A 115,343-nucleotide genomic window follows, 5' to 3' on the forward strand; every position below is an offset into this window, starting at 1 on the left:
TGCGCTCCGCCTGATGGAACAGGTCGAAGACATGGGGCAGCACCTCCCTGGCGATACCGATCCCGTCGTCGCGGACGCGCAGCTCCACCTGATCGCCGCGCTGCTCGACCGTCACCGCGATGTGGCCCCCGAGGTCGGTGTACTTGCACGCGTTGGTGAGCAGGTTGACGAGGATCTGCTCGAGGCGGACGGCGTCCCCGAGGACGTGGACGGCGGCCGTCGGCAGCACGAGCCGGATCTGGTGCCGCCGCGCCTCGATCTGCTCGCGCGTCGACTCCACGGCGCGCGTCACGGCGGCCTTGACGTCGACCCGCTCCTTGCGGAGCTCGATCTTCCTCCGGGTGATGCGCGACACGTCGAGCAGATCGTCCACGAGGCGCATCAAGGTCCTCGTTTGCCGCGCGATCACCTCGACGTGCCGGTCCGGCGGCCCGCCGCGGCTCCGCCGCCGGAGGAGCTCCACGGCCACGCAGATCGGCGCCATGGGGTTGCGCAGCTCGTGCCCGAGCATGGCCAGGAACTCGTCCTTCCGGCGATCCGCGTCGGCCAGCGCGTCCTCGCTGCGCTTGCGCTCGGTGATGTCCAGGGACGAGCCGACGAACCCGAGGAACGCTCCGGCGGCGCCGAAACGCGGGGCGCCCTGCGTCACGATCCACCGGCTCTCGCCGTCCCGGCGGAGCATCTGGCACTCCAGCGTGAACGGCTCGCGCGTCTCGATCGATTCGGCGCACGCGCTCGCGACGAGCGGGCGCTCGTCCGCGTGGACCGCGTCGAGCCAGCCGTCTCCCAGCTCCTCTTCGAGGGGGCGCCCCGTGAAGCGCAGCCACGCGGTATTGACGTACTCGCACCCGCCGGAGGGCCCGCACATCCAGATCATCATGGGGGCGCAGTCGGCGAGGGAGCGGAAGCGCTGCTCGCTCTCGCGGAGGCGCTCCACGTCCTCGTCGACCTGGCGGCGCAGCCTGGCGATCTCGATGCGCCCGCCGACCCGCGCGAGCAGCTCGCGGACCGAGAACGGCTTGACGAGGTAATCGTCCGCGCCCGCCTCGGCGCCGTGCACGCGCGACGCTTCCCCGGATCGGGCCGAGAGGAGCACCACGGGGACGAGCCGCGTCGTCGGATCGGCGCGCAGCGCCTGGAGGAGACCGAACCCGTCGAGCCCGGGCATCATGACGTCGGTGAGCACGAGATCGGGCGCGCGCGCGCGCGCGGCGCAGAGCGCCGCCTCGCCGTTCTCGACGGCCTCGACGGTCCACCGCGTCGCGAGGATGTCCCGGAGGTAGCTCCGCATGTCGGGGTTGTCCTCGACGAGCAGGACGTGGCCGGCCGGGCCCTCCGCCGGGCGCGCGTGTCCTGCGCTCGCCGGTGGCTCCAGCGGCAGCTCCACCGACGGCGCGCGCCCGGAGACCCACTGCGACGCTTCCTCCACGAACGCCTGGACCGTCACGGCCGTCATGCCGAGCTCCCGCTCGGCGCCGACGCGCTCCGCGGGAACGTGCGCGGATCCGGCGGGGATGCGGACGGTGAACGTGCTGCCACGACCGACCTCGCTCGTCGCCTGGACGTCGCCCATGTGGAACCGGACAAGCTCCCGCACGAGCGCGAGGCCGATGCCGGAGCCCTCGTGGCTCCGCCCGCGCGCCCCCTGGATCCGGTGGAAGCGCTCGAAGATCCGGGGGAGCTCGTCGGCGGGGATCCCCGTCCCCGTATCGCGGACCTCGAGGAGCACGTGGTCGCCGCCCCACCGGAGCGAGATCGCGATCTCGCCCTCGAACGTGAACTTGAACGCGTTCGAGACCAAGTTGAGGACGATCTTCTCCCACATCTCGCGATCGACGTAGACGCGCTCCGGGAGCGGCGGGCAGTCCACGACGAGCCGGAGCCTCGCCCGCTCCACGGCCGCGCGGAACGCGCTGACCACTTCCGCGGTCAGCGCCGAGAGGTCGAGCGCCTCGTAGGAGACCTGCATCCGGGCGGCCTCGATCCGGGCGAAGTCGAGCAGGGTGTTCACGAGCTTGAGGAGCCGCCGCGCATTGCGGCGCGCGAGCTCGACGAGCTCGCGTTGCCTGTGGGTGAGGCCGCCGGGCGCGCCGGTCAGGAGCTCGTCGATCGGGCAGAGCATGAGCGTGAGCGGCGTCCGGAACTCGTGGCTCACGTTCGAGAAGAACCTGGTCTTGAGCTCGTCGAGCCGGCTGAGCTGCTCGTTCGCCACGCGGAGCTGCTCGTTCGCGCGCTGGATCTCCTGCGCCCGGAGGAAGACCTCGGCCTCGACCCGCTCCGCCCGCGTCTTCAGCTCCTCCGTGCGCCGGGTCTGCTCGATCCCGCGCTGCTTCAGGCGGACGAACTCGGTGACGTCCTCGACGCGGTGGATGATGTACGCGACCTTGCCGTCCGGCCCCATGAGGGGCGAGTTCAAGGGGCTCCAGTACCGTTCCTCGAAGCCGCCTCCCTCCGCTTCGGGGCGCGGGATATCGTATTTCTGCACGGCCATGCTGTCCGGGGCGCCCGTCTGGATCACCCGCTCGAACGAGGCGCGCAGGTTCGTCGTGCCAGTCGCGTGCAGATCGTCCGGATTGTCGGGGAAGGCATCGAAGGCGTTGCGGCCCAGGAGCTCCTCGCGCCGCGTGTTCGCGGCCCGGAGAAAGGCATCGCTCGCGGCGATGATGGTGAAGTCCGGACGGAGAACGACGTAGTTTCCCGGGAGCCCCTCGAAAATGGCGCGGAAATCCGCGCTCGCGGGCAGCGCCTGCTCGCTCTCCGATCGCTGATGCGGCTTCGTGCTCGAGATGAGGCTCGTGGACATGGGCAGATCTTCGGGAGAAGACCTGGTGCACGAGATCGCCTATCGCTACCCGGATCTCCGCGCTCCCGCGACGCTCGGTCGCAGCAGTGAGCTCGGCGCCGGCTCGCCGCTGACGGGCGCCGCTTCGGGCTCCTCGGGCGCGGGCTCCATGATGCGCGCGATCCAAGACAGCCCCTCCACGTTCTCCAGCGTGATCTTCGCGACCATCATGATGGGCACCGACAGCAGCGCACCCGCCGGCCCCCAGAGCCAGCCCCAGAAGAGCATGCCGATCAGGACGGCGAGCGGCGACAGGCCCAGGGTCCGCCCCAGCACGCGCGGCTCGAGCACGTTGCCCACCAGCAGGTTGATCAGCAGGTACCCGATGGCCACGAGGGCCGCGGTGCCCGGGCCCTGGCTGGCCAGCGCGGCGAGCACGGCCGGGATCGTCGCGACCGCCGCGCCGATGTTGGGGATGAAGTGCAGGACGAACAGGCTCGACGCCAGGAGGAGCGCCAGGTCCACACCCAGGACGACCAGGAGCGCATAGGCGAGGACGGCGACGAGCAGGCTCGTCAGCGTCTTCACCACGAGATACTTCTTCACCTCCCGCACGATGCGATCGACGTGCTCGAGCCCGCGCGCGGGGGTCGAGAGCAGCCGCCGCACCTTCGCGCCCGCGCCGGCGCCCTCGCAGAGCGCGAAGAACACGACGAGGAGCACCATCCCGAGGCTCGACGCCGCGCTGGCGACCGTGACCGCGGCCCCACCGAGGAGGGGGACCAGGGACGCCGTGTGCAGCGTGCGCGAGAGGAACTCCGGGTTCACCGGGAAGCCGCGCTCCGTGAGCGTCACGGCGAGCGCGTCGGTCATCGAGGACATCCGGACCAGGTAGACCGGCACCTTCTCCTCCAGCTCCACCCCGGCGATGGTGACCACCGCCCCGACGAAGACCAGGATCGCCAGATCGACCACGAGCGCGGCCAGCGCCCCGAGGGCCGCGGGCAGCCCGCGGCGGGTCACCCAGGTCGCGATGGGCGACGAGATCGCCGCGAGCGCGACGCCGAACAGCACCGGCACGAGGAACGGCTCCGCGTAGCGCAGCCCCACGATGACGACGACCGCCGCCGCCGCGACCACGACCATCTGAGCTCGACGAGACATCGTGAAGATCCCCATGCCCAACCTCGTTGCTGACGGGCTCTCGCGTCACCTCCGCTCCGGTGGAGCGGAGCGCGGCGCAGTCTCCTCTGAGTAAGAGCAAGGGATGCGCCACGCGCCGTCCCGCTCGATCCGCGGCGCGACGGCGTGGATCGCTATCGCGCGGACACCCGGGCATCACCGGGTTGCCCGCCGTTCAGCGGCACCGCGCCGTGCTGGGCGGCGTCGGTCTTCGGCGTCGTCCCGGTGACGTACGCCTTGACCGCCTCGACGAGGAACCTGAGCCCGGCCGCGCCTTCGTTGTCCCAGTACTCGCCCTCGCGCGGGCTCACGTGGATGAGCGCGAGGGAGGGATCGTCCTTGCCCTGCGGGAAGAACACCTTGGCCTCCTCCGACCACAGCGCCTCGATCTTCGTCCGACTCCGCACGATCGAGGCGCGGCCCGACAGCGACAGGAAGCGGCGCCCCTCCTGGAGGGTCACATTCACCTCCGGCTGCGACTCGATCTCATCGACCTTGCCCGAGTCGATGCTCGTCATGAACCAGACGTCCCCGGTGTCGCTGTCGACCTTCATGAGCGCCATCGGACGCGCCCGCAGCGCCCCCTGGCTGGCGTGCGTGACCAGCATGGCAGTCCGGAACTTCTTGAGGATCTCCAGCAGCTTTTCCCGCGATCCAGTTTCCATGGTTTCCTCCATCGAGCTCCGGCCTCAGTGCGAGATCCGGACCATGGCCGGGCGCGCGGTGGAGGGCGCGAATCATGGCTCTGCCGTGCCGCACCGAGCGTGCGTTCGAGGCATTCCGCCACAGCGGCAGGCGTGGGCCGCCGCGCCAGCGCAGCGCTGGAGCTGGGGGAGGGGAGAGGACCGAGGGCGGGTGAAGCTACGCGGCGCGGGCGAGCACGAGGGCCCCGATGACGAGCACGAGGAGCGCGAGCGCGCCGGCGACCACCAGCGCCACCTTGCCCCACGCGATGGGCGCCGTGCCTGTGACGTGGCTCGCGTCCTGGCCGTGGACGACGGCGCGGTAGCTACGCCCCTTGTAGCGGTAGGCGAGCACGTACGACGGCAGCGCCAGCCGGCGCGTCTCGAGCGCGTGCAGGAGCACCGCCACGTGCACGTTGCGGAACGTGGACCCCGGGATCACGCCTCGCGTCAGGGCGTCCTCCGCGCTGGCGGCGATCCGCTCGCTGACGATCTTCCGCGCCGCCGAGCGCTGCGCGTCGAACTGCTCCAGCACCGCGTCGGGCGGGCCGAGCTGCTGCTCTGTCCGGTGCGCGGCAGGCACCGCCAGGTCGAGCCGGAAGTACGGCGCGAGCTCCTGGGCCTCGTCGAGCGAGAGCCCGCGGGAGGCGGACAGGAGCAGGTTGCGGAACGGCAGCCGCGTCTGTCCGGCGTGCGGGGCCCAGCTGCTCAGCCGGGCGCCGGCGTTCGAGTCCGCCGTCCAGCTCACCACGGCGTCCGCGCTGACGAGCCAGCCCGCCCACCAGATCGGGCGCAGCCCCTCGACGGTCGCCGCGCGCGCGAGATCCGACGGCCGGAAAAAGCCGAGCGTCGACATCCACCGCCGCAGCGCCTGATCGGCCTGATCGGGGGGCACCCCGAACGGGAGCAGCCAGTCGGCCTGATCGATCGGGTCGACCGGCTGCTCGATCCGCGTGACGGCGCCGCAGAAGCGGCACTTCGGCGCCTGCGCCTCGGCCGAGTACGAGACCGCGGCGCCGCACTCGGTGCACCGCAGCACCTGCACCGCCTGCGGGGCCGGGGCGCGGCCCTGCGGCGCTGCGAGGCCGCAGACGGCGCAGCGCAGGTCCCCCGGCTCCAGCGGCCCCTGGCAGCGCGCGCAGCACGGCCCCGTGGCGCTCGTGGTGGCCGAGGCGACGTCCATGCTCGCGCTCATCGCGTCCCTCCGGTCGGTGCGGGGCTGCTCCCGGGGCGGACGCGCTCGGTCGGCGCGGGGGCGGCGGCGGGGGCGGGCGGCCGCGCGGAGCCGCGCCGTTCGGCCGGATCGCGGCCCCGGTCGCGCGCCGCGGCGAGGAGGAACGGCGCCGCGATCAGCGCGATCACGAGCACGACGGCGAGGGCGATCTTGATCCAGGAGAGGGGGGCCTTGCCGTGGATCGCGCCGGTCTGGCCGTTGATGAGGACCCGGAAGGGCGGCTTCTGCGGGTCGTGCCGCAGGGCGAGCACCCAGAGTGGCACATAGAGCAGCTCGAGCGTCTCGCGGTCGAGGTGCGTCTCGTGCGTCAGGCCGTGGTGGCTGTCCCCGGGCATGAAGCCCGAGAGGTCGCGGCCGATCTTCTCCAGCGCCTCCCGCCGCGCGAGGCCGTAGCACTCGGCCTGGGTCATCGTCGGCTCCTCGGCGATCCAGCCGCTGAGCACCGCGGGCGTGTAGCGCCGCATCGTGCGGAGGTCGAACGGCTCGATGGCCTCGAGCTCGGCGTTCGGGACGGCGCGAGACGCCACGACGAGCACGTCCATGACGTAGGTCGCGTGCTGGCCTTCGAGGTGCCGGTGCTCGGTCCTGGTGACGACGCGCGTCCGGGTGACGGCGTTCCCCTTGTCGTCGGTCGTCGTGTACGTCTCGGTTTCCTGGTAGTCCTCGCCGATCTGCGCCGCGTAGCGCGTCTGCGCCATCGCCGAGTACAGGTAGGCGGGCGTGTAGACGCCGCGGATCGCGTCGATCGTCGCCGTCTTGACGCTGGACTGCACGAAGAAGCTCCGCTTTCCCAGCCACGCCTTGACCGCGCCCTGCGCGCTCTCCCGGGTCGTGGTGAACCCCACGACGAAGTGCGGCGACGGCCGATCATGGGAGGGCGGCCGCTCCACCACCGAGGGCGACGCGCAGTAGGGGCACACTGCGGTACGCTGGTCCGCTTCGACGCGCAGCGAGGCGCCGCAGGTCTCACATTCGAGTTGCACCGGCGCCCGAGAGAACCGCACCGGGGGGCGCGGCGTCAACAGGGAAGGGGGGCGCGCGGCCGACAATCGCGCCCAGGGCACGAAGCGCGCGCCACCATCGGTCACCAACGTGAACGTGGTCGTGGTCGTGAACGTGGTCGTGGTCGTCAACGGTAAGCCGTGAACGACCACGTTCACGACCACGTTCGGATGTCGGAGAACGCGAGCGAGTCTTGGCTAACAGGGAACGGGCGGCGGCCGGCTCCCGAGGTCGGCGGGAGATGCCGAGTCGCCTGTGTCCTGCTGCGGTGTCTGCCGCATCAGCGGAGACAGCGAGCTCCGCGCCCAGCGCCTGACCGCGGCGTCCGGCCAGGGCTGCCACCGGGGGCTGGCCTGCGGCGCGCGAGCCGCCGCGGCGGATGCGCGCGGGGCGCGCGCCCCGGTGCGCAGGCGCGGCGCGGGCCGCGGCTCGTCGAGGAACCGGAGGAGATCGGGGGCGAGATCGCTCACCGCTTCCCGGTGCGGGTAGTGCCCCGCCCTGGCGAAGCGCCGCACGGCCGCGCCTTCGATGTAGCGGTCGATGTCCGCCGCGTGGCGCGCCGGGATCACCTGATCGCGCTCGCCCCAGTAGACGGCGAGCGGCGGTATCTCGGGGAGCCGATGAGCGATGTCCATGAGGTGATGGCGCTGGCCGCGCAGATCGATCGCGTGGCGGAGCGTGCGCGACAGGGCGCGCGCCGTGCCGGGCCGCGCGTTCATCCGGGCGAGGTGCCTGCGCTCTTCCGCGTTGAAATCGCCGCCGAGCACCAGCACCCCCGCGTGCGTGCCGACGCCCATGAGCACCGGCGCGGCCAGCTCGATCAGCCCGGTCACGGCGGCGAGGCGCAGCGGCAGCGCGACCTCCGTCCCGATGCCGCCCGCGGCGACCAGCCCGACGCGGTGGATGCGCCCTGGCCGCTCGGTGGCCACGCACATTGCAATGCTGCCGCCGAACGAGTGCCCCACCAGATCGAAATCGCCGAGCCGGAGGGCACGGATCCATTCAGCGACCACGCCCGCATACCACGCGACCGTATAGGGCGCGTCGGGCCGGGCCGAGTCGCCATGGCCGGGCAGGTCGAGCGCGACGACCCGGCGCCCTGCCGCCGCGAGCGCGGGGGCGAGGCGGTTCCAGGTCCGACAGCTGTCGGACAGGCCGTGTACCAGGACCACGGGGCGCTGGTCCGCGCCGCCGTTCCGGGAGGGGGTCCACTCTTGCCAGTGGACCTCACCAGCAGAAAGGACGCGAACATGGCTGCGACACGTGACCGACATGTTCTTCATCAAGAGTTCGCACGAAGTGCCGCGTCTGTCCAGATTGCACGGATGAGATGGGGAGCTCGGGGGGGACGCCGCGAAGCGAGCTTCGCGTCCGGTGTGGGTTTTGCAGCGCCAGCGTACGCCGCACTGGGCACATTCGAGTGGTCCCCGGAGGGCGGCCGCCCTGCCTCCTCCCTGGCTCGGCGTGTCCTTGGCGCAGTCGGCCGCTTTGTCATCCCACCTCGGTGGTGCGTTCGATGCCCTGGCCGGGCCGCCCTGCTGGCGCACGGACAGAATCAAACTTCATGGTTACTTGTTGACATCGCGCTCTACTTGAGACGAGTCTCGCCGCATCGGAAGACGTACGCTGGCGCGCTTGCTCTGTTGTGAGAGCGAACGCTGTTTCGACGCGCGCCGCGGGGGGCGGATCTGGAGGCTGAGGGAATACAGGTATGCCCTGCGCCAGATCCGACGCGCTGGGTGACTCCGTAGATATGGGCATCATTCCCCAGGAGTCCGAATCAACATGATGCGATTTGCCAGCCTGCGCCCCCAGGCTGCGCATCGTAGCGAGAGGCGCGATTGCAATTCGTGGCTGCATTGTGTTCGCGCTCATTGCCGGTGTCGCTGGCGCCTTCATTGGACGTGCCGCTCCGCGCGACGCGCCGAGCGCACAGGCGGCCGCCCAGGTGCGGCTGCTCATCAACGCCGCCGTCGAACGGTCAGCAAGGCCAGCCCGCCGCGCTCCTCGGGGGCCAACCTCGCGCTCGACCGCCGCGGCAGCGCCCCTCGTCCCAGAGGACGGGGCAAGAAAGAAGAGGAGTTCCATGCAGCGCTCGACCGTCTCCCGTGCCCGAATCGGGACGAGGCGCCGCCACCGGGCGATAACGAGAGACGTGGGGCGGCCGCTGTGCCAGCCTGAACCCCGTGGTGTCAGGCCGCGCAAGGTCGAGCCGCGAGCGGGCGTGGAGCGCGAACAGGCGCTCCCCGAGCCCTCCCGCAGCGGCATCGCGATGGACCGAGCGGCCCTCACCCTCGCGAACCGCACGAGATGACCGAGATGCGAGACCTCGAGAGAATTGCACAGGATGCGCGGGCGATGCTGCGCGAGGCGGCTGACGCGGCGACCTCCGCGCGCCGCGTCGTCCGTCACGTCCTCGAGGGGCTCGAATCCATCATCGCGCTCCGCGCCTCCGCCGGAAGCGCGCAGGACATCCATCGCGTGCGGGAGCTGGTCGACGATCTCCGCGCCGCGCGGAGGTCGGCGGGCATCTCGTTGTGTGCGGCGCAGCGCACCGCGGACGACGCGCTCCACGCGCTCGGCGGGGAGTCGCCCGGCGATCGAGCGCGGACTCGAGCCCGCGACCGCGCCGAGCTGAAGGGCCGGCACAGCTCGCACCATCGACGGATCGGGCGAGCGTCCCGAGCGCGGACGCCGCGACCGTCCGACCTGAAGCGCGAGCGCCATGGTGGCGCTGCCCGCTCGCAACGGCCTGATCGAGCGCGCGATGCGGCCCCGGCATGAGCGTGCCCCTCCCCGGCGCCCGGCGACCGTCGAGGCGACGTAGCGCCCATGCGTGACGCGAACGAGCACAGCGCCTGCGTGGACGCCTGGATGGAGCGGGCAGCTCGGGGCGCGCCGCCCGACCGCCTCATCCAGCTCTTCGAACAAGCGTTCAACGCCCTGTGGTGGCGCGCCCACGTCACCCTCGGGGAGGTCACGCTCGGCGCCATCGTGGATCGCGTTCTCTACTATGCCTCCGAACGATCTCCGGTCCTCTCGTCGCTCAGGATGGAGTCGGCCGGGATCTGCTGCGTGGAGCTCCAGGAGCGCGCCGGGGGCGTGCGTCGCGACCAGATCGAGGAGGGGCTCCGGTTCATCCTGGTGGAGTTCCTCACGGTCCTCGGAAACCTGACGGCGGAGATCCTCACGCCGGCGCTCCACGCGGAGCTCTCGAAGGTCGCGCAGGAGGAGGCGGGCGGGATCGAGAGAGCGTCGGAGAGCGCGCCCGGGATCTCCGAGGGCGAGGACGGCGAGGAAGTGGAGCCATGACGAAGAAGACGGCCATCGCGCGCATCGAGACGGGGGTGCGAAACCTGGATGCGCTGTTCGGGGGGGGGCTGCCGAAGGGGTCGATCGTCGTCGTCGCCGGCCCGCCGGGCGCGGGCAAGACGATCCTCACCCAGCAGATCTGCTTCCACAACGCCTCGGCCAGGACCCGGGTCCTCTACTTCAGCACGCTCTCGGAGCCGACCGCGAAGACGCTGCGCTACCTGAATCAGTTCGACTTCTTCGACGCCGGGAAGATCGACGGGGGAATCCAGTTCGTCGACCTCGGCGCCATCCTCCGGACGAAGGGCCTCGACGGCGCCTTTCGGCTCGTCATGGATCACGTCAAGAAGGTCAAGCCGTCCATGGTCGTCATCGACAGCTTCAAGGTCTTCGACGACCTCGCCAAGTCCAAGGAAGAGCTCCGGAAGTTCGGCTACGAGCTCGCGATCAACCTCATGGCGTGGGAGACCACCACCTTCTTCCTCGGAGAGTTCGGGCAGAGCGACATCGAGACCAACCCGCTGTTCTCGATCGTCGACGGGCTGATCATGATCAACCAGCGCCAGGAGTCCGGCGAGCAGCGGCGGGTCATCCAGATCGTCAAGATGCGCGGCACCGACCACAGCCGCGAGGAGCACTCGTTCGCCATCACGCGAGCCGGCATCGACGTGTTCGCGCCCCGCCTCACCATCCACCGGGCGGCCGTCGAGGGCAAGGAGCCGCGCCTGAGGACGGGCATCTCGAGGCTCGACGAGCTCCTCGGAGACGGGATCCCGCGTGGCTCCACCCTCCTCATCGCCGGCGTGGCGGGGACCGGCAAGACGGTGCTCTCGCTCGAGTTCATCTACCGCGGCGCGAAGGCCGGCGAGAAGGGGATATTCTTCTCCTTCGAGGAGAGCGAGGCGCGGCTGCGCGCCACCGCCCGTGGCCTCGGCTGGGACCTCGACGCCGAGATCGAGCGCGGGATGGTCGAGATCGTCTTCATCCCGCAGCCCGACATCCTGGTGGAGGGGCACCTGCTCATGATGAGCGAGCGGATCCTCGGCATGAAGGCGCGGCGCGTGGTCGTCGATTCGGTCTCGGTCTTCCTGCACAAGGTCAAGGATCCGCAGGTAGACCGAGAGAAGATCTTCCAGCTCGCCAGCGTCATCCACAACGCGCGGGCGGTCGGCTTCCTCGCCACCGACATCCCCTACGGCACCAACCAGATCAGCCGCTTCGGCGTCGAGGAGACCGTGGTCGACGGGGTCATCCTCCTCTCCTCGACGGAGGAAGGGCTCGAGCGCCAGCGCTACATCGAGATCTACAAGCTCAGGAACACCGCCCACCTCAGGGGCCGGCACAGCATCCACATCGGCCCGGGCGGGCTCATCGTCTATCCCCGTTACAACGCGGAGGCGGCGTTCGGCGAGCCGCCGCCCCCGCTCGACACGGCGCGGCGCCTGCCCTCCGGCGTGCCCGGGCTCGACGGGCTGCTCGGCGGAGGGCTGCTCGAGCGCAGCGTCACCCTCCTCTCCGGGAGCGCGGGCATCGGGAAGAGCACCCTGTCGCTGCAGTTCCTCCTCGAAGGCTGCCGCCGCGAAGAGCCGGGGCTCTACCTCGCCCTCGAGGAGGGGCCCGCACAGCTCATCAGGACCGCGGAGGCGCTGGGGCTTCCGCTCCAAGAGGCGACCGAGAAGGGGCTCGCCGAGGTCATCTATCTCTCGCGGGAGCGCGTCCGCCCGAGCCAGCTCCTCTCGCTCCTGACCGACAAGATCCGCACGCAGAAGACGCGTCGATTCGTCCTCGACAGCGTGAGCCACCTCGCGGCCGAGGGCATCGCGGAGGACGAGCTGCGGCAGCTCCTCTACGCGCTGATCACGCGGTTCAAGGCGCTCGACGTGACAACCGTGCTCACGCTCGAATCGAGCGTGATGTACTCCAGCGAGACCGTCACCGACCGCAGGTTCTCTCCGGTGGCCGACAACCTCGTCGTGCTCCGGTACACACCCATGCCGGGCGAGATCAGGCCGACCCTCCTGGTCGTGAAGACGCGCGGCAGCGAGCACGATTTCGGCGCCTACCACTTCACCGTGGGGAAGGGCGGCGCCCGGATCGGGCGGCGCGCTGACCTGGGTGCCCCTCTGGCGGCGAAGAACATCGAGGGCCGGAGCCGAACGAAGAAATAGGAGGCGGGGATGAGCACCGGCCGCCGGACGAAGGAGCCGCCGAGAGCACACCGGGAAGAGGCGAGGAGCGACGACGCGCGCGGGGAGCAGGAGCCGGCGCGGCGCGGCGGCGAGGATCCGGCCGCCGGAGGCCTCGAGCGCGCGTACCCTCGCGTCCTGTACCTCTACGAGATCAGCAAGCAGCTCACGCGCTTCGAGGGCGCCGAGCGGACCGTCCCGTCGATCCTCGCGACCCTCGCGCGGGCGCTCCCCCTCCGCACCGCGCTCGTCCTCCTGGAGGTCCCGGGTCGCCCCGGGGTCAAGACCATCGTCTGGAGCGCCGAAGGTGTCGGCGCCGATCGACTCCAGGCAACCAGGTCCCATGCCGCGACCTCGTACGCTTACCTCACCGGCTCGGAGGCCGCGCGGCCGGCCGATCTGGACGGCGAGCCGACCGCGACGAACGCGCCCTCCGGACAGCCTGCCCGGGCCTCGCGGGCCGAGGCAGAGGAGCGCGGGTGCTTCCTCGTCCTCCCTCTCGTCATCGACCGCGGGCCGATCTTCGGCGTTCTCCAGATCGAGGGCGCCGCCCGTCTGGAGGAGCCGGATCTCGTGTTCATGAACGCGGCGGTCAACCAGCTCGCGATCGCGCTCGATCGCCAGGCGATCATCGACGCCAAGCAGGCGGCCGCGGAGGCGGCGCGAGCAGCGGCCCAGCGGAGGCAGGCCGAAGCCGACGAGCAGCGGGCCCTCGCCGAGGCGCTGCGGCAGCGTTACGAGGCGCTGGTGGACAACCTCGCTCGAGCGTTCGTCTGGGAGGCCGACGCGCGCACGCGCCAGGTCCTCTACGTGAGCGCGCGGGCCGAGGAGCTCCTCGGCTATCCGCGCGAGCGGTGGCTCGCGGAGCCCGACTTCTGGAGCCGTTGCGCCGAGCCGGACGATCGCGGCGAGCTCGAGCAGGCGCTCCGGAGGACGCTGGCCGCCGAGCGGGACCAGCGCTGCGACCACCGCTGTCGGACGGCGGACGGTCGCGTGCTCTGGCTCCACACCGGCATGCACCTGGTGAAGGACAGCGCCGGCGCGCCTCGGCTTCAAGGAGTCTCGATGGACGTCACCCCCGCGAAGGAGGTCGAGGCGAGGGTCCGTGAGCAGCTCGAGTTCACGCGGGCGGTGACCGGCAGCATCGGCGAGGGCGTGATCGCGATGGATCGCGAAGGGCGGATCACCTTCTTCAACCCCGCGGCCGAGCGCTTGCTCGGCTGGACGACGGAGGAGGTCGTGGGGCGGCGCGTCCAGGAGGTCGTCCAGATTCGACGCGCGGATGGGACGTCCGTACCCGACGAGGATCACCCCGCGCTGCGGGCGATCCACACGGGCGAGCCGGTCCGGAGCGACGAGGACGTGGTTTCACGCCGGGACCGAGCGCCCTTGCACGTCAGCTGCACGTTCGCCCCTCTGCAGCGAGCAGGGCAGATCTCGGGGGCGGTGCTCGTCTTCCGGGATATCATGGAGGTGAAGCGAGGCGAGCAGGTGCAGCGATTGTTCGCGGAGGTCAGCGCGGTCCTCGCCTCCTCGCTCGACTACGCGGAGACGGTCTCCTCGGTAGCGCGCCTGTCGGTGCACGCCCTGGCCGATCTCTACTTCGTCGACCTGGTCGACGAGAAAGGCTGTGTCGAGCGCCTCGCGCCGATGTCCGCCGATCCCGTGAGGCAACGGTTGGCCGAGCAGATGGGGGATTTCGCCCAGCGGCCGGGCTGGGAGACCCCGCAGGCGCGGGTGCTGCGGACCGGCGAGCCGCTCCTCATCCCTGGAATCACCGAGTCTGCCGGGGGGGCCGCCGACGATCCGGGCCATCGAGGGTCCCTCCGCGCAGGCGGCGCGGGAGCGGTGATGGTGGTGCCGCTCGTGGCCCGCGGGCGGACGATCGGCACGCTCACGTTCGTGACGACGGAGCCGAGCCGCCGCTACTCCGCCGCCGATCTGGTGGTGGCCGAGGAGGTGGCGCGCCGGGCCGCCACGGCCGTGGAGAATGCGCGCCTGTACCAGCACGCGCAGCGCGCCATTCGCACGCGGGACGATTTCCTCGCCATCGTCTCTCACGATCTCAAGAATCCGTTGAGCGCCATCTTGACGGCCGCGGCTCTCCTCATGCGGACATTGCCGGCCGACGAGCAGGGAGCGCCCGACAGGAGGAAGGCCGAGGTCATTCTCCTCGCTGCGCAGCGGATGCTCCGGATCATCGGTGATCTGCTCGACGTCGCCGCCATCGAGTCGGGTCGGCTGTCGATGGAGAAGCGGAGGCACGCGGCGGGCGCGCTCGTCCACGACGCGATCGAGATGGAGCGGGCGCTGGCGACGCAGAAGCACCTGGTGCTCGAGGGCGAGATCCACGGCGGGGGTGGCTTCGAGGTGCTCTGCGATCGCGAGAGGGTCCTCCAGGTCTTCGCGAACCTGATCGGCAACGCGATCAAGTTCACCGCGGAGGGAGGGGCCATCACGGTCCGAGCCGAGCCACGTGGCGACGAGGCGCTCTTCGCCGTGGCGGACACGGGGGCGGGGATCCGCGCCGACGAGCTCCCTCACATCTTCGATCGTTTCTGGCAGGTGGCGGAGACCGCGCGTCTGGGGACCGGGCTGGGGCTCACCATCGCGAAGGGCTTCGTGGAGGCCCTCGGCGGGAGGATCTGGGCGGAGAGTCAGCTCGGCGCTGGCGCCACGTTGTTCTTCACGCTCCCCCTCGCCCGGCCGGAGGGAGCCGCCGCCGGAGGGAGCCGCTAGAGAACGTCGTCCCGCGCCCCCGGGCTGCGCGTGGTAGCGGGAGGCGCGATGACAACTCGCAGCTGCCTTGTGTTCGCGCTCATCGCCGGTGTCGCTGGCGCCTTCATTGGACGGGTCTCTATGCGCGACGCGCCAGGCGCACAAGCGTTTCCGAGCGCATGGCCCCCGAGTTCGACTGCAGCATCTCCCGGCCGTGGCTGCAGAGAGGAACGCGCCGTTCTCGCCTCGACCAGGGCACAACTGGAACTCTGCACGGCTCTTCGTTCGCGGGTTCCCGAGGCCGAGCCATCTGGCGTTGCCAATCCATCCGAGGTCGATCCTCCGGAATCCCAGCCCTTCGACCAGCGCATGTCGAAGGTCGAAGAGATCCGTCGGAATCGCCGGCTCTTGGACAGCTATTCCGAGGCCGTGGTCGTCCAGCACCATGATGGGAGAACCGGTGTCTACAAACCTGACGAATGGCCGGATGACGGCGATGGGTACATCGTCGCGCGCAAGTTGCCCAGCGGACGGCTCGGAGTTTATGCAGGGCCAGACGCCGGACCACGCACAGATCCCGGCGCATTCCGGCCCTGGGATCCTCCGATCCCTCCGCGACGCGTCTGGAAGCGTGAACCGGATGGGACGATCACAATCGACGGAAAGCCTGCGAGCCCTGGCGTGCAGTTCATGTTCGGCGGAAAGATCGAACAACCGTCGAAGCCGCCGCAGTGAGAATGCGCCATGACAAGTTCTCGCGCCTTCGGGTTCGTCATCATTGCCGGGGCTGGCATCCTTGGCGTCTTCCTCGGACGCGCCGTACCCCACGATGCGCCAGGTGCCGCAGCGGATGCTAGCGGGTCACCCACGTCTCCGGGCACGACGCCTGCCGACGATGAGTGCGAGGCCGAACGAAGCGCCCTGGCCTCGACCAGGCAAAAATTGGATGTGTGCATGGCCATTGACACGGCGGAACCAGAGGCCGCGCCGTCCAGCGTTCCTGAGACCCCCGAGCCCGAGCCTCCAGCTTCCAACGTCGAACCGACCGTCCAAGAGATCATCGCCGAAGAGATCAGGAGCTATCACGGTCGTCTGGACAGCCTACCCGAGGCTGTGATCGTTCAAGAGGCGGATGGGACGATCGGCATCCATAAACCCGACGATTGGCCGATCGACGGTGACGGCCTCATCATCGGACGAAAGCTCCCCAGCGGAGAGATAGGATGGTATGCCGGGCCAGATGCCGGACCACGCTCCGATCCTGCCGCGTTTCGACCAACCAAGTCCGTAATCGTCTTTGCGCACGACTTCGTGCGTGAAGCAGACGGGGCGATCAGAGTACGTCGAGGTGCTCCAGCTTGGATAAAGCGCAGGCTCGGCGAGAGGGTCGATGAGCCGGCGAGTCCGTAGCTCATCGAGATCGGTGCAGAATCTCTCTTCGGTCGCGCTGAGGCGCCGGCCGGTTGCGGTCGGACCAGGGCGGCGTGGGCGCGGAGGACGGCGCCGGGGGCGAGCTCTGTCGCGATGGGGAAGACGGCCCGATCCGTCGAACGACCTGGCCCGCAACCCGGCCTACTCCGGGAAGCGCAGCGTCTCCACGGCGACGCCATCGTCTCCGGTCGTCATGGTGCCGTCATGGCTCCAGCTCGTGCCGCCTGGGCCCGGCAGGCCCAGCTCGAAGGTGACCCCCTCCAGCGTGAGCTGGTCCTCGTCGAGGTAGGCGATCCCGATCACGTCGCCGCCGCGCCCGGGGCCGCCGTAGCCGCCGTCGCCTCCATAACCGCCGCTGCCACCGCGGCACGCCGGTGCGCCGTCGTAGCCGTCGCCGCCGTACCCGCCTCGTCCGGGTTTGCCACCTTGCTGGGGCGGCCCTCCGTGGCCTCCCCGCCCGCCGGCGGGCGCCTTGATGACGCTGTCCCGGACCGTCACCCTGGCGTGCAGCGCGGCGATGCCGATCGACGGCGAGCCGTTCTCGCCGGCTCGACCCCCTCGGCCGCCACAGCCGCCAGCGCCTCCAGAGCCGCCGCCGGCCCCTCCCTTGTCCGCCGCCATGCACACGGCGAGCCCGCCGCGCCGGCCGCCGCCCCCGCCTCCGCCCTGGCCCGGCGTGCCCCTGCCGCCGTCCGTCCCCTTGTCGCCCTCCCATCCCGTCTCGGTGAGGCGCCCGATGCCCTGGCCGGCCGCCCCCGACGTTCCCGAGGACCCGGAGAGCCCGGACTGGCCGTTCCAGCAGGCGCTCTCCTCACGCTCCGCGTCGCCGCCGAGGCCTGAGGTCGGGTCGGCCGCCGGCACCGGTTCGCCGGTGGCCCCGTCCTCGGCTCCCGAGGGCAGCCCATCACCGCCTTTGCCGCCGGTGCTCGCCGTGCCGTCGGGGCCGTCGTCACACGGGTTCGTCACCGCCGCGCCCCCGGGGATCCTGGCGGCGGAGCACGCGTCCTCACCGAGCAGGCCATCGGGGCCGGTCGCTGCTCGGCTCGGCCATGCCTCCCCGTCGTGGCCCGCCCTGCCGTAATTGAACGCCCTGATCTCGCTGCGGACGATCTCCACCGCGGTGTTGGACTGAACGAGCACCCCGATCTGGGTCCCGCTCAGGACCCACACGTGATCGAGCGTCGAGACCCCGTCCGCGGCCCCCGTGTCGCCGGGGCGCGCCGGCTCGACGATCACCGCGATCCGCGCATCGGGCTCGGAATTGATACGGCCGCTGTCGTCGCTGCTCCGGCGCCTCCATTCGAGGAAGTCGAAGCCGCCATGGATGTCCACGCCGGAAGGAAGCCTGATCGCCCCCACGAAGGTATCGTCGGTCACGAACACGCGACCGCGCCCGGTGCGAGCGAGCTCGATCCCCCGCTGGATCGAGCGAACCGGCCGGTCCTTCGTGCCGGGGTTCGCGTCGTTGCCGCCGAGGATCTCGCTGTTGACGAACACCCCGCAGCCGTCGAGGGCGCGATCCGCGGCGAGCTCCTCGAGGCACGCCGACTCCGGGACGGCATCGCCCGGACAGGCGGACGGAGCGTCGCACGGCGGTGCGCCGCCCGGCTCGTTCACCTCCGGAGAGTTCCCGCAACCGGCCATGGCGAGCGGTAGGACGACGAACGGAAGGAACACGGACTTGACGCGCATGGGCATGCCTCACCGGAAGCGTCCCTGGGGACGCACGCTATCAAGGCGCTAACGGGGCAGCTCGTTCGGCCCGCTGAACGCCTGGGTCTGCGCCGAAGAACCGAAGCCGCCTTTGCCAGCCTCATCGGTCGTGGCGGCGTTCCCCGCGAGGCCGCCCTCGCCGGCCGCTCCGACCGTGATCACGGTGCCGGGCCGGAGGACCAGGTTGGGGACCACGTACGCGATGCCGATGGACGGGCCGCCGAGCCCGCCGCCGGCGTCGCCCCCGCGACCGCCGTTGCCGCCGTTGCCGCCATGGCAGGCGTTCCACATCCCGTCCACGAACCCCTTGCCACCGTACCCGCCGTGCTTGCCGAAGCCGCCCGGTTGGCCCGTTCCGCCGGTCCCCCCGTTCCCGCCGCGGCCCGTGACCACCTCGGTGGCCTCGACCGTGAGCTCCGTGCCCTCCAGCGCCACGATGCCGATGCTCGCGCCGCCGTAGCCGCCGCCCTTGCCGCCCAGGCCACCGCAGCCGCCGCCGCCCCCCGAGCCGCCGGACGCCCCGGTCTGGGGTCCGGAGGCCGGGCACACGCGGAGACTCACGCCGTCGCGCGACCTGCTTCCGCCGCCGCCGCCCCCGGCCTGGCCGACACCGCCCCGCTCCCCGTCCTCACCGCGGACACCGATCCACCCGTCGTCGGTGAGGTAACCAATTCCGGCCGCGCCGCTGGCGCGGCCATGGTCCGCGCCGGGCGCGCCATCTTTCCCCTCGCTGCATGCTGCCATGCTGCCGGCGCCGGCTCCTCCGAGGCCCTTGCCCTCGGCGTTCGGTGCGGGCTCGGGCCGTCCCGAAGCGCCGTCGCCGCCCTGCTCGATCCCGCCGTAGCCCCCGTACCCGCCCGTCGACTCGATGCCCTCGCCGCACGCGGTCACGACCGGAAGCGCGCCCGCCGCGGCGCCCTCCGTGCAGGCGTCCGCCCCGTCGTTCCCGAACTGCCCGCTCTGCGCGCTGGCGCTCGGCGCGTCCTCGCCGGGCTCCCCGTCCTTGCCGTTGCCCGCGATGACCACGCTCGACACCAGCTTCACCCTGGCGCCGTAGCTCAGGATCACCGCGATCGACGACCTGCCGTCGATCGCCGAGGCGTCCGCCGCCACGACGCGCACGCCGGAGATCGTCGACGTCGCGTCCTCCCCCTCGATGACGCGCAGCGGGACCCCCCCGGGCGGCGCGATGGTCGTCCGGTGAGCGGGCCCGCCGAACGACCAATCGCCCCCCTCGCAGAGACGGCCGCCCCAGAGATCGACGCCCGAGGGCAGCGAGATCGCCTCCTCGAACACCTCGCCGCACGCGTACACGCGCCGGGTCGGCCCCTCGCCGCCGCCTCGCCTGGTCGCGGCCAGCCCGACCGCGCGCTGGAGCGTCTTCACCGGCGCGTCCTTCGTGCCGGGGTGGTCGTCGTCGCCGTGCTCGCTGACGAACACCCCGCACTCGTCGAGTGCCGGCGCCGTGCCGGGCTCTCCCTCGCACGGTCCGGGCGGCCGCTCCGGATCCGGAGCGCACGTGCGCGTCTCCCAGCAGGCATCGGAGTACGTGCACGCGGTCGATGTGCTCGCGGTCCATGCGCAGAGCGCAACAGCGACAACGGACGCTCGCCTGGTGGCTTTGCCCTGGATCCCCATATTCCGCGTGCACGGTAGTCGCGCCAGCCGCGCAGCGTCAACCAGCAGGAACCCGCATCAAGGAGCATTTTCCGGTGAAAAATGTCTCTCGATAACGCAATGCGGCCCGCTGGTCAGCGTATGTGCGGGCCTTTCGCTTCCGGTGGGCACTCGATCCGTCCAGTGCTTCGGAGCGACACGCGCCGTGACGCGCGCTCACTCCAGCAGAAAGTAGCGTGCGTCTCGCTTGATATCGAAATGGAAGTGATCCGCGTGCGCCTCGTTCGCGTTGGGCGTGAGGACGACGTTGAACAGCCCGCTCGTGGAGATGGAACAGAGGATCTCCCGCAGCTCGAGCGCGTGGGGGCTGGGCGCCTTCGGCTCCGATCCGGGGCCGCACGGCGGCGCGCCGATGGCGCCGAGCCAGTCGGCCTTCACGTCGAGTCGAGTCCCGTCGGCCTTCACGAAGGCAGCGACGTCGATGGCGAGCCCGAGGGCGTGCTGGTTGGGGCGCCCGGGCGCCGCCGCCGGCTTTTTCGCGGCGCGCTCGCCCGGCTTCGCCCCTTTGCCGGCGGCCTTCGGGGTCTTCTTGCCTGCCGGCGGCTTCGCGGGCGCCTTCGTCGGCGCCACGGCGCCGGCTGGACCGGGCCGGTGCATGCTGAAGTGCACAACCTCGACGATCCCGCGCGTCGCCAGGAACGCGGCGAGATCGTCGAGCGCGAGGACCAGCCGGCAATCGGCGATGTCGAACGGGGAGGCCGACCTGGGCTTCGCGACCCCGTCGCCGCGGAAGGTGACCCCGCGCAGCGGGCCGGTGATCCTGATCGGCCGGTCGACCAGCGGGGCGCCGCGCGCCGGGGCGTGCGGGATCCCGCGGCGCTTCATCTCCCTGTCGCAACCGTCGGCCGAGAGCCCACCGTAGGTGGCCGCGCGCGACGAGGCGGACCACGCGGGCAGCTCGAACGGCGCGCCGCCCGCGTCCCAGCCGCCGTCCAGGAGGGCGGCCGCGCCGTCCGCAGGCGCAGGCGCGCCGGCGTCGCCGTCCAGAGGGCCGTCCCCGCCATCCGCGAGCGCCGTCGCTGCACCGGGGGGCGCGGGCGCCGCCGCTGCGGGGGCATCGACCCGCTCCTCCGAAGCGTGGCGTAGTGAGGCGATGCCGAGCGGCGTGAGGAGCGCCGCAGCGCCGATCAGGGCCGCGCCCAGGGTCAGCGCACGGCGGGAAGGGAGCGCGCTCATCTCTGGCGGAGCTTAGGAGAAACCGGGCAGTCTGGCAGCCTTCGTGGCACCGGACACGGTCGGGGAGAGGCTCCCCGCAGCCTTCGTGGCACCGGACACGGGCCAGGGGAAGCTCCTCGCAGCCTTCATCGCACCGGACACGGTCGGGGAGAGGCTCCCCGCAGCCTTCGTGGCACCGGACACGGGTGGTGCTGCACTTTGGCCCGAAGTGCAGCACTCGCGCTCAAAGTACAGCACCCTGCACGCGCAAAGTGCAGCACTCACGACCCCTCCGGGGGATCGAACAGGGACAACTGGACCGGACCGCGGGGCGGCTCGGGAGGAGGAGGCGGAACGGCCTGGACCGGGGATGCCGGCGGAGGAGGGGGCTCGCTCCGGCGCCGTTGCTTCAGCGCGGGCGTCGGCTCGGTCACGAGGCGGAGGAACCCGCGACCGTTCGGAAGCGCCCTCGCTGGCGCGGAGGGCTCGCGATGAGTGAGCGGCTGCGCCTCGGGAGCGGTCCCCTCCTCCTCGGCCGTGAGCGTCTCCAGGAGCTCGTCCAGGCCCCACACGTGGTCGGTGATGCCGGCCTGCATCGCGGGCGTGACGCGGAGCGTGCGGATCACTCTGGTCAGGTTGTACGCCACGTAGTTCAGGGCGACCGCCGCGGCGTGGTGATTGGCCTTCTTACTGAAGGCCAGACAGAGCCTTCTCATGCGGCCGTTGGTGTGGCGCGTGGAGCCGTTCTGGCGTTCGACGTAGGACGTCGACGCCTTCGCCGGGTCGGGCGCGCCGTAGACCACGGACTTCGTGATGAAGGGGTCGCGCGGCGGCTCGTACCGGTGGTCATCGTCTCGGCGCCCTCGGCTGCCAGAGCGGTAGTTCTTCACCGTCTGCATGTAGTCGATGCTCGGTCCGAACGACGTACCCACGGCGGAAATGTAAGGCGCGAAACCGTCGCTGGTCAGCTGCGGCATGACCAGCATGCGGGCGCGAAGGTCCTTGATGAAGGCGTCTGTCGTCGCCTGGTCGCGCTTGCCGACACGCCAGCAGATGACCATGCGGCTGGTCGCGTCGATGGCAACGAAGGTGTACGCCTCCCCCACGTCGGGCGGGTCGGCCTCGGTCACGCGGGACTGCTTCTTCTGCACGAAGGACCAGACCTCATCGACCTGCACGAGGCTGCACTGCACGTCTCGCACGAGGCGGTCATGCAGGCGCACTGCACCGGCCCCCAGCGCCAGCAGCAGGCGCGTGATGGTGCGGTGGTTGACCTCGGTCATGCGCTCGACCGCCCGGATGCTGTTGCCGTCCAGGAGCGCCGCGAGCACACGCAGGCGCTTCTCCGCCGGGAGCACGTTCGCCACGGGACCCTTGCCTTTCCCCAGCGGAGGGCCCACGATCCGGTCTGCCAGGACGTCGGACGGGTCGCTCCGCTCGGCTTCTGCCGCCCTGCTCCTAGTTTGCCGCTGGGAGCGGGGCGTTTTCGTCTAAGGTCCTCTGATTATAGCGGTTTTGCCGAGGAAAACCGCTCGGAAGGGCACCCGGCAGATGCCGACAGGACGGGGTATGTCATAGCACGGCTGGCTCGTGCCCCTCCGACGGCGCCACAGCGCCGTGGTGACCGCCGTCGCAGCAGCGAACACAGAGGAGCCAGTGCATGAACGTTACAGAATTGGCGCACAGCGCGATACTCGATGCCTCGTGCAAATTTGCCGAGGCCGCAGGGCGCTGCCTGGAAGGCGGGGCGCATGCGGATACCGACAAGGCCATCAGGCTACTGGAAGTGAGCGTTATGGCGTTTATGGTGTGCGGGCGACTCGCAGCTTGCGCCGCTAGCCACGCACACGCGCAGCGCTCGGAGGCACCAGGGATGTCGACAGAGGGAGGCGAGGCCAACACGAGTCCGTCAAGTCGCCGGCCAGTGCCAGACCTGGGCACTGACGAAGGATGGGCATACGCTGCCAACAACCCTCCCTAGACAAGTCGCTGCGGTCCGCTCTGTTTAATCACCCATCTAGGCTGGCCCGTATGGGCCTCTGGCTCCGCAGGACTGAGTTCAACGCGCAGTACAATTGGAGAATCAACGTCGAGGGCATGGAGCGTGGTTGTTATGTGGAGTTCGGACTTGACCAGTTTGCCAAGAGCAGACGTACGGACGCCGTGTGCTAGCATCAGCCCAGCTCCACTCACGATGGTTTCCGTTGCGCTCTCAACTACCGTCACGGACGCCTTCCTTGTCTCGGCGTGCATGGTTGGGAGCAGTCGATCGACCTTGAAGTCGACCGTGTCTGTGCGTCCAGGAATACCAAGCGTCATGGAGCACATGTGCAGGGGAAAGATCGCTTGTCCACCGCCTGGGACGCTTACGTATACGTGCACCATGCACGATATGAATTTGTCTCCATGGGCTGAGCCCTCGCCGATGGTCACGTTGATTATGTCACACCGAGGTCTCACGCTCATCGGGGCGAGCAGCCTTACGAGGTGCTCTCGAGTCGCGGTTCTTGCTGAGGTGCCTTCGCGCCACGGCACCTCTTTGTCTGGCCGGCGTATGTCTGTTCCTGTCAAGACGTACGGCGCCCTGGATGTGTCGAAAAGCAGCGCCACTACTGGCGCGTCAACCGTGGGGACAACGATGGACTCAAGCAGGCTCGGTGCCAGTCCGTCAAAGTGCGACTTGAATATGTCGAGGAATACCGCGAGCTCTTCGATCCCAGCGCCAGGGATCGTCGGCGTCCTTTCGTGGACGCCTATTACCCACAGTATCTGGGCGCCGCGCGCCGCGTTCGCGTGTGCCGCAATCTGGCGCGTAAACTCGTACCGTTTCTCCTTTGTAGCTTCGGGCCACTGGCGCTTCAGCTCCACATATGAGTCCTCCACCGGTTCTCCGCGCTTTACGCGGTCGATGATGCCGAGAACCCTGACCTCCAGCTGCGAGTGGACTGGCATGCCCACGTTGGTAGCGGAAGTGGAGATGCCTTGTAACTCGCCGCACGTCCAGCGGCAGGCGTTCAGGATGTGGCGGGATGAGGCGGAGGGAGGCGAGATGATGGCGGGGAGAGGCGGGTTACCGGCGTCGGCGCAGCTTCAGCGCCAGTGCCTCCCGAGCGATGCGGAGCCTGGACGCCGCCGTGTGCGGGTTCATTCGGCGCCGTCGGGCGTAGGCGGCAAGGCTCTCCGGGTCGTCGACGGAGAGGAGCGCCTCCAGTTGCCAGGGCGGGAGCTCGGTCATGGCGTCCAGCACCTCGCGCGCCTCGATCTGCGCCTCCAAGCTCGGCCCGACAGGCTCGCGCAGCAGGCCGAGCGGGCTCGGGTGGAGGACCGCGTGACGGACGTACGCGCTGTGCACGTAGTGCGAGGCGAGGCGCCACGCGATGCCGTGCAGCCACTTCCGGAGCGCGTCCCGGGGCTTGTCCTTCGGGTCAGGTCTGTAGAGCCCACGGCGGACGGCGTTCCAGGCGTTGAGCAACACCTCGGCCTCCACGTCGCGGCGGTCGCGCTTCGGGATGCCGGCGAGCGTCGCCAGGACGAGGGGGCGCTCGGCAAGGATCGCGTCCATCGTCGGCTTCTTCCTGGGATGTCGAGCGGCAGGCGGGCGGCGAGCCCCCTTCCGCGGCTTGGTCACCCGGACCTCCCGCACGTCGGGCAGCGGTCCGCTGCGACGGGGCGGCCGAGTAGGCGCTCGATCGTCGTTCCAGCCGCACGCGCGGCGCGCATGGCGGTGCCGGGCGACCCGGCGAACTGGCCAGAGGCGATCGCGCGGATCGAACGGGTCGGCATGCCCATCACCTCGGCGAGGCATGCCCAGGTGCCGTACGCGGCCCGCAGGTTCTTCAGCGCCGCCCGGAGGCGCTTGCGCTCGGGTTCGGTGAGGGAACGGGTGACGAAGGGGCGGCGGCTGCGTGTGGATACACGTCCGCCTTGCCCACCGTCGGGTGGGATCAGGTATAGCTGCACTGTCGGACTCCGCTCTGATCGGGGTTCGGCCACGCAGCCCGGGCGACGCCAATCGCCGCGGGCTGCACTACTTCCGGCCGAACTTAGCCCGTCAGCACGGGGCCGGAGTCAAAGTGCAGCACTCAGATCCAAAGTGCAGCACTACCCGGACACGGGCCAGGGGAAGCTCCCCGCAGCCTTCATCGCACCGGACACGGTCGGGGAGAGGCTCCCCGCAGCCTTCGTGGCACCGGACACGGGCCAGGGGAGGCTCCCCGCAGCCTTCGCGGCACCGGCCACGGTCGGGGAGAGGCTCCGCGCAGCCTTCGTGGCAAGGGAGACGGTGGCCCGTAACGGTGCTCTCTGGTTCATGGCACAGCGCGTGCTGTCCAACCATCGCCACATCCAGCGCGCCTGTCACGGAGCGAGCAGCACCCGAGCCACTGGCTCGCGCTCCGCAAGGGCCGGGCTCCCTTCTGGCAGGGCGACGTCGCTATCCAGCCCCGCGCGGGCCCGAGCGCCATGGCGCAAGATTACGACGTTCGGCGGCACGCCGTCAGAAAATCAGCCGTGAGGTCGATTGACGGCTTAACGGGGGTGATTATCCCTGCCCGGAACGTCCGGTGTGCGCCTGACGTTCTCGACACGTCCAGCGCGCGGGGGTGAGGAGCGCACCGTACCTGTTCTCCGCTGCTCCGCGACGACGAACAACGAGAGGTCATTCCCTCATGACGAAGCCTTCTCCACTCAAGAAGAAGCCTGCCCCCAAGAAGCCCGCGGCCCCGCCCCAGGCGGCGGCGGCGTTCGACGAGACCCTGCCCGAGATCGAGGCGCTCAGCCCCGATCGGCTCATCGCCATCAACCTCGATATTCCCCGTGTGGTCTCCCAGGTGCTGGGCGTATTGCCCGGCCTCCGCGCGCTGCGCTCCGCCATCGCGGAGCGCCTGCCGACGCACGAGCTCGCGTCGCTCGACCGGCTCGAGGCTTACGCGCTCGCGGCCTGGTACGCGCACCTCGCGTGGCTGTCGAGCGGAGGCGCCGAGAACGCGCTGAAGCCGCTGCTCGCGGAGGCGGCCCCGCTGCGCGAGAACCTGCTGAGCGACGCCGAGGCGCTGGCCCGCCGCGGCCTGCTCGACGCGGACACGGTCGCGGAGATCCGCGCCGGACAAGGGTACATCGACACGGCCAATGACCTCGTCGCCCTCTCGGCGCTCTTCACTGCGAGCTGGTCGGAGGTCGCCGGCAGGACGGCGGCGACCGAGGAAGAAGTGAGGCGCGCCGGGGAGATCGGGCCGCAGATCCTCGCGGCCCTCGGCGTGAGGGAGCACGGCAAAGGTCCCGGGCCGACCGAGGCCGCGGACAGGAGGGCGCGGGCGTTCTCGCTGCTCGTCCACGCCTACGACCAGGCCCGCCGCGCCGTCACGTACCTGCGCTGGGACGAGGGGGACGCCGATGCGATCGCCCCGTCTCTCTACAAGGGCCGCACAGGCCGCGCGGCGTCGTCCAGCGATGCCGCCGCCGCGCCGGCAGACGAGGCCCCGGCTGCCCTGCCGGCGCCGGCGCCCACGGGTACGGCGGCGCCCACGGGTACGGCGGCGCCATCGGGGCCCGGCGCCGCACTGAACGGCGCGCCGTTCACCGGTTAACCATCGCCGCCCACCTCCGCGGCGGACGCCTTCGAAGAACATCCGAACGCTGCGCGGCCGTCCGGCACGCCAGCGATCAGGAATGATGCGCTGGTGCCCCTGTGCCCGCCAGGCGCTCGCGTCCTCACCAAGAGCCGTCATCGGCCGGCCGACCGTGGCCGAGCCATGTCCATCCTCATGGGGCTACCTGGTGATGAAATGGCACTGGACGGCGCGGCGCTTGCCGTTGACGAAGAGCTGCGCACACGCCTTGCCGTACTTCGGGAGCGTGCGGTCCTTCTTGATATTGAAGGTCGGCACAGTGCCAACCTTGCACGTGGTGTGCAGGGGCCCGCGCGTGATCCTGTACGTCTTGCCGGACGTATCGGCGTAGTGGAATTCGATCCGGGCGTTGCAGAACCGGCTCAGGAGGGCAGCGGGACCGACACAATCCACGCCAGCGATCTGGTCCCTGATCTTTCGTCCGGCGCCCTTGATCACGTGGGTGAGGGCGCACCCGGTAGGCACGTTGATGGTGGCGCCTCCGATGGTGTAGCTGAACGTCTGGACGGCGGCGCTCCCGGCAGCCGATCGCACGCTGAATCGGGAGCTGGGTGCCTCGACCTGCGCCTCCTCCTGCGTCGTCACGGCATCACCCTGCGCCTCCTCGACATCGACGTCGTCGGCGAGATCCTCCCCTGCGTCATCGGAGGGAACGCCGCCCTCCTCCTGCGAGGGAACACTTCCCCGGAAGACGACAAGAGGCGCGGATACGCGCCCGGTCAGGGCGCCGGCGTCGCCGGCCATGGCCGGCGTGGCCAGAACGAGCGGAGCCGTCGCCGCGCCGATGACGGCTGCTGTGCCGATGGTGGCTGCCGTGACGAGCGAGCGTGAAGACTTCCAGAACATGGGGTGCTCCTGGTGTGGTGATCCGACACAAGTCCGAGCGCCAGCGACGCGCCACCGGTGGGCGGTGACGTCAGTGACCGGAGGTGACACGTGGCGAGCAGTCAAACGAATATCGAATTTCTGGTTCGAGTGTGCTGTTGGCTCCCACCGAGCGCTCATGCAGAACTGATACCAGCGCCAAGCTCGACCAACCCGCGCCGCCCCGGGGAAAGGAAAAGCGAAACGATTCGAGGAGACCAAGGGCGAATCGCCAGGCTCACCTCAGGCGACAGGAGTTTTTCTGGCGCGATACGCCTTCCTCCTGGGAAATGACGCTGCATCAACAATGGTTTCCATCCATCCAAGGGGCCGCGTTCACGCCGGTGGCTTCCCCCACGCGCTGGTTGTCAAATCAGCGGTGAGGCCCCCCTTGGCCTGCGCTCGAGGCTCGCTGGGCTCGCTGGGCACGATGACGGCCAGCCAGGCTCTTCGCGAACCGGTGCTCCACCATGATTTTCGATATTCGCGCGATCGCGGGTGATCAGCGTCCGGCTCGACTGACCGGCATCGCGCTTGGCCTGCCTATGGCCGGGGATCGCGCCATTGCCGTTCGACACGGAATTTGCTCGACTCCCCCCCGATGTCTCGCCCCTGCATCGCGGCCCCTGGCCGCCTCGACTCCCTCGGCCGCCGCCACATCGCCCTCGGGATCGCGCTGGCCGCGCTGCTCGCGCCACGCCAGGCCCCGGCGCGCGGCGCGCCGGCCGGCGGCGGGCCAGCGCCGTCTGCGCGTCCCGAGGCGCCCTCGCTCGTCACCGAGGCCGAGCGGACCGGCTTCCGGCGCACCGGTCGTTATGCCGAGGTCGAGCGGCTATGCCGCGGCTTCGAGCAGGCCTATCCGGGCCGCGCCCGCTGCGTCCGTTTCGGTACGACGCCCGAGGGCAGGCCCATGCTCGCGATCGCCGCCTCCGACGACGGCACGCTCGACCCCGCGGCGGCGCGGGCGAAGCGGCGCCCGGTGATCCTGTTCCAGGGCGGCATCCACGCCGGCGAGATCGACGGCAAGGACGGCGGCTTCTGGGCGCTCCGCGAGCTGCTCGACGGCGCGATGGCGCCCGGCGCCCTCGCGGCGGCCACGGCGGTGTTCGTGCCGGTGTTCAACGTCGACGGCCACGAGCGGTTCCGTCGAAACCAGCGGCCCAACCAGCGCGGCCCCGAGGAGATGGGCTTCCGCGCCACAGCGCAGAACCTCAACCTGAACCGCGATACCATGAAGGCCGAGGCGCCCGAGATGCGGGCCATGCTGGCGCTCCTCGACGCCTGGGATCCGGTGGTCCAGGTCGACCTGCACACGACGGACGGCGCGAAGTTCCAGCACGACATCGCGGTGGTCGTGGAGCCCTCGGTGCCTCACCCCGGCGGACTCGACGCCGTGGCGCGCGCCCTCTCGGGGGAGCTCCAGGCGCGCCTCTCGGCGCTCGGTCACCTGCCGCTCCCGTTCTACCCGGCCTTCCGCGAGGACGACGACCCCTCGTCGGGGATCTCCACCGAGCCGGGGCCGCCGCGCTTCTCGCAGTCCTACAGCGCTGCCCGCAACCGCATCGGGGTGCTCGTCGAGACGCACAGCTGGGCCACCCACGCCGAGCGCGTGCGCGCGGTGCACGACCTCCTCGCGGCGCTCTTCGAGCGCGTCTCCTCCGGCTCCGGCGCGGGCGCCCTCCGCGCCGCGGCCGAGCGCGCGGACGCCGCGAGCGCGCGCCTCGCCGGCGTCCCCTTCGCCCTGACGCACCGCGCGGGGCCGGTCTCGCGCATCTTCCCGTTCCGCGGCTTCGCTTACGAGAAGCGCGCCTCGGAGATCTCGGGCGGCACGTGGACCCGTTACGACGAGTCCCGCCCGCAGATCTGGCGCGTGCCGCTGTTCGACCGCATCCAGCCGGACCTGACGGTCACCGCGCCCGAGGCCGGCTACGTCATCCCGGCGGCGCACGCGGCCTGGGTGGCCGACAAGCTGCGCCTGCACGGCGTGCGTTACCAGATCCTCCCCGAGGCTCGCCCCGGCTTCGCCGTCGAGGCGTTCCGGGCCGACGCGGTGACGTTCGAGCGGCCCTTCGAGGGTCGGACGCGCGTGAAGCTCCAGGGCGCCTTCCGGCCGGAGCGGCAGGATCTTCAGGCCGGCTCCCTGTTCGTTCCCATCGCGCAGCCGCGGGCGCCCCTCGTCCTGCACCTCCTCGAGCCGCTCGCGCCCGACTCCCTCGTCGCCTGGGGCTTCTTCAACACCTCCTTCGAGCGCAAGGAGTACATGGAAGCCTACGTGGCCGAGGAGGAGGCGCGCAGCATGCTCGCCGCGGATCCGGCGCTGCGCAACGAGTTCAATGCGCGCCTGCGCGATCCTGCGTTTGCGAACGACGCGAAGGCCCGGCTCGATTTCTTCTACAAGCGCCATCCGTCCTGGGACGAGCGCGTGAATCTCGTCCCGGTATTCCGCGTCGCCGCGCCGCCGTGACAGGCCTCTCCTTCGTTTCGTCTGCTTCGCCTGCGCTCCGGCTCTGGCCGAATGTCCGTGAGCCCCGCAGGCCTCACATCATTCGATGGATTCCTGCCAGTCTGCGGCGCCGCGCCGGGCGAGGGGGCCCCGCGCGGGTTGCGCGGAGCGCGCGGGGATCGCATGCTCGTCACGACATGTCGGCCGGCGTGCGATAGCGGTGACGCGCGCGCCTACGACGACGCACGGCGACGTGATGTCGCCTGACGGCGAAAGGGGGGGACGATGTTCCTGCGATGGGCGTTCGGCTTTTGTTCGGCGTTTTTCTTCGCCTTTCCTGCGCTGGCGCAGAATACGCGGATCGCGAACTTCACCTATGCTGGCAGCGGCTGCCCTGTCGGCTCCGCTGCGGGGGTGATCTCGCCTGATCAGAAGGCGCTGACCGTCATCTTCGACCAGTTCGAGGCGCACGCCGGCCCGGGCATCGGCCGCGCCGCGAACCGCGCGTTCTGCCAGCTGGCCGTGGATCTCCGGTTCGATCCGGGGTGGCAAGTCGCGGTCTTCGACGCCACGTACCGGGGATTCGCCGACCTGGAGGGCGGCGTCCAGGGGCTCCACGAGACATCGTATTATTTCTCGGGGTCGCCGCTCACCTCGGGGCCGCTCATGTGGAGCATGATCGGGCCGTTCACGAGCGACTTCTCCCGCACGGACACCTTCACGACCACGGTCTGGTCCGAGTGCGGCACCGTGCGGCCGCTCAACATCAAGACGAGCCTCTATGTCACGAACCGGCTTGCGCCGTCGAGCTCCGGGGTGCTGACCAACGACACGACCGACCTCCAGGTCCGGCTCGAGTACGGCCTCGTGTACCGCCCCTGTCCCGGTCCCTGAGGTCGGCAGGGCGCCCGGCGCGCCTGGCGCGGCGGTGCCGCGCCGGGCTCGCTCACGCCATCAGGCAGCCGGCCGACGACCCTTGCATCGGCACGATGGCCATGATCTCCCCGGTCTCCCCGAAGATCAGGAGCCGCGCGACGATGGCCTCCTTGCCCGTGCCGCACAGGGGCAGGAGCGCGAGCCGGACCGCTGGCCCGTTGCCCCCTTCGAACTTGAGGGCGAGCAGCTGCTTGTCGTCGCACTCCTCGAGGAGCTCCACGTCCGCCTCGATCTGGACCGGCGCCACCCGCGTGCACGCCTTGGCCTCGCCGAAGCTGTCCACCGTGCAGCGGTTGGGATCGAGCGAGATCCGGACCCGAGACGACGCCTGTTCGCCCACCGTGGTGATCTGGATCTGATGAACCGAAATCCCCTTCTGGAGCGGGATGGGCTCCACGAGATAGCCTGTTTCCAGCCGCAGATTCTTGATTTTCATCGGACCCCCGCCTCTCGGCCGTGCGTCCCGCGATCTCCGCCCATCGCGGCGCCGCGGCGGCGCGCCTGCTTCTAGGGAGAAGCACCGGTTGTGCCGGCGCGCGCGCGCGGAGCCCGCACGCGCGCCCTGCGCCGCCATCGCGCTCGGCGGAGCGCCACAGGCGCGGCGCCGCCGTCCGCTCGTCCAGGCTCAGACGAGCCCGAACTTGTAGATATCAAGGAGCCTGGCGAGGAGCGCCGCGTGCGCCGGATCCGCGAGGGAGCCGAGCCGGGTCACCTCGAGCTCCGCGCTGACGCGCTCGAAGAGGGCGGCGCAGACGCGGGTCGGATCGTGGCGCGCGGCGTACGCGATGCCGTCGGGTCGCCTCGGGTGGTCGTGGATCGCGCGCGCCCAGCGGTGGGCGGCCCGATAGGACTCCCCCGAGGTCAGGCGGGCGTCGGCCCCGAGGCGCGCCAGCCCCTCTCCCGTGAGGTTCACGAGCCGCAGCGGCCGCAGCGGCGCGATGCGCGCGAGCCCCCGCGCGGCGAGCTCGCTCTGCTCCACGAAGCGCACGCCGGTCGCGTGGCCGAACACCTCGATGAAGGCGCAGCGCGGGTCCTTGCCGGCGTACAGCACGCCGAACTCGCCGTCCGGCGCGTCGAAGCGGTTGTCGCCCGAGCGACCGAAGTGGAGCGGTTCACGCGTGAGCCAGTGGATCCGGAACCAGCTCCGCCGGTAGATCGCGATGGGGAGCGGCGACGTCGCGAGGTCGAGGGGCGGGTCCGGATGCGCCCCGAGCGTCGTCGTCATCGCGGCGCGTTCTCAGGCCGCGCCTTGCTCACCGAAGGTGCGCGCGGCGAGCCGCACGGGGTCCAGCTCGCCGCGGCGGAGCCAGTCGAGCGGCCGCTCGCCGTCGAGGCGGAGGTTGCCGGAGAGGAAGAAGCGGACCTTCGCCAGCGGGGGGTGCTCTTCGAGGAGGGCCAGGATCTCTTCCATCCCCGGCAGCAGGCCCTCGTCCGCGAACTGCCATGCGGGGTAGAGGTGGCCACGAGCGCCGATGCTGACGGCCAGCAGCCTTCCGGCGGCGCGCCGCGCTTCGATCGCCTGGGGCGAGAGGTGCAGCCCCTCGCCGACCTCCTCGGCGGTGAGCGTGCCCCCTTCGGCCGCGAGGAGCGCGTCCCTCGCCTGCAGGCCGCGGAGGCGGGCCGGCATGAGCGGATCCGCAGCGGAAAAGAGGCCGACGGCGCTCGGCTGCGTGAGCGCCGTCACCAGGGCGTCCGCGTTGCTGGGCGACGCGTCCACCTCGCCAAGCTCGCTCTGATCGAGCCGCTCCGCGACCTGGGTGAGCGCGTCGATGCCGCGCGCCAGGAACGCGACCCGCAGCGGTTCACCATCGAACTGCTGGAGTCGCTCTGCAATTTCCGAAAGAGCGCTGGAGTCCCGATCCTTGGCCATGGCCGACCCAGGGGACGATGCAGCGCGCGCGCAGCGCCGTCAACCAAGCGCCCGGCACCTTTCTGCGTCATTACGACCACGCTGAACGGAACGTCAGTGAAAGCCATTCGCTGTGTCGTTGGTGTCGTTGGTGTCGTTCTTCTTCGGTGAGCTCACCGGCTCCTGGGTTTGTCGGGGACGTGGGAAAGAAGGTCAGAGGCCGACCTGTTTCAGCATCGCGCTGGTGATGGACTGACGCACGCTCGTGAGCTCTGCCCATGGGTCCCGGATCGCGGCGAGGCGCTGCGGCACGGTGTCGATGGTGAACGAGGCGGGATCGAGCGGCGCGTCGAGCTCGTCCCACGAGAGCGGGGTCGCGACGGCCGCGCCGGGGCGCGCCCGCGTCGAGTAGGGCGCCACCGCGGTGGCGCCGCGCCCGTTCCGCAGGTAGTCGACGAAGACCTTGCCGGCGCGCTTCGCCTTCGACATCGTCGCGGTGTACCGCGCCGGCTCGGAGCGCACGAGCGCGTCGGCCACGGCCTTCGTGAACGCCTTCACCTCGTCCCAGCCCCTGCGTGGCGCTATCGGGACCACGACGTGCAGGCCTTTGCCGCCGGTCGTCTTGACGAAGCTCCGTAGCCCCAGCGACGAAAGGAGGCGCCGCGCCGTCCGCGCCGCGTCCGCCACGCGCTCCCACGGGAGATCCGGCGCTGGATCGAGGTCGAACACCATCCTGTCGGGCTGCTCGATCCGGTCCACGCGGCTCCCCCAGAGGTGCACCTCGAGCGCCCCCATCTGGAGGAGCGACACGAGCCCTTCGGTGGTCTCGATATAGAGATAGGTGCGCTCGCCGTCGTCCTCCTCGACGGCCATCCGCTGGATCGCCTCGGACAGCCCCTCGGCCTCGTGCCTTTGGAAGAAGCATGGCTTGCCCTGGCCCGCGGGGCAGCGGACCAGCGTGAGCAGCCGCTTCTCGGCGTGGGTCAGCATGTGCTCGGCGATCTGCTCGTAATACCGGGCCAGAGCGAGCTTCGTGATCCCCTGCGCGGGATAGAGCACCTTGTCGGGGTTCGTCAGCGGCACCCCGGCGACTTCGACCCGCTCGGCGCCGCCGCTGCTCCGGCCCCCGCGCGGGGCCTTGCCCCCCGTCGTGCTCGCGGCCCTCCTCGGCGCCGCGCCGGCCGCCCTGCTTGGCGCAGCGCCCGCTGCCTCGCCGGGCGGCGATCGCGGCGGCGGCTGTTCGCGCTCGACGGTGACCGACTCCGGGGTGCGGTCCTCGCGGAGCCCTTCGAAGGAGGGGTGTCGCAGCCGTCCGTCGCGCGTCCACTCGGAAAAGCGGACCTCCGCGACGAGCCTGGGCTCGACCCAGCGCGCGCCCCGCATGCGCGGCGCCCCTGAACAGGCCGGCGTGGCGCGCGCGATCGGATCGAGGCGGCTGCGCAGGGTCGTCAGCGTCTTGCTCGTGAAGCCCGTGCCCACCTTGCCGGCGTAGGCGAGCTTGCCTGATCTGTTCACGCCGACGAGGATCGCCCCCAGCCCTTTCCGGGCGCCGGACGGCTCGGTGAAGCCGACGATCACGAACTCCTGGCGCCGGCCGCACTTCACCTTGAGCCAGCTGTCGCCGCGCCCGCTCCTGTAAGGAGCCTCCGGGCGCTTCGCGATGACGCCCTCGATCCCGAGCTCGCACGCGTGCTGGACGACGGCGGAGCCGTCCTCCGCGACGTGCTCCGTGTAACGCAGGTGCCCTTCCTCGGGCGCTTCTGCGAGCAGCGCCTCGAGCGCCCGCTTGCGGGTGACCTGTGTGCACCCGCGGAGATCGCGGCCGTCGAGGTAGAGCAGGTCGAAGACGAAGTACATCAGGCGCCCCTCGCTCCTGCCATTCCCGTCGCTGAGCGCGTTCTGGAGGGCCTGGAAGTCGGTCACGCCGTCCGGCCTCACGACGACGATCTCGCCGTCCAGCACGGCCTCCCGCGCAGGCAGCTGGGCGAGGTCGTCGCGCACGCCCGCGAACCGCTCGGTCCAGTCCTGGCCGCGGCGGGTCAGGAGCGTCACGCGCCCCCCGCGGAGCTTCGCGAGCATGCGATAGCCATCGAGCTTGACCTCGTAGAGCCACCCCTCGCCCGGGGGCGGCTCGGTGACGAGCGTCGCGAGCTGGGGCTCGATCTCGCCCGGGAACGGCCCTTTCCGGGCGCCCTCGAGCGCATCCGCGTAGGTCAGCGTCGGGCGCGGGACCGCTGCGGTGGTGTCCGCGTCTCCCGTCGCCGCGGACGAGCGCTGGCTGTCCACATCGGCCGCCGTTGCCCCGCGTTTGCGACGGGCGGTCAGGGTTGCTTGTCGCACCGCTTGAGTCCGCCGCGCCGCGCCTTGTGCCTGTCTTTGTCCGGCCATCATCATGCCACCGTCGCTTTTGGTGGAAAAAGCAATTCCGATACCGCAATGGCATCGTCGCCTGCCGGTGGTTTCCCGTTTCCCGGACGTGGCGCGGCCGGCTGAGCTCGACATGCGCGCCCCAGAATGCGGCGATCTGCCACGCACGTGGCCTCACCCCTGGCGCGCCAGCCGCGGCTCTGCGCAGCGGATCTCCTCGGATCCTGGCGCACGGGCTCCCGCGCAACATCCGAGTTCCCACGCCTGCCACGGCGCCTGGAATGAACAGGTGCGCAGGACCGCGCGGGTGGTTTAGATCAAGTAAGGACGGACTCGAGGAAATCGGCAATAGAACGAACGCTGCAACGCTGGTGCTGCGCGTCGCCGCCGCTGTGATCGTCGGATGGTCGTCCCGGACGGCGTGAACGGGTCAAGCACTGCCGTGAGGGGCGAGCGACAGGGGATACGCCTGGTGCCGGACCGAGCTACTGCAGCGCCTCGGAGACGTTCGACGCGGTGATGGCCTGGTCATGCCACCGCTCCAGGGTCGCCAGCTCGACGCACGCCTCGATGCGAGCGTCGTCCAACGGGCTCAGCACGAGCTGCCGGCGAGCGAGCACACGTCGCAGGGCAGCGCGTGCCTCGGCCAGACGTCCCTTGCCGATGCCCTTCTCGATGCCCTTCTCGATGAGCCGCTCCTGGACCTGCGGGCTCGCTTCGAGCAGCACCTCGAGGATGCGCTGCCGCCGGGCCTCCACCTCCGGGTCTTCGGCCTTGCCGAACCTCCACAGGAGCTCCTCTCGGGTCGTCGCTGACATGGCCAGGTACTCTAGCATGGCCAGCACCCACTCGATGGGCCGGCGTCCGGCTACCCACCGGCCGAACTCGTCGAGGGCTCGCCCGGAACGGGCGACCAGGAAAGCGATCGCTCGTCCCGCAGGGGGAGCTCGTTCGCTGCAACCCACAGCACCCAGTGCCCGAGCGGCTCCACGCGGTAGCAGCCGGGCGCGAAGCGCCTGGGCGCGTACACCCGTTGCAGCCACTCCGGCACGTGAGGAGCGACCAGCCAGAGCGGCTCGTGGCCCACCCAGGGCGGCGCCTCTTCCGCTTGCTCGACCCGCTGCAGCTGCCTCGCTTGCCGCCGCAAGAGGGCCCGCTCTATCGCCTTCCGATCCACGTGATCCCCGGCGAGCTTCAGCTCGACCATCACCTCCTCGTGCCCACGCGCCTCGGGCCAAGGCGCTGTCAGCTCCACCAGGAGAGCAGGGCGGTGGATCAGGAGCAGGCCATCGCACTGCACCTTCTCGAGCCGGATTTCCGGTGGATCTTGCCAGGTGATGGCACCTCCAGTGAGGCGCTCCGTCTCTTCGGCGAACGTTCGTTTGGCGAACAGGTCCGGTTGACCCATCGCGCTGCGCGGTAGCAGAGAACGATCGCAGGAGCCAGAACCATTCGCAGATCAGCGAGATCCGCTGACCGGCTTTCTCACCGGCACTCGCACTCTATCCACCCAAGGCCGCACCGCGACGAATTCTCAAACGAAGACGACCTCGTCTCCGTAATACGCTTCTCCGTATCGACGGCTCGCGCGCCCCCGACACGCGACCCGTCATTGCGCGGGCGGCTCGCTCCAGTAGCGCACCAGATCAGGCAAGGCGGTCTCCGCCATGCGGGTGAGGTGCCTCACGTGGTCTGGCTTCTGGGTACCCGGATAGCCTCGGACGTGGAACGCGCCCCTGTGCGCCTCGGACAGGGGGGCGAACCGGAGCTTCGCCTCGCTCGCCTCCCCGGTCAGGTCGTAGATCGCCTGCTCGTCTGCGCCCGCGCCCGGGGAGCGCTGTGCGCCCGTGAGCTTGAGGAGAGCGTCCGTGCTCTCGTGAGTACCGGCGTAATCGCCGTTCGGGGTGATCTCCGAATGGGTGATCGACATCAGCTTCTTGCCGGCGGCCGCCAGCTCGGCGAAGCGGCTGAACGGCTTGAGGCGCTCCATGTCCAGGCTGCGGTCGAGCGGCATGTAGCCGGTGTGGATGCCGTCCAGGAGCAGCACGGCGTCCACCTTGTCCGTGAACCCCGGCTGGTTCAGGAGCCCGCGAACCGCGCCATACCCGGCGCTGAACGCCGAGAGCGCGACGCGCCGGAGCCGGGCGTCGCGCAGCCCACGGGCCTCGAGCGCCACCTGCGCCTTCGCCATCAACGCCGGGAGATAGGAGCGGATCGAGAACTGGGTCTCGTACGCACCAGAGCTGATGCCCAGATTGATGATCATCACAACCGCGTTGAGCCGGGCGCGATCGAACCCCGCCTGCACGACGTCGTTGACCCCATGGAAGTGGATCACCAGATCGTACGCTCCATCTGCCGAGGCGAAGGACGCGGGGATGGTGATGATCCCGTCGGGGATGGGGATCACCGCCGTTCGATCGAGCGTCGCGTCGGCGCGATCCGCGGCAGCGAGGGCCGGCGCCGCCGTTGCTGGCGTTGCCTGGAGCGGCGCGGCCGCTTCGGCCTTCACCTCGACCCGCGCCGCCACCCCCGTCGACCGCAGGATGGCCGCGGCGGCCGCGGCAGGCTGGAGCGCCGAGCCCGCGCGGAGATCGAGGCCCGCCGCGCCGAGCTGCATCGAGACGAGCCCGCCCACCACCGCCGCGAAGCCCAGGCCGGCACCCGCGCTCAACGCGATCAAGCGCGATGTGGAACGCCGCGTCGGAGATGCCATGACCGGAGCCGGCGATTCGAACGGCATCGCCATGCCCCCAATCGACGCCGGCGGACGACGGAAAATTAAAGTGGGCTCATCCTCGTCGTGGGGCAGTTGGACCTCCGCGCAAGGGGGCTCAGCGGGGAACATGTCAGCGATGATGCGAGGCCTATGCCACTCATGGCAAGAGCTAAAATTCTACATGATAGGTTCGCATGCGCATGCGTCAAGGAAGTGGACCTGGTCCGACGTAGTCCCATGGTGGTTCATCGATTGCCCAGGGAAGCACCTTGCTCGCGCACGTAGTCACCGTGGTTCCGGTATTCCTGAGCGCTCGTGAGCACCTCTGAGCCGTCGGTGCTCCGACGTGGCACGGCGTGGTACGACGTGAATGTTCAAGCGCCAGCAGATCAGGGGAATGACGCACTCCGGCAAAATCTCTCATGAATTGGCCGCTATCACCGCCACCTTGGTCGCGCTGCGTCATCCCCTGTGCCTCATCGGAACTCGGGACACCCGAGCGCCGGCGCGGTGCGGTCGAGGCCCTGCCGGAGCAGGCCAGTCCGCCCTCCGAGGATGATCTCGTTGGCTCCTGCGCTTCGCGTGGAGCGCGTAATCGACTTCGCGCCATCCACCGCACGACCGCTCATGGCCGGACTGACCTCCATGCGCCGGGGTGTCTCGCCGGCCCCCTCGGTGAACCGTTGCACGTCCAACGGTTCACCGACGAGGGGGCGCGCTGAGCGCTGCGCGCGCCCGCCGGGCGAGCTGGCGCGGCAGGCGTCGCCCCGACGTCAGCGACGGACGACGCCGCGCTGCCCTCTGGAAATACGGCGCGACCGAGGCGGGGCGCACGTGGACCTTGACAGCGCGGGGCGCCTCTGGATCTCCTCTTTCCTCCCCACTCACCCGCACGGGCCACCCATGACCAGCTTCCCCCGCGTGTACGACGACAACACCCAGAGCATCGGCCGCACGCCGCTCGTGCGCATCCGCCGCGTGATCGAAGGCGCGCGCGCGACGGTGCTGGCGAAGATCGAGGGGCGCAACCCGGCGTACTCGGTCAAGTGCCGCATCGGCGCGGCCATGGTCTGGGACGCCGAGCAGCGGGGCGTGCTCGGCCCTGGCAAGGCGATCGTCGAGGCGACCAGCGGCAACACCGGCATCGCGCTGGCCTTCGCCGCCGCCTCGAGGGGGATCGAGTGCGTGCTCAGCATGCCCGAGACGATGAGCATGGAGCGGCGCAAGGTGCTCATCGCCCTCGGGGCCAAGCTGCTCCTGACGCCGGGCCCCAAGGGCATGAACGGCGCCATCGCCAAGGCCGAGGAGCTGGCCGCCTCCGACCCCGGCCGGTACGTGCTGATGCGGCAGTTCGAGAACCCGGCGAACCCCGCGATCCACGAGACCACCACCGGCCCCGAGATCTGGGACGACACCGGCGGCAACGTCGACGTCCTCGTCTCGGGCGTGGGCACCGGCGGCACGATCACCGGCGTCAGCCGCTACTTCGAGCGCGGCCGCGGCCGCGCCCTCCACTCCGTCGCGGTGGAGCCGGTCCACTCGCCGGTCATCTCGCAGACGCTCGCCGGCCAGCCGCTCACCCCGTCCCCGCACAAGATCCAGGGCATCGGCGCCGGCTTCGTCCCGAAGAACCTCGACCTCTCCTTCGTGGACCAGGTCGAGGCGGTCTCGAACGACGAGTCCATCGCCATGGCGCGGCGCCTCGCGTCCGAGGAGGGCATCCTCTGCGGCGTCTCCTGCGGCGCGGCCATGGTCGCGGCGGGCCGGCTCGCGAAGGATCCGAAGTGGGAAGGAAAGACCATCGTGGTCATCCTCCCGGACACCGGCGAGCGGTACCTCTCTGGGCCCCTCTTCGAAGGAATGTTCTCCGAGGTCGAGGCCATGAAGGCCTCGTGAGGTCGACGTGAGCAAGAAGTGTGATGCTGCCCCCTCCGAGGCGCCGGCCGACCTGCACGGCATCGTCGACGCGCTGATCGCGAGCTACCGGGAGGATGCGCGCGGGCATCACATCAACAAGCGCTTCACCCCGTCGCGCCAGGAGATCACCGAGATCATCGATCTCCTGCTCCAGATCTTCTACCCGGGCTATCACGGGCGGCAGGACCTGTCGGACGAGGACCTGCTCTACCACGTGGGCACCCTGGTCTCGACGCTGCGCGACAAGCTGGAGCGACAGATCGAGCGCTGTCTGTGCTTCCAGGACGAGACCGTCGACGCGGGCCGCCTCGACGTCCCGAGGTGCCGGCAGCGGGGGCGCGACGTGGCGCGGCTGTTCATCGCCCGGCTGCCGGAGGTCCGGCGGCGCCTCCTGCTCGACGTGCAGGCGGCCTACGACGGCGATCCGGCGGCGGCCTCGATGGACGAGATCATCCTGGCCTATCCAGGCCTCCTCGCCGTGACGGTGCACCGGGTCGCGCACGAGCTGTACCTCCTCGGCGTGCCGCTCATGCCCCGGATCATGAGCGAGTGGGCGCACACGAGGACGGGCGCCGACATCCACCCAGGCGCCAACATCGGTGACAGCTTCTTCATCGATCATGCCACCGGCGTCGTGATCGGCGAGACGACCGACATCGGCGAGCACGTCAAGCTCTACCAGGGCGTGACGCTGGGCGCCCTCTCCTTGCCGCAGCACTCGCGGGGCGCGCGCGGCCTGAAGCGCCACCCCACCGTGGAGGACAACGTCACCATCTACGCGAACGCCACGGTCCTCGGCGGCAAGACGGTGCTGGGGCAGGGGAGCGTGGTGGGCGGCTCGGTGTTCCTCACGAAGAGCGTCGCCGGCGGCCAGCGCGTCGCGCTCGAGGCGCCGAGGCTGCGCGTCGCGTCGCCGCCCCATGGCACGCCCGCCGTCGGCGCCTCCGATCTGGACAGCATCCTCGACTTCGACATCTAGAGCGGCGCTCTCCTCATCAGAGCGGGCGTCTCATCGATCGGAGTGGCCGAGAGGGCGCTCCGGGGCGACGCGGTCGCGGATCGCCTGCTTGATCTCCTTGGGCTCGGGGAAGCGCCCTTCGACGGCGCGCGAGAAGAGCGGCGCGCCGTCGAGCGTGATGTCGAAGACGCCGCTCTCGCCCGGCGACAGGAGCACGTCGATCTCGTCAGGGAAGGTGATCAGCAGCTCCTGAGCGAGCCAGGCCGCGCGCGTGAGCCAGCGGCACTTGGGGCAATACCGGATCGCGACGAGCGGCCGTTGCGGGGCGGGGGTGGCATCCATGCCAGGATCGTAGCGCGAGCGCGCGGCGCGCGGGCAGGCTCAGACGAGGAACGCCCTGGCGAGCCCGAGGAAGATGAAGAAGCCCATGCTGTCCGTGGTGAACGTGAGCAGGACGCTCGACCCCTGGGCCGGATCGCGGCCCAGGCGCTGGAGCACGAGCGGCACCGCGCACCCGACCATCGCCGCCACCACGAGGTTCAGCAGGATGGCCGCGGCCATCACCAGACCGAGCGGGACGCTGCCGTAGAGGGCGGCGGCCGCGAGCCCCACGAGCGTGCCCCAGACGGCGCCGTTCATCAGGCCGACGACGAGCTCTTTCTTCAGGAGGTGCCCCGTGTTCGCCCGCGTCAGCCGGTCGAGCGCGAGGCCGCGGATCACGAGCGCCACCGTCTGATTGCCCGTGTTGCCGCCGACGCTCGCCACGATGGGCATCAGCGCTGCCAGCGCCACGAGATCCTGAATGGTGCTCTCGAAGATGCCGATGACCCGCGAGGCCAGGAATGCCGTGAGCAGGTTGACGAAGAGCCAGAGCCAGCGGTTCTTCGCGCTCGTCCACGCGGGCGCGAAATAGTCCTCCTCTCCCGCGAGGCCCGCGCGCAAGAGCGCCTCGCTCTGGGCTTGCCGCCGCAGGAAGTCCATCATCACATCCACCGTCAGCCGGCCGACGAGCTTGCCGCGCTCGTCCACCACCGGCGCGGCGATGAGGTCGTAACGCTCGAAGGCCCTGGCCGCGTCGCTCGCGCGCTCCTGGGGCGTGAAGCTCACCACGTCCGTGGACATGACCGCGCTCACCTGCGCGCGCGGCTCGCGGAGCAGCAGGTCCTTGAGCGACAGCGCGCCGCGGAGCACGTTGCGCGCGTCGACAACGAACAGCGCCTCGGTGTGCGGCGGCAGCTCGCCCCGCCGGCGCACGTCCTCCAGCGCGCCGCCGAGGTCCCGGCCGTCGCGCACCGAGACGAGCTCCGGGCTCATCAGGTGGCCCACAGAGCCGTCCGGGTACGCGATCGTCGACTGGAAGAGCGACTGCTCGCGCGCGTCGAGCGACTGGTACACCTCCGCCACGATCTCCGGATCGACCGACTCGCTGATGTACGCCAGATCGTCCGGATCGAGCTGGCCGAGCAGCGCGACGAGGCGAGGGCGCTCCGTCTCCGCGACGAGCCAGTCGCGGACCGACCGCGAGGACTCGAGCAGCACCTGTGCGGCGCGGTAGGGCTCGAGCTCAGCCCACACCACAAGGCGATCCGCCTGCGGGAGCACCTCGATGATGTGGGCGAGGTCCGCCGGGTGCAGATCCCTGAGCTTCCTCTGCAGCAGGGCGAGATTTTGCCGGTGGACCAGCGCCTCGACGAGCTCTTTGTTCCTGCTCTCCTGCTTGTGGGTCAGCGTCTCGATGACGCGTTGCTTTTGGAGCAGGGTAGTCACCAGGCTCAGGCTCTCTTGCAGTTTCTCCTGGGACCTAGGCGTGCTCATGGCGGCTCCGGGCGCGGGGGCGCGCCGAGCATAGCCCGGGTCCGCGCGGCCGGTCGTAGGCCGCGTGCGGTCGCGCTCGCCGTATTGACCGGACCCCATGGCTCATGGTTCTGTCGGCCCGATGAAGCGCGCGTTCGATTTGTGCGTGGTTGGGCTCTCGCTCGGAGCGATGGCCTGTGGACCGGGCCTGGAACCCGAGGTGGTCGTGCATCCTCCCCGGCCCACTGTCTCGCCGGAGAGCACCGCCAGCACGACCGGCGGCGGGTGTCCGGCCATCGGCCACGCGGAGCCGCTCATCGTCGACTGGCTCACGACACGCCGCTCCGATCTCGGGCTCGCGATGAAAGACGGCATCGCCGTCGTCTCCTACGACTGCACGACGCTGAAGCTCCTCACGCAGTGCAAGCTCCCAGGGAGCTACTCCTTCGCTGGCGTGACCCGGGCAGAAAAAGTAATACAATTAACAAACCCTGCGGAGATGCAGGCGAACGTCCCCTTCGGGGCCCCGGCGCTGAGCACCGCGATCGAGGGCGGCGGCTCGGCCGCGATCGACGTGGCGCTCGTGCCTACGGGGAAGATGGCGACCACGGTGGCCTCCTCCTCCGCGCAGGATCTCTCGGGCAGCTGCGAGGGCGCGACGCACTTCGTGCGCGCCGCGCTCCTCGGGGCGTTCGCGATGGCGCCGGGCAGCCGGGGCACGGCGCGGACGGTGGATCAGGTCTTCGCGGCGATCGGGGCGGCTGCGACGGCGGGCCAGGGCGGCACCACGAGCAAGGAAGGGGAGATCGACGCCTGCCGGGCCGCGAAGCCCGACGCGCAGGCGCCGACGGAGCGCTGCCATGCGCCGCTGCGCCTGGAGCTCGTCCCGCTGCTCGCGAAGAGGGCGGCGGCGGCCGAGGCTCCGGTGAAGCAGGGGGAAGACGAGTTCCCGAAGCTGTCGAGCCTGTGCCCGCTCGGGACGGTGCCGAGCGGGGCGAAGTGCTCCCCGCCTGCGCTCGCGCCCGCGCACCTGTGCGAGCCCACCGACGCCCGATCCTGCGCGGCGGAGTGCGGGAAGGGCGATGTCGGCAGCTGCTATCACCTCGGGATTCAGTACCTGGGCGGCAAGGATTTCCCGCGCGATGACGCGAGGGCGGCGGAGCTGTTCGAGAAGGCGTGCGGCGCCGGCGTCACGCAGGCCTGCTACGCGAGGGCGAAGCAGCTCCTGCGCGACATGAAGAGCGCCAAGGTCCCCCCGGACGCCGCGGGGCGGGCCAAGGTGCGAGAGTTCGCCGACAAGGCGTGCGAGATGGGCGACGGCTGGGCGTGCTTCAGCGTGGCCGAGTGGTACCTCAGCGAAGGCCCGCAGGCGGTCCTCCCGAAGGACCCGACGCGCGCGGTCGCGTTCCTCCGGCGCGGCTGCGATCTCGGGCACGGGCCGAGCTGCAGCGCGCTGGGCAAGATGCTGGTCGAGGGGAAGCTCGCGGCGAAGGACGTGGGGGTCGCCGTGGGCGTGCTCCAGCGCGCGTGCCAGGGCGGCCAGTCCGAGGACTGCGTCGATCTCGGCGACATCCTGCGCAAGGGGCAGGGCGCGCCGAAGGACGGGGTGAAGGCGATCGCGGCGTACAGCCACGGTTGCAGCCTGGGGGACATGCGCGCCTGCAACGCCGCCGGCTCGGTCTACGCGCAGGGCGACGGCGTTCCGAAGGACGTCGCGAAGGCGTATTCGTTCTTCGAGAAGGGCTGTCCGGAGAAGGGGTTCGGGGCCGAGGCGTGCTTGAGCCTCGCCGGGATGTACGAGAAGGGGAACGGCATTCCGAAGGACATGCCGCGCGCCGCGGCGCTCTACGAGAAGGTGTGCGGCACCGGCGGCTGCGTGCGGGCCGCCGAGATCTGGCAGCGCGGCGAAGGCGTGACCGCCGATCCGGAGCGGGCCTACTCGCTCTACGAGAGGGCCTGCACGCAGTGGGGAGAGAAGAAGGCGTGTGACGCGTTCGGGCCGCTCCTGGAGCGCAAGGACAAGGAGCGGGCTCGGACCTTCTACGCAGACCAGTGCATGCGGACGCAGGACAAGGCGGCGTGCGCGGCCCAGAAGCGGCTCGGCGGCGCGCCGCGCTAAAATAGCTTCATCTGACGATCGGCCCCGGCGCGTGAGCCCCTCTGCGCCTCGGGCGACGGGCCGGTCCGAAGGAGCAGCCGCTCCTCCACCTCGCGTATGAACGGCGACACCTCGGTCTCAACCACCTTGCCGTGCCGCGCGCGCTGCGTGGACCGGGTCAGGAACAACCGCTCTCGCGCCCGCGTCATGCCCACATAAAAGAGCCGGCGCTCCTCGGCGACGTCCGTCTCGTCCCTTCCGGAGAACCGGAGCGGGAGCAGGCCGTCCTCGCACCCCACGAGGAAGACCACCCGGAACTCGAGGCCCTTGGCCGCGTGGAGCGTCAGCAGCGAGATGCGGTCGGCCCGCGGATCCCACGCGTCGATCTCGGAGCACACCGCGAGCTCGATCAAGAAGCGATCGACGTCGCCGCCGCAGCGCTCCGCGAGCGCGAGGTGCAGCTCCAGCGCCGCGTCCACGTCGGCCTCGCCGAGGACCGCCGCGCACGCCGCGCCCTCCTCGGCCGCGCCCGCCGCGGGCGGAGCGCCGGCGAGCCCGGGCTGCGCCACCTCCTCGCGGAGGCGCGCCGCGGCCGCCTTGAGGCGCGCCGCGAGCGGCCCCGGCGGTGCGCCGGCGAGCGCCCGCGCGAGCGCCTCCGAGCCCGCGCGCTCGGCGAGGCGGCGATCCGAGCGCCGCTGGAAAGGCATCCCCGAGCGGGCGAACGCCTCCCGGAGCCGCTCGGACTGCGCCTCGGTCCGGTAGAGCACCGCGAAATCCGAGAAGGAATAGTCGCCGCTCCCGGCAGGATCGCTCACCCGCCCGCTATCCATCGAGAAGAACGTGGACCCTCCGAGCATCCGCTCGATCGTGTGGACCACGCGCTCGGCTTCGGCGGCTTCCGTCGGCGACTCGTGGACCGCCACGAGCTCCACGCCGCCCGCGCTGGGCAGGAGCTCCCGCGCGCCGAGCGTCGGTGAGGGCGCGATCACCTGGAGCGCCGCCTCGACGATGGGGCGCGACGAGCGGTAGTTCCGCTTCAAGCGCACCACGCGCGCCGCCGGGAAATCTTGCTGGAAACGGAAGAAGAAGCCCACGTCCGCGCCGCGGAATCCGTAGATCGCCTGATCGGGATCGCCGATGGCGCAGACGTTCCCGCCGGGAGCGACGAGCGCGCGTATCAGCCGGTACTGGCGCTCATCGATGTCCTGGTACTCGTCGATGGAGAGATACCGGGCCCGCTCGCGCGCCGCGGCGAGCGCTCCGCTCTGCTGCTCCAGGAGCAGGACGGCGTGCCCGATCAGGTCGTCGAGGTCGAGGAGCCCGCGCGCGGCGAGCTCGTCCTCGTACACCTTCCACGCGCGATCGACGTGGCGGTCGATCTCGCCGCCCGCGGCCGGCGGCCCGTGCGCGTCGGCGTGGCGCGGGCAGCGCCGCTTCAGCGCGGCGATGTCGACGAGCAACCTGGCCGCCCGGCGGTCCGGGACGCCGAGCGCCGCGGCGAGCAGCGCCGTCCGCTCGCGCTCGCCGGCGATCGCGGGCGGCGCGGCCCCCGCGCCCTGGGCGTGCTCGCGGAGCAGGGAGAGGCCGAGCGCGTGGAAGGTCATGGCGGGCACGCGGCCGCCGGCCTCGCCGAGCAGCGCGCCGAGCCGCTCCCGCAGCTCGTCGGCGGCGCGGCGGGTGAAGGTGATCGCGAGGCACTGCTCCGGCGGCACCCCGAGATCGAGGACGAGGTGCGCGATCCGGTGCGTGAGCGTGCGGGTCTTGCCTGTGCCTGGCCCCGCGAGGAGGAGCAGCGCGCCGTCCGTGATCTCCGCCGCGGCCCGCTGCTCCGGGTCGAGCGCGTCGAGCGGCGCTGCGCCGCCCGGCGCAGGCGGCGCGCCGCGGGACACCTCGCCGGCCGGCGCCGGGCGAGGCGCCGCGTCGGCCCGGCCGCGGCGCGGAGGGGGGCGCGACGCCGCGGGAGCGCGCGCCCCCGAGGGAGGCGGCTGCGGCGCCGCGGCCTCCGGCTGGAAGAGGAGCCCGCCCCCGCGGCGCTGCGCGAGCTCCTCCGGCTGGAAGACCCGGATCGCGCCGTACTCGCCGTCGTAGCCCGCGTCGCGGATCACGCGCCCTTCGCGCATCCGCGCGATCGCCTCGGCGAGCAGGGGCGTGCCGGCGCGCTCGATCTCGTCGAGCGGCGCGTCGCCGAGGAGGAACAGCTCGGGGCCGATGCGCGACAGCACCCCGTCGTAGCTCCGCTGCACCGCCTTGCTGGAGGCGCCCACGCCGTGGAGCTCGGCCAGCACCTCGGGCAGCGGCACCAGGTTGCGGAACTCGCTCGCCCCCTCGGGGCGCACGCCCTCGTCGCGATCGGCGAGCTCCTCGACCCGGTGCAGCACGCCCACCGTGACCGGGTGCCCGCACACGGGGCAGGCGAGGGAGAGCGCCCGCGTCTCCGCCGGCGAGAGCACGACATTGCACTTGCGGTGGCCGTCGAGGTGGTATTTGCCCTCTTCCGGGAAGAACTCCACCGTGCCCCCGAAGCCCTGACCGGTCTCCAGGGCGCGCCGGATCGCAAAGTAATCGAGCGGGGCGTCGAAGGCCGTGGCCTCGCGCCCGAGCTTCGCGGGCGAGTGCGCGTCCGAGCTCGAGACGAGCCGGTACCGATCGAGCCCGGAGATCCGCCAGTTCATCGCAGGATCGGACGAGAGCCCGGTCTCGAGCGCGAAGATGTGCGGCGCGAGATCGCCGTAACACTCCTCGACCGCGTCGAAGCCCGCCTTGGAGCCCAGCACCGAGAACCAGGGAGTCCAGATGTGCGCTGGCACGAGGTAGGAGCCCTCGCCGGCCTCCAGCACGATCTCGAGCAGGTGGCGCGAATCGAGCCCGAGGATGGGGCGCCCGTCGGAGGTCAGGTTGCCGATCTTGGCGAGCGCGCGGACGATGCGCTCCGCCGCGTCGAAGCTGGGCGCGTAGAGGAGGTGATGGATCTTCCGCGTCCGATCTCCCTTCTTGTAGATCGTCGAGATCTCCACGGAGAGGACGAAGCGCGTCGCTCCGCGGCAGGCCCCGGGGAGCCGCTCCGAGACCGCGCGGCCGAGATCGTCCCGCAGGCGGAAGAGCCCGGGCTCGGCGGGCACGAGGTGCTCGCGGAGCTCGGCCATCCACGCTGGATGGGTGAAGTCCCCCGTGCCCAGCACCGCGATGCCCTTGCGCTGAGCCCAGTAGCTCAGATGCGCGAGATCGCAATCGCTGCTCGTCGCGCGGGAGTACTTCGAGTGCACATGGAGGTCTGCATAGAAACGCATGGTGTTCCGCCGTGAGGTGTCGTTTTACCTATCGAGTTACCTATCGAGCTCCCTCGCGCTGTCAATCGCGGATACCAGCAGCCTTGATGAAATCTGGTTGGAAATTGAGGGGGGCTGACCGCAATGCGTCGCGATGCGTGAGAGTCCTTGTCCTGTGGCAAAAGATGCTCGCTCGATGCAATGCGGTTCGCCGGGCTCGCCCGTGTGGCAAAAGGTGCTCGCTCGATGCAATGCGGTTCGACGGGCTCACCTGGACGACACGTTCATGCCGTGAGGGCCGACCGCGCCGCACGAGGCCGCACGGCGAGGCGAGGGCCGGCCGGCGCGCACCCCGGCGCCGGCATCCGCCGCGCCGGGCGCAGCGGCCGGGCTGGCAGGCGTTTGCGAGCCTTCGACAGCGGCTCGACCCGGGCCTACACGCGCGGGCGCGAGCCCCGGTCCGGAGGGGACCGCCGGCCGCTGCGAGGTATCACGAGGTCACGGGGTCGCGGTCGAGGGCGCCGGGGTCTTGCGGGTCAGGTAGAAGAAATCGCGCAGGGAGCGCTTGCGGATGTACTCGTCTTCCGAGAACTCGAAGCCGCTCGCCAGCGCGACCGGCGCGAGGGCGCCGCCCTCACCCGGCTCGTAGAGGAGGAACTTCGGGTACGACCAGTTCACGTCGAGCTGCGCCACCGCCGAGGCGCCGGCGTGCTGCATCCCGAGCGCGATGGCGGGCGCCGTCGTGTGATTGCTGATCCCGACGTAGAGGACCTTCCCGTCGCGGTCGAGCCCCACCGCGGAGCGGCGGATCACCGTGTTGCCGTCCAGCGTGGCGCCCCAGTTGCGGACCTGCGGCGCGCGGAGCAGCGGGTGCAGCTCGCCCTCGTCGACCATGCAGCTCGGCGTCTGCCGCCACCACTGCATGTCGCTCTCTCCCGCCGAAAGCCTGGTCCATGGCGCGATCTGCAGCCGCCCGTCGCGGCGCCGCGCGAGCGTGCAGCCCTGGTCCCGGGGGCGCACCAGCGTCACGCCGTCGACCCGCATCCCCCACTGGCCGTGCTCGGTCATGAAGCCGCCGTTGAACGCCGCGAGCAGCCCCCCGTGGTCCGCCTCCGGGATCTTCGCGGGCCGCTCGTAGGGCTTGCCCTCCTCGGTCGTCGCCGCCGGCTCGCGGGAGCCGGCCATGAGGTGCACATCGACCCGCGCGAGATCCACCGCCACGATGAACAGCTCCGCCCAGGAGCGGTTCGGATCCGGGTGGAGCAGCGTCTTGTGGAGGCGCGGCGCGTCGCTCGGATGGGCGTGATCCGCGATGGGCACCCACCGCCCGTCGCCGGGAGCCGACCAGGCCGCGTGCGAGGGGCCGACGTCCGTCGGCCGGAACGCCGCCGCGCCGGTGCCGCCCGCGGCCGAGCCCGGCGTCGCGGCCGAAGGCGGCGATGCGGTCGCGGCAGGGCCCGGCTGCTCGGGCACCTCCCAGTACGTCTTCGGCGGCTCGTCCTTGCGCCAGAGCTGGTGGACGCGATCCTCCAGGGCGTAGGCGGTCTCCTCGAGCGCCGTCACGTTCTCGGCCCCGAACACCGAACGCAGCCCGTTCGCGACGAGCGGGCCCATCCATGGAATGCGGTGCACCGCGATCCATAACCCGGCCCCGGAGAGCATCGGGACCGCGACGGCACCGAGAACCCAGCGCCGAAGCCGGGATCGGGGCAACCGAAGGACAGGGCGCTCCGGAGCGGAGTGCCCTACCTGAGCCGGCGTTTTCGAGGCTTCGGCGGTTTCGGCCATGGCGTGGTGCGCTGCTTCGAAAGGGCGGAAAGACGCTGGAGGTCGCGGGCGACGCGGGGCGACCTGCGAGCGCGAGCGCACGAGAAGCGGGCCCTCCGCTCGGGCGACGGTCTAGCATGGTGCGCCGCGCGCGGAGGCCGCTCCGCGCACCGCGAGCGAAGCGACGCGATCGCGGCTCCGGCGGCAGCGCAACGGGCGTTGACAAGCGAGATCGGGCCAAGGCAAGCCCGGAACCGGAACCGGAACCGGAACCGGAAGCAAAGCAAGGTGAGCAAAGCGTGACGGCTCGCTGCTGGCTCGCGGTCGCGGCTCGACTTCCTCACCACGCCGTACTAGAGTCGCCGCCTCGGACTGACCTGGCACGGGTCGCGGTGCTCGGTCGCTGTCATTGGTCCTCGCAAGCCTCCGCTCAAGGGGGCGCGAGGCGGCAGCTCTCCGTGATCGAACCCTCTCCACAAGGAGGGCGCGGTGCCGCGGCGTACTTTCCGCCCTTGCTCAGGAGGGGCTGTGCTCCAGCCCGATTCCAGCCCGATGTCCATGCAATTTGCCGATCTCAAGCTCATCGAACCGCTTCTCCGCGCCATCGAGGCCGAGGGGTACAGCGCCCCGACGCCCATCCAGCAGCAGGCCATCCCGCCCATCCTAGAGGGCAACGACCTCCTCGGTTGCGCGCAGACCGGCACGGGCAAGACCGCCGCGTTCGCGCTGCCGATCCTGCAGCGCCTCGCGCAGAGCGGCGGGCCCAGGCAGGGCGGGCTCCGCGTGCTCGTGCTCACCCCGACGCGCGAGCTCGCGGCGCAGGTCGCCGAGAGCTTCTCCACGTACGGCAAGAACCTCGGCCTGCGGACCGCTGTCGTCTTCGGCGGGGTGGGGCAGCGCCCCCAGATGGAGGCGCTGCGCCGCGGCGTCGACGTCCTCGTGGCGACGCCGGGCCGGCTGCTCGATCTCTGCTCGCAGGGCCTCGCCCCGTTCGGTCGGCTCGACACGCTCGTCCTCGACGAGGCCGATCGGATGCTGGACATGGGGTTCATCCACGACATCCGGCGCGTGCTCGCGATGCTGCCCGAGCGCCGGCAGACGCTCCTGTTCTCGGCGACGATGCCGCCGGACATCCTGAAGCTCGCGAACAGCATCCTGCGCAGCCCGGTGCGCGTCGAGGTCGCGCGGATCGCCACGACGGCCGAGAACATCGACCAGCGGGTGGTCTTCGTCGAGCGGTCCGACAAGCGCGCGATGCTGGAGCACGTGCTCAAGGATCCCGCGCTCCGCCGGGCGATCGTGTTCACCCGCACCAAGCACGGCGCCAACCGCGTGGTCCAGCAGCTCAGCCGTGCGCGCATCGAGGCGGTCGCCATCCACGGGAACAAGTCCCAGGGCGCGCGCGAGCGTGCGCTCGCGAGCTTCAAGCAGGGGACGACGAGCGTGCTCGTCGCGACCGACATCGCGGCGCGCGGCATCGACATCGACGACATCTCGCACGTGATCAACTACGACCTCCCGAACATCCCGGAGAGCTACGTGCACCGCATCGGCCGCACGGCGCGCGCCGGGGCGTCCGGGGTGGCGCTCTCGTTCTGCGACAGCGAGGAGCGCGCTTATCTCGCCGACATCGAGCGCCTCATCCAGAAGCGCCTCCCCCTCCTCGCCGACCCCGGGGTTCCCGCCTTCCAGATCGATCCCAGGCCCGCACCGCAGGCGCAGGGGCAAGCTCGCCCGCAGGCGCAGGGCCGGCCGCAGGGACAGGGCCGTCCACACCCCCAGGGGCAAGCTCGCCCGCAGGCGCAGGGCCGGCCGCAGGGACAGGGCCGTCCACACCCCCAGGGGCAAGCTCGCCCGCAGGCGCAGGGCCGGCCGCAGGGGCAAGCTCGCCCGCAGGGACAGGGCCGCCCACACCCCCAGGGGCACGCTCGGCCGCAGGCGCCCCCCGCGCAGGCGCAGCCCCCGGCGCGGCCGCAGCCGCGGCACGACACCCCTCGCGTCGATAACTGATCCTCACCGCGCTGCCCGCCACGCCCGATCCGTCACGCCGCGCATCGCCTGATGCGCGCGGCGTCGCGAGCCCGGTGCTCGTTGGCGCTCGTCGCGCGCCAACGAGGGGGGAGGGCGCCGCGCCGAGGCGCGCAGGTCGTCCGCGAGGCGCACAGGTCGTTTGCGAGACGCACAGGTCGTCTATGAGGCGCACAGGTCGTTTGCGACCGGACCATGCCTGAATGACGCGCTTCGACATTATCTCGTCGATGTGCGGAAACTCTGGCACGATCGCCGCTATGCGCGTCCCCGTCATCGTTGTAAGCCTGCTCACGATCGCTGCCTGCGATCGCGGTGCTCCTTCTTCGAGCTCGTCCACCACGGGCGCTCAAGCCTCCGCCGATCCGGCGCCGATTGCCTCCGCCGCGCCGGTCGCCTCCGCGAGCAGCGCGCCGGCCGAGGCGCCCGACGCCAGCGCCGCTCCCGCGGCGGCCGACACCGCCGATGCCGCGGCGCCCGCGCCGAGCGCGGCGGCCGACGCCGGGCCGCCCGTGGCCGACGACAGCCGCCTCTCGGTGGAAGGGCGCGCCGTCCAGGGAGGGCTCCTGCGCGCCAAGCTGAACGGCAAGCTGCGCCGCATGGCGTTCCCCGGCCATCGCGTGACCGTCAGCGACGAAGGGGAGTTCCTGATCGCCTTCTCGCGCAACGCGCCAGCGCAGGAGAAGCTGACCATCACGTTCGACGACGGGCAGGTGCTCGAGAAGATCTTCGACGTGGAGCCTCGCAAGTTCGAGGTCGACAAGGTCGACCACCTGCCGGAGAACATGGTCAAGCTCGACATGGCGACGCGCGTGAAGCTCACGCAGGCCGAGAAGAAGCTCGACGCGCTCCGGAACAAGTACACGAAGAGGAACTGCTACAAGAACGGCTTCATCTGGCCGTCCAAGGGCCCCATCACCTCGCGCTACGGCCAGCCGCGCCTGCTCAACGGCACGGACGGCGGGATCCACTGGGGCGTGGACATCGCGGTGCCCGTCGGTACGCCGGTGCGCGCTCCTGCCTGCGGCAAGGTCGTGCTCGTCGAGAAGGACCTCCCGCTGAGCGGTCACACCGTGATCATCGATCACGGGCAGGGACTGACCTCCACGTTCATCCATCTGCACGGCTTCGCCGTGAAGGTGAACGACGAGGTCAAGCAGGGGCAAGTCATCGCGACCGTCGGGATGACCGGCCGCACGAACGGACCGCACCTCGACTGGCGCATGAATCTCTTCGAGACACGCGTCGATCCAGAGCTCCTGGTCTCCGCCGCGAAGTGACGCACGGCGGGGCAATGTGCCACACGAAGAGCGTTCGTGGTTGAGCTCCCCCGGGCGGAAATGTGGCTCGGGTTCGGCCGTCGAAGCGCCCGGCGCCTCCAGGCGCACGCCCGCTGATCTTCCTTTCCTGGCCGATGGATGATCGAATGGCCGCCGAGGTCGCCGGGAGGACAAGCTCTCTCCCGCGAGCCTCTGGGCGGCATACCCCTTGCAAATTTCCGGACCGACGAAGGCAATCAATCCGGACATCGATTTTGCAAGGAGTCGGTCATGAAGATGCTGTCGCCTCGAGCTCATGGCTTTGTGGACTATGCGGTCGCGGCCCTGTTCCTGCTGGCCCCTTCGCTGTTCGGCTTCGGCGGGCTCCCCGAGACGCTCTGCTACATCCTGGGCGCCGCCCATCTCGCGATGACGCTGCTCACCGCGTTCCCGCTGGGCGCCGCGAAGCTCATCCCGTTCCCTGTCCACGGAGCGATCGAGGCCACGGTCGCCGTGCTCCTCGTCGCGGCGCCGTGGCTGTTCGGCTTCGATGAGGAGCCCGCGGCGAGGAGCTTCTATCTCGTGTCGGGCGTGGCCGTCGGCCTGGTCTGGCTCGCGACGGACTACCGTTCTTCCTACGCCACGACGACAGCCAGCGCTCGTTACCGGCCGGAGCACCGGTCGTTCTCCTGAGGGGCGTGCGCGTGCGCCTCGCGATCGGCGGGGCGGTCGGGGTGGTGGATCGCGCGGATTTGCGGCAAGCTCATGCGTGGCGGGAGGACAGACGCCGTGAGCGACCTGAAGAAGCCGGATCCCATGAGCCTGCGGGTGGGTGACTTCCTCGTGAAGGTGGTGCCCGTCGGTGAGACGAGCGACGCCCTCGATACCGAGGCGAACCGCGAGCGGGCGCAGCGGGCCGAGGAGGACCAGCGGGCGGCCCAGCTCGGCGCGAGCGGCGAGCGGGCAGGGGAGGCCGCCCAGCAGGCAGCGGAGGCAGCCGTGGACGAGGCGATCGAGGAGGCGCGAGCGCGCTTGAAGAGCGCCGGTGAGGACGTGCCGATCTTGCTATGCGATCCGGTGACCGGAGCGACGTTCACGCTCGAGTGACGGAGGGCGGCACCGTCCACCGGCTCCCCGTTTCCGCGCACACCTCGACCGCGACGGAACAGCCTTCCGGCGCCTGTTCTCCGAGACTCCCATCCTGAGCGCGCCCGCCTCACGGGCCCTGTTTCGGCCAGGGCGGCGGCGACGGCTGCCGTTATCGTGGATGTTCCTCTGCTTGGCTTGGCCGTCCATCCGCTCCGTCCCAATCCCTGTCCGCTCCCGTGGAGGAAAACACGGCGCTCCAAGTCTTCAACATTGCTCCGATCCGGTCACGGAGTTACTCCATTTTCCGCAACGACTGACCCAGGGGAGAGCCATGATGAACATGCCCATGAGCCCGATGCCGATGATGCCGATGATGGGCGGCATGATGCCGAACATGATGAGCATGATGCCGATGATGGGCGGCATGATGCCGAACATGATGGGCATGATGCCGAGCATGATGGGCGGCATGATGCCGAACATGATGGGCATGATGCCGATGATGGGCAGCATGATGCCGAACATGATGGGCATGATGCCGATGATGGGCGGCATGATGCCGAACATGATGGGCATGATGATGCCCGCGATGATGATGCCGAACATGATGGGCATGATGATGCCCGGCATGAAGATGGCGGCCTGAACCCAGGAACGTCGGCGAGCGGCTCAGCCCCGACGGTCGGGAGCGGGCGCTCGAGACCTGCGGGGCGCGACGCCTCCGCTTCGAGGCGTCGCGCGTGGGCGCTCGCCCCGTCCAGTCACGCGCCGGCTGCTTCCTGCGGCTTCGGGTGCTGATCCCGCGATACGAACACCGCCGCTGCCAGGTCCCCCACCACGTTGATCACCGTCCGGCACATGTCGAGGAACCGATCCACCCCGAGGACCAGACCGAGCCCCTCGGGCGGGATGCCGAGCATCCCAAGGATCATCGCGATGACGGGCAGCGAGCCGGCTGGAATCCCCGCCGTGCCGATCCCTCCGAGCACCGAGATGAGCATCACGGTCGCCTGCTGCCCGAAGCTCAGCGAGACGCCGTAGACCTGGGCCAGGAAGAGCACGGTCACCCCCTCGAACAGCGCCGTCCCGTTCTGGTTCATCGCGGCGCCGGCGGTCAGCACGAAGCGCGCCACGGACGGCGGCAGCTTCAGCTCCTCCTCGGCCACCTTCAGCGCGGTCGGCAGCGTCGCGTTCGACGAGGCGGTCGAGAACGCCGTCACGATCGCCGTCCGGCTCCCGCGAAAGAACGCGACCGGCGACATCCCGCCAAGGAAACGGACCGAGAGCGAATAGACAACGAACATGTGCAGGCCGAGGCCGAGCAGCACGGTGAGCACGTACGCCGCCAGCTGCTGCATGATGCCGATGCCCATGCGGGACGTGATCGTGAAGAGCAGCGCGCCCACGCCGATCGCCGCGAACCGGAGCACCCCCTCGATGAGCCGCATCGAGACGTCGAGCAGCCCCTGGATGCACTCGCGGAGCCGCGCCGCCCCATCGGTCTGCGTGAGCGACAGGGCGATGCCGAAGAGCAGCGAGAACGTGATCACCGCGAGCACGTCGCCCCCTGCCGCCGCCTTGAAGATGTTGTCCGGCACCATCGCGATGATCATCCCCACCGGCGAGGTGTCGGCCGGCGCGGTCGCCGCCTTGATCCCCCCGCCGCGCGCGAGGCTCCGGACCGCCTCGGGCAGGCCGTCGCCCGGGCGGATCAGGTTCACCAGGACGAGGCCGATCAGCACCGCGATGCTCGAGACGACGGCCGTGTAGCCCAGCGTCCGCAGGCCGAGCCGACCGACGTGCTTCAGATCGAGCTCGCAGACGCCCATCACGAGCGCCGAGAACAGGATCGGGAGCACGAGCATGAACAGCAGGCGCAGGAAGATCTGGCCCACCGGGTAGGTGATGTGATCGACGATCCAGGTGAGCGCCGGGTGCCCTGCCGCGACAGCGTTCGCCGTGAGACCGCCCGCTGCCCCGACCGCGACGCCGAGCAGCATCGTTCGATGCGATGACATGGCGCCACCTTACACAAGCCGCGGCGCCGCGATCCGCGGAGTTGACGCCACGCCCCCGGGCCCTCCACGGCCGACGGGGCGTCCTGCGGCCACAGATCGACCTCCGCACGCGCCGTTCGCGGGCCAAGGGCCGCCTGTCCAAGCCCACGCGGATCCATTAGGCTCCCGGCCGGCAATGCTGAAGCCGGGCGATTCGTTCGAGCGGTACACGATCGAGGCCGCCATCGGGCAGGGGGGGATGGGCTGCGTCTACCGGGCGCACGACGCGCGGCTCGGGCGGCGCGTCGCGGTCAAGGTGATCGCGGGCGGCGCCGTGGACGAGGACGCCGGCGCCCGCCTGCTCCGCGAGGCGCGCGCCGCCGCAGCGCTCGATCACCCGAACGCCGTCTCGATCTTCGACGTCGGCGAGCTCGAGGGGACGCCGTTCATCGTGATGGAGCTCGTCCCGGGCCGCACCCTGCGCAGCGCCATCAGCGGCGCCGACGCGCCGGCCTCGACGCGGGTCGCCTGGCTCTCCGACGTCGCCCGCGCGCTCGCGGCGGCGCACCGGCGGGGGCTCGTCCACCGGGACATCAAGCCGGAGAACGTGATGGTCCGGGACGACGGGGTGATCAAGGTGCTCGACTTCGGCATCGCGCGCCGCGCCGCCGGCGACGCCGATCCGAACGCGTCCACCGAGGCCCCTGCGCTGCCGACGCTGACCGCGCTCGGCGTCAAGCTCGGGACGCCCGTCTACATGGCCCCGGAGCAGATCCGCGGCGCCGAGCTCGACGGGCGCGCGGACCAGTTCGCGTGGGGCGTGCTCGCCTTCGAGCTCCTCACCGGCAGGCTACCCTGGCGCGGCGCCGGCGACATGCTCGCCGTCGTCGCGTCGATCCTGACCGACGAGGCCGACCGCGCCCTGCTCGACGCCGGCGCCGTTCCGCCCGCGGTGAGCGCGGTCGTCCTGCGCGCGCTGTCGAAGCGCCCCGACGATCGGTTCGCGTCCATGGACGATCTCCTGCGCGCGCTCGAGGCGGCCGGGAGGGGCGAGGCGCCCGCCGCGCCTGCCGCCGTGACGTCCACGCCGCCCGCGCAGGCGCCCGGCGCGCAGCGGAGCGAGGCGCCTCGCGGCGGCGAGACCGCGGCGCAGCGGTTCTCGACCGAGGAGGTCCGCGACGTCCTCGCGCAGGCGATCGAGCGCCAGGCCTCCGCCGACGGAGGCGCGGCGCGCGCCCTGCGGGGCGACGCGCGCCTCGGCTTCGACGACCTGCTCGCCGCGGCGGAGGAGGTGGGCGTGGGCCCCGAGGCGCTGCGCGAGGCGAGCCGCGCGCTTCGCGCGCGCGAGCGCGACGACGTGGAGCGGAGGTCGAGCGCGGCGACCGCCGCCGAGCGCGCCACGTGGCTCCGGCGCAAGCGCCGCGATTTCTACCGGCACCTCGGCGTCTACCTCATCGTCAACGCGGCGCTCCTCACGCTCGCCTTGCCGCTCGGCGTCGTGCTCTGGGCGGCGATCATCCCGCTGGGCTGGGCGATCGGCGTCGCCATCCACGGGCTGGTCGCGTTCACCGCGCACGAGGACGACTGGGCGGAGGAGGCCGAGCAGATGCGGTGGTGGCACGAGCAGCATCGCCGCAGGCACGAGGTGGCCATGGCGAGGGCGATCGGCAAGGACTGGCGCCCTGCGGCGGCCCCGCGCCAGCGCATCGGCGCGGCGGAGGAGGGGGATCGTCAGGGCAAGCTGCGCGTCGAGACGGACACCGCGCGCTCCACGGCGGAACGGGCGGAACGGGCGGAACGGGCGGAAGAAGAGGCCGCGGTCGCGGTGAACAAGCCCCAGCGGCGGCGGCGCTGACGTCGGAGCCGCGCCGCCCACGGCCTGACAAGGCGCCGGGCCGGCATGCGCTAAGCTCGCGGTCTTTCGGAGGATCCATGTCCCAGCTGAACTTCATCTCCCGCTCGCTCGCGCCGCTCCAGGCGCTCCCGTCCTTCCTGCGCACGCGCGCGCAGACCGTGCTGTTCCAGCGCCTGGTGCCGTTCACCGGGACCGCCGGGATCCAGTTCGACGAGGTGAGCTCGGATCGGGTAGCGCTGCGGCTCGCCAACGGGCGCAGGGTGCGGAACCACATCGGCGGGGTGCACGCCGCCGCGGCGGGGCTCCTGGCCGAGACGGCGACCGGCTTCGTCGTCGCCGTCAACCTGCCGGACGACAAGCTGCCGCTCCTGCGCAGCATGAAGATCGACTACAAACGCCGCGCCCAAGGCGGCCTCCGCGCGGTCGCGACCCTCACGCCCGAGCAGCGCCAGTCCTTCCTGGACCAGCCGAAAGGGGACGTGGCGGTCGCCGTCACGGTGACCGACGAGAGCGGCGCATCGCCGATGGAGTGCGAGTTCGTCTGGGCCTGGGTGACCAAGGGGGTGTGACGCCGCCGCGTTCGCGCGCGGCGCGGGCGCGGTCAGTTGCGGCGGAGGCGCTCGATTTCGGCCAGCGCCTCGGCGAGCTGGCGCTCCAGGTCCGACGCGCGCCTGGCCTCCGCCTCGGCGCGCCTGGCCTCCGCCTCGGCGCGCTTGGCCTCCGCCTCGGCGCGAAGCTCCGCCTCCTCGGCGCGGCTGGCCTCGTCCGCGGCGCGCAGCTCTGCATCGTCCTTGCGGGCGAGCACGTCGTCCAGCATCACGCCGAGCCGCGCGATCAGCTCATCCGCCTCTTCCAGCTTCGCCGTTCCGCTGAAGAAGCGCAGCTTCGAGCCTTCCACCGCGAGCTCCAGCCCGAGCACCTGCGACGCGAACCGGCCTGCCTGGGGCATGACGGGCTGGTAGCTCCGCGTCCTGCGCGCCGCGTCGGCCGGCGGGAGCCGGAACCCACGGAGGCTCAGCCGGCGCCGGTCGAAGATGAAGTACTCGGAGATGCCGAGCCGGGCATACCGCTCGACGTTGGTCTCGAAATCCTTCGTCAGGTTGCCCGCGTAGGCCACCTCCAGGACCAGATCGAGCCCCTTGCCCTCCGCGCCGACGACCCATTTCATCCGCTCGCCAGGCTCCACGTCGAGGACGGCGAGCAGATCCGGCGCGAAGGCCGGCTCGTCCGGGTAGAACACGGCGAGGTTCGAGGACAGGTAGATCCTCCGCCCGCTCCGGCGGAAATACGCGTCGAGCGTCGCGATTACCTGCGCCGCGGCCACGCGGTGCGGATCGCCCTCGGGCGGCTCGAGCTCGAACTCGGACGGAAGCATGTCCACGACCCGCGCGCGCTCCTCGTCGGTCATGCGCTCCCACGCCGCCTCGGAGGGGGCGCGCGGGTCGTCGGGATCGAACGCGTAGCCGTGCTCGAGCGCCTGCCGCATGGGCCCTCATCCTAGCATTTCCCCGGATCCTCGGCCTGCGAGCGCGCGGGCGCAGGCCGCTGCGCGCTGCGCGGCCCTCAGAGCGTCAGGATCTCGCAGCCGTCCCGCGTGACGAGCACGGTGTGCTCGAACTGCGCCGAGAGGCTGCCGTCCTCCGTGACCATGGTCCACCCGTCGTCGAGCGTGCGGATGCGGTGCGAGCCCAGGTTGACCATCGGCTCGATCGTGATGGCCATCCCGGCGCGGAGCCGCATGCCCGCCCCGCGCACCCCCGTGTGCGCGACGTGCGGCGGCAGGTGCATCCTCCGACCGATGCCGTGCCCGCCGACCTCGCGGACCACGCCGCACCCCTCCGCGCGCGCGATCTCCTCGATCGCCGCGCCGATGTCGCCGAGCCGCGCCCCGTCGCGCACGACCGCGATGCCCGCGTCCCGGCAGCGCCTGGCGACGTCCACCACGTGCAGCGCCTCGGGGCTCGGCTCCCCGATGAAGAACGTCGCGGAGGTGTCGCCGTGGTAGCCGTCGAGCTCCGTGGTCACGTCGACGTTGACGATGTCGCCCGGCAGGAGCACCTCGTCGCGCCGAGGGATCCCGTGGCACACGACGTGGTTCCGGCTCGTGCACACCGCCGCTGGGAAGCCCTTGTAGCCGAGCTGACTCGGGCGGCCCCCGCGCCGCGCCGTGTCCTCGCGCACCCACTGATCGATGTCCGCCGTCGTCACGAAGGGCTGGAGCCGCGCCCCGACGGCCGAGAGCGTCGCCGCCGCCGCGCGCCCTGCGCGCCGCATCGCCTCCCACGCGTGAGGCCTGAGGATGTCCACGTTCATGCGAGGCGTATGCGCGCGCAGCGAGCGGCCATCCAATACCGTTTTGATATCGGGCCCTCGCGCGCGGCTCCCCGCGCGCGGGGTTCGGGCTAGAATCGGCCGCGTGAGCCTCTCGCAGATCCGTTACTTCATCGCCGTCGCCGAGGAGGGCCACGTCGGCCGCGCCGCGCGCCGGCTCCACATCGCGCAGCCGCCCCTCAGCCGGCAGATCCGCGGCCTGGAGGACGAGCTAGGCGCGCAGCTGTTCGAGCGCACCGCGCGCGGCATGCGGCTCCTGCCGGCCGGCGCGGCGTTCCTCGACCACGCCCGGACCATCGTCGCGCAGGTCGACGCGGCCGTCGCCGATGTGCGCGGCTACGGCGCCGCGCCTTCCCCGGGCGATCTCGACGCCGGCCACCGCCAGCGCGCCGACCTGGGGTAGGGTGCCTCGCGTGGAACCAGGGGAACGGCATGGGCTACGACGCTGAGCTCGCGCTGGCCGTCGACGCGGCGCGCCGCGCGGGCGCGCTCCTCCGCGCGGAGTTCCACCGCCCGGGCGGCCCACGCGGCGCCGGCACGAGCGCCGACGTCGACGTGGAGGTCGAGCTCCTGCTGCGCGACGCGCTCACCCGGGCCACCCCGTACGCGTTCCTCGGGGAGGAGACCGGCGCCCTGGACGGCGCGGACCCGTCGCACCGCTGGGTCGTCGATCCGCACGACGGCACCGCGTCCTTCCTGCACGGCTACCGCGGCGCCTCGGTCTCCATCGGCCTCCTCCGCGAGGGCACCCCGGTGCTCGGCGTCGTCTTCGCGTACGCCTACCCCGACGACGATGGCGATCTCATCGCCTGGGCCGAGGGCGCCGGGCCGATCCGGCGCAACGGCGCCGCCGTCTCGACGTCGCTCGCCGGCGGCGCGCTCGATCGCTACGCCGTCGTGCTGCTGTCGCAGTCGGCGGATTACCTCCCCGCCCGCAACGCCCGCTGCGTCGCCCCCGCGCGGTTCCTCGCCCTCCCGAGCCTCGCCTACAGGCTCGCCCTGGCCGCGGCCGGCGAGGGCGTCGCCGCGGTCTCGCTCAGCCGGCCCCGCAGCTGGGACTACGCCGCCGGGCACGCGCTCGTGCGCGCGGCGGGCGGCGAGCTCGTCGACGACGACGGCGCGCCCGTCGCGTACACCGCGCAGGGCGACGGCGAGGTCTGCCGCCTCTTCGGCGGCGCCCCCGCGGTCGTGCGCGAGCTCGCGCGCCGCCCGTGGAACGCCGTCATCCACGGCCGCATCCCGCCGCCGCAGGGCACGTACGGGCTCCTGCGCCCCTCGCGCAGCCTGCTCGTCGAGGGCGCTGGCACGCTCGCGCGCGCGCAGGGCTGCCTGCTCGGCCAGCTCGCGGGCGACGCGCTCGGCGCGCTCGTCGAGTTCCGCACCGCGGAGGCGATCGCGCCGCTCTACCCGGACGGCGTCCGCGACCTCGCCGACGGCGGGACGTGGAGCACGCTGGCCGGGCAGCCGACCGACGACTCCGAGATGGCGCTCATGCTCGCCCGCTCGATCGTCCGCAAGCGCGGCTTCGTCGCGGAGGCCGCGCTCGACGCCTACGTGCACTGGTACGGCTCCGGCCCGTTCGACATCGGCAACACCACGGCGGCCGCGCTCAGGGCCGCCGCGGGCGCGCCGCTGCCCGGCGCGCGCCGCGAGCGCGCCCGCGCCGCCGCGAGCCTGACCAGCGAGGCGAACGGCTCGGTGATGCGCGCGGCGCCGCTCGGCGTCCTCGGCGCGGGGCGCCCGCGGGAGGCCGCGGCCTGGGCGCGCGACGACAGCGCGCTCACGCACCCCCACCCGGTCTGCTGCGCCGCCTCCGCCGCGTTCGTCGCGGCCATCGCCGCGGCGGTGGGCGGCGCCGGCGTCGAGGGCGCCTGCGCCGCCGCCCTCGACGAGGCGGAGCGCAGCGGCGAGCGCGCGGTCGTCGCCGCGCTCACGGCCGCGCGCAGCGCCCCGCCCCGGAGCTTCTCGCACCAGGCCGGCTGGGTCCTCATCGCCCTGCAGAACGCCTTCTACCAGCTCCTCCACGCGCCCTCGCTCGAGCGGGGCCTCGTCGACACGGTGATGGCCGGCGGCGACACCGACACGAACGCCGCGATCACCGGCGCGCTGCTCGGCGCGGCGCACGGCCGGGACGCCGTCCCGGACCGTTTCCGCCGCCTCGTGCTCAGCTGTCGCCCGCTCCCCGAGGCAGGGGCGAAGCACCGGCGTCCACCCGAGCTCTGGCCGGTCGACGCGATGCTCCTCGCCGAGGCGCTCCTCGCCGCCGGCCAGCGCGCGCAGCCCGACGAGCGCGACTCGTCGGAGATCCTCTGAGCGCGAGGATAAAACATAATAAATTCAATAATTTGGTGCCTATTCGTGAGCCTCTTCAAGAGGATGAGGTTCTCCCCGGCGGCGCCGCGCGCCCGGGCGCGCAGGGAGCGCTCCCGGATCCTCGCTCGATCGGCAAGGCAGGGACGCCGCTCAGCCGCCCGTCGGGCGCTCCAGGTGCCCGCCGAACTTGTGCCGCATCGCGGAGAGGACCTTCTCGGCGAAGGTGTGATCGTGGCGTGAGCGGAAGCGCGCGTAGAGCGCCGAGGACAGCACCTCTGCGGGGACGGCCTCCTCGATCGCCGCCATCACGGTCCAGCGGCCCTCGCCGGAGTCCTGCACGAAGCCGCTGTACCCGGCGAGCTCCGGGCTCTCGGCGAGGGCGATCGCGGTGAGGTCGAGCAGCCACGACCCCACCACGCTGCCTCGACGCCACACCTCGGCGATCTCGCCGAGGTCGAGCGCGTACCGGTGCTCCTCGGGCAGGCGCTCCGTCGCCGCGTTCTTGAGGATGTCGAACCCCTCCGCGTAGGCCTGCATGAGGCCGTACTCGATGCCGTTGTGGACCATCTTCACGAAGTGCCCGGCGCCGACCGGGCCGCAGTGCAGGTAGCCCTCCTCCGACGTGCTGTGCGCGCCGCCCTGGGCCTCCTGCCTGCCCGGCGTGCGCGGGATGTCCCCCGGTCCCGGCGCGAGCGTGCGCAGGATCGGCTGCACCAGGGCGAACGCCTCGGGGGCGCCGCCCACCATGAGGCAGTAGCCGCGGTCGATCCCCCACACGCCGCCGCTCGTGCCCACGTCGACGTAGCGGATGCCCTTCGGGGCGAGCGCGCTGGCGCGGCGGACGTCGTCCTTGAAGTAGGTGTTGCCCCCGTCGATGATCACGTCGCCGGCGCCGAGCTGCTCGCCGAGCTCCTCCACGACGCGCTCGGTCGGCGCGCCCGCGGGCAGCATGACCCAGACCACCCGCGGCGACGCGAGCTGCGCCACCGCGTCGCCCAGGGAGGAGGCCGTCGCCGCGCCCTCCTCGCCGAGCCGCTTCACGCTGTCCTGGTTCAGATCGAACGCGACGACCTCGTGGCCGCCGCGCATGAGCCGGCGCGCCATGTTGGCGCCCATCCTGCCGAGTCCGATCATCGCGAGCTTCATCCGTCATGCTCCTGTGTGGGATCGCGGGCGTATCACAGCGCGCGGCGCGCGGCGCGCGGCCTTCACCGCTCCGGTCCGGGCGCTCCTCCGGCTGCGGCGGCTACCGGCGCGCCGGCTGTGCCTGCTGCCGGATCGCGCCCACCGCGTGCTCGAGCGCGCTCTTCAGCGTGCTGAACACCGGGATCCCGTCGAGGCTGCCGCCGGACTCCAGGATGCGCCCGACCATCGCCGTCGGGACGCCGGAGACGATGCACCGGCTGCCGAGCAGCCTCGTCGCCGCGAAGATCCGCAGCAGGTGATCGATGGTCGAGGTGTCCGCCGCCTGCGCGCCAGTGAGGTCCACGATCATGAAGCGGGCGCCGTGCCGGACGACCGCGTCGAGCACCTCTTCCATCATGCGGGCCGCCCTCGCGCTGTCGATCGTGCCGATCACGGGCAGCGTGAGCACGCCGTCCCACACCTGGATGATCGGCGTCGACATCTCGAGCATCGCCTCGTGCGCCGCGCGGACCCGGTCGAGCTGCAGGCGCAGCTCGATCTGGACCCGCTCGAGCTCGTCGTTCTGCTCGCGCAGCTGCGCGCTCGCGGCGGCGAGGTCGAGCGAGTTCTTGAGCGTCGTGTACGTGGCCCCGACGTACAGCGCGTACGTGGTCGCGCTCGCCAGCGCCTTCCGGTCGATCTGGCGCTGGTCTCCCAGGGCGAAGAGCATCGTGCCGATGGTCTTCTTGTAGACCTGGATCGGCACATGGAAGACGACGTCGGGGTCCTCCGCGAGGAGCCATGCGCGCGCGCGATCCGCCTCGCGCGCCTCGTCCCACGGCCCCCTGAACCAGGCGGGGCGCTGCGCCTCCAGCGCCGCGACCATCCAGGCGTCCACGACGACGCCGCCGCCCTCGGGCGCCCCGTACTCGAAGGTGCCGCGCTCGTACCTCGCCGCGATCCTGGCGCCGCCGCCGTCTTTGGCGAGGACGACGCAGAGCCGCTGGGACGGGACGATCCAGCGCGCGCTCGCGCAGACCTCTTCCCACAGCGACCGCAGGTCCGGCTGGTTGGCGAGCTTGAGGAGGATCTCGTTCAGGACGCCGAGGACGATCCATCCGCCGCCGGCTTCGGGGGGCTGGCCAGGCTCTGGCGTCAGCATCAGCGATCGGCGTCGAGCGGGCGGCCCGCGGCGTAGGTCCGTGGCTCGATGGCGCGCGCGGAGGCCGCTGTCATGACGCTCTCCCCGGGTCGCTTCCGCGCCGTCGTCGACGCGAGCATCGGGCTCGGGACCAGATCGAATCTCGGCACGGTGAACACTCCTCGCGCTCAGCGCGCAGCCGCATCCTACCGCGCAATCCGCCCGCGGTGGAGGGGCTCTTGCCCGAGGTGGGCTGCCGTGGGGCTGCCGCGCGGGGGAACGCGCTCGGTGCTCCTGCGTGCTACCGCTAGGTCATGAAGATCAAGGCACGCGACGGCAAGGTCTACGAGGTCGCCCCTGCTCCGCCCGGCGGGAGCCACGAGGTGCGGCTCGACGGCAAGGTGGTCGGCTCGTTCGTGCTCCTGCCGGACGAGACGCAGGTCACCGTGAAGAGCAAGCCCGCCACCGACGCGCTCCTCGTGGACATCGCCGATCGGTTCGTCGCCGAGGGCGGCGCGCCCATGGGGATCAGCTGAGCCGTCACGGCGCGCCCGCGAGCCTCACCTCACGGAGGACCTCTGCCGGGGTGAAGCAGGCGACCGCGGGCGACGCCCCCTTGACGCGCTCCCGCAGGCGCGCCGCGAGCGCCTCGGCGCGGGCCGCGTCCGGAGCGCTCGCGCCCAGCATGCGCTGGCCGCGATGGCTGTACTCGATGAAGCGGTATTTCGAGCCGTCGGCCCACCCCGAGAGCGCGTCGCGGGTCGCGGGATAGTCGTAGTCCGCGGGCGCTGACTTGCTCACGGCGAAGAGGATCACGAACGGCGACGCGCAGCTCGAGGAGAGCGCGGCCGGCGGCGCGCTCGCGGCCCCGGCGTCCGGCGCCCCGGCGTCCGGCGCCGCCGGGGCGCCCGCGTCCGGACCTCCCGCTCCCGGCGTCTCCGAGGGGAAGGAGAGCTTGCCTGGACGAGACGAGAGGATCACGGAGCGCACGTTGGACGTCGTGCCCGCGAGGTACACCACGTCGGCGCTCGCGGCGGCCATCCCTGTGGGCGAGAGCCCCTGGCCCTTGGGGAACGTCGCGCGCGTATAGACACCCTCGTTGTTCCGGCGGAACAGCTCCACCCCGTCGCCTTCACCGAGCAGGATCCAGAGCGAGCCATCGGCGGTCGCGAGCGAGGCGTCCGTGATCGGCTTGGTCGAGGGGAGCGACAGCGGCACGGCCCTCGCGCCGGCCTCCGCCACGTCGATGCGCGCGAGGGCGCTCGCCGCCTCGAAGCGCGCGACGACGTAGCGATCGCGCTCGGTCGCGAGCACCATGGCGCGGAGCAGCTTGCCGTCCCAGGCGGGCAGGGGGATCACGGTGGAGTCGGTGCGACCGGGCGCCCAGCGCTCGACCGCGAGCCGGTCGCTCTGGTCGCAATCGCGGCCGACCACGAGCACCTCGCCGTCCGGCAGGGCCGCCATCGCCTCGGCCTGGACGCGGACGGGGCACTTCGCTCCCGCGGCCCGCCGCGGCAGATCTGCCCCGCCGGGCTGAGCGAGCGAGAGCTGGTCGCCCGACAGCACGAGCGTGCGGCCCTGCGTCCAGGCCGTGGCCGCGACGGGGACCGGCGACTCGACGAACCGATCGCCCTGCTTCCGGTAGAGCGGACTGGCGAAGTTGTTCAGGCGCGCCCCGTCCGAGAACAACCCGTCCACGCGGATCCACACGTCGGAGGGCCATCGGCCGACGATGGACACGATGTCGACGTCCGAGGCCATGAAAGGCAGCTCCGACGTGGAGGTCCCGAGGCGCAGGTGATACGGCGGGATGTCGTCTTCCTCCGTCAGCTTGCCGTCCGCGAGCGCGTAGATCGTGGTGCCGTTGAACGTGACGAGCACGCGATCGCGCAGCGGGTGCAGATAGAACGGGCGGGGCACATCGGACGGCCGCTGGTTCCACGGCACGATCTCGGCGACCTCTCGGACGTCCTCGGCGACGACGTGCAGCGCGACGGTGGTGCCGGCGATGTGCGCGGGCGGCGGCGCAGCGAGCGGGGCTGAGCCAGGCTCCGACGACGCCGGAGGGGATGCCGACGCGGTCTGTGCCGGGAGCGGCGCGACCGTCGGCGCTGGCGGGGCAGGATCGCGGTGCGCCTCGCTGTCGCCCCGCTTGCACGCCGCGAGGGCGAGCGGGAAGAGGAGGAGGACCGGCAGGGCGAGCGTCTTCATGGGGCGTCCCTCGGCAAGCTACCTCGAACGAGCGAGATCTCGCTCTCGATGATCGCGTCTTCCTCGCGGCCGTCGCTCACGTGCGCGACGCGCTGATAGACGACCTCGTAGTGGATGGGGAGCTGCGCTGCCGCGGGGCCGAGCTCCAGCTCGACGACGACCGGCGCCCCGGCGAGCCCGGGTGCGCCAGGGCGATCGTCGGACGCCGTGGTGCGCGCGCGGGCGCCGAGCGGTCCGGGCGTCTCTGCGAAGCGGCGCGCGAGGAAGCGGCGCGCCGACGCGATGACGGCGTAGTCCTCCCCGAGGACCTCGGCGCGCACCAAGAGCCGCCGGAAGAGGTCCCCGGTCGGGAAGGCATGGCCCACGCGCGCTGTGCGGAGCGTGAGGCGCGCGGCGGTCGGCGAGGCGCGCTCGGCCTGCACGCGGAGCGCGCGCCGCGCGGCCTCGGGGTCGCGCGACGACGCGAACGCGTGAGAGCGGTGGGCCGAGGGCCCCTCTCCGGCGAGCGGCATATGGCAGCGCGCACAGGGCACGTCGGCGTAGGCCGACGCGGCGTGTTCGGTCAGCGTGAGCTGCATCGGCTCTGGCGCGCGGCGGGCGGCGTGGTCTGGAAAGGCGAACTCGTGGCACCCGCCGCACGCCGCGGCCGACGCGAAGCGCGGATCGCGCAGCACCGGGTGGGGAACAGACGAGGAAGCCGGGGAGGGGGAGCCCTGGTCTTCGCCGGCCTGCGCGGGAGCGGCCAGCGGCGCGCCGTCCACCACGTGGCAGGTGACGCACGCGACGCCGAGCTCGGCCCGCTCCGGCGGAGGAGGCCGTGAAGAGCGCGCCTCGGGTGCGTGGCAGCCGCGGCAGAACTGCAGCGGCTCCTTTGCGAGCGCCGCCTGGAAGGGTGCGTCGACGTAGGCGCGCTGGTGCTTCGACCCGCGCCATTCGCGCGCGATCTCCGCGTGGCACCGCTCGCAATCGCGGTTCACGGCGACGGAATCGAGGCTCCGGGGCGGCTCGGGTCCGGGCATGCGCGGCGGGGCGCGGTGGCTGATCGTCGTGCTCGGCGCGAGCATCAGGGCGGTGGCGAGGAGCAGCGCGGCGGGGAGCTTGGCCGGCAGGCGTGCCTCGTGGCGCATCGACCACGACGTGTACTGCGGCCTCTTCGGCGCGGCGAGCGGAGTTGCGGCCCTGCAGCTGCCCGCTGACAGGCGACCGCTCATGGGATGCGGCGGGCATCGTGGGCTATCCAGCCCACCGCGACGCCGGTAAGCTCGGCGGAGCAAACTGCAGCCCTGGGCGCGCATGGCGAAGCCGGTTCGTCTCTTCATCTCGTCTGTCCCGGAAGACGCCGCGCTACGTGCCGAGCTCATGGTCCACCTGAGGCCCATCGAGCGCAGCGGGTTGATCGAGGTCTGGCACGACGATCGGGTCGCTGCGGGGGGAGACCCCGCCGCGGAAGCGCGCGCGCAGATCGAGGCGGCCGAGGTCGTGATCCTGCTGGTGAGCCCCGCTTTCCTGGCCTCCGATCGTCATTTCGATGAGGAGGCAGCGCGCGCTCTCGCCCGGCGTGCGGCCGGTGAGGTGGTGGTCGTGCCCGTGCCTGTCCGAGCTTGCGACTGGGGTTGGACCGAGTTCGGCAAGCTTGCTCCGCTCCCCGAGGGCGGGCGGCCTGTCGAGGGCTGGCCGGTTCGGGGCGAGGCCTGGACCGAGGTGGTGCGCGGCCTGCGCGCCGTGGTCGAAGGCGTGATGAGCCGGCGGGCGGCTCCGGGAGGACGGAGCGCCCTGGCCGCGGGGCTGCCACCGGCGGAGCTGTGCATCGGCCGGGGCCTGGAGGTGGAGGCCATCGTCGCGGCGCTAGTGGGCAAGCCGCCGGGACGTGTGCTGCTCCTCGGCGCGGCGGGCGTCGGGAAGAGCACGATCAGCCTGGCGGTCCTGCACCGCCCGGAGGTGGTGGCTCGCTTCGGGGAGCGGCGCTTCTTCGCGCGGCTCGACGCTGCGCCAGATGCCGAGTCTGCAGCCGTCGCGCTGGCCGGAGCGCTGCGCATCGCCTCCGGCCCGGACCTGTGGCAGCAGGCGATGTCGTTCCTCGCAGCAGGCCCGGCCGTGCTCGTGCTGGACAATCTGGAGACGCCCTGGGATGGCGACGACCAGCCTGGGACCGAAGCGCTGCTCGCGGAGCTCGCGGCCGTGCCGGACCTGTCTCTCGTGGCGTCGGTGCGCGGCGCCGGCCGGCCGGGGAGGGTGACCTGGAATTCGCCGATTGAGCTCCGGCCGCTGCGACGCGCCGAGGCGGAGGCAGTGTTCTGCGCCATCGCGGGCGAGGAGCACCGGAGCAAGCCGGCACTCTCGGCGCTGCTTTCCCTGATGGAGGGTATTCCGCTGGCGATCGCGCTGCTCGCACACGCGACCCACGGAAACGACCTCATCAACCTGAAGGACGAGTGGGAGGCGCGCCGCACGGCGGTGCTGGAGCGCGACGGCGGAGCGCGCGATCGGCTCCGGAGTTGGAAGGCGTCGCTGGAGCTCTCGATTGGCTCGCCGCGGATGACAGCCGGCGCGCGTCGGCTGCTCTCGGTGCTGGCGGTGCTGCCGGACGGAATCGCGCAGCGGGATCTCGCGGTGCTCCTGCCAGGAATCGGGCCGGCGGCGGCGCGCGCGCTGGCGCAGGTGGGGCTGGCCTACTTCGAGGGCGGCCGGCTCAAGATGCTCTCGCCGGTGCGCGAGTACGTGGCAGCGGAGTATCCGCCGGTCGTGGAGGACCTGGGGCGGGCGATGGATCACTACGGGGAGCTCACGTGCACGCTCGGGCCGGTGCCGGGGAGCCGCGGCGGCACAGAGGCGGCGGCGCGGCTCGCGCCGGAGACGGCGAACCTGGATTCGGTGATCCGACGCGGGCTCACGGAGGTCGAAGCGGGGCGATGGATCGATGCGGCGACGGCGTTGACCAACTTCGCGCGTTTTACCGGGCATGCGGCTTCATTGCCCCTTGGTCGGGCGCTGGAGGTGGCGCAGCGCACAGGGGACGGACGGCGAGAGGCGCTGTGCGCCCAGAGCCTTGGTGACGTCGCGCTCTCGCGCTCGCAGCACGAAGAGGCGAGAGCGCGCTACCAGCAAGCCCTGCCGCTCTACCGGCAGGTGGGGGATGTGTTCGGTGAGGCCGACTGCATCAAGAGCCTTGGAGACATCGCGCTGAGACGTTCGCAGCACGACGAGGCGAGGGCGCGCTACCAGCAAGCCCTGCCGCTCTACCGGCAGGCGGGGGACGTGCTCGGTGAGGCCAACTGCATCAAGAGCCTTGGAGACATCGCGCTGAGACGTTCGCAGCACGACGAGGCGAGAGCGCGCTACCAGCAAGCCCTGCCGCTCTATCGGCAGGTGGGGGATGTGCTCGGTGAGGCCGACTGCATCAAGCGCCTTGGAAACATCGCGCTCTTGCGTGCGCAGCACGACGAGGCGAGGACGCGCTACCAAGAAGTGCTGCCGCTCTACCGGCAGGTGGGGGACGTGCGCGGTGAGGCCAACTGCATCAAGAGCGTCGGAGACATCGCATTGAGACGTTCGCAGCACGACGAGGCGAGAGCGCGCTACCAGGAAGCGCTATGGCTTTACCGGCAGGTGGGGGCTGTGCTCGGTGAGGCCAACTGCATCCAGAGCCTTGGACACGTCGCGCGGGAGCGTTCGCAGCACGACGAGGCGAGGGCGCGCTACCAGGAAGCACTGCCTCTCTATCGGCAGGTGGGGTCTGTGCTCGGTGAGGCCGACTGTATCAAGAGCGTTGGAGACATCGCGCTGGAACGTTCGCAGCACGACGAGGCGAGGGCGCGCTACCAGGAAGTGCTGCCTCTCTATCGGCAGATGGGGTCTGTGCGCGGTGAGGCCAACTGTATCAAGAGCGTTGGAGACATCGCGCTGGAACGTTCGCAGCACGACGAGGCGAGGGCGCGCTACGAAGAAGCGCTGCCGCTCTACCGGCAGATGGGGTCTGTGCACGGCGAGGCCAATTGCATCAAGGGTCTTGGAGACATCGCGCTCTCGCGCTCGCAGTACGACGAGGCGAGGGCGCGCTACGAAGAAGCGCTGCCGCTCTACCGGCAGGTGGGGTCTGTGCGCGGCGAAGCCGACTGCATCAGGCGCCTTGGAGAGATCGCGCAAGCCCACGGCGATGCCAGCGCAGCCCGTGCTCGCTACGAAGAAGCTCTCGCGCTGTACCAGCGCATCCCGGAGCCCTGCTCCATCGGTCGGACCCATCACCATCTTGCCGCCATCGCGCCCGACGCTGTCACCCAGCACCAGCATGTCGAGGCCGCGCGCAGCGCATGGCAAAGGATCGACCGGATAGACCTGATCGCTCGTTTGGACCAAGACTTCCCCTCCTGAGCTCTGGCGACACCGCACGGTCGTCCGGGAGCGAGCGCACCAGCGGTAACTCCTCGCTCGCGGCGCTTTCGGCCCGCTCACAGCGCGGATGGTTGGCCCCGCCCGCTCAGTTCGATAGAGGTGCCCCATGGGCATGACCCGGACAGCGCCTGGTCCGGACCATCCCCGGCCGACCCGGACGTCGCCCGTCCTCTTAGGCCTACGGCGTCGGGCTCCGCGCCGGCACCCACCGGGCTCGGCTCCGCCGCAGCCGGCGCCTCCGCCGCCTGGCCCCGCGCCGCCGCCGGCCGCCAGGTCTCGATGGGCGCGAGCTGCTGCTGCGCGATCTCCGGCGTCCCGTCGCGCCCGACGCTCGCGACGGAGCGCCGAAAGAAATCGTTAATGCCGCCAGCCGCCTGAACGCCCGCGACGTCCCCTTGAAACCGGCACCACCACGCGCGGTGTCACCACGAATGCGGACGGTGATGGCGCGAAGGCGCTGCCCGAGCCCGCCCCAGACGATATGACCGCCGGACCCGTAAACCGCGTCGCGTACCCCGCCGTTCACCCCACGGCGCGTATCCCGCTGTTCACTGCGCATCGTGTACCCCGCTGTTCACTACGCGTCGAGTATCCCGCTGTTCACTACCCATCGCGTATCCCGCTGTTCACTACGCGTCGAGTATCCCGCTGTTCACTGCGCACCGTGTACCCCGCTGTTCACTGCGCGACACGCGATACGCGACACATGCACGCGCGCACCAGCGAACCAAAAACCTCTCAGGGCTGTTGTATGTTGTCTAAACTAAGAATATAAGAAGAATCATGCGATACTTCCATACGAGCGCTGCTAGCGCTTGCCTCACTCTTCTCGTGCTCGCAGGGATCCCCGGGACGGCGTTCGGGGCACCGACCGCGATCACGTACACCATCAACCACGCCGATTGCGGCGCCGGCGCGTTCTCGCTGTACCTGAATGGGGTCCACCTCGACACGGTCGCGAGCACCAACGGCTGCGATTGCAACTCGGAGACGCTCCAGAGGACGTTCACCGAGCCCGACGTCCTCGCCCTCTACAATCCCGCGGCGTGCAATGATCTCCAGGTTGATGTCGTCGACGGCGGGTCGACGGCCGTCGGCTTCGCCCGCGTGTACGTCGAGGCGACCGAAGGCGCGTCGCTCCTCTGCCTGTACGATGCGGTCTCCGGCCCGATCCCCTGCGCGGATCGCGACGTCTGCGACGGCTACGAGATCGGGCTGTCGTCGCTCTCGAGCGACGACGGCGACCACATCGCGCCGGGCCTGGGCGCGGGTTGCGACAACTGCGCCAACCACGGCAACCCGGACCAGGCCGACGCGGACGGAGACGGGATCGGCGACGCCTGCGATCCGTGTCCGCTCGGCGATACCGACGGCGATACGTTCTGCGATGCGACCGACAACTGCGCCAGCGTCGCCAACTGGGACCAGACCGACAGCGACCTCGACGGGATCGGCGACGCCTGCGACAACTGCCCGGCTGCCGCGAATCCAGACCAGCTCGACACCGATGGCGACGGCCTCGGGGACGCATGCAAAGACGTGTGCGTCACCCTGCAGCGAGGCGCCTTCGGCGCGGTCGAGGACGCCGATATCTGGGAAGCCTTCCCCCGCTACAGCGACGGCCACATCCCTTACAACTACTCGGGCGACTCCAACGGTGCGCGCAAGCAGGCGCTCTACCGGTTCGGGCTCGACGGCATCCCCGCCGGGGCCACCGTCACGTCGGCAGAGTTCGGCGTCGTCGCCTTCGGATCGAGCGACGAGACCGTCCGTGCTCACCGGATCACCGTGCCGTGGAGCGAAGACAAAGTGACCTGGCAGAGCTTCGCCGCGAGCTACGACAAGGCCACCGCGGCGGAGCTCACCTATGTCAGCCCCTATGCCATGAGCGCCGATCTGACCGGGCTCGTCCAGGCGTGGGTCGACGGCACGACACCGAACTACGGCTTCCTCGTCGAGGAAGGGCCGGACGGGCGCACGTCGTACCGCTCGAGCGATCACCCCCTCCAGAGCGACCGCCCCTGGCTCGAGGTCTGCTATCTCGCCCGCTGATCCATTCCGCGCGGCCGCTCCTCCGCCCCGTCACCCACATCACACAACCGCTCCTCGACGCTCTGGTCCACGCCGCGCGGCCGCTCCTCCGCACCGTCGTCCGCCGGGTAGCGCTGCCCGAGCGCCGCGGGAGGCGTCGCGTCGAACGCGCGCAGGAGCGGGCGGCGCGCGGCGCTCGGCAGCAGCGCGGAGGCGCGCTCCAGGAGCCCGCTCGAGGTGAGCCCGAGGACCGCGATCATCAGCGCGAACGGCGCCACGCTGAAGACCTGCGTCGGAACCGATGGCAGAGCGCTCTGGCCGAGGCTCGCCGCCGACGAGAGCACGCCGAAGAGGTACGCGCCGAGCGCCGCTCGCACCGGATGGAAGCCGCCGAAGATCACGATCGCCAGCGCGATCCAGCCGTAACCCGCCGTGTGGCGGTGGCTCCATCCCGCCTTGAAATCGAGCGAGTACGCCGCGCCGGCGATGCCCACGAGCGCCCCGCCCACGAGCGTCGCCGCCGTGCGCACCCGCGTCACATGCGCGCCGCGCGCGTGCGCCGCCGCCGGCTGCTCGCCCACCGCGCGGAGGAGGAGCCCCGCGCGCGTGCGATAAAGGAAGAGCCACGCGCAGGCGACGAGGACGTAGCTGCCATACACCAGGGGATCGCTCTGGAACAGCAGCGGCCCCACGAGCGGCACGTCCCGCAGCACCGGGATCGACGCCGCCGGCACCGTCGGCCCGGGGACGCGCACGTACGGTCCGCCGAGCACCGACGAGAGATCCGCGCAGAGCATCGCCAGGACGAAGCCGATCGCGATCTGGGAGCGGCCGAGGTAGATCCCGCCGATCGCCACGACGAGCGCGACGAGCGCGCCGGTCGCGGCCGCGGCGGCGAAGCCGGCGAGGACACTCCCGGTCGACAGGGCGGCCGCGAAGCCGACCATCGCAGAGAGCATCATCGCGCCCTCGGCCGAGAGGTTGATGACCCCGGCCCGCTCGGTCAGCGTCTCGCCGACCGCCGCGTAGACGAGCGGCGTCGACGCCGCGAGCGCGGTCGCGAGCAGCGCGAGGAGCTCGGCGCCGCCGTCGCTCATGAGGGCTGCTCCTTCCATCGGAGGCGTCCTTCCATCAGGCCTGCCTCCATCGGCCTCGTCCCTTCGGGCCTCGTGCCATCAGGCCACCTCCGGCCGGCCGCCGCCGCGCGCCGCCCGGGGGGACAGGAGCGCGAACAGGACGAGCGCGCCCTGGAGCACGCCCGACAGCGAGGACTCCAGCCCGAGGGTCATCGGGAGCTCCAGGCTCCCGACGTTGAGCGCGCTGAAGAACAGGGCGATCGGCGCGACGAGCGCGGCGCGCCGCCCGGCGAGCATCACCACGAGCAGCGAGAGGAAGCCGAGGTTGCTCGAGATGCTCGGGATGAGCCGGTGGAACGTGCCGAGCACCTGCAGCGCGCCGGCGACGCCGGCGAGCGCGCCGGAGACCGCGAACGCGAGGAGCACCTGCCGCGCCGCGAGCACGCCGAGCACCTCCGCGGCCGGCGGGCTCAGGCCCACCGCCCGCAGCCGGAGCCCGAGGTGGGTCCGCCCGAGCACGACGGCGGTCCCGAGGAGCGAGAGGACCCCGAGCAGGAGCGCGACGGGGCTGAGATCGGTGCCGCCCAGCGTGGAGAGCCAGAGCGCGCCGTCGAGCGGCTCGGTGCCGGCCATGGAAGCGACGCCAGGGCGCTTCCACGGGCCGAAGACGAGGTACAGGACCAGCCCCTGGGCCACGAAGTTCATGCCGAGGCCCGCGAAGATCTCGCTCACCCGGACCCGCGTGTGCAGCGCGCCCGTGAGGGCGCCCCAGAGCACCCCGCCGATCGCGCCCGCGCCGACGCAGAGCGCGACCACGGCACCCGCCGGGAGGTGTGGCCACAGGGCGCGCGCCGCGCCCGTGGCGCAGACGGCGCCCAGGACGAGCTGCCCCTCGACGCCGAGGTGGTACAGGCCAGCGCGAAACGTGAAGAGCAGGCCGCTCCCACAGAGGAGCAGCGGCGCCAGCGTGACGAGCACCCGCGCGGCGCGATCCGTGGAGCCGAACGCGCCCTGCCACAGGCCCGCGGCCACCGCCGCCGGCGAGGCGCCGAGGAGCGCGCACAGGCCCGCCACGAGCGCGAACGCCAGGGCGAGCGGTACGAGGCGAAGGAGGAGGGACAAGGCCCCGCGGCGCGGCGCGCGGCGCGCGGCGGGCTCGGCAGGGGCGCTCGGCTCGGAGCTCATCGGTCGGACCCCGCAGGCGCCGGGGGCGGCGCAGGTGCACCAGGCGCCGAGGGCAGGGCGGCGTCGTCGAGCTCGCCGCCGATCATCCGCCCGAGCCGGTCCAGCGTGAGGTCGGCGACGCCGACGGGCGGCGAGACGCGCCCGCCGCTGAACACGAGGATGCGATCGCTGTAGCGCATCAGCTCGTCGAGGTCGGACGACGCGAACAGGAGCGCCGCGCCGGCACGGCACCGCGCGAGGAGCTGCTCCCAGACCCAGCGCGCCGACGCGATGTCGAGCCCCCGGGTCGGCTGCTCCAGGAGGAGCAGCGCGAGGCCCGCGGGGAGGAGCGCGAGCTGGGTGCGCTGCTGGTTGCCGCCGGAGAGCCGCTCGACGGGCGTGTCGGGCCGGCCCCGGATCCGGAGCGCCTCGATCGCCCGCTCGGCGGCGCGCCGGATCTCCCGCGGGCGCAGGAAGAGCCCGGGCCGCGGCGCGCGCAGCGCGACGTGCTCCTCGATGGAGAGGCCCGCGATGAGGCCCTCGCGACGGCGATCGGCGGGAAGGTAGCCCACGCCGGCCCGCAGGAAGGCCGGGTAGGGGCGGCCGGTCAGGTCGGCCCCGCCCACGACGACGCGTCCCCGCCGCGCCCGGAGCAGCCCCGCGCAGGCGCGCAGCAGGAGGCGCTGGCCGCTCCCCTCGAGGCCCGCGAGCCCGATCACCTCGCCGCGGCGGACGGCCAGGTGGGCGATGCGCACGTCGAGCCGGTGGTCGCCGAACGCCACGCCCTCGAGGGCGAGCGCCTCGCCGCCGCTCGGCTCCGCGCCGCCGCTCGGCTCGGGCAGGCGCTCCAGGGGCGCGAGCGCCGCGCCGCCGCCCTCCTCGGGGGACCGCTCCTGAGGCGCGAGCGCCTCACCGAACATCAGCGCGACGAGACGATCGGCCCCGGCCGGCATCTCCGCCTCTCCCGCCACCTTGCCGTGCCGCAGCACCGTCACGCGATCGCAGAGCGCCTCGACGTCGGAGAGCTTGTGCGACACGAGGACGATCGCCTTGCCGTCCGCCTTGAGCCGCCGCAGCGCGGAGAACAGGGCCTCCTGCTGCGCCCCGGAGATCCCCGTCGTGGGCTCGTCCAGGAGCAGCGCTCGGACGCCCAGCGAGAGGAGCCGCAAGAGCTCGATCTGCTGGCGCTCCCCGAGGGTGAGCCGGGCGACGTGCTCGTCCGGGTCGACGGAGAAGCCGAAGCGCGCCGCGAGCGCGAGCAGCTCCTCGCGCGCCGCGCGCCGGGGGAGGAAGACGCCGCCGGCGCGGCCGCGCGTCGCCAGCGGCGAGCGCGCGCCGCCTTCAACGCCGGCCGCGCGGGGCCGGGCGACCAGGTAGCTCTCCAGGACGGTGAGCGGCGGGAAATCGAGCGGCTCCTGGTGGAGCACGCCGACGCCGGCGGCGAGCGCGTCCGCAGGGCTCGCGAGCGCCACCGGGCGGCCGTCGAAGAGCAATCGACCCGCGTCCGGGCGGAGGAGCCCGCCCAGGATGCGGAGGAGCGTGCTCTTGCCGGCGCCGTTCTCGCCGAGCAGCCCGTGGACGGCGCCAGCCTGGATCGTCAGCGACACGCCATCGTTGGCCTTGACCGGGCCGAACCGCTTCGCGACGCGCTCGATCTCGATCCGCATGGATCACCGCCCGGAGACGGCTACTTGCTCGGCCCGGTGATCCCCCGGACCAGCTGCGGCAGATACCAGATCTGCTGGGGCGTCGCGGCCTCGCCGTCCTTCAGGAACTCGGTGCCGTCCTGGAACTTGAGCGGCCCCTTGAAGAGGTCGAGCCCGTTGGCCAGCTCGATGACGAACGCGCCGAGCGGCGCCTGCGCCTCTCCCAGCGCGGCGCCAGGCCCGAAGCCGACGACCGACGACTCGCCGTTCAGGTCGCGGAAGTCCGGCCCTCGCCAGACGAACTCGCTCGCGTACTTGCCCGCGCGCGCCTTCTCGATCGCGTCGCGGTAGAGCGGCGCCCAGTTGTAGTACGCGACGCCGAGGCAGATCTCCGGCGCCAGGTCGCAGCCGGCCCTGTGGTCGTAATGGACGTACTTGACCTTCTTGCCCGCGCCGCTCGCCTTCTTGGCCTGCAGCGCGGCCTCGGGCGTGTCCAGCCCGGTCATCAGCACGTCGAAGCCGCCGCCGATGAAGTCGTCCGACACCTTGGTGGGGTCGAGGGTGACGCCCGGGATGTTGAACCAGAAGCCGATCCACGTGACCTTGAACGTGAGGTCCTCCGGCTTCTTCTTCTGGTACTTCTCCCAGCAGTACCGCGCGCCGAGGTACGCCGCGGTGACCAGCCGGCGGGTCTCGTCGTTCACGAGCGGGCCGACATACCCGATCTTGCCCGCCTCGGTGCCGAGCGCCGCGGCGCACCCGGCGATGTGCTGGGCCGTCTCGATACGCCCCATGAGGTTGCCCAGGTTCGGCTGGGGCTTGTGGTTCTTGCCCTCCTTCCAGGCGTAATCGCCGGAGATGTGGATGACCGTGACCTCCGGGTGCTTGCGCGCGGTCTCGAGGGCGTCGTCCTTGTAATCGTCGGAGTTGTAGACGACGAACCGCGCGCCCCGGGAGATGAGATCGTCCGCGACCTGGGAACCCTTCACGTTCGGGCGGTCGGACGGGTTCACCTTGTCGACATACTCGAAGCCGACGTCCGGCATCTTGGCGAGCACCGACCGGATGCCGTCGTGATGGGCCTGGTTCCACCCTTTGTCGTTGTAGGGGCCGACAAGCACCATGCCGACCTTGTAGGCGGCGGCCGGCGCCGCGGGCGCAGCGCTCGCCGGCGCCGCGGCGCTGGGACCGGCGGTCTTCTCCGAGGGCGGGCTCGTGCTCGTCGACGAGCCCTGGCACGCGCCGGCCAGCAGCGACAGCGCGATGGTGAAGACGGCGGGCGGGCGGGCAGCGGGGCGCGGGACAGCGAGGGCCGCGGGCGACTTCGGCGGGTGAGGTGTCACCGAGGCATCGTGGGCGGGAATGTCGCAGGGTGTCAAGAACCGCCGAGACGGACGACGCCGAGCGCAGGTGTGCTGGGCGTCGTCCGCGTTTCACTGCGGTATCACGATCACGTCTTCGCAGGTGAAGTCGACCCCCAGGGCCGCTTCGGGGTCCGCCTGAATCGTGGCGCACGTGCTGTCGCAGAGCACGATCTGGGTCGGGTTCGCGGCGCTGTCGTAACGCCAGGCGTTCTCGCTCGCGCACTCCTGGTCGTAGGAGAGCGCCGTCGGGTTACCTCCGCCGCTCTGGTACGTCACGCGGACCCGCTGCGCGTCGAAGCTCCGCCCGTCGGGAGCGGGCGGTATGTCGACCGTGCAGGAGACCGAGGCGCCGCGGATCGCGTCGATCGCCGCCTTGAAGGCAGCCGAGGTCGCCCCGGGATTGCCCGTGTCGATCAGGTAGGCTCGCTCCGTCCCGCCCGCGTCGGCGATCTGGTGCAGGTTGTCGAGGTCGTGCGGCGCGCCCTCGATCGGCGGGTTGTCGACGCCGATGACGTACGTCGGGACGCCGTCCGCGAGCGCGCCGGCCGCGGCGTCCGACACGCCCTCGATCCTGTTGGCCTCCGTGCCGCAGCCCGCAGGATAGCCGTCCGTGACGAGGACGATGGCGTACCTGCCGGGCGTGGCCTGCCGCTGCTCTTCGACGTACGAGATCGTCCCCTGCATGACGAACAGCGTCGGCGTGCCGCCGCGCCAGTCGGCGCTGGTGGCCGGGGTGACCGCGGTGATCGCCTCCTCGAAGCGCGCAGAGGGCAGCGGCGTCATCGGGACCTCCGGTCTCTCGTAGGTCTCGGCCGAACACTTCTCATCGCGGTCCTCGTCGTCGCTCGGAAAGAACCTGAGCGACGCGTTGATGCCCTCGGACAGGGGATCACTGAAGAACTGCTTCGTCGCCGCCACGACGGGATCCCACTTGAGCTCCTTGTCGTACCAGGGCTCGTCGCCCATGCCCATGCTGCCGGACACGTCGAACGCGAAGGCGAGGTACACGGGCTGGAGGTCGGCGCTGGCCGACTGGGTGGCGCACGCCCCACCTTGGCCCGAGGAGCTGCCGTTGCTCGAGGAGCCGCCTTGCCCCGAGGAGCCGCTTGCGCCCGGACCGCCCGATCCGAAATCGCCGCTCGTGCTCTGGGAGCTCCCCTGGCCAGAGCCTCCGCTCCCCGGGCCGCCGCTCTGCGAGCTCCCGTCGCCGTCGCTGGCGCCATTGCCCCCACATCCAACGCCGATCGCACCCACTGTCAGCAACACAATGGCCATCGTGGGCAATCTCATAAGTCGAATCCTCCATGAAGCGCGGCCGGGCGCGTGTCGCCGGCGCCAAAGCCGTCGATTCTGCGTGAGACACCCGGAGCAGACACGGCCGTGAAGCTCGCTCCCGGTGCCCGTCATCCGGGAAGCATAGCTGACCAACATGGCAGCCGGACGACGCACGGATCAGAAATGATGCTTTCCGGCAACGCGGTCCGGCAATGGGTTGCCGCGGCCCAGCATTCCTTGAAGTGTGGTCTCCTCTCTCACCACAGCTCGGTGCGCGACGCCCGGTGTGTGGAAGGGGCTGAGAGCGCCGGCTCTGGTGGGCAACGTTGTCGACGAGGCGGACCCTGGCGCCGAACGTGGACGGCGCCGCGCCGGGCTTGGGTCGGGCGCATCCGCGGCGGTGATCGCGGCCTGCGAGCAGCCTATCTCGTCAGCACGGTTGCAGGATGGGGCACGGACTATGCCTTCCTCCAAGCGGGCGATCTTCATGTCATCGAGCGACGCAGATCATGATGACGCGCCCGACCTCGAAAGCGCCGCGGATGACAGCAATGCCGTGGCCGTCCGCCCGCCGCCCTCGCGGCCGGCCCCGCCACGCCCGGCCGATCGGGTTCGCGTCGTCCTGCCCCTCTCGCTGACGATCGCTGCGGGGATCGCCGTCGTCCTGCCGGCGACGTTGCCGGCGCCCGCCCGGATCGCGCTCTTCGCCGTGCTGCTGGCGATCATCCTCTGGTCGACCACGTCGCTCGACGTGGCGTACGTCGGGCTCGGCGCGGCGCTGCTCCTCCTCCTGACCGGCGTCAGCCCCCAGGAACGGCTCTTCGACTCCCTCGCGTCCGACGTCATCTGGTTGATGATAGGCGCGTTCATCCTGGGTGGCGCAGTCGAGCAGTCCGGCCTGGCGATGCGGCTGGCGCAGCGCGTGGTCGAGCGCGCTCGCACCGTGCGCGGCCTGTTCTGGTGCTTGACGGCCGTGCTCATCCCGTCGTCGCTCTTCGTCCCGTCGGTCTCGGGCCGTGCCGTGATCGCCATTCCCATCTTCCGCAGCATCTCTTCCATCACGGCGGATCCGCGCATCACCCGTGCCCTCGCGCTGCTGTTTCCCACCGTGATCCTGGTCAGCACCATCGGCTCGCTGGTCGGCGCGGGGTCTCACCTCGTGGCGAACCAGCTGCTGAGCCAGGTCACCGGCCGTCGGCTGTCCTTCGGCGAGTGGGTCCTCTACGGGATGCCGTTCGGCATGGTGGCCAGCGGCGCCGCCTGCGCGGTGATCATGGCGCTCTTCCTCGATGGCGAGCGCCGCGGGCGATGCATCCGGGTTCCCCGGCGCCCGCGAGGCTCCTTGTCGCGATCGGAGCGGATCACCCTGGCCGTCGGCGCGACGATGGTCGTGCTCTGGCTCTCGGAGCGGTGGCACGGCTACGAGAGCGCCACGGTCACGCTGGCCGGCGCGCTCGTGCTCACGGCGCCTGGCAGCGCGCTCCGCTGGAAGGAAGGCGTGAAGGCGGTCGACTGGAACCTCCTCCTCTTCGTCGGAGCAGCGCTCGTCCTGGGAGGAGCGCTGATCGACACGGGCGCATCCGGCTGGCTCTTTCAGGCGCTGCTCCGCAACAGCGGTATCGAGAGCGCCGGAGGGCGCCTGTTCTTCGTCGTGGCGGTCGGCGTGATGTCGCTGACGTCCCATCTCTACCTCACCTCCCACGTCGCTCGCATCGTCGCGCTCGGCCCCGTCTTGCTGCAGCTCGCCGCCGATCGCGATCTCGACCCCGCGGCGGTCATCTTCATCGGCACGGTCGGCATCGATTACTGCCTGACGTTCCCGGTGAGCTCCAAGGCGCTCCTGATGTTCCATGGGCTCGACGGAGAGACGTTCCGCCCGGCGGATCTCCTGCTCCTCAGCGCCGTCCTGCTCCCGATCCACCTGGCGTTGATCGCCGTCTTTTACTTCACCTGCTGGCGCTGGATGGGGCTCGCGCCATGACGAGCCCCCTGCGCATCCTGATCGCTCCGTCGGGCTTCAAGGAATGCCTGGATGCGGAGCAGGTCGCCGAGGCCATCGCGACGGGCATCCGGCGCGCGCTGCCGGAAGCGCGCCTCCTGAAGGCGCCGCTCACGGACGGCGGCGAGGGCTTCACCCGGGCGCTGGTCAAGGCGACGGGCGGCTCCTTGCACCCCGCCATCGTGACAGGTCCGCTGGGCCAGCCTGTCGCGTCCCATTTCGGCTTCCTCGGCGGCGCCGGACCACGGACGGCGGTGCTCGAGATGGCCGCTGCCGCCGGGCTCCGCCTCGTCCCGCCTCACGCGCGCAACCCGATGGCCACAACGACACGCGGCGTCGGCGAGCTGATCCGCGCCGCGCTCGACGCGGGCGCGGAACGGCTGCTCATCGGCTGCGGCGACTCCGGCACCAACGACGGCGGGGCGGGCATGGCCCAGGCGCTGGGCATCCGCCTGCTGAACGCGGCGGGGATCGAGATCGGAGCGGGAGGAGGAGCGCTGCTGGAGCTCGACCGCATCGACCTCTCGGGCAGGGACTCCCGCATTCCCCGCGTGCAGATCGAGGTGGTGTGCAACTGGCGCAACGTCCTCTGCGGTCCTGGCGGCGTGGCGCGCGTGTTCGGCCCGCAGAAGGGCGCCTCGCCGGAGATGGTAGCGCGGCTGGAGGCGGCCCTGGAGCGGTATGCCGCCATCATCGCGCGCGACGTGGGCGTGGGCGTGAGAACCATGGCGGGAGGAGGCGCCTCCGGAGGCCTCGGCGCGGGGCTTCATGCCCTGCTGAAGGCGACGCTCTTGCCTCGCTACGATGTCCTCGTCCGCTACCTGGACCTGGACGGCCTCCTGCGCGACGCCGATCTCGTCGTCACCGCGGAGGGGGGGCTCGACGCCCGGACCTCGCGCGGCAAGATGCCGGCGGAGCTGGCCAGACGCGCAAAGCACTTCAGGCTGCCGGTCATCGCTCTGGCAGGGACCATCGACGAGGATGCGCGCGTGAACTACGCGTGCGGGATCGACTCGTTCTCGTCGATCCTCGAGGCTCCATGCACGCTGTCCGAGGCCATGGATCGTGCCCCCTTCCTGATCGCGAACGCGGCCGAGAACGCGCTGCGCTACATCCTCATCGGTCGAGGTCTCCCCGGGCTCCGCAAGGCGCGCGGGCATCCGCGTCCACGCGCGCGGGCGGGCTGACCCGACCTGGGTCGGGTCGGGTCGGTCAAGACACCTCGGCCTCGGCTGCGGCGGGCGGCGCCGGCGCGGCAGAGCGCGCGGGGCGGAGCGGGTGCGTCTCGACGCGCCAGATGCCGTCGTCCGTCAGGCGGATCGCCGCGAACCTGGCGACGCCGTCGAGGTGGCCGTCGGTCTCGTGGCCGAGCGTCGAGGAGGGGTGCGCGTACACGCTGACGCGACCGCCGCTCTTCGAGCGGTAGTGGCCGAAGAACGCGAGGTGCTTGTGCCCGTGGAGCACGAGGGCGCTGTTCTTCTTCGGGTTCTTCTGCTGGTACGCCGCGAGCATCTCGAGGAGGCGCGGGCCATCCATGGCGATCATGAACGTGTCGTTGAGCGAGATCGGCCCCGCGAGGCGCGCCACGTGGTGGTGGAGCAGCACGATGACCGGGCCGGACCCCCGCCGGAGCGCGCGGGCGAGGCGACGCAGCTGAGCGCCGCCGATCTGCCCGATCGCGTTCGACCCCACGAACCGCGACCTGTAACGGTTGGAGTTGAGTCCGAAGATCCGGATACCGCCCCCGAGATCGAGCCGCCTCGGATACAGGCCGGCGATCGCGCGCAGCCGCCGCCGCGCGCGCTTGCGGGCCGGGACGTGAAGGGGAGGCTGAAAGGGGCCGCGCTCCACGCGGGTGAGCACCTCGATGAAGCGCTGCTCGCGCTCCGCCCGCTTCGTGAGGTACGGGTCAGGCGACGTGCCGAGGTTGATGGCGACATCGTGGTTGCCGGGCACCATGAGCACCTGCGAGGAGGCCGGGATGCCGGAGAGCGCCGCCTCGAGCTCGTCCCACTGCGCCTCTTCCCCGAGATCGGTCATGTCGCCCGTCAGCGCGACGAGCGGCGGCTTCATGGCGGCGATCTCCGCCACGAGCCGCTGGAGGCGGCCTGTCAGCTCGGCGGTGTCGGGGCGAGGGGCCCCGTCCGGCCACGCGGCGGAGCCCTCCTCGATCTCGTAGGGCTCGCGGCCGCCCGCCGTGATGTGGAGATCGGAGATCTGGCAGAGGACGAGCCGCCCGCCGGGGATCGCGTCGCCAGGATCGGGGAAGAGCGTCGCCGCGCCGCCATACCGCAGGATCACGCGGGTCGCCTCGCCCAGGGCGGACGCGAGCCAGGCATAGAGCGAGAGCCCGAGCGCGAGCGCGGCGAGCGCCGTGCACACGGCCAGGACGAGCGCGGCCCCGCCGCCGAAGGAGAGCCTGCCGCCCGCGGGGAACCAGGACGCGAGGAAGGAGAGGAACGACCCGTCCAGCCACGCGGAGAGCCAGGCGGGGACGCCGATCTCGAGGGCGTGCACGGCGAGCCCGCCGGCGCCGCAGGCCGCGGCGAGGAGGACGAGCAGCAGGATCAGGCGATCGCGGACGACGTCGATGACGTCGACGACCTCGCCGAGCCTCCCCCGGAACGACGAGCGGAAGTAGCGGCTCCCGTAGGAGATCTTCTTCCATGTCTCCGGCCGCCACACGCGGCCTTGGCTCGCAACGCTGGAGATGACGAGGGCCGGGGTGATGACCAGCGCGAGCAGGACGAGCACCGGCAAGAGCGCCAGGTAGAGGACTCGGAGGGCCGCCCTTCGCGCCATGCCTCATTTGACGTGCCCCGGGCAGTACCGTCAAGGAGCCGCTCGGGCCGCGCGCGCCCCGAAAGTTGCCGGAATCGATGGATGCTCGTAGCAGTAAGCGCGAGCTCGCGCGCTGATGTCCTGCACCGAGACGCCGATAGAGCCGGCCTGCGCCCTGCGATCACCCGCGTCGAGCGGCCCGCCGCCGGCGCTCTCGACCGGCGCGCGCGCGGCGCCTGCGCGCCGGCGTGGCAGGGCCGCGGCCCTCGTCGCCGCGGGCGCTGCCGGCGCGGGGGCGGCCGTGTGGACCAGCGCGGCCGTGGCCGTGTGGACCGGGGCGCCCGCGACGGCGGCGCGCAGCGCGGCGCCGCTCGTGGCGAGCGCGCTGCCGGAGCGCGCGCCGACGGCGCCACCAGAGCGCGTGACGCTCACTGCGGATGACGAGGACGCCGAGCCCGGCACGCTGGAAGAGCAGCGCCTCCGGCTGTTCGCGCGGATGCGGCGCGAGCTCGCGCTCCCCGACGAGGCGATGCGGCAGGTCGAGGCGATCTTCGCGGCGTCGACGGTGCTCGGCCAGGGCAACCCCTCGCTGACGCGGCACCCGATGTCACGATCCGAGTGCCGCCGCATTCGAGCGCTCTCGGGCATCGAGCCGGCGCGCGAGCCGGCCTGCGGCGCGCCGGGGATGGTGCCGCTCTTCGATCCCACGCGCGGTCAGACCGCGGCGGACGCCCCCGCGTGCATCGATCAGCTCGAGTTCCCGAACGTGCCCTGCGAGTACCCCGTGGTGCACGTCCGGGCCCGCGAGGCGGCGCTCCTGTGCAGGGCGGTCGGGAAACGGATCTGCGACGCGCACGAGTGGGAGGGGGCGTGCGCCGGCGCCCTCCGGGATCCGGACGTCGAGTACGAGTGGGCGCGCCCCCGGAACGAGGCGAGCTGGCACCACAACCTCCTGCGCGAGAAGGTGTGGAGCTACGGCCCCGCGAAGAACCACGCGCTCTGCGGGACGGGGAGCTCCCGCACGCCGGGCTGTCCAGGCGGCGGGTGGGACCGCTGCGGCTCCAACACGTATCCGGCCGGCGCGTTCCCCGCATGCCGGAGCAGCCTCGGTGTCTTCGATCTGCACGGCAACGTGGCCGAGCACATGAGCCTGCCCATCCTGCCCGAGGAGCTCGCGCGGCACGGCGATCGGGGCTTCACCGAGATGAAGGGCAGCTGGTTCGCGTTCTCGTCGATGGAGGTCCACGCCGACGACTGCCGCTTTCGCGCCCCCGACTGGCACGCGACGCGCCTCATGAGCAGGGGCAGCCACGCGAACTACCACCTTGGATTTCGCTGCTGCACGGACATCACGCCGCCGGACGGCGCCGAGCGAGACGAGGGCGTCGACCACCAGGGCGCCAGGTGAATCCATCCACATAGGTTTGATCACATGAGCCCACGTGCGCGCAGCGGGTGGTCCATGGGCGCAGGATATCGCCGACGCGGCTCGTTCCGAGCGCCCGCCGCGAAGTTGCGGTGGCGGAGGCAGACGATTACGGCCCGAGGTGATCGATTCGTGTCGTGCCTCCGTTGGGGCACAAACGGCGCAGCCTGAGCACGTCAGGCGCAGAGGGTCCGACGTCGCGAGCGGGTTGCGGCCCGGTCAGACGAGCGGCGGGGAGGCGCCGCGCGCCGTCGCCAGCGGGCCTCGAGCGGGGCTCGACGGCTCTCGTTCACGACGGCCGCGGTGCGGGCGGGAGCGCAGGTGACCTGCTCGAAAGCCCGCGAGAGAGGCGCTGCGCGCTGCGCGCGGCGCCCGGCGCCGAGGCGTTGAGTTCGTCATCTCCAGCATGGGGCGCGCGGCCCGCGCGCGATACGCCCTCCGATCGGGGGCCGTCCCGCCGGTCTCCGCGTTGAGAACCCGGAAAACCAAGGCCGGCGTCGATCCAGAGAATGCCTTTTTGCGGACGCGCCAAGGCCGGTGACACGAGCTCGCAGCGGCAGTGTCTGCACACGAGGGCTGAGGCACACACCCTGCTCTTCGATGAGCCCAAGGTGGCTCGGACCTTCCGGCCATCACGGGATATTGAGGAGGACAACACATGCTCTCGATTCATGGCAAGGTGCTGGGGCTCGCGATGGTGATGGCGGCGCTGGGCACGGGGTGCGCCATCGATGCAGCGGACGACGCGGATCTCGACGAGGCCGGCGTCGACGAGGTCGAGCTGGTCGATTCGACCGCCGAGGCGCTCGAGGCCGGCGCGTCTGCGAGGGGCGGGTATCAGGAGCCGTACGGTGGCAAGGGCGGGCCCATCGGCGCGCAGGGCCCCATGGACCTCGGCCAGGCGCCGGTCGGCGTGCAGGGACCGGCGAGCCCCGGCCTGCAGGCGCCGATCGGCCAGATGGGGCAGGGGCCTGTCGGCCAGGGGCCTGTCGGCCAGGGACCCGCGGGCGTGCCGGGCGTCGGTGGCGTGCCGGGTGTGGGCGGGATGCCGTTCGGCGGCTTCGGCGGCTTCGGCGGCTTCGGCGGCTTCGGCGTGCCCGCCGCGATCATCTCGTCGAGTTGCACCACGTTCGTTCCCGACTGCTTCCCGTGCAACCCCTGCAACAACTTCGCTCCCCCCTGCTGCTGCAACCGGCCGCCCCACAACCCCTGCAATCCGGGCATTGGCGGCCCGTTCAACGGCGGGTTCTCGGCCGGCCCCTGCGGTGGCGGGTTCGCGCCGGGCTCCTTCGGTGGCGGGTTTGCGGGCAGCCCCTGCGGCGGCGGTAGCGGGTTTGCGGGCAGCCCCTGCGGTGGCGGTGGCGGGTTCTCGGGGGGCTGCTGCGGTGGCGGGGGGAGCTGCGGCGGCAACAACAGCGGGCTCGGCTGGTAACTACGGGGCCTCGGGCCTCGACCGCTAGCGCCGGCCGCTGAGAGGGCGCGGGGCTCGGAGGAAACAAGCCCGGCGCCGCGCGCAGGCCGCCACGGGAGAGCGTGAGTCGCTCGCGCTCGATGGCCGATCTCGGGTCGGCCCATCGTCGCCGCTCTCCCGCGCGAGCTCCGCCAGCGCCGCCTCGGGCTCACCACCCCGGCGGCCAGCGGACGGCGGGGACGTGACGGCAGCGCTCGAACGGCTGCAATGGCAGAGGCTGGGCCCGCGCCGGCGGGGGCGACCCATGTGAGGTGAGGTCGTCGCCGCCAGCGCGGGTCGCGGACGCAGGGGGGACGGCGCCACGCGACCGTGCCCCCGCGGCTCGCGCGGGATGGTGGATGGCCGGCGATGATGGTGAGGTGAGACGCGTTGCGCCGCGGGAGCGCGACGCGGCCCGCGAAATTGCGCGGAATTACACCTGAGTCCAGCGAGTCCGCGCCGGCGGCATGCGCCGCCTTCACGGGCGTTGCTACGCCGCGAGCGATCCCTTAGAGTGGCGCTAACGCTGTGATCGGCACGATCATCGACGGCAAATATCAGATTCGCAAGCTCCTCGGCGAGGGCGCCATGGGCTCGGTCTACGAGGCCGAGCACACGGGGACCGGCCGGCGCTGCGCCGTGAAGGTGATCAGCTCGGCGGATCTCACCCGCGACCCGAAGGTCGTGAGCCGCTTCCAGCGCGAGGCGCGCGCGGCAGGCGCGATCGACACACAGCACATCACCCAGGTGCTCGACGCCGGCGTCGATCGCGGCTCGAACCTGCCGTTCCTCGCGATGGAATTCCTCGCGGGCGAGGACGTCCACGAGCTCATCAAGCGCGTCGGCCCGCTCGCGCCCGACCTCGCGCTGCGCATCGTCGCGCAGTCGTGCATCGGGCTCCAGAAGGCGCACGAGGCGAGCGTCGTCCACCGCGACATCAAGCCGCACAACCTGTTCCTCGCGCGCCGCGACGCCGGCGAGATCCTCGTCAAGCTGCTCGATTTCGGGATCGCCAAGGTGAAGATGGACCGGGCGAACGAGACCGAGAGCGCCGATCTGACGCGCACCGGGAACCTGATCGGCTCGCCGCTCTACATGTCGCCCGAGCAGGCGCGCGGCCAGAAGGAGATCGACCACCGCACCGACATCTGGTCGCTCGGCGCCGTGCTCTACCAGCTGCTGACCGGGCGGACGCCGTACCATCACATCACCGCGCTCGGTGAGCTGATCATCGCGATCTGCTCGGATCCTCCGCCGCAGGTGCAGGATTTCGCCCCGTGGGTGGCGCCCGAGATCGCGGCGATCGTGCACCGATGCCTCCTGCAAGCCCCCGGGCAGCGCTACCAGAGCGCGCAGGAGATGTTCGGCGCCATCCGACCGCTCCTTCCGTACGGCTGGGGCATCCACGAGGGCATGCTCGTGCCGCTGCCGGAGGCCGTGCACCGGCAGTCCGCGCCGCGGCTCGCGATGAACGCGCCGCCCGCGAACCAGGGCGGCGCGTACGCCGCGGCCTCGCCGGCGAACCAGAGCGGCGGGTACCCCGCGATCTCGCCGGCGAACCAGAGCGGCGCGTACGCCGCGACCGCGCAGGCGAACCAGAGCGGCGGGTATCCCGCGGTCCCGCAGGAGCACCGCGGAGGCTACTCGTCGTTCGCGCCGCCCCCGCTCCAGAGCGGGCCGGCGGCGGCGATCATTCCGGCCACCCACCACGCTGGCGCTGCGACGACGGGGGCGCTCACGCAGTCGCACCGCGGCACGCAGCCCGGCGTGCCGCGGGTGCCGGTGGTGGCCGGCGCCGCGCTCGCCGCCGCGGTCATCGCGGCCGGCGTGTACTTCATCAGCCGGCCGTCGCCGGAGCCGGTCGTGCAGCCGGAGGCGAAGGCGACCGTCGAGACGCTCCCGCCTGCGGCGGCCACGCCGACGTCGACCGGCCCGGCCCCGACGCCGCCGCCGGCCGCGACGCCGGAGGTGGTCGCGGCGGTCGAGCCGCAGCCGAAGCGCGTCCAGGTCGTCATCCTGCCCGCCGACGCCTCGGTCGAGGTCGAGGGCAAGCGCGTGACGACACGCAACGGGATCCTCGATATCACCGGGCCGCCCGGGAGCGTGCACAGGGTGCGCGTCTTCAAGAAGGGGGGAGGCGAGGCGATGGCCGACGTCGTGGTGACCGACACCGGCGCGTTGCCGCCGAAGGTCGAGCTCACGCCGACGTCGGGGAAGGGCGGTCCTGCGACGTCGGCGAAGAGCGCCTCGACCGCGCCGCCGGCGCCTCCGCCTGCGCCCACGACCCCCAAGGGGATCATCGACAACACCGACGAGTTCGGAAAGTAGCAGCGGAACGACAGGCTGAGTACGGTGCTCGATCGAATGGATCTGCGTACGCGGCGCGGCGGCTCTCGTCCTCTCTCTCTCTCTCGGCGTCCCCGCGCAGCGCCGCGGCTGCGCGCGCTCTCGGCCGCGGTCGCGGTCGCGGTCGCCGCCGGACCGGCGCTCGCGCAGCCGGCGCCGCCGGCCACGGACGCCGCCACGCCGGTCAAGGAGGGCGCAGCGCCCGCCGCGGAAGCCGGCGCGCCGGCCAGGGAAGGCGCAGCGCCGGCCACCGGGGCTGCGGTGCCGGCCGAGGAGGCGCCCGTCTCCGAGACGGACCGGCAGGTGGCGCGGCTCCACTTCGAGAAGGGGCTCACGCTGCTGCGCGAGGAGGCGTGGGGCCCAGCGCTCGCGGAGTTCCTCCTCTCGCGCAAGCTCTTCCCGACGCGCGTGGCCACGAACAACGCCGCGATCGCGCTGCGCAAGCTCCAGCGCTACGACGAGGCGCTCGAGATGTTCGAGACCTTCCTCCGCGATTTCACGATGTCGGCCGCCGAGCGCGCGGCCGCGCAGCGGGAGATCGCCGAGCTGCGGGCGCTCGTGGGGACGCTCGACATCACGAACGCGGAGCCCGGGGCGTCCATCGTGGTGAGCGGCGAGGAGCGCGGGCAGTACCCGCCCGTCAAGCCGATCCGCGTGGCGGCGGGCGCGCACGTCATCCGCGTCTTCAAGGAAGGCTACGAGCCGGTGGAGACGCGCGTCGACGTCGCCGGGGGGCAGACCGCCACGGTGAACGCGAAGCTCCGCAGGCTGACCCGCTCCGGCCGGCTGCGCGTGGTGGAGCGCGCCGGCAAGACGGTCGACGTGCTCGTCGACAACGTCGTCGTGGGGCAGACCCCGTGGATCGGCGCGCTGTCGGTCGGCGATCACATGGTGGCGCTGCGCGGCGCGGGGAAGCTCGGGACGCAGCCGACGGCGGCGCCCGTGAAGCCGCAGGAGCTCACGACGCTGTCGCTGCTCGCCGAGGATCTCGACGCGTCGCTGCGGATCGACCCCACGCCGCCCGGCGCGAGCGTGTGGATCAACTCGGTCAACGTGGGCAACGGCGTCTGGCTCGGCCGGCTCAAGGCCGGCACGCACCGGGTCGAGGTGAAGGCCGACGGGTTCGTCACCGGGACGCGCACGGTGACGCTGCAGAAGGGCCAGCGCCAGAGCCTCGACATGGGGCTCGAGCGCGACGAGGACGCCGATATCTGGCGCAAGCCGCCGAAGATCACGCTCGACGTGAGCGCGTCGTTCCTGCTGGCGCCGACGCTGGGCGGCGAGATCGCGGACGGCTGCGACTCGGGTTGCTCCAGCTCGCTCGGCCTCGGCGGGCTCGGCATGGTCCACGGGGGTTACGAGCTCGGCTCGGGGATCGGCGTCGGGATCGAGCTCGGCGGCCTGTTCGCGGCGCAGCAGCTCGACGAGCGCTCGGCGACGCTCAGGCCGGTCGGCTACCGGGATCCGCTCGACGGCACGGCGAGCGACACGCTCCGCCTGGGCGGCTTCCTTGCCGGCGCGACGTTCGGATACCACTTCGGCGAGCGCTTCCCGGCGCTGCTCCGGCTGGGCGCGGGGGTGCTCGTCGGCGAGGTCCGCGATGAGCGGACCGGCAGGTTCAGGACGACCGGCGGGGAGTGGTTCAACACGTTCCCGGTGGTCGACTTCGCCTCGGCGACCTACTTCTACGCGGATCCTGAGGTGCGGCTCGGCCTGCGGCTCGGAGAGCGGTGGGAGGTGTCCGGCAGCCTGAAGCTGCTGCTGCTGATCGGCCTCAGCAAGCCGAAGTGGGACAGGACGATCGAGCTGTCGGCCTCGACGGACGGGATCGGCACCTACGAGCCAGAGTCGCTCATGGGTGATTTCGTCTTGATGTTCTCGCCTGGGGCGAGCCTGCGTTACCAGTTCTGACGAGACCCGCGCTGACGCGTCGGTCCACGGTGCGCGGCCGCGACGCGCCGTTGCATGCGTCTTGATCGTCTACAGCGGTTTCCGCCCCCCTCTGCGCCATCCAGAGCCGCAGCAGAGCGGCGGTCTCCCGCACAGGAGACGGGCCCAGATCGGCGTTTTCGGCGCGCAAGCGCACTCCGGTGCGCTGAGCACCGAAAACGCCGAGGTGGGCCCGTATCCGAAGCGGGTGACCGCCGCTCTAGCGCCGCCGGCGGCGAAGCCCGGCCAGCGCCGCGGCGACGCCGACGAGGACGGAGAGGCCTGCGGTATTTCGCTCGGCGGGGGCGCCGACGACGCCGCAGGAGCAGGACGGGACCTCCAACGGATCGATCTGCGGGACGCACTGGTTCGCGAGGTTGCACACCATGCCATCGACGCAGTCGGCCACCGAGCTGCACGGTGAGGCGCAGGCGCTGCCGCCCGGCGGGCAGCTGTACGGGGTGCAGTCCGTGTCGACGCCCGGGGATCGGAGCGTGTGCTCGCCGTCGCAGCGCGGTCCGATCTCCTCGAGGTCGGCGCAGACGCCGTCGAGGCAGACGAAGTCCTGGATGCAGTCGTCGTCGGAGGCGCAGGAGGTCTTGCAGGCGGTCTCGTCCGCGCACTTGAAACCGCCGCAGCGCTCGACCACCGGCTCGTTCTCGCGGCCGTCTCCTGCGCAGAAGAAGCGCGTGAGCGTCGCGGGACCCACGATGCAGCCCTCGTCCGGGCAGGAGCACGTGAAGGTCTTCGCGACCGCCCCTTCCACAGGGAACATGCACTTGGCGTCGGTGGCGCCGCCGCAGTAACCGGCACACGCGCCCTCACCGGGGCAGGCCTCACGCAGGAAGGTGCCGCCCTCGTTGGGGTGCGGCGACTCGTGGTCGACAGGCGTCCCGACGTTCGTGCACCTGCCGACGTTGTTCACCACGTCGCATGCCTGACACTGGCCATCGCACCGGAAATCGCAGCAGAAACCGTCGACGCAGTGGCCCGAGACGCACTGGCGATCACGCGTGCACTCGGCGCCGTTGGCGAGTCGATCGAGACACAGACCCGACCCGGGCGGCGCACCACCCGATCCGACGGACGCTCCGCCTGCGCCACCTGCACCTCCGCTGCCTCCAGCGGCTGCGCCGCCGGCACCCGCGCCACCCGATCCAGCGGACGCGCCGCCGGCACCCGCGCCACCCGATCCAGCGGACGCGCCGCCTACACCGCCGGCACCCGCGCCACCCGATCCAGCGGCTGCGCCGCCGGCACCCGCGCCACCCGATCCGGCGGACGCACCGCCCGCGCCACCCGATCCAGCGGCTGCGCCGCCGGCACCCGCGCCACCTGCTCCAGCGGACGCGCCGCCTGCGCCGCCTGCACCCGCGCCGGTGGACGCGCCGCCCGCGCCGCCACCACCCGTTCCGGACGATGCACCGCCGGCGCCGCCGGCCTCACCGCAGGCGTCCGGATCGCCGACGCCGACGTCGCACCAGCCGCTCTCGTCGCAACCGCAGTCGTCCAGGCAATAGAGGATGCACCTGTTGTTGCTGCCGCAGCGGCCGGGCTTGCAGTCCTTCGTGGATTCATGAGCCAGCGCGCGCCCCTGGCCATCGCAGCGGTTGTGCACTTCGATCTGGTTGACGCAAACGACGGGGAGCTCCGTGTCGAGCTTCGCAGGACCACAGGCGCCATCGCTGCCCGTCCCCTTGCCCGACGCCGTGCACGAGAAGCACTCCTGGTCGCACGCCTCGTTGCAGCAGACGTTCTCCGTATCGGAGCAATGCCCTGATGCACACTCCTGATCGTGCGCACACGCCTCGCCGTTCGCCTTGATGAGCAGCTGCGCGCTGGCGAGCGGCTGCGCGCTCGTGGCCCCGATGCCGCCCGCGACGAGCACCGCCCGGCCTGCGACGCGGTCGGTGCCGGCGTTGACGACGACGGCGGCGTGCTCCCGACGAGCCTCCTGTGCGAGCGAGCCGGCCGGCAGGCTGAGGGCGCTGAACTTCCTGGTCAGCGGATCGTAGATGGCGGCGCTCGAGAGCGAGGTCGTGCCGTCGAACCCGCCGGCGATGAGGACGTCGCCGGTGGGCAGCAGGCTCGCCGTGTGGTTGGCGCGCGCGTTCGCCATGGAGATCGGCGTCGGCTGGAGCTCGAAGCCCCGCTTCGTCGGATCGGCCACGCCGTCGTGGTAGATGTCGATGGTGCGGACGTAGGCGCCACTGGAGACCCGGGTGGTGCCTCCGACGAGGATCACCTCGCCTGAATCGAGCGTCGTCGCCGCCTGACCGCCCAGCGCCTCCGCACGGTCGATGAGCGTCGCCGTGTGGAAGCCGCGGAGGGCGCTCATCTGCGCCGTCATCGGGGTCGCTGACGGCGAGAGGACGGCGATCGGCCGGAAGACGCCCTCGTCCTCGTGGAAGATCTCGGCCGAGGTGAGCGCCGCGCCCGAGAGGACGAAGCCGCCTGCGACGAGCACATTCCCCGTCTTCAGGCGGACCGCCGTGTGGGCGTGGCGCGAGGTCGCCATGCTGCCCACGGAGGCGAGCGTGCTCGTGACGGGCGCGCCGCCGTTCGGTCCGAAGGCGCTGAAGGTGTAGAGGGAAGCGGTGCTCGTGGGCTGGTTGAGCGGATCCGCGAGGCCGCCTGCGACCAGGACCTCGCCTGGATCGAGGAGGGTGGCCGAGTGATTGAACCGGCCCAGAGAGGCCCCCGCGTCCCTGACGAACTGGCCGGTGGCCGGGTTGTAGACCTCGACGGCAGCGACCGGCGTGCCGCTGGTGCGCTGGCTGCTGCCGCCCACGACGACGACCGCCGGCGGCGGAGGCGCAGGATCCGACGGCGCCGCCGGGGCGAGCTTCGTGACCGCCGTGGCGGTGTGGGCGCCGCGCGCGACGTCCATCGCGTCGGTGCTCGCGAACGTGCGGTCGAGCGGGAAGTACAGCTCCGCCGTCGCGAGAGCGCCCCCGGACGCGTCGAACCCGCCCGCGAAGAGCACGGGGCTCGCAGGGTTCGCCGGGTCGATCACGGTGGCCGTGTGACGGGCGCGCGGCGTGATCATCTGGTTTGTCGTGGCGATCCACTGCGGGTCGACGAGCGCCGGGTACCGAACGCCGGCGGGCTGCCATCCGACGATCACCGTGCACGCCGGCGCGCCCGGCGGGGTGATCGGCCGGCCCCACGGGGCGCGAGGGCTCGTGTCGACGGAGCAGCCCTCGACGGAGAGCGAGGCCGGAACGCGCGCGCCGGTCGCGTCGACGAGGTAGGGGGGCGCGACGCGCAGGCGGGGCGAGCCACCGGCGTCGAGGAACTCGAGCGTGCGCTCCACGAGGCGGAGGCCCGAGACGGCGGTGACGTCGACCCGGTAGCGGAGCTCCTTGCGCGCCGGCTCCTGCTCGAAGACGACGAAGTCCTCGGTGCCGTTCGGGAGGACGCGGTGCAGGACGTCGCGGGCGCCGCCGCCTTCGGCGCGCAGCGCGCCTGCGTAGAGGACGAGGCCGCTGTCGACCGCCGCAGGCACGTCCGCGGCGTCGACGAGGGAGAAGGCGATCGAGACGCGAGACGCGCCGTCGGCGAGGCGCACCGGACCGGCGGCGCGCGCCGGGAGCTCGACGGACGCCGCGGCGGCCTCCGGGGCTGCCACGCGCAGGGCGCCGGCCGGAGTCGCCGCGACGATCTTGACGGGGCTGGAGGCGATGGCGTCGGCGAAGCGCGCGCGGATCGCGGCGATGCGGGCGCGCGCTCCGGGCGGCGCCGCCTGAGGCGACCCGGGGCCGGACGGAGGCGAGCGGCGCGAGGCGCCCTCGTCGGAGCAGCCAAGGACCTGGGGGAGAATGGCGCACGCAGAGAGCAGCGCAGCCGTTCGCAGCCTGAAGCCGAGTCGCAGCACGCGGTGGTTTCGCAAGGGTCGTTCCGTGGTCGGCGCGGCGCGCGCGACGTGAGAGGGCGGATCTGGCCCATCCTAACAGAAGGCGGCCCGCCGCCGAACAGTGAGGCGGCGCGTCGAGAGCGGCGGGGGGCTCCTCCGACGTGGCCTCCGGCACGGGGACGCGGCGGCCGGCGATCGCCGCTCGATCGAGCGCGCGGCCGAGGAAAACCTCCCCAGGAGGAGGGCGAAACTGGGTAGGCTTACGGGGGCGCTGTCGCGTACGGCGCGATCTGTCTGGAGGAGCCGCGATGACCTTCCCCGCCTTGCCTTGGATGTCCCGCCACCTCGCGTACGCCGGCGCCGCGCGACGCGGGATCGTGCCGCTGCTCGCGGGCCTGCTCGCGCTCGTGGCGCTCGCGCCGCGGCCGGCGAGCGCGGCGCCGTGGGACACGGACAACGACGAGGTCGCGAACGGCGTCGACAACTGCCCCGGGGTCAGCAACCCGAGCCAGTACAATGGCGATGGCGACGCTCAGGGCGACGCTTGCGACAATGACGATGACAACGACGGCACCTCGGACGACGCCGATCTCGACGACGATGGCGATGGGATAGCGGACACCGCCGACGAGTGTCCGACGATTCCCACGCCCATGGCAGCGGATCCGGACTTCGACGACGACCGCGATGGCGTGCCGGATGTCTGCGACAACTGCGACACGTCCAGCAACGAGGACCAGCTCGACAGCGATAGCGACGGGCGGGGGAACATCTGCGAGACCGACAACGACGCGGATGGCGACACCGACTTCAACGACAACTGTCTCAACGTCTCGAACGCCAGCCAGGCCAATGCCGATAGCGACAACTACGGCGACGCCTGCGACAACTGCCCCACTGCACACAACAACGATCAGCGGGACAGGGACAACGATGGCGTCGGAGACGACTGCGACAACTGCGCAAACGCCCCGAACACCGATCAGCACAACCCTGACGGCGACCTCTTCGGCGACGTCTGCGACAACTGTCCTGACATGGCCAACAACAACCAGGCGGACACCGACGGCGATACGATCGGCAACGCCTGCGACAACTGCCAGAACCGCGCGAACGAGAACCAGGCGGACGGCGATGACGACGGGGTCGGCGACACGTGCGACAACTGCCCTGGCACGCCCAACGGCCTCCAGGAGGACACGGATGGCGATGGGGTCGGCGACGCGTGCGACAACTGCCTGAGCCGCGCGAACGAGAACCAGGCGAACGGGGACAGCGACGCGTTCGGCAACGTCTGCGACAACTGCCCTGCCACGTCGAACCCGAGCCAGTCGGACAGCGACCTCGATGGGGTCGGCGATGCGTGCGACAACTGCATGGACCGCGCGAACGACCAGCAGAACGAGGACGGCGACGCCTTCGGAAACGCGTGCGACCTCTGCCCGTACGTCGCGACCCTGACCCAGGTCGACACCGACGGCGACGGCTTCGGCGACGATTGCGACAACTGCCCGCGCCTCATCACCGCGAACCAGGCCGACGGCGACAATGACAACGTCGGCAATGCTTGCGACAACTGCCCCGAGGTCGCCAACACGACCCAGGTCGACAGCGACGGCGACGGCTTCGGCAACGCCTGCGACAACTGCGCCAGCATCGCCAACGCCGGCCAGCTCGACGATGACCACGATGGAGTCGGCAACGTCTGCGACAATTGCCCTGCGACGCCGAACAGGCCCAGCGGGACGAGCGAGCAGGACGACAGCGATGGGGACCAGATAGGCGACGCATGCGACAACTGCCCGACCACGGCGAACGCGAACCAGACGAACACCGACGCTGCCACCGGCGACACGCGGGGCGACGCGTGCGATGACGACGACGACGCCGACGGCGTGCTCGACACCAGCGACAACTGCCCGACCGAGCCGAACACGAGCCAGCGCAACACGGACCGGAACCTGCCCGGCGGCGACACGCTGGGCGACGCGTGCGACAACGACGACGACGCCGACGGCGTGCCCGACGCCACCGACAACTGTCCGCTCCAGCGCAACGTGGATCAGACGAACACGGACGAGGACCTGACCGACGGCGACGGGTTCGGCGACGCCTGCGATGACGACGACGACGCCGACGGCGTGCCCGACGTGAACGACAACTGCATCACGACGCCGAACAGCGCCCAGGCCAACACGGATCTGAACCTTGCGAGCGGCGATGCGCTGGGCGACGCGTGCGACAACGACGACGACGCCGACGGCGTGCTCGACGCCGCCGACAACTGCCAGTTCGCGCCGAACAGCACGCAGATCAACACCGACCAGAGCCTCGCGGGCGGTGACGCGCAGGGCGACGCGTGCGACAACGACGACGACGCGGACGGGGTGCCGGACGGCGGCGACAACTGCCGCACCACGCCGAACCCGGGGCAGGAGAACAACCCGAAGAACGGGCCCGAAGACGCGCTCGGTGACGAGTGCGACGACGACGACGACAACGACCGCGTCCTCGACGCAGATGACAACTGCGGATACGACATCAACACCAACCAGCTCGATACCGACGGCGATAGCGACGGGGACGTCTGCGACGACGACGACGACAACGACCTCCTCACGGATGCAGAGGAGGCGGCGCTCCGGACCGACCCGACGAGCGTCGACTCCGACGGCGACACCATCGGCGACTTCGAGGAGGTGTTGAACCGCGACAATCCTGCCGATCCGACCAACAACACCGACGATGACGCGTTCATCGACGCCGTGGACCCCGACAGCGACGGCGACGAGGTGCTCGATTCCGAAGAGGCCGGGGATGCTCTGCTGAACACGCCGGCGACCGACACAGACGGCGATGGGACCCCGGATTACCGGGACACCGACGCGGACGAAGATGGCGTGCTCGACGGCGACGACAACTGCCGCCTCATGGCGAACCCGCCGCCCGCGCCGGGCGAGCCACAGGTCGACACCGATGGCGACGGCAAGGGTGACGTGTGCGACGGCGACTCGGACAACGACGGCACGCTCGACGTCGACGACAACTGCCCGAGCCTGGCGAACGCCGGCCAGCAAGACGCCGACGGCGACGGGACCGGCGACGCGTGCGATCCAGACGGCGATCCGGACGCCGACGGGGTGACGAACGAGGACGACAACTGCGATTTCGCGGCGAACCCGCCGCCTGCGCCGGGCGAGCCGCAGGCCGACATCGACGGCGACGGCCTCGGCGATCCCTGCGATGATGACGCCGACGGCGACTCGATCCCTGACGCGGACGACAATTGCCCGCAGATCGTGAATGCCGATCAGGCAGACGCCGACGACGACCGCCACGGCGACGTCTGCGACAACTGCCCGAGCCTGGCGAACGCCGGGCAGGAAGACGCGAACGGGGATGATCTCGGCGATGCCTGCGATCCCGACGGCGACGGGGTGGTGACCGACACCGACAACTGCCCGAGCGTGGCGAACCCCGAACAGACCGACACCGACGAGGACGGCCAGGGTGACGCCTGCGAGCCGCCGGATCCGACCGGCAGCGGCGGCGGCGGAGGGGCCGGCGGAGCGGGCGGCGCTGGCGGCATGGGCGGCGCCGGCGGTGAGGCCGCCACGGCGACTGCGACCAGCGGCGGCGCGCCGTCGCCAGATTTCCAAGGCGGCTGCGACTGCCGCATGGGACGTGCGCCGATGCCCCGGGAGGCGTGGGGGATGCTGCTGATCCTCGCCGCCGTGCTCCGGCGGCGAGGCCGGCTGCAACCGCGACGGGCAGCATGATTCCACGCCGCGGAAACTGGGCTCTGGCGATCACCTGAGAACTACGCCCGGCGAGCGCGACGGCTCCTCGTCGACGCGGCCGTCCGATATCGTCAATCTTGGATAGCGAGCTGCAGATTCGTGTGATACGGGCTCAGCCGCCAGGCAGGCGAGTGAGGCGTATGAAAGTACGCCGCAGCGAGCCGAACGACGCGGATGAGCCCGCGGCGCACGAAGATGCGCCCCGCCATAACGGAGCTTCAAGGAGGACCCTCATGCAGGCATCTCGGTGGATCGCGGTGTGGATGGCGATGGGCGCACTCGTCATCGCCGGTACGGGCGCGGGATGCGGAGGTGACGACGCCACGGGGGACGCGACGACGTCGAGCTCGACGGCGACCACCACCACGGGTGAGGGCAGCACGAGCGGCGCAGGAACGGGCGGCGCTGGCGGCGAGGGAGCGGGCGGCTCAGGCGGTGCCGGCGGGACGGGAACAGGCGGTGCCGGCGGGACGGGAACAGGCGGCGCTGGCGGGACGGGAACGGGCGGCGCTGGCGGGACGGGAACGGGCGGCGCGGGAGCGGGCGGCTCCGGCGGCGCTGGCGGCACGTCGGGCGGGAGCTTCAATTTCACCCTCCGCGGCACCGGTTACGTTCCCGCCTACACCGCTGGTGACATGGTCTACGTGGCCGTCGTCGCTGCCGGCGACGCCGCGCCGGCCCTGAGCGCGTCGGACGCGATCGAGGCCGACGGCACGTTCAGCGTGACGGGGCAGATACCCGGCGACAAAGCGTACAAGATGCACTGGTACGTGGACCTTTCGCAGAATGGGACTTGCGACGCGGCTCCCACCGATCACGTCTGGACACAGGACATCCCCACCGTCACGGCGGATATCACGCGCAGCGTCGTTCCCAACAGCGCCTTCGGCGACTGTCCGTGACGCGCCGCGCTCGGCCATTCCATAGCCGTTGATCGTCCCTGGCGCGGCGCGCCCTCCGCGCACCGTCGTCCTGTGGCCAGAATCGTGGCCACGTCGAATCGCGGCGCGAGCGGGTGGCAGACCGTCTCCTGGACCTCGCCCAGGATCGCCGCGGCCAGGGAAAAAATGCGGATGTTGCCCCCCGCCACGCGCCCCCGCTATCGTGCCCGGCCGATGAGGCATTCCTCCGTCGCAGCGGTCGCGTCCACGGCCGTCCTCATGACGCTCGCCGGCGCCTCGCGCGGTCAATCCACCGGCGGGTTCTCCCTCGACCGGTTCGAGCCGGCACCCGCTGGAGACGCCTTCTTCGGCGTGCCCTCTCCGGCCGCTCCCGGCCACCTCGCGCCGCGCGCCTACGTGATGCTCGACTATGCCCACCGCCCCATCCACACCAGCGGTGAGACCCCGGTCGACCTCGTCTCCTCGCAGACGTTCCTCCGCCTCGACGCCTCGCTCGCGCTCTGGGATCGCCTGCTTCTCTCGATCGACGCACCCCTCGCCGTCGCGCAAGGGGGCGACGACCCGGGCATCCCCGGCGTCGAGTTCACCGAGCTGACGGCGCCCGAGCTCGGCGACCTGCGCTTCGGCGCGCGCGTCCGCCTGCTCGGGAAAGACGCAGGCCCGCTCCAGCTCGGGATCGGCGGCTACCTGTTCGCGCCCACCGGCTCGCCGGCGCAGTACACCGGCGACGCGGAGGTCCGCGGCGCCGTCCACGCGAGCCTCGGCGGGCGCGTCGGTTCGGCGGGCTCGTCGCTCGGGTTCCTGTGGAGCGCGAGCGGCGGCGTCGAGCTCGGGGGCGGCCCCAACCGGCCGCAGCTGTTCACGTTCGGCGGCGCCGCCGGACTCCTGATCGCCGACGATCTCCTCCAGCTCGGCGCCGAGGCGTACGGCGGCGCGCCGCTCGGCGACGAGCTCCTGCTCTCGAGCACGCCGGTGCAGCGCGACGAGGCGGGCGTCAACGCCGAGCTGCTCTTCGGCGCCAAGCTGCGCGTCCTCGACGGCCTCACGTTCGGCGCCGCGGTCGGCCCGGGCCTGACGAACGCCATCGGCACACCGCCGGTCCGCGCGGTCGGCATGGTCGGCTGGACGCCGCTCCCGAAGCCGGCCCCGGATCGCGCCCAGGCCGCCGCCGTCGCGGGCGACAAGGACGACGACGGCATCAACGACGACATCGACGCCTGCCCCGACGTGAAGGGCGATCCTTCGCCCGATCGCGCGAAGGACGGATGTCCTCCGGCGGATCGCGACGGGGACGCGGTGCTCGACATCGACGACGCGTGCCCGAACACCCCGGGCGCCCGCAGCGCCGACGCCACGGAGAACGGCTGCCCCGAGGACTCGGACGACGACGGCTTCCACGACGGCATCGACGCCTGCCCCAGCGTGCGCGGCGGGGCGAGCGACGACCCGAAGAAGGTCGGCTGCCCTGGCGACGCGGACGGCGACGGCATCGCCGACGCGTCGGACGCCTGCCCGAAGGTCAAGGGGCCGGCGAACCGTGACCCGAAGCAGAACGGCTGCCCGGACGATCCGGATGGAGACGGCGTGCGCGGCGCCGCGGACGCCTGCCCGAACGAGCGGGGGCCCTCCGATCCTGATCCACGACAGAACGGCTGCCCCAGGTTCGTTCGCGTCAACGCCGACGAGATCAAGACGTCCAAGCCGGTGCAGTTCGTCGTCTACGGCAAGTCGCGCGCCGAGACGGTCGATCCCATCTCCGACGAGATCCTGTACGAGGTGCGCGACGCCATCCAGCAGAACCCGGACATCGAGCTCGTCGAGGTGCAAGGCCACACCGACGACAACGGGACCGAGGAGTACAACCTACGCCTGTCGCAGCAGCGCGCGGACGCGGTCCTCTCGTGGCTCGTGGCCGCCGGGGTTCCGAGGGAGAAGCTCGTCGCCAAGGGCTACGGCTTCGAGCAGCCGGTCGGGGACAACCGCGTCAAGACAGGGCGCCAGAAGAACCGCCGCGTGCAGTTCGTGATCGTCAAGCGCAAGGGAAAGCCCTAGCGAGCAAGCGCCGGCGTCGTGGCGCAACACGCTCGACCACGAGCGACATAACGCCCAAGACACCACAAATCCCGACAGCCGCCCGGACGCGCAGACGCCGATACCTCGCAGTCCAGGGCGATCGCAGCGCCGCGGCACGTCATGCTGCGCCGCGCCCGCATGCGCCTCCGCCACCGCCCGACCCCTGGCCGTGACCGTTCCCTGACGGCCGTGGACGGGCGAGTGTGTCACCTTATCGAATGCTCCATACGGTGGCGATCTCAGATATCCATCTTTGCGAGCTCGAGCCGGGTGACGGCCTGTGGATGCGTTACCGTCAGGCTCCTTACTCCCCCGACAGCGAGGTCGCGGCGATGCTGGACGCGCTCCGGGACGAGATGCGGCAGGGCGCGGCGCGCGGCGCCGAGCGCGATGAGCTCACGCTCGTGCTCAACGGCGATGTGTTCGACTTCGATGCGCCGCGCGTGATCGACCAGCAGAGCGTCTTTCACGACCTCCCCCGCAGCGCCGAGCACGCGGTCCCTGCGATGAAGGCGATCCTCGCGGACCACCCGGTGTTCATCGAGGCGCTCGGTCGCGTCGTCGCGGACGGGCACACCGTCGTGTTCATCTCCGGCAACCACGACGTCCAGCTCACGTTGCCCGAGGTGCGCGACCTGATCCGGGCCCGCGTCGTCGATGCGGCGCTCGCCGCGCTGGCCGACGCGCCGCTCTCCAGCGCCGCGCGCGCGGCGCTCGGCGCGCGCGTCGTGTTTCGCGCGTGGTTCCACAAGACGCCCGACGGCATCATCGTGGAGCACGGCAACCAGTACGACGCGTATTGCAGCTACAGGTACCCGATGGTCCCGTTCGGGCGTAAACCCGGCGAGATCCAGCCCACCATGGGCTCGCTCGTGTGCCGGCTGCTCGTGTCGCGGATGGGCTACTTCAACCCGCACGTGGACGCCTCGTTCATGCTGTCCGCGTTCGGGTACCTCGCGCACTGGGCGCGTTACTACATGTTCTCCAGCCGCTCGCTCGCGGGCGCGTGGGCGCTCGGCGCGCTCCGCACGCTCGTCGAGCTCGTGCGCCGGCGCGAGCCGGAGCGGCGCGCTCGCCTGCGCGAGTGCCTCGCCGCCGCGGCGCAGGAGACGGGCGCCCCGCTCCGCGCCGTGGCCCGTCACGCCCGCCTGTTCGCCCCCCCGGCGGAGGATCGGCTGGGGCTCGTCGCGCGCGAGCTGTGGCTCGATCGGGCCGCGCTCGCGCTGCTCGCGGTCGCGGTGGCGCTCGTGTGGCTGGTGCTCGCTCCGCTCTGGCTCGCGCCGGGGGCGCTCGTCGCGCCGGCGGCGCTCATCGTCTACGAGCGCCTCGTGCCGAAGCTCCCGCTCGATGCAACGTGGCAGCGCGTCAGTCGCGCCGCGCGCCACGTCGCCCGCGCCCATCGCGCCAGAGCGGTCGTCTTCGGCCACACGCACACGCCCGAGGGCACCTGGGAGGGCGGGCTGTTCTTCGGCAACACCGGCTCGTGGTCCGCCGCCTTCGAGGACGTGGCCTGCACCAAGCCGGTCTTCGCCGCGCGCCCCCTGGTCTGGCTGAGGTCCGAGCCGGGGGCGGGCAGCGCCGCGCGCCTCTCGGGAGGCCTCGTGACCTGGAAGAACGGCCGCTTCGAGGCCCTCACGGCCAGCGTCCCGCCCCCTGCCGGGCAGCGCAGCGAGCCGCACGGCGCCCATCCGCCTCTCCAGTCGCCAGCGACCGCCGCGCTGCGCACGTGACGCGCGTCACGCACGTCACGCACGTCACGCACGTGCCCGAGCAGGCCGGCGCTCTTCACTCGAATTGAGCTCCTTCCTGACTTGCGCGAGGCGTCCCGCCGCTGGATGCTCCCGGCACGACACGCGTCCCGCTGACGAGGAAGCTCTGTGAACCCCCCGCTCCACATCGAAGCCGCCGGTGACAGCGACGTTGGCCACCAGCGCGAGCACAACGAGGACAGCTTCGCGGTCGATCTGGATCTCGGCCTCTTCGTCGTCGCGGACGGCATCGGCGGCGCCGCCGGTGGGGAGGTCGCGTCACGGATGGCGGTCGACATCGTGCGCTCGTTCTGCAAGGACGGCGAGGGCGAGATCACCCAGCCGACGGGGTACGACGAGGAGGTGACGCCCCTCGAGCTGCGCCTGGTGTCGTCCATCTGGCGCGCCAACGAGCGCATCTTCGAGGTCGGGCAGCGCGACCCGCTCTGCTACGGCATGGGGACGACGTTCGCGGGCGTCTACGTCGACGGGAGCTCGGCGTGCATCGCGCACGTCGGCGACAGCCGCGTCTACCGTTACCGAAGGCGCCGGCTCGAGCGGCTCACCGAGGATCACTCGCTCTGGAACGAGCACCTGAACAGCGGCGAGCAGCTGCCTGACGATGTGGATCCGCTGCTCGCCCGCAACGTCGTGACGCGCGCGCTCGGGATGGGGAAGACCGTCGACGTGGCCACGCGCGTCGAGCGGCCCGAGGCCGGAGATCTCCTGCTGATCTGCTCGGACGGGCTCTCGGGTCCGGTCTCCGAGCTGGAGATCGCCGAGCTGCTCGCGCAGGAGAGCGACCTCGCCACGACGGCGCGGTCCCTCATCGACCGCGCCAACCAGCACGGCGGCCCCGACAACGTCACGTGCGTGCTCGTGCGGTGGAACGCCGGCGACTGACGCGGCCGAGCGCGCCGCGCCGGAGCGGGGTGCTGCTTCGTGGGATACGGGCCGCCGAACGACGCGGATGAGCCAGTAGCGCACGAAGATGCGCCCCGCTCTACGGGAGCGTCTTGATCCGGAGCAGATCGGCGGACCTTGTCATGTCGCTGGCGAGCGTGCCCGGGGTCGCGTCGTCGCTCTCGTGCTCCACGAGCGAGAACAGCTTCCCGAACGGCGTTGCGAGCTGCTCGTCGGTCGGCTCCGCCTCGCTCCACCCCTCCGGAAGCGGCGGCAGCGCGTCGCCTTCGATCGCGTCGTACGCGCTCGACAGCCGCTCGAAGCCGTCGCGCACCGCCTTGTCGACCTCCGCGCCCTCGGCGCCCTTGGTCAGGATCCACGGCTGGAAGGCCTCGTAGGTCGCCACGCCGGCCGCGACGTTCGCGCGCATGTCGGCGAGCGTGTACTGGGCGTAGCGCGACTCCTCCTCTCCGGTCGCCGCCTTGCTGGTCTTCTCCACCTGCTCCGCGATGGAGGCGATGACCCCGCGGTAGGCGGACGGCGCGTCGAGCGCGAGCGATCCGAAATCCGATTGCATCTTCGCCGCGTCGGCCGCGAGGCGCGCGCAGAGCGCGTCCTTGAACGAAGCGGCCTCGGCCTCGGTGGCAGGAAAGGTCGCCTCGCTGTAGTTATCGAGCTCAGACTCGAAGGCGAGGACGGGCTCCGGGATCGCGTCGGCCCAGAGGATGCGCTCGATGGCGTGCACGCCGGTCACCCCCTCACCGTCGAAGAGGTCGTCGTCGGCCTCGACCTCGATGAAGGCGTCGTAGCGGGCATCCGTCGAGTAGTCGAGATCCGGAAAGACGACCGCGATGGCTCCTTCGATGCTCTCGTAGGCTTGCCGTGCCTTCTTCCACTCGGCCTTCATGGCATCGACGGCCTCCTTGTCGCTCGCCGCGCTCCACCCGTCGGCGTCCGGCGCGGGCGCGGCCGCCTGGAGCGCGGCCGTGGCGGCGGCGAACTGGTCGATGTTGCCCTGGATGAAGGTCTTCACGTCGGACACGGCCTGCTGCTCGTACTCCGCGTCGGTGAGCAGCGTCTCGTTGTCGCTTCCACACGCAGGAAGCGAGAGGGCGGCGGCGGCGATGGCCAGACCGGACCGCAAGCGGGCGGGGATGTGCATGATGTTGAGCTCCTTGTCACCGCTCGCGTGGGGCGAGCGCGCGATGTGGATTGGTGCGTGTGCGTCTCGGTGGACGTCGATCAGAGCGAGCGCACGAAGTCGATCAGGGCCCCGCGATCCTCGTAGGAGAGCGCGCGGAACGCGGCGACCGAAGCGGCGGCCTCCGAGCCGGGGCCGTCGTGGAGCAAGATGGCCTGCTCGATGGTCCTGGCGCGGCCGTCGTGGAGGTACGAGGTGCTGTGGCGCACGCCGATGAGCGGCGCCGTCCGCCAGGCGACGGAGCTGGCCGACTCGTCGGCCAGCCCGTCGGCGAGATCAGGGCCGAGGTCGTGCAGGAGGAAATCCGTGTAGACGGGAGCGTCGATGTCCGCGAGCTGCGCGATCGGGTAGTCGGCGCGCGTCCTCAGCGAGGGGACATGGCAGGCGGCGCAGTCGGCCTCGGCGAACAGCGCCTGGCCGCGCGCGTCGGCGGGCGCGCGCCTCGGGATCTCGAGCAAGCGCATGTAGTCGGCGACAGCGTTCACCGTGTCGAGGACCACGTCCTCGCCCGGCTTGGCGTCGTCCGTGAGCCCGTCGGGGTTCGGCAGCTCGTCCGGCCGGAGCGGCGAGGTGATGCCCATGTCGCCCTGGTAGGCGTCGGCCGTGAAGTCGTCGAGCGTGGCGACCCGCGCCTTGAACCCGAAGCGGCCGATGAGGTTCTCGTCGCCCTCGACGAAGGCGTTGAACGACTCGTCCCCGCTCTTCTTCGAGTGGAACACCACGCGGTTGATGCGCCCGCGGATGGCGTCGCCGCGCGCGGCCTGCTCGGCCGCGACCCGCTCGATCTCGGCGTCGTCGACCGCCTCCATGTAGCCGCGCCCGAACACCGGCGGGCCGAGGCGCTTCGAGACCTTGATCGTCGCCCCGGTCTCGGGCTGCGAGAGCGTCGTCGCCCCCCCGACGGCGTAGGGCCGCAACGTGTGTCCGTAGGGGAGCCCCCCCTGATCCGCCGCCGGCGTCACGCCGTCGTCCTCGACGAGCGCCATCTTCTGAACCGCGCCCGGGCCGCGCGCGGCGCCGTCGTGACAGCCGGCGCACGCCGCGCGGATGTAGAGCGGCCCGAGGCCATCGCGCTCGCGAAAGACGAAATCGAAGAGCGCGTCGCCGTCCTTGAACCGAGCTACCTGCTCCGCAGAAGCGTCGTGCAGCGGGATGTCGGTGAGGTCATCGCCGATCAGCGTGATGCCAGCCAGAGGATCGTCGGGAGCGGACTCCGAGCCGCAACCCACACTGAAGACCAGCGGGAGGGCAAGAAACAGGGCAAATCGTGACATGTCGTCGACCGGAACCGTAGCCGTAAATGAAAGTCAGCGTCAATAACCCACGGCGGCGCGCTCGCCGGGCTGGTGTGCGGGATCGCGCATGGGCGGATCCCACCGCCTTGCGAAGCGTGGCGGAGGCTCGGGCGTTACACTGCCCGAGCCGGCGCGGACGGGCTCACGCTGGAGGACAGCGGATGAAGCAGCGAGATGACGAGCGGCGCGCGGCCTCGAAGGCCCTCCGGGACGGACTGCGGGAGATCGAGCGGAACGAGGAGCGCCGCGCGGCTCACGAGGAGCTCAGCGCCGGCTGGCTCCGGTACATGGGCCCCGGCTACGGCAACGACATCTGCTCGATGTGCGGCGCGCTCCTCGATAGGGGAACGGCCTACATGCACTGCGCGCCCTGCCTGGCGACGCGCGGGATCGACGAGCAGGCGCTGCGCGGCGTGTGCGCGCAGGCGATGGCGGAGGACTGGCCGTTCCAGGATCGCCGCCTCGACGGCGGGCGCTGGGCGCGCGCGCTGATCGCGTTCTGGCGGAATCACGTCGATCCGATCGAGTCGAAGGCGATCCCGTACCGGAACAACACGCTCGAGTCTTCCTTCTACTACATGAAGCGACGCCTCACCGAGGCGGGGGTCGCGGACATCTGGACGGTGCCTGACGAGAGCCAGCGTGGGCTCGATCCTGCGATGGTCGTGCGGGCCCGGGGCGGCGCGCTTGCGATCGGCGTCACCACCCAGCGGCGCATCGCGACGGCCGACGAGGGCGCGCACGCGCACATCGCGCTGTTCGACGAGTTCCTCCACCTCGCGGGCGCGCGGGAGGGCTTCCTGGTGGTCGAGAAGCTGAGCCGACGTGCGCGGCGCGACACGCCCGTCCGGGAGATCGTGGTGACCACCGCCGAGGGACGGCGCGTGACGCAGCTCCGCTGCATGCAGGAGGATCGGAGTTGGCCCGCGCCGGCGGCGCCGGCGTAGAGCCGGGCGCTGTCGCGGCGCGGACCTCACGCCGCGCTACTGCCGGAAACGCTGCTCGATATCGTAGATCTCCGCCGCCACGCCGTCGGCTCCATCATAGGTTCGGCTGGCCCCGCGCCCTCCGATCCCGGCCTCACCCAGCTCGATGGTCGTGTTCATGAGCGAAGGCTCGATGCCCGCGTACGCGATGACGATCGAGTGGCCGCCGAGCCCGCCGCCGCCCGGGCCGCCCTGGCCACCCCGGCCACCGCGACCGCCAGGGCAGGCGGCGTTCAGCCCCGTGGCCTCGCCTCGGGTCCCAGCTGCCCCGTGGTCGCCGCCCTCGCCGCCCGGCTGGCCCTCGCCCCCAGCGCCGCCATTGCCGCCGCGGCCGGTCTTCAGGACCACGTCGTTCAAGTCGATGGACGCGCTCCCCACGAAGAGGGCGATGCTCACCCCGCCGGCGCCTCCGCCGCGGCCGCCGAGCCCCCCGCACCCGCCCGCGCCCCCGGCGCCTCCGCCAGCGCCGGCCGCAGAGGCCTCGAAAGGGCACATCTGCGCGCCGGTGCCGCCCTTCGCGCCGCCGCCTCCTCCGCCGCCCTGGCCCCGCCTGCCCGGCGTCCCGTCGCCGGCGAGCGGGCCGGTATACCCATCCAGGAACAGATCGCCGAAGCCCGTCGCACCGGCGCCCGGACTCCCGTCCACCCCGTCCGCGCCCTCCCGCCCCGCGGTGCAGCGCTGGGCGCTGGTCTCGCCCTTGCCGCCGTTCATCACGTCGCTCGGAACCCCGCTGCTTCCATCCCCCCCGGACTCCAGGCCGCCCGTCCCTCCCGTGCCGCCGCGCGAGTCGTCGGATCGATCGTCGGGCGTACCGCAGGTGTTGTTCACGGGGAGCCCGCCGGTGACCGTCGTGGCCGAGCACGCGGCGTTGCCGAAGTTGCCGGTCATCCCTTTCTCGGCAGCGCCGTCCACGAACGCCCCGCCGCTCGCCCCCGGCGCCCCGTCGCCCGCCTCGAGGATGCACCGCGTGAAATGGACAGGGACCCCGGAGCTGTTCGCGGCGATAGCCGATCGGCCTGCCAGCTCGGTGTGGGTCACCGGGATCGAGCGCGCGATCACGTGGAGATCCTCGATCACCGCCGCGCCTTCGCCGTTGTCGAACGAGAGCGGCGTCTCGCCTTCGGGAGCGGTGAGCGTGGTCTTCTTCTTGTCGCCTATCCAGCGCCAGCGGTCGTCGCAGTCGAGCCCGCCGAAGAGCCTGTGTCCCCCCGGCACGATCACCGCCTCATCGAACGTCTGGGCGCAGAGATAGATGCGCCTTCCGTTGTCCGGGGAGAGCTGGAGCGCCTCCGAGATCGTCTTCAGGGGCGCCCTCTGGATCCCCGCGTTGGCGTCGTCCCCCAGGGTGCTCGAGACCCACACCCCGCACTTCGAGGGGACCGTCTCGTGCTTGCTCGGAGTGCAGGCCTCGTCGGACAGCTCGTCTTCGAGGTTCCCTATCCCGATGATATCATCCGGCTGCTCGAAGCAGCCGCTCAACGCCATCGCGACCGGAATGAACCCCACTACCCGTGCATCAACCTTGAATCGAATCCTCATACTATTCCTATTCCGGTCAGCCCTGCGCGTTTTCCAAGCAAAGCGACCTGCGCGTGCCGCCCGGCGCGATCGCCACGCCTGCCCCGTCACGCGCGCGCTCGTTGGCGGGCGCCGGCGTCGCCCGGGTGGGGGAGGGGTCACCCGGGCGGGGAGGAGACGAGGGCCGCGGCGTGCGTGAGCGCGCGGCCGCCGCGCGCCGGCAGGCGCGCGGCGTGTCGGCTCAGTTGCCCCCAGTTGCCCCCAGTTGCCCATCGCCGGGTATTCCGTGCGAACATCGGCCCATGAGCGCGAAGCTGGGGGATCTCGTGCGCGAGCTGATCGAGGCCGGCGGCGGCGAGCCGATCGAAGGCGGTCGCTTCCTGCCGCTCGTCACGCTGGAGTCCGGCGCCCGGGTGGGACTGGACGGCTCGGGCGCCTGGGTCTTCGCGCCCGAAGGCGGCGGGGCGGCTCAGGCCATCGCGCCGGAGCGCGGGCGGGCCTTCTTCGAGGTGCTGGAAACGAAGCGGGACGACTTCGACGCGAGCATCGAGGCGGCGGCGAAGGCCGCGGGCCTGCCCCCCGAGGAGGTGGCCTTCTCGTTCCCCGCGGCCGACGTCGTCCGCGCGGTGCTCGCGAGAGGCTTGCCGAGCATGACGCGGCTCGCGCTCTCGTGGCTCCGGTTGACGGAGGTCCGCGCGCTCCGCGCCGAGATCATGGCCGTCTCGCGCGACCCGACGATGCCCGTGCCCGTCCGGGACCTGGCGGAGCGGCTCACGGTCCCCGCGTGAGCCCGCGCCGCGCCCCGCCCGGAGGCGGGGCCGGCGCGGGGAGGGAGGTCAGACGGTCGCGAACGCGTCGGCCGGGATGTCGAGCGCGGACGAGTCCTCGCGCCCGAGGATCTCGGCCGAGAACTTCGCGTGCGGCAGCACGTTGGCCGCGAAGTAGAGGGCAGCGTGCTTCTTGCCCTCGTAGAAGGCGCGGTCCTTCGCGCCGGCGTCGCCGGCCGGGAGGCCCTCCATCGCCTTGAGCGCGATGACCGCGCCGTCGAGCAGGAGCCAGCCGATCGCGAGCTCGCTCATCATCTCGAGGAAGCGGTTCGCCGCGAGCGGCACCATCGGCATCTTGCCCATCTGGAACCACGAGAGCAGCCGCATCGCGGTGCCGGCGACGGCCTCGTGCGCCTCGCGGAGCTCCTTGATGCTCGCGGCGAGGACGGGGTGCTTCTCGTTGGCCTTCACGAACTCGGCCACGTCGTTCAGGAAGGCCTGCAGGTTGACCCCGCCGCCCTGGCCGAGCTTCCGCCCGACGAGGTCCATCGCCTGGATGTGGTTCGTGCCCTCGTAGATCGAGAAGACCTTCGCGTCGCGGCAGTACTGCTCGACCGGGTAATCCTTCGTGTACCCGGCGCCGCCGAAGGTCTGGATCGCCGTCTCGCAGACGCGGAACGCCTGGTCGGACGAGTAGGCCTTCACGAGCGGCACGAGCAGGTCGACCTGGCCCTGGTTGTAGGCGGCCGCGCGGTCGTCCTTGCCCTGGTAGACGGCGACCGCGTCCTGGTGGCGCGCGAGCTTGATGATGAGCGCGCGGATGCCCTCCACGCGGCTCTTCATGTCGAGCAGCATCCGCCGCACGTCCGGGTGATCGATGACCGGCACGCGCGGCGCCGTCGCGTCCTTCCACTGGAGGATCGACGAGCCCTGCTTGCGATCCTTCGCGTACTCGAGCGCGTTCAGGTACGCCGAGGACGCGACCGACACGCCCTGCAGGCCCACGGAGATGCGCGCGCCGTTCATCATCCGGAACATCTGCGGCATGCCCTGGTGCTCGACGGTGCCGACGAGCTCCCCGAGGCACGCGTCGCTCTCGCCGAAGTTGAGCACGCACGTCGACGACCCGTTGATGCCCATCTTGTGCTCGATGTTGCCGACGACGACGTCGTTCGGCGCGCCGAGCGAGCCGTCGTCGTTCACCCGGACCTTGGGTACGACGAAGAGGCTGAGCCCCTTCGTGCCGGGGGGCGCGCCCTCGACGCGGGCGAGCACGAGGTGCACCACGTTCTCGGTGAGGTCCTGATCGCCGCCGGAGATGAAGATCTTCGTGCCGCGGATGAGGTACTTGCCGTCCTTCTGCTTCACCGCGCTCGTCCGCGACGAGCCGACGTCCGACCCGGCCTGGGGCTCGGTCAGGCACATCGTCCCGCTCCACTGCCCGCCGTACATCCGCTTCAAGAAGAGGTCGCGCTGCCTCGGCGTCCCGAAGTGCTCGATCACCTCGGCCGCGCCGTACGTCAGCCCGGGGTACATGTTGAGCGCCGCGTTCGCGCCGCAGAGGAACTCCTCCACCACCGTGTAGAGCGTGAAGGGACCGCCCTGACCGTCGTAGGTGGGCGAGACCGAGACCGACTTCCACCCGGCCTCATACAGCTTGTCCCACGCGTCCTTGAACCCCGGCGGGGTCTTGACCTGCCCCTCCTCGATGCGACAGCCGACCCGATCGCCGACCGCGTTGAGCGGGCCGAAGACATCGCACGCGAACTTGTACGCCTCGTCGACGACCATCCCGACCTCGTCGCGCCCCCACGCGTCGTAGGGCGCGCTGCCGAGCAGCTCGTCCAGGCGGAATTGCTCGAAGAGGAGGAAGCGGATCTCGCGGAGGTCGGCCTTGTAGCGGTTCTGGTGGGTTTGAGCGTTCGACATGGGAGACCTCCTCGTTGCCGCGGCAGGGAGGCGCTGGCAGCCGGTTCCCTTCCCGGTCTTCCGCGCAGCTGCGGCACAGTTCTGCATTCGCCTAGCATGTCGCCGCGGCGCGTCAACAGCCGTCCGCAACATGTGAAGAATCTCGTGGAGATCCGTGGAGATCGGGGCATCCGAGGCGGGTCCTCGGCGGGGCTCCCGCGCCGGGATCCACGGCGTTGAACTGGCGAGCGGCGCGGCGTAGGCTCGCTCGCGATCGACCATGTCCGACCCGGCTTACATCACGCCCAGCGGGGCCAGGAGGCTGTCCGAAGAGCTCGCGCGGCTCCGCTCCGTGGAGCGGCCTCGCGTCGTCCAGGAGGTCGCCGACGCGGCGGCGCAGGGCGACCGCTCCGAGAACGCCGAGTACATCTACGGCAAGAAGAAGCTGCGCGAGATCGACCGGCGGATGCACTACCTGACCAAGCGGCTGGAGAAGGCCGTCGTGGTCGATCCGTCCGAGCAGCGCGGCGACAAGGTCTTCTTCGGCGCGACGGTCGAGATCGAGGGCGAGGACGGCGCGCGCCACACGTACCAGATCGTGGGCGAGGACGAGATCGACAGCGCGGCAGGACGCATCAGCTGGCGCTCTCCGGTCGGCCGGTCGCTCCTCGGCAAGCGGGCGGGGGATGTGATCACGGTGCGCCGCCCGGCGGGCGAGGCGGAGATGGAGCTCATCTCGGTGCGTTACGGCTGAGCGCCGCGCAGGCGCCAGGGCCAGAGAAAAGGAGACGGGAATCGGCATGAGGATCTTGCACACGATGCTCCGGGTCGGCGATCTCGAGCGCTCGATCGGCTTCTACAGGGACGTGCTCGGGATGCAGCTCCTGTCGCGGCAGGACTACCCGGAGGGCAAGTTCACGCTCTGCTTCCTCGGCTACGGGAAGAACCCCGAGCACGCCGAGCTCGAGCTCACGCACAACTGGGGCGTGGACAAATACGAGCTCGGCACGGCGTACGGGCACATCGCGCTCGGGGTCGACGACATCCGCGGGGCCTGCGACCGCATCCGGGCGGCGGGCGGGAAGATCACGCGCGAGCCGGGCCCGATGAAGCACGGCAAGACCGTGATCGCGTTCGTCGAGGATCCGGACGGCTACAAGGTCGAGCTCATCGAGGAGTCGAGCCGGAGCCGGTAGCCGGAGCCGGGACTCGAGGCCGGCGAGGCGCGTCGAGGCAGGTGAGGGCGCGGAGCGGCCGGAGGCCCAGAGGAGCCTCCGCGCTGCCCGCGCCTCGTCTCTGCTACGCGCTCGCCTACGCGCTCGCTTCAAGCCCGCGAGGCGCGGCTGATCAGGCGCCCACGACCGGCGCGGCGTCGTTCGCCGGCTCGGGGGACGAAAGCTCGCCGCCCTCTGCCGCGGACGCCTCCTCGTCGGGCGCCTTGGCCGGCGCCTCGGACGAGGCGCTGCTCGCGGCCGCCGCGGCCTTCTCGGCGTTCGGGCGCCGGCCGCGCGGCTTCTGCAGCAGCGACGGGGCGAGGTCGCCGTCGCCGCCCTCGTGCCAGCGCAGGTACGCGACGGCGCGGCGGCACTCCTCGTACGCCTTCGCGACCAGCGAGATCGCGCGGGCGCGGCGATCGCCGGCGTCGGTGATCTTCGGCGCCGCGGACGAGCCCTTGCCGGGCTTCGCGGCGAGCGCGGCGAGGAGGCGCACGCCGAGATCCGCGGCGCGCTCGAGCTCCTCGTCCTCGACCGCCGTCTTCGCGCGGACCTTGTCCCAGGAGCCGCGGAAGAGCTCGGCCAGGGCGATGAGATCGCTCGCGAGATCCGCGTGCCCCTTGCCCTTGCGGATGTCGGCGACGCGCTGCTTGTCGAGGAGGTTCCTGTGACCGAGCGCCTCGGCGGCGACGAGGAGCGCCTCGCGCAGCGTGCCGGCCTCTTCGGTGAGCTTCTTCGCGTCGAGCTCGCTCGCGGGCGTGCTGTAGAGAAGATCGGCGTACCAGGCCGCGAGGGCGAAGTCCTCGAGCTCGTCCAGCATCGCGATCGGATGGTTCGGGAGATCCCGGACGATCTCGTCGCGGAGCTCGCGCAGGTGGGGCAGGGCGGAGAGCACGGAGCTCACGGCCCTGGGGACCTCGACGTAGACGGTCACGAGATCGTCGGGGCCGAGCTCGAGGAGCTTCGGCTCAACGCGGCCGTACGCAGCGAGCGCGGCGGCCGGCGAGGACGGGAGAACGGGAGCAGGTGCTGCTTTCGGGGGTCTCGCCATACAGGTGTCTCCAGCGGAGGGCGCGCACACTGCCAGACAGAAGCGCGAAGGGAAAGGGGGACCGCGCGATTGCCGGCGGAGGCTCGGCCGGAGGGCGCCCTGGCGCGAACAGACTCTCCGGCCGGGCGCGCTGTGCTCTGGTAGATTGCGGCGCGAGGACTCACGACATCATGTACGCGATTGCGATCATTCGTTACAGGCGACCGCTCGACGAGG

The 115,343-nt window shown here is 71.4% G+C and carries 83 protein-coding genes and 1 pseudogene (2 of these 84 only partly in view); 38 read left to right on the forward strand and 46 right to left on the reverse strand.

Features of this window, described 5'->3' with window-relative positions; all coding sequences use genetic code 11:
* From WME82_RS19475 to WME82_RS19500, 6 genes are all read right to left on the reverse strand, one after another.
* Nucleotides 1–2,803, reverse strand: the 5' portion of a protein-coding gene (locus WME82_RS19475) for an ATP-binding protein (protein ID WP_438044063.1). Its footprint begins 665 nt before the window's first position; the window shows 2,803 of its 3,468 coding nt (coding positions 1–2,803); it begins with the start codon at nucleotides 2,801–2,803; the stop codon falls past the left edge of the window.
* Nucleotides 2,804–2,848: 45 nt separating this feature from the next.
* Nucleotides 2,849–3,946, reverse strand: coding sequence for an AI-2E family transporter (locus tag WME82_RS19480; RefSeq protein WP_438044064.1), 1,098 nt, complete (start codon nucleotides 3,944–3,946; stop codon nucleotides 2,849–2,851).
* Nucleotides 3,947–4,098: 152 nt separating this feature from the next.
* Nucleotides 4,099–4,629 carry a pyridoxamine 5'-phosphate oxidase family protein gene (locus tag WME82_RS19485; protein ID WP_438044065.1) on the reverse strand — a complete coding sequence of 177 codons (531 nt, stop codon included), beginning with the start codon at nucleotides 4,627–4,629 and terminating at the stop codon, nucleotides 4,099–4,101.
* 196 nt (nucleotides 4,630–4,825) lie between these two features.
* Complete coding sequence (locus tag WME82_RS19490) at nucleotides 4,826–5,830, reverse strand: zinc ribbon domain-containing protein (protein WP_438044066.1); 1,005 nt, start codon at nucleotides 5,828–5,830, stop codon at nucleotides 4,826–4,828.
* Nucleotides 5,831–5,838: 8 nt separating this feature from the next.
* Complete coding sequence (locus WME82_RS19495; protein ID WP_438044067.1) at nucleotides 5,839–7,041, reverse strand: hypothetical protein; 1,203 nt, start codon at nucleotides 7,039–7,041, stop codon at nucleotides 5,839–5,841.
* A gap of 39 nt (nucleotides 7,042–7,080) precedes the next feature.
* Complete coding sequence (locus tag WME82_RS19500; RefSeq protein WP_438044068.1) at nucleotides 7,081–8,055, reverse strand: alpha/beta fold hydrolase; 975 nt, start codon at nucleotides 8,053–8,055, stop codon at nucleotides 7,081–7,083.
* A gap of 1,660 nt (nucleotides 8,056–9,715) precedes the next feature.
* Here WME82_RS19500 and WME82_RS19505 point away from each other — a divergent pair.
* The 5 genes from WME82_RS19505 (at nucleotide 9,716) to WME82_RS19525 (ending at nucleotide 16,509) form a co-directional block, all read left to right on the forward strand.
* On the forward strand, nucleotides 9,716–10,195 hold the full coding sequence (locus WME82_RS19505) for a hypothetical protein (protein WP_438044069.1): 480 nt from the start codon (nucleotides 9,716–9,718) through the stop codon (nucleotides 10,193–10,195).
* The gene (locus WME82_RS19510) at nucleotides 10,192–12,363 is read left to right on the forward strand and encodes an ATPase domain-containing protein (protein WP_438044070.1); all 2,172 of its coding nucleotides are present in this window, start codon (nucleotides 10,192–10,194) and stop codon (nucleotides 12,361–12,363) included. The genes WME82_RS19505 and WME82_RS19510 overlap by 4 nt, the downstream gene beginning before the upstream one ends.
* A 9-nt stretch (nucleotides 12,364–12,372) precedes the next feature.
* Nucleotides 12,373–15,120, forward strand: a complete 2,748-nt coding sequence (locus tag WME82_RS19515; protein WP_438044071.1) for a sensor histidine kinase — start codon at nucleotides 12,373–12,375, stop codon at nucleotides 15,118–15,120.
* Between the two features lie 348 nt (nucleotides 15,121–15,468).
* Nucleotides 15,469–15,834, forward strand: coding sequence for a hypothetical protein (locus WME82_RS19520; RefSeq protein WP_438044072.1), 366 nt, complete (start codon nucleotides 15,469–15,471; stop codon nucleotides 15,832–15,834).
* Nucleotides 15,835–16,053: 219 nt separating this feature from the next.
* On the forward strand, nucleotides 16,054–16,509 hold the full coding sequence (locus WME82_RS19525; protein WP_438044073.1) for a hypothetical protein: 456 nt from the start codon (nucleotides 16,054–16,056) through the stop codon (nucleotides 16,507–16,509).
* Between the two features lie 162 nt (nucleotides 16,510–16,671).
* On the opposite strand, the gene WME82_RS19530 is transcribed toward WME82_RS19525, so the two are convergent.
* The 6 genes from WME82_RS19530 to WME82_RS19555 all read right to left on the reverse strand — a co-directional run bounded on the left by WME82_RS19530 (nucleotide 16,672) and on the right by WME82_RS19555 (nucleotide 24,637).
* The gene (locus WME82_RS19530) at nucleotides 16,672–18,222 is read right to left on the reverse strand and encodes a hypothetical protein (protein WP_438044074.1); all 1,551 of its coding nucleotides are present in this window, start codon (nucleotides 18,220–18,222) and stop codon (nucleotides 16,672–16,674) included.
* Nucleotides 18,223–18,270: 48 nt separating this feature from the next.
* Nucleotides 18,271–19,683 carry a hypothetical protein gene (locus tag WME82_RS19535; protein WP_438044075.1) on the reverse strand — a complete coding sequence of 471 codons (1,413 nt, stop codon included), beginning with the start codon at nucleotides 19,681–19,683 and terminating at the stop codon, nucleotides 18,271–18,273.
* Nucleotides 19,684–20,076: 393 nt separating this feature from the next.
* The gene (locus WME82_RS19540) at nucleotides 20,077–21,096 is read right to left on the reverse strand and encodes an extensin family protein (RefSeq protein ID WP_438044076.1); all 1,020 of its coding nucleotides are present in this window, start codon (nucleotides 21,094–21,096) and stop codon (nucleotides 20,077–20,079) included.
* A 260-nt stretch (nucleotides 21,097–21,356) separates the two neighbouring features.
* The gene (locus WME82_RS19545; protein ID WP_438044077.1) at nucleotides 21,357–22,442 is read right to left on the reverse strand and encodes a transposase; all 1,086 of its coding nucleotides are present in this window, start codon (nucleotides 22,440–22,442) and stop codon (nucleotides 21,357–21,359) included.
* Between the two features lie 610 nt (nucleotides 22,443–23,052).
* Nucleotides 23,053–24,027, reverse strand: coding sequence for a hypothetical protein (locus WME82_RS19550; protein WP_438044078.1), 975 nt, complete (start codon nucleotides 24,025–24,027; stop codon nucleotides 23,053–23,055).
* A 118-nt stretch (nucleotides 24,028–24,145) separates the two neighbouring features.
* The gene (locus tag WME82_RS19555; RefSeq protein WP_438044079.1) at nucleotides 24,146–24,637 is read right to left on the reverse strand and encodes an RNA polymerase sigma factor; all 492 of its coding nucleotides are present in this window, start codon (nucleotides 24,635–24,637) and stop codon (nucleotides 24,146–24,148) included.
* 1,105 nt (nucleotides 24,638–25,742) lie between these two features.
* Between WME82_RS19555 and WME82_RS19560 the strand changes: the two genes are divergently transcribed.
* Nucleotides 25,743–26,660, forward strand: coding sequence for a hypothetical protein (locus WME82_RS19560; RefSeq protein WP_438044080.1), 918 nt, complete (start codon nucleotides 25,743–25,745; stop codon nucleotides 26,658–26,660).
* Nucleotides 26,661–26,843: 183 nt separating this feature from the next.
* Here WME82_RS19560 and WME82_RS19565 read toward each other — a convergent pair whose 3' ends face one another.
* The gene (locus WME82_RS19565) at nucleotides 26,844–27,548 is read right to left on the reverse strand and encodes a hypothetical protein (RefSeq protein WP_438044081.1); all 705 of its coding nucleotides are present in this window, start codon (nucleotides 27,546–27,548) and stop codon (nucleotides 26,844–26,846) included.
* 619 nt (nucleotides 27,549–28,167) lie between these two features.
* Here WME82_RS19565 and WME82_RS19570 point away from each other — a divergent pair.
* Together WME82_RS19570 and WME82_RS19575 are read left to right on the forward strand one after the other, a co-directional pair.
* Nucleotides 28,168–30,030: a M14 family zinc carboxypeptidase gene (locus WME82_RS19570; protein ID WP_438044082.1), complete on the forward strand. Its 1,863-nt coding sequence runs from the start codon at nucleotides 28,168–28,170 to the stop codon at nucleotides 30,028–30,030.
* Nucleotides 30,031–30,294: 264 nt separating this feature from the next.
* Complete coding sequence (locus WME82_RS19575) at nucleotides 30,295–30,903, forward strand: DUF4360 domain-containing protein (protein ID WP_437747021.1); 609 nt, start codon at nucleotides 30,295–30,297, stop codon at nucleotides 30,901–30,903.
* Between the two features lie 52 nt (nucleotides 30,904–30,955).
* Here the strand turns inward: WME82_RS19575 and WME82_RS19580 are convergent, their stop codons facing one another.
* The 7 genes from WME82_RS19580 to WME82_RS19610 all read right to left on the reverse strand — a co-directional run bounded on the left by WME82_RS19580 (nucleotide 30,956) and on the right by WME82_RS19610 (nucleotide 38,009).
* The gene (locus WME82_RS19580) at nucleotides 30,956–31,381 is read right to left on the reverse strand and encodes a hypothetical protein (RefSeq protein WP_437916770.1); all 426 of its coding nucleotides are present in this window, start codon (nucleotides 31,379–31,381) and stop codon (nucleotides 30,956–30,958) included.
* 189 nt (nucleotides 31,382–31,570) lie between these two features.
* Nucleotides 31,571–32,170, reverse strand: a complete 600-nt coding sequence (locus WME82_RS19585) for an RES family NAD+ phosphorylase (protein ID WP_438044083.1) — start codon at nucleotides 32,168–32,170, stop codon at nucleotides 31,571–31,573.
* 12 nt (nucleotides 32,171–32,182) lie between these two features.
* On the reverse strand, nucleotides 32,183–32,815 hold the full coding sequence (locus tag WME82_RS19590) for a hypothetical protein (RefSeq protein ID WP_437747024.1): 633 nt from the start codon (nucleotides 32,813–32,815) through the stop codon (nucleotides 32,183–32,185).
* A 192-nt stretch (nucleotides 32,816–33,007) separates the two neighbouring features.
* Nucleotides 33,008–35,080 (reverse strand): DNA ligase D, encoded by a 2,073-nt coding sequence (ligD, locus tag WME82_RS19595; protein WP_438044084.1) that lies wholly within the window; start codon nucleotides 35,078–35,080, stop codon nucleotides 33,008–33,010.
* A 566-nt stretch (nucleotides 35,081–35,646) separates the two neighbouring features.
* The gene (locus WME82_RS19600) at nucleotides 35,647–35,979 is read right to left on the reverse strand and encodes a hypothetical protein (RefSeq protein ID WP_438044085.1); all 333 of its coding nucleotides are present in this window, start codon (nucleotides 35,977–35,979) and stop codon (nucleotides 35,647–35,649) included.
* A 50-nt stretch (nucleotides 35,980–36,029) separates the two neighbouring features.
* The gene (locus tag WME82_RS19605; protein WP_438044086.1) at nucleotides 36,030–36,569 is read right to left on the reverse strand and encodes a hypothetical protein; all 540 of its coding nucleotides are present in this window, start codon (nucleotides 36,567–36,569) and stop codon (nucleotides 36,030–36,032) included.
* Between the two features lie 201 nt (nucleotides 36,570–36,770).
* Nucleotides 36,771–38,009 carry a hypothetical protein gene (locus tag WME82_RS19610; RefSeq protein ID WP_438044087.1) on the reverse strand — a complete coding sequence of 413 codons (1,239 nt, stop codon included), beginning with the start codon at nucleotides 38,007–38,009 and terminating at the stop codon, nucleotides 36,771–36,773.
* A gap of 774 nt (nucleotides 38,010–38,783) precedes the next feature.
* Here WME82_RS19610 and cysK point away from each other — a divergent pair.
* Both cysK and WME82_RS19620 read left to right on the forward strand, forming a co-directional pair.
* Nucleotides 38,784–39,776, forward strand: a complete 993-nt coding sequence (gene cysK / locus WME82_RS19615) for a cysteine synthase A (protein WP_437747028.1) — start codon at nucleotides 38,784–38,786, stop codon at nucleotides 39,774–39,776.
* Nucleotides 39,777–39,783: 7 nt separating this feature from the next.
* On the forward strand, nucleotides 39,784–40,776 hold the full coding sequence (locus WME82_RS19620) for a serine O-acetyltransferase (RefSeq protein WP_437872953.1): 993 nt from the start codon (nucleotides 39,784–39,786) through the stop codon (nucleotides 40,774–40,776).
* A 30-nt stretch (nucleotides 40,777–40,806) separates the two neighbouring features.
* Here WME82_RS19620 and WME82_RS19625 read toward each other — a convergent pair whose 3' ends face one another.
* Complete coding sequence (locus tag WME82_RS19625; protein WP_438044088.1) at nucleotides 40,807–41,097, reverse strand: SelT/SelW/SelH family protein; 291 nt, start codon at nucleotides 41,095–41,097, stop codon at nucleotides 40,807–40,809.
* A 39-nt stretch (nucleotides 41,098–41,136) separates the two neighbouring features.
* A complete protein-coding gene (mgtE, locus tag WME82_RS19630) occupies nucleotides 41,137–42,570 on the reverse strand; it encodes a magnesium transporter (RefSeq protein WP_438044089.1) in 1,434 nt (477 codons plus the stop codon).
* A 478-nt stretch (nucleotides 42,571–43,048) separates the two neighbouring features.
* Between mgtE and WME82_RS19635 the strand changes: the two genes are divergently transcribed.
* Nucleotides 43,049–44,668: an SEL1-like repeat protein gene (locus tag WME82_RS19635; RefSeq protein ID WP_438044090.1), complete on the forward strand. Its 1,620-nt coding sequence runs from the start codon at nucleotides 43,049–43,051 to the stop codon at nucleotides 44,666–44,668.
* Here the strand turns inward: WME82_RS19635 and WME82_RS19640 are convergent.
* Together WME82_RS19640 and WME82_RS19645 are read right to left on the reverse strand one after the other, a co-directional pair.
* On the reverse strand, nucleotides 44,665–47,934 hold the full coding sequence (locus tag WME82_RS19640) for a UvrD-helicase domain-containing protein (protein WP_438044091.1): 3,270 nt from the start codon (nucleotides 47,932–47,934) through the stop codon (nucleotides 44,665–44,667). The genes WME82_RS19635 and WME82_RS19640 overlap by 4 nt on opposite strands.
* Nucleotides 47,935–48,411: 477 nt before the next feature.
* Nucleotides 48,412–49,545 carry a hypothetical protein gene (locus WME82_RS19645; protein ID WP_438044092.1) on the reverse strand — a complete coding sequence of 378 codons (1,134 nt, stop codon included), beginning with the start codon at nucleotides 49,543–49,545 and terminating at the stop codon, nucleotides 48,412–48,414.
* A 693-nt stretch (nucleotides 49,546–50,238) separates the two neighbouring features.
* Between WME82_RS19645 and WME82_RS19650 the strand changes: the two genes are divergently transcribed.
* From WME82_RS19650 to WME82_RS19665, 4 genes are all read left to right on the forward strand, one after another.
* Nucleotides 50,239–51,690, forward strand: coding sequence for a DEAD/DEAH box helicase (locus WME82_RS19650; protein ID WP_438044910.1), 1,452 nt, complete (start codon nucleotides 50,239–50,241; stop codon nucleotides 51,688–51,690).
* Between the two features lie 278 nt (nucleotides 51,691–51,968).
* On the forward strand, nucleotides 51,969–52,988 hold the full coding sequence (locus WME82_RS19655) for a M23 family metallopeptidase (protein WP_438044093.1): 1,020 nt from the start codon (nucleotides 51,969–51,971) through the stop codon (nucleotides 52,986–52,988).
* Between the two features lie 270 nt (nucleotides 52,989–53,258).
* Nucleotides 53,259–53,660, forward strand: coding sequence for an SPW repeat domain-containing protein (locus tag WME82_RS19660; RefSeq protein WP_437872961.1), 402 nt, complete (start codon nucleotides 53,259–53,261; stop codon nucleotides 53,658–53,660).
* Between the two features lie 96 nt (nucleotides 53,661–53,756).
* A complete protein-coding gene (locus WME82_RS19665; RefSeq protein WP_438044094.1) occupies nucleotides 53,757–54,074 on the forward strand; it encodes a hypothetical protein in 318 nt (105 codons plus the stop codon).
* 246 nt (nucleotides 54,075–54,320) lie between these two features.
* Here the strand turns inward: WME82_RS19665 and WME82_RS19670 are convergent, their stop codons facing one another.
* Together WME82_RS19670 and WME82_RS19675 are read right to left on the reverse strand one after the other, a co-directional pair.
* Nucleotides 54,321–54,686: a hypothetical protein gene (locus tag WME82_RS19670; RefSeq protein ID WP_438044095.1), complete on the reverse strand. Its 366-nt coding sequence runs from the start codon at nucleotides 54,684–54,686 to the stop codon at nucleotides 54,321–54,323.
* Nucleotides 54,687–54,817: 131 nt separating this feature from the next.
* A complete protein-coding gene (locus WME82_RS19675; RefSeq protein ID WP_438044096.1) occupies nucleotides 54,818–56,074 on the reverse strand; it encodes a dicarboxylate/amino acid:cation symporter in 1,257 nt (418 codons plus the stop codon).
* Between the two features lie 175 nt (nucleotides 56,075–56,249).
* Between WME82_RS19675 and WME82_RS19680 the strand changes: the two genes are divergently transcribed.
* Together WME82_RS19680 and WME82_RS19685 are read left to right on the forward strand one after the other, a co-directional pair.
* Nucleotides 56,250–57,908 (forward strand): protein kinase domain-containing protein, encoded by a 1,659-nt coding sequence (locus WME82_RS19680; protein WP_438044097.1) that lies wholly within the window; start codon nucleotides 56,250–56,252, stop codon nucleotides 57,906–57,908.
* Between the two features lie 77 nt (nucleotides 57,909–57,985).
* Complete coding sequence (locus WME82_RS19685; RefSeq protein ID WP_438044098.1) at nucleotides 57,986–58,477, forward strand: hotdog fold domain-containing protein; 492 nt, start codon at nucleotides 57,986–57,988, stop codon at nucleotides 58,475–58,477.
* Nucleotides 58,478–58,509: 32 nt separating this feature from the next.
* Here the strand turns inward: WME82_RS19685 and WME82_RS19690 are convergent, their stop codons facing one another.
* Together WME82_RS19690 and map are read right to left on the reverse strand one after the other, a co-directional pair.
* Nucleotides 58,510–59,394, reverse strand: coding sequence for a Uma2 family endonuclease (locus WME82_RS19690; protein ID WP_438044099.1), 885 nt, complete (start codon nucleotides 59,392–59,394; stop codon nucleotides 58,510–58,512).
* A 77-nt stretch (nucleotides 59,395–59,471) separates the two neighbouring features.
* Nucleotides 59,472–60,221: a type I methionyl aminopeptidase gene (gene map, locus WME82_RS19695; RefSeq protein WP_437916781.1), complete on the reverse strand. Its 750-nt coding sequence runs from the start codon at nucleotides 60,219–60,221 to the stop codon at nucleotides 59,472–59,474.
* A gap of 103 nt (nucleotides 60,222–60,324) precedes the next feature.
* Here map and WME82_RS19700 point away from each other — a divergent pair, with 103 nt between their 5' ends.
* Together WME82_RS19700 and WME82_RS19705 are read left to right on the forward strand one after the other, a co-directional pair.
* Nucleotides 60,325–60,642, forward strand: a complete 318-nt coding sequence (locus WME82_RS19700) for a LysR family transcriptional regulator (protein ID WP_438044100.1) — start codon at nucleotides 60,325–60,327, stop codon at nucleotides 60,640–60,642.
* A 29-nt stretch (nucleotides 60,643–60,671) separates the two neighbouring features.
* Entirely contained in the window at nucleotides 60,672–62,552 is a 1,881-nt protein-coding gene (locus WME82_RS19705; RefSeq protein WP_438044101.1) for an inositol monophosphatase family protein, read from the forward strand.
* A gap of 150 nt (nucleotides 62,553–62,702) precedes the next feature.
* On the opposite strand, the gene gnd is transcribed toward WME82_RS19705, so the two are convergent.
* The 3 genes from gnd to WME82_RS19720 form a co-directional block, all read right to left on the reverse strand.
* The gene (gene gnd, locus WME82_RS19710) at nucleotides 62,703–63,698 is read right to left on the reverse strand and encodes a phosphogluconate dehydrogenase (NAD(+)-dependent, decarboxylating) (RefSeq protein WP_438044102.1); all 996 of its coding nucleotides are present in this window, start codon (nucleotides 63,696–63,698) and stop codon (nucleotides 62,703–62,705) included.
* A 100-nt stretch (nucleotides 63,699–63,798) separates the two neighbouring features.
* Entirely contained in the window at nucleotides 63,799–64,839 is a 1,041-nt protein-coding gene (locus tag WME82_RS19715) for an STAS domain-containing protein (protein ID WP_437916787.1), read from the reverse strand.
* The gene (locus WME82_RS19720) at nucleotides 64,839–64,988 is read right to left on the reverse strand and encodes a hypothetical protein (RefSeq protein ID WP_437916788.1); all 150 of its coding nucleotides are present in this window, start codon (nucleotides 64,986–64,988) and stop codon (nucleotides 64,839–64,841) included. The genes WME82_RS19715 and WME82_RS19720 overlap by 1 nt, the downstream gene beginning before the upstream one ends.
* A 144-nt stretch (nucleotides 64,989–65,132) precedes the next feature.
* Between WME82_RS19720 and WME82_RS19725 the strand changes: the two genes are divergently transcribed.
* Nucleotides 65,133–65,354 (forward strand): hypothetical protein, encoded by a 222-nt coding sequence (locus WME82_RS19725; RefSeq protein WP_012236178.1) that lies wholly within the window; start codon nucleotides 65,133–65,135, stop codon nucleotides 65,352–65,354.
* A gap of 4 nt (nucleotides 65,355–65,358) precedes the next feature.
* On the opposite strand, the gene WME82_RS19730 is transcribed toward WME82_RS19725, so the two are convergent.
* Nucleotides 65,359–67,029 (reverse strand): hypothetical protein, encoded by a 1,671-nt coding sequence (locus WME82_RS19730; protein WP_438044103.1) that lies wholly within the window; start codon nucleotides 67,027–67,029, stop codon nucleotides 65,359–65,361.
* Nucleotides 67,026–68,156, reverse strand: a complete 1,131-nt coding sequence (locus WME82_RS19735) for a multiheme c-type cytochrome (RefSeq protein ID WP_438044104.1) — start codon at nucleotides 68,154–68,156, stop codon at nucleotides 67,026–67,028. Before WME82_RS19735 ends, WME82_RS19730 begins: the two co-directional genes overlap by 4 nt.
* A 166-nt stretch (nucleotides 68,157–68,322) precedes the next feature.
* On the opposite strand from WME82_RS19735, the gene WME82_RS19740 reads away from it, so the two are divergent.
* Together WME82_RS19740 and WME82_RS19745 are read left to right on the forward strand one after the other, a co-directional pair.
* Nucleotides 68,323–71,397, forward strand: a complete 3,075-nt coding sequence (locus tag WME82_RS19740) for a tetratricopeptide repeat protein (protein ID WP_438044105.1) — start codon at nucleotides 68,323–68,325, stop codon at nucleotides 71,395–71,397.
* Between the two features lie 804 nt (nucleotides 71,398–72,201).
* Nucleotides 72,202–73,470 carry a DNRLRE domain-containing protein gene (locus WME82_RS19745; RefSeq protein WP_438044106.1) on the forward strand — a complete coding sequence of 423 codons (1,269 nt, stop codon included), beginning with the start codon at nucleotides 72,202–72,204 and terminating at the stop codon, nucleotides 73,468–73,470.
* Here WME82_RS19745 and WME82_RS19750 read toward each other — a convergent pair.
* The 6 genes and pseudogenes from WME82_RS19750 to WME82_RS19775 form a co-directional block, all read right to left on the reverse strand.
* Entirely contained in the window at nucleotides 73,455–74,564 is a 1,110-nt protein-coding gene (locus WME82_RS19750) for an ABC transporter permease (RefSeq protein ID WP_438044107.1), read from the reverse strand. The two genes, WME82_RS19745 and WME82_RS19750, sit on opposite strands and share 16 nt — an antisense overlap.
* A gap of 60 nt (nucleotides 74,565–74,624) precedes the next feature.
* The gene (locus WME82_RS19755; protein WP_437872980.1) at nucleotides 74,625–75,710 is read right to left on the reverse strand and encodes an ABC transporter permease; all 1,086 of its coding nucleotides are present in this window, start codon (nucleotides 75,708–75,710) and stop codon (nucleotides 74,625–74,627) included.
* A complete protein-coding gene (locus WME82_RS19760) occupies nucleotides 75,707–76,642 on the reverse strand; it encodes an ATP-binding cassette domain-containing protein (protein WP_438044911.1) in 936 nt (311 codons plus the stop codon). The genes WME82_RS19755 and WME82_RS19760 overlap by 4 nt, the downstream gene beginning before the upstream one ends.
* 174 nt (nucleotides 76,643–76,816) lie before the next feature.
* A pseudogene (locus WME82_RS19765) lies at nucleotides 76,817–77,293 on the reverse strand (ATP-binding cassette domain-containing protein); the annotation flags it as partial.
* An 83-nt stretch (nucleotides 77,294–77,376) separates the two neighbouring features.
* Complete coding sequence (locus tag WME82_RS19770) at nucleotides 77,377–78,678, reverse strand: BMP family lipoprotein (protein WP_438044108.1); 1,302 nt, start codon at nucleotides 78,676–78,678, stop codon at nucleotides 77,377–77,379.
* A 90-nt stretch (nucleotides 78,679–78,768) separates the two neighbouring features.
* On the reverse strand, nucleotides 78,769–79,989 hold the full coding sequence (locus WME82_RS19775) for a vWA domain-containing protein (RefSeq protein WP_438044109.1): 1,221 nt from the start codon (nucleotides 79,987–79,989) through the stop codon (nucleotides 78,769–78,771).
* A gap of 445 nt (nucleotides 79,990–80,434) precedes the next feature.
* Here WME82_RS19775 and WME82_RS19780 point away from each other — a divergent pair, with 445 nt between their 5' ends.
* Nucleotides 80,435–81,955, forward strand: coding sequence for an SLC13 family permease (locus WME82_RS19780; RefSeq protein ID WP_438044110.1), 1,521 nt, complete (start codon nucleotides 80,435–80,437; stop codon nucleotides 81,953–81,955).
* A complete protein-coding gene (locus tag WME82_RS19785; protein WP_438044111.1) occupies nucleotides 81,952–83,160 on the forward strand; it encodes a glycerate kinase family protein in 1,209 nt (402 codons plus the stop codon). Before WME82_RS19780 ends, WME82_RS19785 begins: the two co-directional genes overlap by 4 nt.
* 25 nt (nucleotides 83,161–83,185) lie before the next feature.
* On the opposite strand, the gene WME82_RS19790 is transcribed toward WME82_RS19785, so the two are convergent.
* Nucleotides 83,186–84,775: a metallophosphoesterase family protein gene (locus WME82_RS19790; protein WP_438044112.1), complete on the reverse strand. Its 1,590-nt coding sequence runs from the start codon at nucleotides 84,773–84,775 to the stop codon at nucleotides 83,186–83,188.
* Between the two features lie 115 nt (nucleotides 84,776–84,890).
* On the opposite strand from WME82_RS19790, the gene WME82_RS19795 reads away from it, so the two are divergent.
* The 4 genes from WME82_RS19795 to WME82_RS19810 all read left to right on the forward strand — a co-directional run bounded on the left by WME82_RS19795 (nucleotide 84,891) and on the right by WME82_RS19810 (nucleotide 91,887).
* Nucleotides 84,891–86,162, forward strand: a complete 1,272-nt coding sequence (locus tag WME82_RS19795; protein ID WP_438044113.1) for an SUMF1/EgtB/PvdO family nonheme iron enzyme — start codon at nucleotides 84,891–84,893, stop codon at nucleotides 86,160–86,162.
* A gap of 676 nt (nucleotides 86,163–86,838) precedes the next feature.
* On the forward strand, nucleotides 86,839–87,612 hold the full coding sequence (locus WME82_RS19800) for a hypothetical protein (RefSeq protein ID WP_437747062.1): 774 nt from the start codon (nucleotides 86,839–86,841) through the stop codon (nucleotides 87,610–87,612).
* A gap of 546 nt (nucleotides 87,613–88,158) precedes the next feature.
* Nucleotides 88,159–89,958: a serine/threonine protein kinase gene (locus WME82_RS19805; RefSeq protein ID WP_437872986.1), complete on the forward strand. Its 1,800-nt coding sequence runs from the start codon at nucleotides 88,159–88,161 to the stop codon at nucleotides 89,956–89,958.
* Between the two features lie 36 nt (nucleotides 89,959–89,994).
* Nucleotides 89,995–91,887, forward strand: coding sequence for a PEGA domain-containing protein (locus WME82_RS19810; RefSeq protein ID WP_437916800.1), 1,893 nt, complete (start codon nucleotides 89,995–89,997; stop codon nucleotides 91,885–91,887).
* A 238-nt stretch (nucleotides 91,888–92,125) separates the two neighbouring features.
* On the opposite strand, the gene WME82_RS19815 is transcribed toward WME82_RS19810, so the two are convergent.
* The gene (locus tag WME82_RS19815) at nucleotides 92,126–95,797 is read right to left on the reverse strand and encodes a Kelch repeat-containing protein (protein ID WP_438044114.1); all 3,672 of its coding nucleotides are present in this window, start codon (nucleotides 95,795–95,797) and stop codon (nucleotides 92,126–92,128) included.
* A 272-nt stretch (nucleotides 95,798–96,069) separates the two neighbouring features.
* On the opposite strand from WME82_RS19815, the gene WME82_RS19820 reads away from it, so the two are divergent.
* From WME82_RS19820 to WME82_RS19840, 5 genes are all read left to right on the forward strand, one after another.
* On the forward strand, nucleotides 96,070–99,540 hold the full coding sequence (locus WME82_RS19820; protein ID WP_438044115.1) for a thrombospondin type 3 repeat-containing protein: 3,471 nt from the start codon (nucleotides 96,070–96,072) through the stop codon (nucleotides 99,538–99,540).
* A 254-nt stretch (nucleotides 99,541–99,794) separates the two neighbouring features.
* Entirely contained in the window at nucleotides 99,795–100,463 is a 669-nt protein-coding gene (locus WME82_RS19825) for a hypothetical protein (RefSeq protein WP_438044116.1), read from the forward strand.
* A gap of 213 nt (nucleotides 100,464–100,676) precedes the next feature.
* Nucleotides 100,677–102,515 (forward strand): OmpA family protein, encoded by a 1,839-nt coding sequence (locus tag WME82_RS19830; protein ID WP_438044117.1) that lies wholly within the window; start codon nucleotides 100,677–100,679, stop codon nucleotides 102,513–102,515.
* Between the two features lie 251 nt (nucleotides 102,516–102,766).
* Nucleotides 102,767–104,266: a hypothetical protein gene (locus WME82_RS19835; protein WP_437747069.1), complete on the forward strand. Its 1,500-nt coding sequence runs from the start codon at nucleotides 102,767–102,769 to the stop codon at nucleotides 104,264–104,266.
* A 147-nt stretch (nucleotides 104,267–104,413) separates the two neighbouring features.
* Nucleotides 104,414–105,187: a PP2C family protein-serine/threonine phosphatase gene (locus WME82_RS19840; protein WP_438044118.1), complete on the forward strand. Its 774-nt coding sequence runs from the start codon at nucleotides 104,414–104,416 to the stop codon at nucleotides 105,185–105,187.
* Between the two features lie 100 nt (nucleotides 105,188–105,287).
* Here WME82_RS19840 and WME82_RS19845 read toward each other — a convergent pair whose 3' ends face one another.
* The gene (locus WME82_RS19845) at nucleotides 105,288–106,349 is read right to left on the reverse strand and encodes an EfeM/EfeO family lipoprotein (RefSeq protein WP_438044119.1); all 1,062 of its coding nucleotides are present in this window, start codon (nucleotides 106,347–106,349) and stop codon (nucleotides 105,288–105,290) included.
* An 80-nt stretch (nucleotides 106,350–106,429) separates the two neighbouring features.
* The gene (locus WME82_RS19850) at nucleotides 106,430–107,662 is read right to left on the reverse strand and encodes a di-heme oxidoredictase family protein (protein WP_437916806.1); all 1,233 of its coding nucleotides are present in this window, start codon (nucleotides 107,660–107,662) and stop codon (nucleotides 106,430–106,432) included.
* Between the two features lie 182 nt (nucleotides 107,663–107,844).
* Between WME82_RS19850 and WME82_RS19855 the strand changes: the two genes are divergently transcribed.
* Entirely contained in the window at nucleotides 107,845–108,630 is a 786-nt protein-coding gene (locus tag WME82_RS19855; protein ID WP_437767675.1) for a hypothetical protein, read from the forward strand.
* A 36-nt stretch (nucleotides 108,631–108,666) separates the two neighbouring features.
* Here the strand turns inward: WME82_RS19855 and WME82_RS19860 are convergent, their stop codons facing one another.
* Entirely contained in the window at nucleotides 108,667–110,208 is a 1,542-nt protein-coding gene (locus WME82_RS19860; protein WP_438044120.1) for a PGRS family protein, read from the reverse strand.
* Between the two features lie 281 nt (nucleotides 110,209–110,489).
* On the opposite strand from WME82_RS19860, the gene WME82_RS19865 reads away from it, so the two are divergent.
* Nucleotides 110,490–110,975, forward strand: a complete 486-nt coding sequence (locus WME82_RS19865; RefSeq protein ID WP_437872997.1) for a hypothetical protein — start codon at nucleotides 110,490–110,492, stop codon at nucleotides 110,973–110,975.
* 48 nt (nucleotides 110,976–111,023) lie between these two features.
* On the opposite strand, the gene WME82_RS19870 is transcribed toward WME82_RS19865, so the two are convergent.
* Nucleotides 111,024–112,883, reverse strand: coding sequence for an acyl-CoA dehydrogenase (locus WME82_RS19870; RefSeq protein ID WP_437747076.1), 1,860 nt, complete (start codon nucleotides 112,881–112,883; stop codon nucleotides 111,024–111,026).
* Nucleotides 112,884–113,142: 259 nt separating this feature from the next.
* On the opposite strand from WME82_RS19870, the gene greB reads away from it, so the two are divergent.
* A complete protein-coding gene (gene greB / locus WME82_RS19875) occupies nucleotides 113,143–113,616 on the forward strand; it encodes a transcription elongation factor GreB (RefSeq protein ID WP_437747077.1) in 474 nt (157 codons plus the stop codon).
* Nucleotides 113,617–113,662: 46 nt separating this feature from the next.
* On the forward strand, nucleotides 113,663–114,058 hold the full coding sequence (gene gloA, locus WME82_RS19880; protein WP_437718537.1) for a lactoylglutathione lyase: 396 nt from the start codon (nucleotides 113,663–113,665) through the stop codon (nucleotides 114,056–114,058).
* A gap of 151 nt (nucleotides 114,059–114,209) precedes the next feature.
* Here gloA and WME82_RS19885 read toward each other — a convergent pair whose 3' ends face one another.
* The gene (locus WME82_RS19885) at nucleotides 114,210–115,127 is read right to left on the reverse strand and encodes a hypothetical protein (RefSeq protein WP_437747078.1); all 918 of its coding nucleotides are present in this window, start codon (nucleotides 115,125–115,127) and stop codon (nucleotides 114,210–114,212) included.
* Nucleotides 115,128–115,297: 170 nt separating this feature from the next.
* Between WME82_RS19885 and WME82_RS19890 the strand changes: the two genes are divergently transcribed.
* Nucleotides 115,298–115,343, forward strand: the 5' end (the start) of a protein-coding gene (locus tag WME82_RS19890; protein WP_438044121.1) for a YciI family protein. Its footprint extends 263 nt past the window's final position; 46 of the gene's 309 nt are visible here — the first part of the coding sequence; it begins with the start codon at nucleotides 115,298–115,300; its stop codon lies off the right edge, out of view.

It is taken from the genome of Sorangium sp. So ce128 (genome assembly GCF_051525245.1).
GTDB classification, from domain to species: Bacteria; Myxococcota_A; Polyangia; order Polyangiales; family Polyangiaceae; genus Sorangium; species Sorangium cellulosum_B.

Excerpts from the sequence above, each read along its gene's own strand:
- WME82_RS19775 (WP_438044109.1), bottom strand. The coding sequence starts at position 79,989 with ATGAGATTGCCCACGATGGCCATTGTGTTGCTGACAGTGGGTGCGATC.
- WME82_RS19785 (WP_438044111.1), top strand. The coding sequence starts at position 81,952 with ATGACGAGCCCCCTGCGCATCCTGATCGCTCCGTCGGGCTTCAAGGAA.
- WME82_RS19690 (WP_438044099.1), bottom strand. The coding sequence starts at position 59,394 with ATGCGGCAGGCGCTCGAGCACGGCTACGCGTTCGATCCCGACGACCCG.
- WME82_RS19610 (WP_438044087.1), bottom strand. The coding sequence starts at position 38,009 with ATGTTCCCCGCTGAGCCCCCTTGCGCGGAGGTCCAACTGCCCCACGAC.
- WME82_RS19490 (WP_438044066.1), bottom strand. The coding sequence starts at position 5,830 with ATGGACGTCGCCTCGGCCACCACGAGCGCCACGGGGCCGTGCTGCGCG.
- WME82_RS19540 (WP_438044076.1), bottom strand. The coding sequence starts at position 21,096 with ATGAGCGCGCTCCCTTCCCGCCGTGCGCTGACCCTGGGCGCGGCCCTG.
- WME82_RS19810 (WP_437916800.1), top strand. The coding sequence starts at position 89,995 with ATGGATCTGCGTACGCGGCGCGGCGGCTCTCGTCCTCTCTCTCTCTCT.
- WME82_RS19845 (WP_438044119.1), bottom strand. The coding sequence starts at position 106,349 with ATGCACATCCCCGCCCGCTTGCGGTCCGGTCTGGCCATCGCCGCCGCC.
- WME82_RS19860 (WP_438044120.1), bottom strand. The coding sequence starts at position 110,208 with ATGAGGATTCGATTCAAGGTTGATGCACGGGTAGTGGGGTTCATTCCG.
- WME82_RS19560 (WP_438044080.1), top strand. The coding sequence starts at position 25,743 with ATGACGAAGCCTTCTCCACTCAAGAAGAAGCCTGCCCCCAAGAAGCCC.
- WME82_RS19480 (WP_438044064.1), bottom strand. The coding sequence starts at position 3,946 with ATGTCTCGTCGAGCTCAGATGGTCGTGGTCGCGGCGGCGGCGGTCGTC.
- WME82_RS19795 (WP_438044113.1), top strand. The coding sequence starts at position 84,891 with ATGTCCTGCACCGAGACGCCGATAGAGCCGGCCTGCGCCCTGCGATCA.
- cysK (WP_437747028.1), top strand. The coding sequence starts at position 38,784 with ATGACCAGCTTCCCCCGCGTGTACGACGACAACACCCAGAGCATCGGC.
- WME82_RS19565 (WP_438044081.1), bottom strand. The coding sequence starts at position 27,548 with ATGTTCTGGAAGTCTTCACGCTCGCTCGTCACGGCAGCCACCATCGGC.
- WME82_RS19670 (WP_438044095.1), bottom strand. The coding sequence starts at position 54,686 with ATGCCGGGCATCATCATGCCCATCATGTTCGGCATCATCATCGCGGGC.
- WME82_RS19520 (WP_438044072.1), top strand. The coding sequence starts at position 15,469 with ATGTCGAAGGTCGAAGAGATCCGTCGGAATCGCCGGCTCTTGGACAGC.
- WME82_RS19865 (WP_437872997.1), top strand. The coding sequence starts at position 110,490 with ATGAGCGCGAAGCTGGGGGATCTCGTGCGCGAGCTGATCGAGGCCGGC.
- WME82_RS19685 (WP_438044098.1), top strand. The coding sequence starts at position 57,986 with ATGTCCCAGCTGAACTTCATCTCCCGCTCGCTCGCGCCGCTCCAGGCG.
- WME82_RS19655 (WP_438044093.1), top strand. The coding sequence starts at position 51,969 with ATGCGCGTCCCCGTCATCGTTGTAAGCCTGCTCACGATCGCTGCCTGC.
- WME82_RS19605 (WP_438044086.1), bottom strand. The coding sequence starts at position 36,569 with ATGGGTCAACCGGACCTGTTCGCCAAACGAACGTTCGCCGAAGAGACG.
- WME82_RS19870 (WP_437747076.1), bottom strand. The coding sequence starts at position 112,883 with ATGTCGAACGCTCAAACCCACCAGAACCGCTACAAGGCCGACCTCCGC.
- WME82_RS19550 (WP_438044078.1), bottom strand. The coding sequence starts at position 24,027 with ATGCCAGTCCACTCGCAGCTGGAGGTCAGGGTTCTCGGCATCATCGAC.
- WME82_RS19780 (WP_438044110.1), top strand. The coding sequence starts at position 80,435 with ATGCCTTCCTCCAAGCGGGCGATCTTCATGTCATCGAGCGACGCAGAT.
- WME82_RS19740 (WP_438044105.1), top strand. The coding sequence starts at position 68,323 with ATGGCGAAGCCGGTTCGTCTCTTCATCTCGTCTGTCCCGGAAGACGCC.
- gloA (WP_437718537.1), top strand. The coding sequence starts at position 113,663 with ATGAGGATCTTGCACACGATGCTCCGGGTCGGCGATCTCGAGCGCTCG.
- WME82_RS19580 (WP_437916770.1), bottom strand. The coding sequence starts at position 31,381 with ATGAAAATCAAGAATCTGCGGCTGGAAACAGGCTATCTCGTGGAGCCC.
- WME82_RS19515 (WP_438044071.1), top strand. The coding sequence starts at position 12,373 with ATGAGCACCGGCCGCCGGACGAAGGAGCCGCCGAGAGCACACCGGGAA.
- WME82_RS19590 (WP_437747024.1), bottom strand. The coding sequence starts at position 32,815 with ATGGCCAAGGATCGGGACTCCAGCGCTCTTTCGGAAATTGCAGAGCGA.
- WME82_RS19660 (WP_437872961.1), top strand. The coding sequence starts at position 53,259 with ATGAAGATGCTGTCGCCTCGAGCTCATGGCTTTGTGGACTATGCGGTC.
- WME82_RS19485 (WP_438044065.1), bottom strand. The coding sequence starts at position 4,629 with ATGGAAACTGGATCGCGGGAAAAGCTGCTGGAGATCCTCAAGAAGTTC.
- WME82_RS19600 (WP_438044085.1), bottom strand. The coding sequence starts at position 35,979 with ATGTCAGCGACGACCCGAGAGGAGCTCCTGTGGAGGTTCGGCAAGGCC.
- WME82_RS19800 (WP_437747062.1), top strand. The coding sequence starts at position 86,839 with ATGCTCTCGATTCATGGCAAGGTGCTGGGGCTCGCGATGGTGATGGCG.
- WME82_RS19675 (WP_438044096.1), bottom strand. The coding sequence starts at position 56,074 with ATGTCATCGCATCGAACGATGCTGCTCGGCGTCGCGGTCGGGGCAGCG.
- WME82_RS19525 (WP_438044073.1), top strand. The coding sequence starts at position 16,054 with ATGGCCATTGACACGGCGGAACCAGAGGCCGCGCCGTCCAGCGTTCCT.
- WME82_RS19715 (WP_437916787.1), bottom strand. The coding sequence starts at position 64,839 with ATGCTGACGCCAGAGCCTGGCCAGCCCCCCGAAGCCGGCGGCGGATGG.
- map (WP_437916781.1), bottom strand. The coding sequence starts at position 60,221 with ATGAACGTGGACATCCTCAGGCCTCACGCGTGGGAGGCGATGCGGCGC.
- WME82_RS19705 (WP_438044101.1), top strand. The coding sequence starts at position 60,672 with ATGGGCTACGACGCTGAGCTCGCGCTGGCCGTCGACGCGGCGCGCCGC.
- WME82_RS19760 (WP_438044911.1), bottom strand. The coding sequence starts at position 76,642 with ATGCCGGCCGGGGCCGATCGTCTCGTCGCGCTGATGTTCGGTGAGGCG.
- WME82_RS19570 (WP_438044082.1), top strand. The coding sequence starts at position 28,168 with ATGTCTCGCCCCTGCATCGCGGCCCCTGGCCGCCTCGACTCCCTCGGC.
- WME82_RS19790 (WP_438044112.1), bottom strand. The coding sequence starts at position 84,775 with ATGGCGCGAAGGGCGGCCCTCCGAGTCCTCTACCTGGCGCTCTTGCCG.
- WME82_RS19640 (WP_438044091.1), bottom strand. The coding sequence starts at position 47,934 with ATGCGTTTCTATGCAGACCTCCATGTGCACTCGAAGTACTCCCGCGCG.
- WME82_RS19820 (WP_438044115.1), top strand. The coding sequence starts at position 96,070 with ATGACCTTCCCCGCCTTGCCTTGGATGTCCCGCCACCTCGCGTACGCC.
- WME82_RS19825 (WP_438044116.1), top strand. The coding sequence starts at position 99,795 with ATGCAGGCATCTCGGTGGATCGCGGTGTGGATGGCGATGGGCGCACTC.
- WME82_RS19755 (WP_437872980.1), bottom strand. The coding sequence starts at position 75,710 with ATGAGCTCCGAGCCGAGCGCCCCTGCCGAGCCCGCCGCGCGCCGCGCG.
- gnd (WP_438044102.1), bottom strand. The coding sequence starts at position 63,698 with ATGAAGCTCGCGATGATCGGACTCGGCAGGATGGGCGCCAACATGGCG.
- WME82_RS19750 (WP_438044107.1), bottom strand. The coding sequence starts at position 74,564 with ATGGAAGGAGCAGCCCTCATGAGCGACGGCGGCGCCGAGCTCCTCGCG.
- WME82_RS19575 (WP_437747021.1), top strand. The coding sequence starts at position 30,295 with ATGTTCCTGCGATGGGCGTTCGGCTTTTGTTCGGCGTTTTTCTTCGCC.
- WME82_RS19830 (WP_438044117.1), top strand. The coding sequence starts at position 100,677 with ATGAGGCATTCCTCCGTCGCAGCGGTCGCGTCCACGGCCGTCCTCATG.
- WME82_RS19555 (WP_438044079.1), bottom strand. The coding sequence starts at position 24,637 with ATGGACGCGATCCTTGCCGAGCGCCCCCTCGTCCTGGCGACGCTCGCC.
- greB (WP_437747077.1), top strand. The coding sequence starts at position 113,143 with ATGTCCGACCCGGCTTACATCACGCCCAGCGGGGCCAGGAGGCTGTCC.
- WME82_RS19510 (WP_438044070.1), top strand. The coding sequence starts at position 10,192 with ATGACGAAGAAGACGGCCATCGCGCGCATCGAGACGGGGGTGCGAAAC.
- WME82_RS19855 (WP_437767675.1), top strand. The coding sequence starts at position 107,845 with ATGAAGCAGCGAGATGACGAGCGGCGCGCGGCCTCGAAGGCCCTCCGG.
- WME82_RS19505 (WP_438044069.1), top strand. The coding sequence starts at position 9,716 with ATGCGTGACGCGAACGAGCACAGCGCCTGCGTGGACGCCTGGATGGAG.
- WME82_RS19635 (WP_438044090.1), top strand. The coding sequence starts at position 43,049 with ATGCAGGCGAACGTCCCCTTCGGGGCCCCGGCGCTGAGCACCGCGATC.
- WME82_RS19625 (WP_438044088.1), bottom strand. The coding sequence starts at position 41,097 with ATGGATGCCACCCCCGCCCCGCAACGGCCGCTCGTCGCGATCCGGTAT.
- WME82_RS19585 (WP_438044083.1), bottom strand. The coding sequence starts at position 32,170 with ATGACGACGACGCTCGGGGCGCATCCGGACCCGCCCCTCGACCTCGCG.
- mgtE (WP_438044089.1), bottom strand. The coding sequence starts at position 42,570 with ATGAGCACGCCTAGGTCCCAGGAGAAACTGCAAGAGAGCCTGAGCCTG.
- WME82_RS19730 (WP_438044103.1), bottom strand. The coding sequence starts at position 67,029 with ATGAAGACGCTCGCCCTGCCGGTCCTCCTCCTCTTCCCGCTCGCCCTC.
- WME82_RS19725 (WP_012236178.1), top strand. The coding sequence starts at position 65,133 with ATGAAGATCAAGGCACGCGACGGCAAGGTCTACGAGGTCGCCCCTGCT.
- WME82_RS19850 (WP_437916806.1), bottom strand. The coding sequence starts at position 107,662 with ATGTCACGATTTGCCCTGTTTCTTGCCCTCCCGCTGGTCTTCAGTGTG.
- WME82_RS19745 (WP_438044106.1), top strand. The coding sequence starts at position 72,202 with ATGCGATACTTCCATACGAGCGCTGCTAGCGCTTGCCTCACTCTTCTC.
- WME82_RS19680 (WP_438044097.1), top strand. The coding sequence starts at position 56,250 with ATGCTGAAGCCGGGCGATTCGTTCGAGCGGTACACGATCGAGGCCGCC.
- WME82_RS19885 (WP_437747078.1), bottom strand. The coding sequence starts at position 115,127 with ATGGCGAGACCCCCGAAAGCAGCACCTGCTCCCGTTCTCCCGTCCTCG.
- WME82_RS19650 (WP_438044910.1), top strand. The coding sequence starts at position 50,239 with ATGCAATTTGCCGATCTCAAGCTCATCGAACCGCTTCTCCGCGCCATC.
- WME82_RS19735 (WP_438044104.1), bottom strand. The coding sequence starts at position 68,156 with ATGCGCCACGAGGCACGCCTGCCGGCCAAGCTCCCCGCCGCGCTGCTC.
- WME82_RS19530 (WP_438044074.1), bottom strand. The coding sequence starts at position 18,222 with ATGCGCGTCAAGTCCGTGTTCCTTCCGTTCGTCGTCCTACCGCTCGCC.